This is a genomic window from Kitasatospora sp. MAA4 (assembly GCF_029893355.1).
In the GTDB taxonomy this organism is placed as follows: Bacteria; Actinomycetota; Actinomycetes; order Streptomycetales; family Streptomycetaceae; genus Kitasatospora.
Window position 1 is genome coordinate 227442 of record NZ_JARZAI010000001.1, and the last position, 113435, is coordinate 340876.

Below are 113435 nucleotides of genomic sequence, written 5' to 3' on the forward strand. Positions count from 1 at the left end.
TGTCCCTGCAACTCCATAGACGTTGGAGATCGTCATGGCACTAGGTTTCGTGGGCATCGACCCCAGCACCGGCGGCGGAGGCTCCCCGACCGTGTGGGTCGATGACGAGGCGGAGGAGATCATCGTGCAGAGCTGGACGGCCGATGACGCGCTTTGCGAGAAGATCGCAGGGACCGAGTGGGTTCCCGGCCACGCGCTCGGGATTTCCTCCCACGAGTCCGTGATCCGTATCCCGGCACGTATGGTGCCGATCCTGAAGGAGGCTGTCGAACGTGTCGAACGTGCCCGACTTCGCCGCGCTACTGAGGACCGCTCAGAGGACGGCAGTTCACCTGGAGATGCGTGACGCCTACGCGGTGGGCGACGAGGCCGAGGAGATCGAGCAGTTCGCCCGTACCGGCGAGATCGAGCTCGACCCCGAGGCGTCGTGGTGGCCCGAGTGGTTGGGGCTCGTCCGCGAGACGGTCAGCCGTGGTGTGGTCATGCGGCGCGCCCGGATCGTGTCCGAGCCCGTCACCGACTACATCCGGTGGGAGCACGCGGTCACCCCGATGAACCTGGCGGCCGGTGAGCTGGTTCGGTGGCTGCCGAGGAGTCAGGCGTCGGACATCGGGCTGCCGGGCAACGATTTCTGGCTGATTGACGACAAGCTGGTGCTGTTCCACTTCTTCACGGGGTATGGCGACTGGGCCGACCCGGGGTTCGCGTTCTCCGAGGACCCCACCACGGTTCGTCTCGTCTCCTCTGCGTTCGAAGCCGTGTGGGAGCGCGGCACCTCGCACAACAGGTACAACGTCTGACCTGCCCTCACCCTGCGAGCACCGGACCGCCAGACTCATGCCCACGTCTCCGTCATCAAGCGCACAAGCGGCGCGTCTTGCCCTTGCCAACCGCCTTGTCGATCTCCGCAAGGATGCCGGCCTGACGGGCAAACAGCTGGCGCTCCGGTGCGGCTGGAACCCTTCGAAGGTGTCCCGTATCCAGAGTGCGCGGACCCCGCCGTCCGACTCCGACATCCAGGCGTGGTGCGCTGCGTGCGGAGCAGTTCGACAGGCAGCCGATTTGATCGCTACTTCGAGAGCGGTCGAGTCGATGTACCTGGAGTGGCGCAGGCTGCACCGCACAGGGATGCGCAAGGTGCAGGAGGACTTCTACACGCTCCACGGGCGGGCGGAGCTGTGCCGGACGTACGTGTCCAACGTCGTCCCCGGTTTCCTTCAGACGCCTGAGTACGCAACCGCGTTGATGCGGTCCATCACCGAGTTCCAGGGGACGCCCGACGACGTGGCCGACGCTGTCGCCGCGCGGGTGGCGCGTGGGCGGTTCCTTCACGAGGGCAGGCACCGGTTCGCGGTACTGATGGAGGAGTGGGTACTTCGCTCCCGGATCGGGGACGCTGAGACGATGGCGGGCCAACTCGGCCATCTGCTCGCGGTGATGCCGTTGGCATCGCTGTCGCTGGGCGTCATTCCGTTCACCGCGCAGCGCGGCATCTGGCCGCTCGAAGCGTTCTATCTGTACGACGATCGACATGCCGTTGTGGAGACGCTGACGGCGGAGGTCAACGTCACTCAGCCCCGTGAGGTGACGGACTACATCCGGGCTTTCGGAGAGTTGCAGCATCTCGCGGTCTACGGTGCCGACGCGCGTGCACTGATTACGTCGGCCATAGCTGCCCTCGGGTGAATCCCTGCAAGCCCGTGCAACTTGCTCGCGGCCGGTTCTGATCTGTCCTTACGGTCCTGCTGACGGGATTGCAGATGCAATTTCGACCGAGGTAGGGAGGCGACTCCGACACCACCGCCACCCCCACCGAGTAGGAGGATCACCTATGCGTATCGAGATCATCGTCTCCAAGCACAAGGGCGACGCGAAGCCCCCGCCGAAGCACCAGGGCAACCCCGCCCCGGAGAACCCGACCCCGCCGTCCAAGTAACGTCTGTCGGACGGGTCCTCGCCGCCTGGAGGGGGCCCGTCCACCCCCGTGTGAGGAGAGCCGCAATGCCGAACCCGGACCGTCTCCACATCGCGTACGCCATGCACCAGTTCGCCGATGAGGATTGGTCGGCGAGGGCTGAGCGCTGGACGGTTACGTTCTACACGCCGAGCGACCCGAAGGGGTTCGGCACCGCCACCATCACTCGGGTAATCCCCGGTGTTACCCCGACCCCCGGCGTGGTGCTGCGCGTGGACCTCGGGTTTCTCGACCGCATCCCGCGCGTGATCTTCACCGAGAATGAGGGCCTGGTCCCGCCGCTGGCCGACATGAACCCCACGCTTCTGCTCTTGCTGGAGTCGGTCCACGTCACGGAAGAGTGGCGGGGCAAGGGCGTCGGGATGCGCCTCGCCGTCACCGCGCTCCGTCGGCTGGCTGTCCCCGGGACGGTGGCCGTCTGCTACCCGGCCCCGCTTCACGAGCACGGGCCCGACGAGCCGTGCTCCTATGAATCGGACGATCCGGAGGTGCGGCGGCCGGACGAAGAGGCCGTGGCCAAGCTCCAGAAGGCGTGGCAGCGCCACGGGTTCCGCCCCCTCGCCGAAAACGTGTACGCCCGGAGGATCGAGCCGTGAGCGACTGCCACCGGGGGCCCTGGAGGTTTCCCACGCCGCAGTTTGGCTGTGCAGCCTGTCCGGGGCCGTTCTGGTGGCGGCCCTGGGCCTGTTGCCGGCCACCTGCTGAGGCCGCCCCCGTCCGTGTGCCCCCGTGGCGCATGGGCGGGGCCTTCCGCCGTCCGGTCCGGGTACTCTCTACCGGATAAACGAATCCGGCCCCCGCCGGCTTCACCCTGGAGGAGCGGATCACCGCGTTGCGTACGGCGGTCGAGGCGATGGAGCTGGCGGGCCTCGCCTAGCCGGTGCTCCCACCCCGTAGGCTGGAGCCATGCCCACGCTGCTGCTGGTACGCCATGGACGGTCCACCGCCAACACCGCCGGGATCCTGGCCGGATGGACGCCCGGGGTCGACCTGGACGACACCGGCCGCTCCCAGGCGGCCGCGCTGGTGGACCGGTTGACGGGTGTTCCGCTGGCGCAGGTGGTCAGCAGCCCGCTGGAGCGCTGCCGGCAGACGCTGGCCCCGCTGGTCGAGGCGCGTCCTGAGCTCGGCGGGCCGACGGTGGACGAGCGGTTCGGCGAGTGCCACTACGGCGACTGGACCGGCCGCCCGCTCTCCGAACTCGCGCTCGACCCGCTCTGGCGCACGGTCCAGGACCACGCCTCGGCCGCCGTCTTCCCCGGCGGGGAGTCGTTGCGCGCGCTGAGCCACCGCACGGTGGCCGCGGCCCGCGAGTGGGACGAGAAGATCGCCGCCGAGCACGGCCCGGAGGCGGTCTGGGCGGTCTGCACCCACGGCGACGTGGTCAAGGCCGTGGTGGCCGACGCGCTCGGGATGCACCTGGACCATTTCCAGCGGATCAACGTCGAGCCCTGCTCGGTCACCGCGATCCGCTACACCCCGCAGCGGCCCTTCGTGCTGCGGATGGGCGACACCGGCGACCTCGCCTCGCTGCGCCCGCGCCCGGCGCACGGCCCCACCGCCTCCGGCGATGCCGTCATCGGAGGCGACACCGGCGACACCGGTACGCCCTGAGACCGGACCCTCCCACGGCGGTGCGAAAGCCGTAGGGTGAAAAGCACGCCCCCCACCGACCCGTTTCACACCACCGGAGCGAGAGAGTGCCCCGTCAGGTCTACTTCTACGACCAGCCCGAGCGGTTCGTGGCCGGAACCGTCGGCCAGCCCGGCGCCCGGGCGTTCTTCCTGCAGGCCAGCGCGCGCGGCCGGATCACCAGCGTGCTGCTGGAGAAGACGCAGGTCGCGGCGCTCGCCGAACGGGTCGAGGAGGTCCTCGACGAGGCGCTGCGGCGCAGCGGCGGCGACGCCCCGATCCCGGCCGTCGCCCCGGTCGAACTGATCGACACCGCCCCGCTGGACCTGCCGCTGGAGCAGGAGTTCCGGGTCGGCACCATGGCGCTGGCCTGGGACACCAACGCGAGCTGCCTGGTGGTCGAGGCGCAGGCGGTGCTGGAGGAGGAGACGCAGGACGCCGAGGAGGCCGAGGTCGCCTTCGAGGACGACGAGAACGGTCCGGACATGCTCCGGGTGCGGCTCAGCGGCGCGATGGCCCGGGTCTTCGCCAAGCGGGCGCTGGACCTGGTCGCGGCCGGCCGCAAGCCCTGCCCGTTCTGCAACCTCCCGCTGGACCCCGAGGGCCATCTGTGCCCGCGCGCGAACGGTTACCGACGCTGAACGGCGAGGCGCAGTCGCCGCAGGAGCTGGAGATACCCGACGCGGACCCGGCTGCGGGCGCGGCGCTGGCCGCCGACGTCCCCACCGCGCTGACGCTGCTGCGCGAGGGCGAGCTGACCGTGCACGGGCAGCTCACCGACGCCTCCAACGCGGCGCTCTACTGCTCGGTCGCGCTGGACGGCGTGAGCGCGCTCTGCGTCTACAAGCCGGTCGCGGGGGAGCGGCCGCTCTGGGACTTCCCGGACGGCACGCTGGCCGGCCGCGAGGTGGCCTCCTACGAGCTCGCGGCGGCGACCGGCTGGGCGCTGATCCCACCCACCGTGCTGCGCGAGGAGGGCCCGTACGGCAGCGGGATGGTGCAGATCTGGGTCGAGCCGGACCCGCACGCGCCGCCACTGCTGGACCTCCAGGACCCGGCCGGCCCGCAGCAGGGCTGGCTGCCGATCGTCCGGGCTGAGATCGGTGAGGGGCGTACTGCGCTGCTGGTGCACGCGGACGACCAGCGGCTGCGCCGGCTGGCGATCGTCGACGCCGTCCTGAACAACGCCGACCGCAAGGGCGGCCACCTGCTCTCGGCCGCCGACGGCCGGATCTACGGTATCGACCACGGGGTGACCTTCGCGGTCCCCGGCAAGCTGCGCACGCTGCTCTGGGGCTGGGCGCGCGAGCCGCTGGCGCAGGAGGCGACCGAGATGCTGCGGCGGCTGGCCGGCGAGCTGGACGGCGCGCTGGGCGAGCGGCTGCGGCCGCACCTGACGGCGACTGAGCTGACGGCCACCCGGGCGCGGGTCGCCGAGCTGCTGCGCACCGGGCGCCACCCCGAGCCGTCGAACGAGTGGCCCTCGATTCCCTGGCCGCCGGTCTGACGATTCGCGGCGCCCGTCGCACAGGTGTGTCGTACGGCGCAGATTCAGCCGAATCAGCAGACTGGTTAGCCTTTCAAATGATCGCAAGGTTAGAGTCATTTTCATGCATGCCTGGCCCGCCTCCGAGGTTCCCGCCCTGCCTGGTCAGGGACTCCCCCTGCGTATCCACGACACCGCCGCGGGCTGTACCCGGGAGGTCGTGCCGCAGGGCACCACCGCCCGGCTGTACGTCTGCGGTATCACCCCGTACGACGCCACGCACATGGGCCACGCGGCCACCTACAACGCCTTCGACCTGGTCCAGCGGGTCTGGAAGGACGCCGGGTACGACGTCCTGTACGTGCAGAACGTCACCGACGTCGACGACCCGCTGCTGGAGCGCGCCGTCGCCACCGGCCAGGACTGGACCGTCCTCGCCGAGCGCGAGACCGCGCTCTTCCGCGAGGACATGACGGCGCTGCGGATGCTGCCGCCGGCGCACTACATCGGCGCGGTCGAGTCCATCCCGTGGATCGTCCCGCTGGTCCAGAAGCTGCTGGCGAGCGGCGCCGCCTACCGGCTGGACGGCGACATCTACTTCTCGGCGCAGGCCGACCCGCACTTCGGCGAGGTCTCCGGGCTGAGCCAGGAGGAGATGCTGCCGGTCTTCGCCGAGCGCGGCGGCGACCCCGAGCGCCCGGGCAAGAAGCACCCGCTGGACGCGCTGCTCTGGCTGGCCGCCCGCCCGGGCGAGCCCGCCTGGGACACCGAGCTCGGCCGCGGCCGTCCCGGCTGGCACATCGAGTGCGTGGCGATCGCGCTGGAGTACCTGGGGATGTCCTTCGACCTCCAGGGCGGCGGCAGCGACCTCGCCTTCCCGCACCACGAGATGGGCGCCGCGCACGCCCAGGCGGTCACCGGCGGCCACCCGTACGCGCGCTCCTACGTGCACGCCGGCATGGTCGGGCTCGACGGGCACAAGATGTCCAAGTCGCGCGGCAACCTGGTCTTCGTGTCTGCTCTGCGCCGGGAGGGCGTGGACCCGGCGGCGATCCGCCTGGCGCTGCTCTCGCACCACTACCGCAGCGACTGGGAGTGGGACAAGTCCGTGCTGGACGAGGCACTCCAGCGCCTCGACCGCTGGCGCGCGGCCGTCTCGCGCCCGGACGGCCCGGCAGCCGAGCAGCTGCTGGCCGAGGTGCGGGCCGCGCTCGCCGAGGACCTGGACACCCCGGCGGCGCTGGCCGCGGTGGACCGCTGGGCCGAGCGGCAGGAGCAGAGCGGCGGCCAGGACATGGGCGCGCCGGGCCTGGTCTCGCGCACCGTGGACGCGCTGCTGGGCGTCGCGCTCTAGGGCACTCCTCGCGAAGGGGCCGCCGACCTGACACCAGGTCGGCGGCCCCTTCGCGCTACGGTTTCTGCTCCTCCTGCGGGGGCACCGGGACGGCGCCGTCCCCGTCCGCGTCGGCGGGCGCGGTCGGGAGCCCGTCGACGGCGTGCAGCGCGGCGTGCAGCGCCTGCTGGAGGACGTCCGCGTCCGGCGTGGGGGGCTGGATGCCCTCGACGGCCTCGACACCGTCCACCGCCGGCACGTCCACCGTCGACTCGATGGCCGCAGCCATCGCAGCAGCCTCGGCCGCGTTCTTGGTCGTCGCGCTGTCCAGGAAGCGCAGCAGCTCGACCGGGAACGGCAGCACCAGCGTCGAGTTCTTCTCCGCGGCCACCTCCACCACCGTCTGCAGCAGTCGCAGTTGGAGCGCCGCCGGGGTGGCGCTCATGATCGCGGCGGCCTGCGAGAGGCGGGCGGAGGCCTGGTACTCGCCGTCCGCGGTGATGATCCGGGCGCGCCGCTCGCGGTCGGCCTCGGCCTGCCGGGCCATCGAGCGCTTCATCGACTCGGGCAGCGCGACGTCCTTGATCTCCACCCGGTCGATCGTGATGCCCCAGCCGAGCGCCGGGCTGTCCAGCATCAGTTCCAGGCCCTGGTTGATCGGTTCGCGGTTGGCCAGCAGGTCGTCCAGCTCGCTCTTGCCGATGATCGAGCGCAGCGAGGTCTGCGCGACCTGCGAGATCGCGAACTGGTAGTCCTGCACGGCCACGGCGGCCCGGACCGGGTCCTGGACGCGGAAGTAGACCACCGCGTCCACCCGGACGGTGACGTTGTCGCGGGTGATGCCCTCCTGGGCGGGCACGGGCATCGTGACGATCTGCATGTTCACCCGCTGGATCCGGTCGGCGATCGGCATCAGCATCACCAGACCCGGCTCGCGGACCTCCTCGCGCACCCGGCCGAACCGGAACACCACACCGCGCTGGAACTGCTGCACCACCCGCAGGCTCATCCCCGCGGCGAGCGCGCTGACGCCTGCCACGCCGGCGAGTACTCCCAGCACCACATCCAAGATCAACATCGCGGCCACCTCGGCACCCAGGGCTCCGACATTCCACGGTACTCCGCCCGCCGCCCGCCGAAGCGGCCCGCCGGGAGGCGCCCGGACGGGGTGCCCGCGAGCCTCCCGCGGCTGCGCCGATGGACCCGAGGTGGTCTAGACCCTTGACAGGGAGAGGTCCGGACCTGTGGACTGGGAAGGGCCGATGACCGGCGACTGCCCGACGCCGGTCATCGGCCCTTCCACCCTTCCACGGGCCGTCCCTGAGCCTCTTTCAGGCCCCAGGGCCCGCGCTACTCGCCGCTGTCCTGCTCGCCGTCCGCCTCGCGTTCCGCGGCCGGTCCGGGGTCCTTGGCGCCCTCGTCCTCGTCCTTCTCCGCAGTCTCGGCCACGTCGACCGCCTCCGGCGAGCGCTCCGCGAGCGCCCGGCCGCTCACCGGCTTCTCGCCGGTCGGCCCCTGGTTCTCCCGCCGCCGCAGGTAGCGCTCGAACTCGCGGGCGATCGCATCCCCGCTCGCCTCGGGCAGCTCGGCGGTGTCCTGGGCCTCCTCCAGCTGCTGCACGTACTCGGCCACCTCGGTGTCCTCGGCAGCCAGTTGGTCCACGCCCAGCTGCCAGGCCCGGGAGTCCTCGGGCAGCTCGCCCGGCGGGATCCGCAGGTCGAGCAGGTCCTCCAGCTTGTTCAGCAGCGCCAGGGTGGCCTTCGGGTTGGGCGGCTGCGCCACGTAGTGCGGCACTGCGGCCCAGAGCGTCACGGCCGGTACCCCGGCGTGCGCGCAGGCCTCCTGGAGGACGCCGACGATGCCGGTCGGACCCTCGTAGCGGCTCTCCTCCAGATCCAGGGTGCGCGCCAGGTCCGGGTCGGAGGTGACCCCGCTGACCGGCACCGGACGGCTGTGCGGGGTGTCGCCCAGCAGCGCGCCGAGGATCACCACCAGCTCCACGCCCAGCTCGTGCGCGAATCCCAGCAGCTCGTTGCAGTACGAGCGCCAGCGCATGCTGGGCTCGATGCCGCGGACGATCACCAGGTCCCGGGTCTTGGGCTCGGTCACCCGCACCACCGACAGCCGGGTGGTCGGCCAGGTGATCCGTCGAACCCCGCCGTCCAGCCACACCGTCGGGCGGTTGACCTGGAAGTCGTAGTAGTCCTCCGCATCCAGGGCGGCGAAGACCTTGCCGCCCCAGGTCTCGTCGAGATGTCCGACTGCCGCCGAGGCGGCGTCGCCCGCGTCGTTCCAGCCTTCGAAGGCACAGACCATGACCGGGTCGATCAACTCGGGAACATCTTCCAGCTCGATCACCCAGCGTCTCCCTCCGGCCGGCCCGGTCGTGCCCCGCGCCCGCGGGCCGGTGACCGGCTGCCGACTGCTACTCCCTCGCATGGAACGCGCCGTTCCACGGTGCTACCTGCCCACCCTACCGGGATATATCCGCAGGACTACGGGGTTCCGCACTGCGCGAAGCGATGCGCGCGGGATGCGCGCGGGATCGGAAAACCTGTGGCGCGCACGCTTCGGATGGCGTATCCCGTGCTACCCGCGGGCCGCGGCGGCGACTACCGGCAGGTATCCGCGGGACTGCCCGTCAGCCGTCGGGTGGAAGGACTCCCAGAGCGGCGTCAGCACGATCCGGGTGATCCACTCCGGGCCGTGCGCGGCGCAGATCTCGTGGTCGGCGAAGGCGGCGCGCGGATCGGCGAAGCGGTCGCCGTGCGCCTGGGCCTGCCGGCGGATCAGCTCGTCGACCTGGTCGATCAGGGCGTCGAATCGCTTGCGCCGCGCGTCGGTGCCCACGAAGCAGGTGGTGCCGGTGTGCAGCAGGTCCGGGTAGCCGGTCACCACCACCCGGGCGCCGGGCGCGGCCTGCCCGATCCCGGTCAGCAGCCGGTCCAGCCGGCCGGGCAGGTCATCGCGCAGCACCTGGGCCGAATGGTCCAGCGCCTGGTCGCACTTGGCGTCGGTGGTGAACGGCTGGAGGCAGCCGATCACGGCGTCCGCGAAGCCCAGGTCGTTCCCGCCGGCGGTAAGCGTCACCAGGCCGGTGCCGGCCGGGACGGATGGCACCTGGCCGCTCAGCACGCTCTCGGCGGTGGACCCGTTGCAGGCCAGGTCCAGGAACGGCGCGGACGCCGACTGCGCGGCCAGCAGCGCCGGGTAGGCGCGGGTGCTGCGATGGCAGTCGCCGCTCGCCGGGTCGTACGCGCCGGCGGCCACCCCGGCGGCGTAGGAGTCGCCGAGCGCGACGTAGCCGGCGGCGGCCGCCGGCGCCGGGGTGGCCGCGGCGAGCAGCAGCAGCGGGACGGCCGCCAGGGCGGCGAGGAGCTTGTGTCGCACAGGGATCATGGCGACGCATCGTAGTCGATCGCATGCACACCGTAGCGATTTGCGGAGCCCGGGACGCGTGGTCCTCGCAACGGCTCGGTGGCGCAGAGCAGGTGACGCAGGATCCGCTCCGGCGAGCCCGGGTCCCCCGGGACGTAGGCGCCGCCCGCCTTGAGCACGAGCAGGGCCACGACCAGCTCCGGTGACCGGCCCTCGGGGGGCGCAATGGCCCAAGCATCCGGGGCCGGATTGGATCTGACACCCGGCCGAGCGGCCACTTATCGTTTACGGCATGACCACTACTGCCCAGAGCGCTCCCACCAAGGTCGACTTCTACTTCGACCCGGCCTGCCCCTTTGCCTGGATCACCTCCCGCTGGATCCTGGAGGTCGAGCAGTACCGCGACCTCGACCTGAAGTTCAAGGTCATGAGCCTGTCCGTGCTCAACGAGAACCGCGCGGAGCTGTCCGAGCAGTACCGCAGCCTGCTGGGCCGCGCCTGGGGCCCGGTGCGGGTCTGCATCGCGGCCGCCGAGCTCCACGGGCCCAAGGTGCTGCGGGACCTCTACACCGCGCTCGGCACCCGGATCCACAACCAGGGCAACAAGGACTACGCCGCGGTGATCGCCGAGGCGCTGGCCGAGGTCGGCCTGCCGGCCGAGCTGGCCGACGCCGCGCAGAGCACCGAGTACGACGAGGCGCTGCGCCGCAGCCACCACGAGGGCATGGACCCGGTCGGCGACGAGGTCGGCACCCCCACCATCCACATCGACGGGGTGGCCTTCTTCGGCCCGGTGCTCACCGCGATCCCGCGCGGCGAGGACGCCCTGAACGTCTTCGACGGCGCCCGCCTGCTGGCCGGCTACCCGAAGTTCTTCGAGCTCAAGCGCACCCGCACCGGCGAGCTCGACTTCAACTGAGCTCGGCTGCTCTCAGGAGTTCCTGGTGCCCAGCTCGCGCGCCAGGAATTCCACCGAGACCCGGATCAGCTCCGGTACGTCCCCGTACCCCTCGAAGCAGTGGTCGGCGCCCGGCACCGGCAGATAGGTCGAGCGTCCGCCGGCCTTCAGCAGCCGCTCGTGCAGCTGCTCGCTGTGCGAGGACGGCACCTGGCGGTCGGCGGTCCCGTGGAGCAGCAGGAAGGGCGGCGCGCCGGGTCCGACCTGCGCCACCGGGCTGCCCAGCGCGGCGAGTTCGGGCAACTCGGCGGGGGAGCCGCCGAGCAGCAGGCCCTCGTTGGAGTCGCTGCGCTGCGGCCACCGGGCGGCCAGGTCGGTGAGCGGGTACCAGCAGACGGCGGCGGCGATCCGGCCGTCGCCGAGCGCGGCCAGGGCGCCGAAGGTGCCGCCGGCCGACTCGCCCCAGATGCCGATCCGCTCCGCGTCCAGGCCCAGGGCCTCGGCGTTGGCGCGCAGATGGGCCAGTGCGGCGGTGACGTCGTCCAGTTGTGCCGGGAAGTGTGCCTCGCCGGAGAGCCGGTAGTCGATGGTGGCCGTCGCGATCCCGGCCGCGGCGAGCGCGGTGAAGACCGCGTCCCGCTCGACGGTGTCCGGCAGGAACCGCCGGTCGCCGAAGGCGAAGCCGCCGCCGTGGATCCACACCACGACCGGGAACGGGCCCGGGCCCGCCGGCACGTGCAGGTCGAGCAGCAGCGGCCGGAAGCCGCGCACGGTGGCGTAGACGATGCCGTCGTGCACCAGGCCGCCGTCGGCGGTGGGTCGGTGGGTGGTGTGCTCGGGGTAGCCGGTCATGGCGGCAGCCTACGGAAGATCACCCGCGGCTTCACGGGAGTTCGCGACACCAGTCGTCCCGGTAGGAGGCCCAGTCCGCGGCGGTGGCCGTGAAGTCGGCGTACATCCCGACCCCGAAGGTCCGGCGGTCCACCGCGTTGCGGGTCAGCCCCAGCCGCACCCCGCGCACCGCGGCCGCGACCGTCTCGGCCGAGCCCTGGTGGCCCCACTGGTCGGCGTAGTAGGCGGGCAGTCCCATCAGCAGGTCGACCGAGGGCGGCGTGACCTCCAGGGCGAGCGCGGTCTGCTGGGCCACGTAGCCGGTGTACAGCGCCTGGGTCGGCATCGCGGTGTCGTAGGACATCACCGCGATCTGGTCGGTGCGTCGGGCCACCTGGGCGAAGTAGGCCTGCGACCACCACTTGGGGTGGCCGGTCAGCAGAGCGGCCGCGGTGTGCAGGGCGGGCAGCGGGTCGATCTGCGGGGTCGCCACCGACAGCGGCACGCCGCGGGCGGCGGTCAGCGCGTGCACCTGGTCGAGCAGCGCGAGGTACCCGCCGTCCCCGGAGTGCAGCGGCTCCAGGTCCAGGTGCACCCCGTCGAAGCCGGCGTCCAGCACCTGGCGTGCGGAGGCGGTGATCCGGTCCCGGACGGCGGCCTGGTCCAGGTGCAGCCCGTCCGCCTCGGGCTCCACCAGGTCGCCGAGCCAGGCCTGCACCCGCACGCCCGGCAGCTCGCGGTGCACCGCGTCGATCAGCGCGCGGGCCTGCGGATACAGCGCGGCGGGCAGCGAGCCGTCGTGCTCCAGCGGCCCGGCGTGCACGTAGAGGTCGTGGACGCCGCCGCGCACCAGCTGCGGCAGCGCGGCCAGGTCGGCGGGCCCCTTGTGGCCGTCCACCCAGCCGTGGCCGAGCCAGACGGCGTCGTGGCCGCGGGTGCGGGCCAGCGCGGACGGGTCCCCGGCGGCCTCGGCGCCCAGCGCCAGGCCCACCGAGCCGACCGGTACCACCAACAGCGCAGCCGCCCCCAGCGCCGCCCACACCGTCCGCCGCCGCCGTCTCGACCAGCTGCGCCAGCGCACCATCGGCCGCACTTTGCCTCCCCTTTGCCCTAGGTTCGGCCCAGCATACGGAATGTGCCGGTGGTGATCCGCCGGGGCGGTTACGCTGACGGCGTGCACCCCCGTTTCGAGGGGAGCGCATAGCCGACAGCCGTCGCATCAGGGAGTAGCCCCATGGCCACCAGTGTCCCCTCAGCCGTCCAGCAGGCCCGCGCCACCGCGTTGCGCGAGGCCCTGGCCACCCGGGTCGTCGTCGCCGACGGTGCCATGGGCACCATGTTGCAGGCGCAGGACCCCACCCTGGAGGACTTCCAGGACCTCGAAGGCTGCAACGAGATCCTGAACGTCACCCGCCCCGACATCGTGCGCTCGGTGCACGAGGCGTACTTCGGGGTCGGCGTGGACTGCGTGGAGACCAACACCTTCGGCGCCAACCACGCCGCGCTGGGCGAGTACGACATCCCCGAGCGGGTCTTCGAACTCTCCGAGGCGGGCGCCAGGATCGCCCGCGAGGTGGCCGACTCCTTCGCCACCGAGGACCGCCCGCGCTGGGTGCTCGGCTCGATCGGCCCGGGCACCAAGCTGCCGACGCTCGGCCACGCACCGTACGAGCTGCTGCGCGAGGGCTTCCGGCAGAACGCGGCCGGCCTGATCGCGGGCGGCGCGGACGCGCTGCTGGTGGAGACCAGCCAGGACCTCCTTCAGACCAAGGCCGCGATCCTGGGCTGCAAGCTGGCGCTGACCGACGCGGGGGTGGATCTGCCGATCCTCGCCCAGGTGACCGTGGAGACCACCGGCACCATGCTGCTGGGCTCGGAGATCGGCGCGGCGCTGACCGCGCTGGAGCCGCTGGGCATCGACTACATCGGCCTGAACTGCGCCACCGGCCCGGCCGAGATGAGCGAGCACCTGCGCTACCTCGCCAAGAACGCCCGGATCGGCCTGTCCTGCATGCCGAACGCGGGCCTGCCGGTGCTGGGCAAGGACGGCGCGCACTACCCGCTCAGCCCCGAGGAGCTGGCGGACGCGCACGACACCTTCACCCGCGAGTACGGCCTCTCGCTGGTCGGCGGCTGCTGCGGCACCACCCCCGAGCACCTGCGCCAGGTCGTCGAGCGCGTGCGCGGGCGCGAGGTCGTGGCCCGCGACCCCAAGCCCGAGCCGGCCGCCGCCTCGCTCTACCAGTCCGTGCCCTTCCGCCAGGACACCTCCTACCTGGCGATCGGCGAGCGGACCAACGCCAACGGCTCCAAGAAGTTCCGCGACTCGATGCTGGCCGGCGACTGGCAGGCCTGCGTGGAGATCGCCCGCGAGCAGATCCGGGACGGCTCCCACCTGCTGGACCTGTGCGTGGACTACGTCGGCCGCGACGGCGTGGCCGACATGCGGGAGATCGCCGGCCGCCTGGCCACCGCCTCCACGCTGCCGATCGTGCTGGACTCCACCGAGACGCCGGTGCTGCGCGCGGGCCTGGAGCTGCTGGGCGGCCGGGCGGTGCTCAACTCGGTCAACTACGAGGACGGCGACGGCCCCGACACCCGCTTCGGCAAGGTCGCGGCGCTGGCCCGCGAGCACGGCGCCGCGGTGATCGCGCTGACCATCGACGAGCAGGGCCAGGCCCGCACCGCCGAGACCAAGGTCGCCATCGCGGAGCGCCTGATCGACCAGCTCGGCAGCGAGTACGGCATCGCCGAGCACGACGTCATCGTGGACTGCCTGGCCTTCACGCTCGGCACCGGCCAGGAGGAGTCGCGCCGCGACGGCATCGAGACGATCGAGGCGATCCGCGAGCTCAAGCGCCGGCGCCCCGCGGTGCAGACCACGCTGGGCCTGTCCAACATCTCCTTCGGCCTCAGCCCGGCGGCCCGCCAGGTGATCAACTCGGTGTTCCTGCACGAGTGCGTGGAGGCCGGCCTGGACTCGGCCATCGTGCACGCCTCCAAGATCCTGCCGATGGCCCGGATCCCCGACGCCCAGCGCGAGGTCGCCCTCGACCTGGTCTACGACCGCCGCCGCCCGGCCACCGAGACCGAGCCCGCCTACGACCCGCTGCAGTCGCTGCTCCAGCTCTTCGAGGGCGTCAGCGCCGCCTCCAGCGCGGCCTCCAAGGCCGAGGAGCTGGCGGCGCTGCCGCTGGAGGAGCGCCTCCAGCGCCGGATCATCGACGGCGAGCGCAAGGGCCTGGAGGTCGACCTGGACGAGGCGCTGACGCTCCGTCCGGCGCTGGAGATCGTCAACGACACGCTGCTGTCCGGCATGAAGGTGGTCGGCGAGCTGTTCGGCTCCGGCCAGATGCAGCTGCCGTTCGTGCTCCAGTCGGCCGAGGTGATGAAGACCGCGGTCGCCCACCTGGAGCCGCACATGGAGAAGTCCGAGGACGAGGGCAAGGGCATCATCGTGCTGGCCACCGTCAAGGGCGACGTGCACGACATCGGCAAGAACCTGGTCGACATCATCCTGTCCAACAACGGCTACACGGTGGTGAACCTCGGCATCAAGCAGCCGGTTTCGGCCATTCTGGACGCGGCCGTCGAGCACCAGGCCGACGTGATCGGGATGTCCGGGCTGCTGGTCAAGTCCACTGTGATCATGAAGGAAAACCTCCAGGAGCTCAACCAGCGCAAGCTGGCCGCCGACTACCCGGTGATCCTGGGCGGCGCTGCGCTGACCCGCGCCTACGTCGAGCAGGACCTGCACGAGATCTACGACGGCGAGGTCCGCTACGCCCGTGACGCCTTCGAGGGCCTGCGGCTGATGGACGCGCTGATCGGCGTCAAGCGCGGGGTGCCCGGCGCGGTGCTGCCCGAGCTCAAGCAGCGCCGGCACGCCCGCGTCGAGGTCGAGGAGCCGGAGGAGGTCAACCTCGGCCAGATCCGCTCGGACGTCTCGGTGGACAACAAGGTGCCCACCCCGCCGTTCTGGGGCGACCGGATCGTCAAGGGCATCCCGTTCGCCGACTACTCCTCCTGGCTGGACGAGGACGCGCTCTTCAAGGGCCAGTGGGGCCTGAAGGCCGCCCGTAGCGGGGAGGGCCCCTCCTACGAGGAGCTGGTGGAGACCGAGGGCCGGCCGCGGCTGCGGATGTGGCTGGACCGGCTGCAGACCGAGGGCTGGCTGGAGCCGGCCGTGGTCTACGGCTACTACCCGGCCGCCTCCAAGGGCGACGACCTGCTGGTCTACAACCAGGACGGCAGCGAGCACACCCGCTTCACCTTCCCGCGCCAGCGCCGCGGGCGCCGGCTCTGCCTGGCCGACTACTTCCGGCCGGAGGAGAGCGGCGAGCGCGACGTGCTGGGCCTTCAGGTGGTCACCATGGGCAACCGGATCTCCGAGGCCGCCAACGAGCTGTTCCAGGCCAACGCCTACCGCGACTACCTGGAGCTGCACGGCCTGTCCGTGCAACTCGCCGAGGCGCTGGCCGAGTTCTGGCACGCCCGGGTCCGCTTCGAGCTCGGCTTCGGCAACGAGGACCCGCAGGACGTCAAGGACATGTTCGCCCTGAAGTACCGCGGCGCCCGGTTCTCGCTCGGCTACGGGGCCTGCCCCGAGCTGGAGGACCGCGCGAAGATCGCCGAGCTGCTCAAGCCCGAGCGGATCGGCGTGGTGCTCTCGGAGGAGTTCCAGCTGCACCCCGAGCAGTCCACCGACGCGATCGTCATCCACCACCCGGAGGCGACGTACTTCAACGCGCGGTAACCCGCAGGTCGCGCGCCGTTCGCCGCCCTGCGCGTATCCTGGACGACCCCGTACGGGCCGGCTGCATCTCGGTGTAGCCGGCCCGCACGATCCCCGGGGCCCGTGCGCAGTGAAGGGACGTGTCCACATGACCAGCATCGACACCATCACCCCGGCCCTGGAGAACACCGGTGGCCGGGGTCTGCAGGCGGTGCTGCTGGACATGGACGGCACGCTGGTGGACACCGAGGGCTTCTGGTGGCAGGCCGAGGCCTCGCTCTTCGCCGAGTTCGGCCACCCGCTGGAGGAGGTCCACCGGCTGCACTGCGTCGGCGGCCCGATGACCCGGGTGGTGGAGTACCTGCTCGGCGTCACCGGGGTCCGGATCGAGCCCGCCGAGCTGATCGTGCTGATCAACCGGCGCTTCGTCGAACTCCTGGACGGCGGAGCCCCGTTGATGCCCGGCGCGGGCCGGCTGCTGGCCACCCTGGCCGAGCACCGGATCCCCGCCGCGCTGGTCTCCGCCTCGCACCGCAGGATCATCGACCTGGTGCTGAAGAACCTCGGCGACCACCCCTTCGCGTTCTCGGTGGCCGGCGACGAGGTGGCCCGCACCAAGCCGCACCCCGACCCGTACCTCGCCGCGGTGGCCCGCTTCGGTGCCCAGCCCTCGCGCTGCGTGGTGATCGAGGACGCCCCGCTGGGCGTGCAGGCGGGCGAGGCGGCCGGCTGCCCGGTCATCGCGGTGCCCTCGGTGGCGCCGATCGAGTCGGCCCCGGGGCGTACCGTGCTGGGCTCGCTGGAGGAGCTGGACCTCGACCTGCTGCGCTCGGTGGTCACCGCCCGCGTGTGACGCTGGTCACCTTCCCGATACACCCATGGGGTAACAGATCGCGGGCAGCCGGGAGAAAACGGGCATTGGCTGACAACTCGCCTATCGCCTCGCGCCGCTGAGTCATCGCGGACGGGGAGGGGTGCTGCCACCCGAACGCTCGTGTGGCAGGCTGCCTGGGTCTATCCCGACATGTTCGAGCGTCGTCTGCGAAGCACCCCACCCGGGCCCGCCGACGGCTGCTCACCGGCACCCTCAGCCGGCCAGCACGGAGAAGGAACGCATGACTTCAGCCATACGACGCGCACCCGGCCGGATGGCCGCAGTGGGCTGCGCGCTCCTGGTCGCCACCACCCTCGCCGGCTGCAGTTCGGTGCAGTCCGCCGTGAGCGGGAGCAGCGGCAGCAGCGCCATCACGATGGGGACCGCCAACGTCACCAGCGTGCTGGACCCGGCCGGTGCCTACGACCGAGGCTCCTGGCTGATCCTCAACAACACCTTCCAGTCGTTGCTGAGCTTCCCGGTCGGCGCGACCTCGCCGCTGCCGGACGCCGCGCAGTCCTGCCAGTTCACCGGCTCGGACGCGATGACCTACCAGTGCGCCATGCGCTCGGGCCTGACCTTCTCCAACGGTGACCCGCTGACCGCGCAGGACGTGGTCTTCTCGGTGAACCGGATGAAGACGATCAAGGACGCGGGCGGCCCCTCGGTGCTGTTCGACACCATCAAGTCGGTGGAGGCCCCCAGCGACAGCGAGGTGGTCTTCCACCTCACCCAGCCCGACGCGGTGCTCCCGGACAAGCTGGCCAGCGCCGCCGGCTCGATCGTCGACCACAAGGTCTTCCCGGCCGACAAGGAACTGCCGAACGACAAGCTGGTCGGCTCCGGTCCGTACAAGATCGACTCGGTCGAGAGCATGACCACCTCGGCCGGCGCGAAGGCCCCCAGCAAGATCGTCCTGTCGGCGAACAGCCACTACCAGGGCACCCAGAAGCTCAACAACTCCAAGTTCACGGTGCGCTACTTCAACTCGCCCGCCGAACTGAAGACCGCGCTCGACACCAGCGCCGTCGACCTCACCGACAACAGCCTGGACCCCAACGCGTCGGCCCAGCTGGAGGCCGACGACCAGTCCGGCAAGGGCAACATCAAGGTGACAGAGGGCGTCGGCGGCGACACCCGCTTCCTGGTCTTCAACACCAAGGACCAGACGGCCGGCCAGACCGCGGTGCGCCAGGCGGTCGCCCAGCTGGTGGACCGCGACGCGCTGGCCCGCGACGTCTACGCCGGTACCGTCCAGCCGCTCTACTCGGTGGTCCCGCAGGGCTTCGGCGGCCACACCACCGCCTTCTTCGACAAGTACGGCACCCCGGACCCGGCCAAGGCCAAGGCGATCCTGACCGCCGCCAAGGTGCAGCTGCCGGTCAAGCTGCAGCTGACCTGGTCCCAGGCCCAGGCCCAGGGCGCCGAGACCGCCGAGCTGAAGAAGCAGCTGGAGGCCAGCGGCCTGTTCCAGGTCACGGTCCAGCAGGTGGCCGACTGGACCGGCTACCAGAAGGGCTGGGCGGACGGCAGCTACCAGGCCTACACGGTCGGCTGGACCCCCGACTACCCGGACCCGGACGACTTCGTGGTCCCGCTGGTGGTGAACGGCGGCGCGTACCACAACGGCTACGACAACCCGCAGATCACCCAGACGCTGGTGCCGCAGAGCCTCAAGCAGGCCGACCGCAGCGCCGCGTCCGGCACGTACAGCACGATCCAGGGCATCATCGCCAACGACGTCCCGATGCTGCCGCTCTTCCAGAGCAAGGCGTTCTACGCCGCGCGCAGCAACATCACCGGAATCGAGGGCACCATCGACCAGACCGGTGTCTTCCGCTTCGGGGACATCGGCCACAGCTGAGTGCCGGTACGGCGAGGGGGCAATCCCCTCGCCGTACCCGTTCTCTAGAGCGCGCCGGGGCGCACCAGGCCGCTCTCGTAGGCGTACACCGCGGCCTGCACCCGGTCGCGCAGCCCCAACTTGGTCAGCACATGGCCGACATGGGTCTTCACCGTGGTCTCGCTGACGAACAGCTCGGCGGCGATCTCCGCGTTGGACAGCCCGCGGGCCACCAGCCGCAGCACCTCCATCTCGCGCTCGGTGAGCGTGTTCAGGGCCGGCGAGGGCGTCTCGTCGCCGGAGGGCAGTCTGGTGGCGTAGAGGTCCAGCAGCCGGCGGGTGATCGAGGGGGCGAGCATCGCCGCGCCGTCCGCCACCACCCGGATCGCCTGCACCAGCTCCTCGGCCGGAACGTCCTTGAGCAGGAAGCCGCTGGCACCCGCCCGCAGCGCCTCCACCACGTACTCGTCCAGGTCGAAGGTGGTCAGCACGAGCACCTTGACCGGGCCGTCGCGCCCGGGGCCGGCGATCCGCCGGGTGGCCTCCACCCCGTCCATCCGCGGCATCCGGATGTCCATCAGCACCACGTCGGGCTGCAGCGCCCGCACCTGCTCCAGGGCCTGCTGGCCGTCTCCGGCCTCACCCACCACCACCAGGTCGGCCTCGGCCTCCAGAATCATCCGGAAGCCGGTGCGCAGCAACGGCTGGTCGTCGACCAGTAGCACCCGGATCGTCACTTAGGACTCCTCGCTCATCTGCGTGTTCGATCCCCCGTGGACCGCGGGATCCTCGGCGGCCCGTGCACCGGGCAGGGCCACCACCGGAAGGGGGTAGGGCGGGGGAGTGCCGCCGAACTCCGGACAGCTCTGCTGATGGTCGCACCAGTCGCACAGCCGGTTGCGGGTGGCCGGGAACTCACCGGTGGCCACCGCCCGGCTGATCGCCTCCCAGAGCGCCAGCAGTTTGCGCTCCACCGACAGCAGGTCCGCCTCGTCGGGGTCGTAGCTGACCACGTCCCCGCCCCCGCCGAGGTAGACCAGCTGCAGCCGCTTGGGGATCACGCCCTTCCAGCGCCAGACCACCAGGGCGTAGAACTTCATCTGGAACATCGCCTTGGCCTCGAAGTCCGCGCGGGGCGCCCGGCCGGTCTTGTAGTCCACCAGCCGCACCTCGCCGGTCGGAGCGACGTCGACCCGGTCGATGTAGCCGCGCAGCTTGAGGCCCGACTCCAGCACGGTCTCCACGTACAGCTCGCGCTCGGCGGGCTCCAGGCGGGTCGGGTCCTCCAGCTTGAACCACTGGCCGAGCAGCTTCTCGGCGTCCGCCAGCCAGCGGGCCAGTGCGGTGCCGTCCGGGTCGTCGGCGAACAGCGCGGCAAGCTCGGGCCGCTCGCCCAGCAGCCGCTCCCACTGCGGGCGCAGCAGCTCCCTGGCCCGGTCCGCGGTCCGCTCGCCGGCCGGGTGGTCGAACAGCCGCTCCAGCACCGCGTGCACCATGGTCCCGCGGGTGGCGGCGGCGCTCGGCGGCTCCGGCAGCTTGTCGATCACCCGCAGCCGGTAGAGCAACGGGCAGGTCAGGAAGTCCCCGGCACGGGAGGGGGAGAGCCCGGTCGGGGGCACGGCCCGGCGGGCGGTCTCGGTCGGCTGCATGGACCCGACCCTATGGGGTCCGGCCGTCATCCCACTGTCAGGGCGCTCACAGCAACGATCCAGGCCCGGAACCGGTGGCCCGGCCTCCGTAGCGGGTAGGACACTGGTGGACAGGGGCGTCCCCGCCGTACGGAGAGATCACGTAGCGTGGGCAGCCACCCGGCCCGGACGGCCGGAAGACGGCGGGGACGACGACCTGAAGGGGTCACGGTGAGCGACACCACGGGTCAGCAGACCTCCGAGCAGCCACCCGAGCAGGACCGGCGCCCGCAGGAGCCCGTGCGCCCCGGCGGCGGAATCCTGATGGGCCGCCCCTTCGGCGTGCCGATCTACGTCACCCCCACCTGGTTCCTGATCGCCGGCCTGATCACCTGGATCTTCGGCGGCCAGCTCGCCAACGTGCTGCCCGACCTCGGCGCCACCCGCTACCTGGTCGCGTTCTCCTTCGCGATCGCCTTCTACGGCTCGGTGCTGGTGCACGAACTCGCCCACACCCTGGTCGCGCTGCGCTACAAGCTGGGCGTGCGCCGGATCCAGCTGCAGTTCCTCGGCGGCATCTCGGAGATCGAACGGGAGGCCGAGACCCCGGGCCGGGAGTTCTGGCTGGCCTTCGTCGGGCCGCTGCTCTCGCTGGTGCTCGGCGGGATCTGCTGGGGCGCGCTGAACTTCGTGACCCCCGGCACGGTCCCCGGCGTGCTGATCGCGGGCCTGGCCGTCTCCAACCTGGTGGTCGCCGCCTTCAACCTGCTGCCCGGCCTGCCGCTGGACGGCGGCCGGATGCTGCGCGCGGTGGTCTGGGGCATCACCGGCCGTCCGATGGCCGGCACGGTCGCCGCCGCCTGGGCGGGGCGGGTGCTGGCGGTGGTCGTCCTGTTCGGGCTGCCGATGGTCAACAACGCCGGGGGCGGCACCCGCTCCAGCGGCGACACGCTGCTGGACACGGCGCTGGCCGCGGTGCTGGCGGTGGTGATCTGGAACGGTGCCGGCGGGGCCGTGCGCAACGCCCGGCTGAAGGCGGCGCTGCCCGGACTGACCCTGCGCGGCCTCACCCGCCGGGCGGTGTCGGTCAGCGCCGACACGCCGCTGGCCGAGGCGCTGCGCCAGGCCCGCGAGGCGCAGGCCGGAGCCGTCCTGGTGGTCGACGGCCTGGGCGAGCCGCTGGCGCTGGTCAAGGAGGCCGCGGTCCTGCAGATCCCCGAGCAGCGCCGGCCCTGGGTCGCGGTCGGCGCACTGGCCCGCTCGCTGGAGCCGGGGATGCGGCTGCCCGCCGCCCTGGAGGGCGAGGAGCTGCTCGCGGCGCTGCGCGCCAAGCCCGCCAGCGAGTACCTGGTGGTCGAGGCGGACGGCTCGGTCTACGGGGTGCTGGCGGTGCTGGACGTCGAGCGCCGGCTCAGCGCAGCCGTGTCCGGGCGCTGATTGGTCGGGGGCCCGTCGCCGTTCCCTTAGGATTGTCCTTATGTCCGAACCGACCGGTGCCACCCGCAGGCGGGGGCCATTCACGGTCGGGGATCAGGTTCAGCTGACCGACCCCAAGGGCCGTCACTACACGTTCACGCTCGAAGCCGGGAAGAACTTCCACACCCACAAGGGTGCCTTCCCGCACGACGAGCTGATCGGTGCCCCCGAGGGCACGGTCGTGCGAACCACGGGGAACGTGCCGTATCTCGCGCTGCGCCCTCTGCTCCCCGACTACGTCCTGTCCATGCCCCGCGGCGCTGCCGTGATCTACCCCAAGGACGCGGGGCAGATCCTGGCAATGGCCGACATCTTCGCGGGCGCCCGCGTGGTCGAGGCCGGCGTCGGCTCCGGCGCGCTCAGCACGTACCTGCTGCGCGCGGTCGGTGACACCGGCATGCTGGCCTCCTACGAGCGCCGCCAGGACTTCGCGGACATCGCGCAGAAGAACGTCGAGCGCTACTTCGGCGGTCCGCACCCGGCCTGGAAGCTCACCGTCGGCGACCTCCAGGACAACCTGGTCGAGGGCGACGTCGACCGGATCATCCTGGACATGCTCGCCCCCTGGGAGTGCCTGGACGTGGCCGCCAAGGCCCTCGTCCCCGGCGGTCTGATCTGCTGCTACGTGGCCACCACCACGCAGCTGTCGCGCACCGTCGAGGCGCTGCGCGAGCACGGCAGCTTCACCGAGCCGGCGTCCTGGGAGACCATGGTCCGCACCTGGCACGTGGAGGGCCTGGCGGTCCGCCCGGACCACCGGATGATCGGTCACACCGGCTTCCTGCTGACCTCCCGCCGGCTGGCGGACGGCGTCGAGCCGCCGCTGCGCCGCCGCCGCCCCGCCAAGGGCGCCTACGGCGAGGACTACGACAACGGCAGCCCCGAGCCCACGCTGGCCGAGCGCGCGGCGGCCCGTGCGGCGTCCCGCGAGGACAACCCGGTCATCGACCAGGACTGACGGAACCCAAGGGCGGCGCCTCGGCGCCGCCCTTCGGCGTACCCCGGCGCACACGCCCCGGCGCGCGCCGCCCCCGGTGCCGGGCCACCCGTTCTGATGTGCGACGATGCTGGCGACACGGACATCCTGCCGGTGGAGGGGCCCCCTTGGCGGACGACGCAGTGCACGCAGTAGTGGCCGATCGGCCCGCCCGTGACACCACCCCGGACCACGCCCGCCCGGGCCTGCTGCACTGGAGCGCCGTGCTGGCCGCCTGTGTGGCCGTGGTGGCCGCCGCGCTCGCCGCAGGGCCCGCTGCCGGAGCCGTCCGCAGCGCCCCGGCCGGCGCCCCCCGGCCCGTCCCGACCGCCCAGGCACCCGATCCGGCCAAGGCGCAGCTGCCGCTGGACTGCGGCCCCTTCCCGGTCAAGATCTCGATCAGCTTCCCCGCCGACCTCGGCGACGGCACCCCCGCCACCGTGGTCGCCGCGCACTGCTCCGCCGACAACGGCACCCCGCCGGACGGCGTCTTCGTCCTGGCAGCCGGCCCCGACGGGCAGCCGGTGGTCCGCGACACCCTGGTGCACTGGCAGGAGAACCTGACGCTCACCCGCCTCGCGCTGCGCAGCGACGGCGTCCTGACCGGCCAGGCCCTCGGCTACTCCGGCGCCGACGTGCCGCGTTGCTGCCCCGACCTCACGGTAAACCTCAACTGGACGCGCAAGGGCGGCTCGTACGTCCGCACCCAGAGCAGCGCCCCGTCGGCCGCGGCCTGACGGGGCGCCAGCAGCGCTGCGCGGAGGCTCAGTCGGCGTCCGGCCCGTACACCTCGACCTGGTCGCTCACCCGGCGGACGTGGATGCAGTCGCCCGGGCACTCCTTCGCCGAGTCGACCACGTCCCGAAGCAGCGTCAGCGGGACCGGCGCGGTCTCGCCCGGCTGCTGGCGCAACTCGTCGTCCTCGCCCTTCACATACGCCAGGCCGTCGATGTCCATCTCGAAGACCTCTGGGGCGTACTGCACGCAGATGCCGTCGCCCGTGCACAGGGCCTGATCGATCCAAACCTCAAGGGGCTCGCCGACGGCTGCCTCGCTGGTCACCGACATCGTCTCCTGCCGTTTCTGTCCGCTTGTCCGACGATCCGTCCAGGAGGAACGGTCACGATCGGGTATTGACTTGCCCGACGATACATCCGCCCGCTTTCCGAGGGTGTGTGGTGGGTATCTCCTACGCAGAGGGGAAGCACACACGGGTGAAGATCGGACACACCCCTTCCGTCTTTCTGATCTAGGGGTTTACACGGCCCCTGGTCCAGGTAGGGTCTGGAAGCATCCCGCTCCCCAGGAGGAGGTGAGGACCGTGGCAGCCCACGATGACGACTACAACCGCAGTGCCGGCAAGCCCGCTCGTGGTTCCGACGAGGCCGCACAGGTCTCGTACCTCGAGCAGGAGATCGCCGTCCTGCGCCGCAAGCTCGCCGATTCGCCGCGCTCGTCGAGAATTCTCGAAGACCGGGTCATCGAGCTTCAGACCAACCTGGCCGGAGTCTCCGCCCAGAACGAACGGCTCGCCTCCACCCTGCGAGAGGCCCGCGACCAGATCGTGGCCCTCAAGGAGGAAGTGGACCGGCTGGCCCAGCCACCCGCAGGATTCGGCACCTTCCTCTCCCAGAACGAGGACGGCACCGCCGACATCTTCACCGGCGGGCGCAAACTGCGCGTCAACGTCAGCCCGAGCCTCGACCTCGACGAGCTGCGCCGCGGCCAGGAAGTGCTCCTGAACGAGGCGCTCAACATCGTCGACGCGTTCGAGTTCGAGAGCATCGGCGACATCGTCACCCTCAAGGAGGTCCTGGAGGACGGCGAACGCGCGCTGGTCACCGGGCACACCGACGAGGAGCGGGTGGTCCGGCTCGCCGAACCGCTGCGCGACGTCACGCTGCGCCCCGGCGACGCCCTGCTGATGGAGCCGCGTTCCGGCTACGTCTACGAGGTCGTCCCCAAGGCGGAGGTCGAGGAGCTCGTCCTCGAAGAGGTCCCCGACATCGACTACCGGCAGATCGGCGGTCTGCACGCGCAGATCGAGATGATCCGCGACGCGGTCGAGCTGCCCTACCTGCACGCGGAGCTCTTCAAGGAGTACGAGCTGCGGCCCCCCAAGGGCGTGCTGCTCTACGGCCCTCCCGGCTGCGGCAAGACGCTGATCGCCAAGGCGGTCGCCAACTCGCTGGCCAAGAAGGTCGCCGAGGTCACCGGCCAGCCCCAGGGCAAGAGCTACTTCCTCAACATCAAGGGTCCCGAGCTGCTCAACAAGTACGTCGGCGAGACCGAGCGGCAGATCCGCCTGGTCTTCCAGCGGGCTCGTGAGAAGGCCAGCGAGGGCACCCCCGTCATCGTGTTCTTCGACGAGATGGAGTCGCTCTTCCGCACCCGCGGCTCCGGGGTCAGCTCGGACGTCGAGAACACCATCGTCCCCCAGCTGCTCGCCGAGATCGACGGCGTGGAGGGGCTGGAGAACGTCATCGTGATCGGCGCCTCCAACCGCGAGGACATGATCGACCCGGCGATCCTGCGCCCGGGCCGGCTCGACGTCAAGATCAAGATCGAGCGTCCGGACGCCGAGGCGGCCAAGGACATCTTCTCCAAGTACCTCAAGCCCTCGCTGCCCTTCCACCCGGACGACCTCAAGGAGCACGACGGGTCGCTGGACTCCACCGTCGCCGCCATGATCCAGGCGGTTGTGGAGCGGATGTACACCGAGACCGAGGAGAACCGCTTCCTGGAGGTCACCTACGCCAACGGTGACAAGGAGGTTCTGTACTTCAAGGACTTCAACTCCGGCGCGATGATCCAGAACATCGTCGACCGGGCGAAGAAGATGGCCATCAAGGACTTCCTCGACCACGGCCAGCGCGGCCTTCGGGTCTCCCACCTGCTCGCCGCCTGCGTGGACGAGTTCAAGGAGAACGAGGACCTGCCCAACACCACCAACCCGGACGACTGGGCCCGTATCTCCGGCAAGAAGGGCGAGCGGATCGTCTTCATCCGCACGCTGGTCACCGGAAAGCAGGGCGCCGAGTCCGGCCGCTCCATCGACACCGTGGCCAACACCGGCCAGTACCTCTAGTACCTCCAGCACATCCAGGCGAGGCAGTATCCGCACCACCTGCACACGACACGCTCCGACACCCCGTCCGGCCGTCGGCCCCCGGGCCCACGGCCGGACGGGGTGTCTGCGGCACCCGGGGCACCGGGCCGTCGGCGCAGTGCTCCACGCACCACCCGCCGCCGCGGACCACACGGTCCGCCGCCGGCGGAGCACAGCAGGGACGTCGGTGTCCCGCCCGCTCGGGGCGGGGCGACGGGCAAGGAGGGCCGCATGACCGTAAGGCGCGTGATGGGCATCGAGACCGAGTACGGGATCTCCGTACCCGGACACCCCAACGCCAACGCCATGCTCACCTCGTCCCAGATCGTCAACGCCTACGCGGCGGCGATGCACCGGGCGCGCCGCGCCCGCTGGGACTTCGAGGAGGAGAACCCGCTGCGGGACGCCCGGGGTTTCGACCTCGCCCGCGAGGTGGCGGATTCCAGCCAGCTGACCGACGAGGACATCGGCCTGGCCAACATCATCCTCACCAACGGCGCCCGCTTCTACGTGGACCACGCGCACCCCGAGTACAGCTCGCCCGAGATCACCAACCCGCGCGACGCGGTGCTCTGGGACAAGGCCGGCGAGCGGATCATGGCCGAGGCCGCCGCCCGTGCCCTGGAACTGCCCAACGGGCAGACCATCCACCTGTACAAGAACAACACCGACAACAAGGGCGCCTCCTACGGCACCCACGAGAACTACCTGATGCAGCGGGCCACCCCGTTCGCCGACATCGTCCGCCACCTCACCCCGTTCTTCGTCTCCCGCCAGGTGGTCACCGGCGCCGGCCGGGTCGGCATCGGCCAGGACGGCTCAGCCAACGGCTTCCAGCTCAGCCAGCGGGCCGACTACTTCGAGGTCGAGGTCGGCCTGGAGACCACCCTCAAGCGGCCCATCATCAACACCCGCGACGAGCCGCACGCGGACGCCGAGAAGTACCGCCGGCTGCACGTGATCATCGGCGACGCCAACCTCTCGGAGATCTCCACCTACCTCAAACTCGGCACCACCTCGCTGGTGCTGGCGATGATCGAGGCCGGCTTCATCGCCGTCGACCTCGCCGTCGACCAGCCGGTGCGCACCCTGCACCGGGTCTCCCACGACCCCTCGCTGCAGCACCTGATCCAGCTGCGCAGCGGCCGCAAGCTGACCGCCGTGCAGCTTCAGATGGAGTACTGCGAGCTGGCCCGCAAGTACGTCGAGGACCGCTACGGCCACGACGCCGACGAGCAGACGGTGGACGTGCTGGCCCGCTGGGAGGACGTGCTCGGCCGCCTGGAGCGCGACCCGATGAGCCTGTCCAAGCAGCTCGACTGGGTCGCCAAGAAGGAGCTGCTGGAGGGCTACCGCCAGCGCGACGGCCTGGACTGGGACCACCCCCGGCTGCACCTGGTCGACCTCCAGTACAGCGACGTACGACCCGAGAAGGGCCTCTACAACCGCCTGGTGGCCCGCGGTCGCTTCGACCGCCTGGTGACCGAGGAGGACGTGCTGCGCGCCGTCCACAAGCCCCCGGAGGACACCCGGGCGTACTTCCGCGGCCGCTGCCTCGAGCAGTACGCGGAGCACGTCGCGGCGGCCTCCTGGGACTCGGTCATCTTCGACCTGCCGGGCCGCGACTCCCTCCAGCGGGTACCGACCCTGGAGCCGCTGCGCGGGACCCGCAACCACGTCAAGGAACTCCTCGACCGCTGCCGCACCGCCGAGGACCTGGTCCGGGTGCTCTCCGGCGGCTGAACCCGCCCGGTGAGTCGGCGATCACCACGGGTGAACGCACCCCCGGAGGGGAATCATCCAGGTGACGTCCCGGCGTTGAAGAGAGTGGACGTTCAGGGTGGAGGCAGCAGACGCCGCCGATACCACGCAAACGGGCAGCGCCAGTCGCACCCGGTGTATAGGGTCTGAGCAGCAGGCTTGGACCAACCGTGCCAGACGAATTCGAGCGGGGTGAGGGACATGGCGACCAAGGACACCGGCGGCGGCCAGCAGCGGGCGAACCGCTCCTCCGAGGAGGTCGAGGAGCAGACTGCGGAAACGCAGAACTCCGAGGAACTCAAGGAGCGCCAGGAAAAGCTGAGCGACGACGTGGACGCGGTATTGGACGAAATCGACGAAGTCCTCGAGTCTAATGCCGAGGATTTTGTTCGTGGCTTCGTTCAAAAGGGCGGGCAATAAAGAATGTCGGAAATGCATTTCGAGGCGCATTGTTCGAGATGCAAGAAGACATTGCCGGCCGGTGATTTCGCAAAGAATCGGTCGAGGTGGAACGGGCTGCAGGCGATGTGTCGCGCCTGCAGCGCCGCCTATTACGACCAGCGGCAACTGGCCAAGGGCAAGGTCGTCCGTCCGCGCGTGGAGGTTCCGGTCGGACACAAGCGGTGTGCGAAGTGCGAACAGGTGAAGCCGCATGCCGAATGGGACCTCAACCGCAGTTCGCCGGACGGTTTCGCGGCCTATTGCAAGGCGTGTCGAAAGGTCTATGGCAGGCGTCGGCATTTCGAGAAGAACTACGGCATGACCGAGGCCGACCTGCAGGCCATGCTCGCCTCGCAGCACCACCTCTGCGTGATCTGTCTGGCGAAGCGGGCCGAGCATGTGGATCACGACCACGAAACGGGTAGGGTCCGTGGCATCCTCTGCTTCGCGTGCAACGCGGCACTCGGGCAGATGAGGGACAGTCCCGACGCGCTCCGGCGGGCTGCCGACTATCTGGAAGGAATCGTGTGGAAGCCAACACTCGTGGCACCGGGCGTCTACCGGATGCCTTCCTCACTGCGGGATCCTCGTCGTTCATCGAGTTCCTGGCGGACTATTCGCCGGAGCTGCTCCCCGGACGGCGCGTCCTCCCCGAGGGACTGACCATCGACGCCCCGCACGGCACCACCATCGTCGCCGCCGTCTTCGACGGTGGCGTGGTGATCGCTGGTGACCGCCGGGCGACGATGGGCAACGTGATCGCCCAGCGCGACATCGAGAAGGTCTTCCCGGCCGACGAGTACAGCGCGGTCGGCATCGCCGGCACCGCCGGCCTCGCGGTCGAGATGGTCCGCCTGTTCCAGCTGGAGCTGGAGCACTACGAGAAGATCGAGGGCGCGGTCCTCTCGCTGGAGGGCAAGGCCAACCGCCTCACCACCATGATCCGGGGCAACCTGGGCATGGCGATGCAGGGTCTGGCCGTCGTCCCGCTCTTCGCCGGCTACGACCTGGACCTCGGGCGCGGGCGGATCTTCAGCTACGACGTCACCGGCGGCCGGTCCGAGGAGCGCGGCTTCACGGCCACCGGCTCCGGCTCGGTCTTCGCCCGCGGGTCGCTGAAGAAGCTCTACCGCGATGACCTGACGGCCGATCAGGCCGCCACCCTGGTCGTCCAGGCGCTCTACGACGCGGCCGACGACGACTCGGCGACCGGCGGTCCCGACATGGCGCGCAAGATCTTCCCGATCGTCTCGCTGATCACCGAGGACGGCTTCCGCAGGCTGTCCGACGACGAGGTGTCCACGATCGCGCACTCGATCGTCGAGCACCGCAACGCCCGTCCGAACGGTCCGCAGGCCCCCCTGCTGTAGTCCGCCAGCCCCACACCCCACCCACCTGACAGAAGGGGACGACCGCCGGTGTCCACACCGTTCTACGTCTCGCCTCAGCAGGCCATGGCGGACCGCGCGGAGTACGCCCGCAAGGGCATCGCGCGCGGTCGCAGCGTGGTCGTGCTCACCTACGCCGACGGCATCGTCTTCGTCGCCGAGAACACCTCCCGGGCGCTGCACAAGGTGTCCGAGATCTACGACAAGATCGCGTTCGCCGCGGTCGGCCGCTACAACGAGTTCGAGAACCTGCGGATCGGCGGCGTCCGATACGCCGATCTGCGCGGCTACTCCTACGACCGGGCCGATGTGACGGCCCGTGGGCTGGCCAACGTCTACGCCCAGACGCTGGGCACCATCTTCTCCTCGGTGGGCGAGAAGCCCTACGAGGTGGAGCTGATCGTCGCCGAGGTGGGCAAGGCCACCGAGGACGACCAGATCTACCGGCTGACCCCGGACGGGTCCGTGGTGGACGAGCAGAACACCGTCGTGGTCGGCGGCAACGCGGACTCCATCGGCACGTACCTGGAGCAGCGCCACACGCCCGGTCTGAGCCTGGCGGAGGCCCTCAAGGTGGCCGTGGAGTCGCTCGCCCGCGACCCCAACGGCGGCTCGCCGCGCACCCTCACGCCCGAGCAGCTGGAGGTGGCCGTGCTGGACCGCCACCGGCCGCAGCAGCGCAAGTTCAAGCGGATCCTGGGCGGCCAGCTGGCCCGGCTGCTGAGCGGCGACGAGTCGGCGGCGGCCGAGGACGGCACCGAGGGCGCGGCCCCGAAGGACGTCTCCGGGGACGCCGCCGAGTAGCGCGGCGGCTTCCGGGCCCGTGGGGTGCGGCGCGATCGGCGCCGCACCCCACGGGCGCGCGCATTTCCGGCCCGGTGCGCCGCGGCCGCGGTCCGGCCCGGAATAACCGTGCTCCGATTGGCGCAGCAGAAACGGTTTCAGAACCCCGCCAGAAGCGTAAAGTCCCACCATGGATCGCCGAATTTTCGGGCTGGAGAACGAGTACGGCGTCACGTGTACGTTCCGGGGACAACGGCGTCTGTCTCCGGACGAGGTGGCCAGGTACCTCTTCCGCCGCGTAGTTTCCTGGGGACGAAGCAGCAATGTCTTCCTGCGCAATGGCGCACGGCTTTACCTCGATGTCGGTTCGCACCCCGAGTACGCCACTCCGGAGTGCGACGACGTCACCGAGCTGGTGACGCACGACAAGGCGGGCGAGCGCATCCTGGAGGGCCTCCTGGTGGACGCCGAGCGGCGTCTGCACGAGGAGGGCATCGCCGGGGACGTCTACCTCTTCAAGAACAACACCGACTCGGCCGGCAACTCCTACGGCTGCCACGAGAACTACCTGGTGGCCCGGCACGGGGAGTTCTCCCGGCTGGCCGACGTGCTGATCCCGTTCCTGGTGACCCGTCAGCTGATCTGCGGCGCCGGCAAGGTGCTGCAGACCCCGCGGGGCGCGGTCTACTGCGTGAGCCAGCGGGCGGAGCACATCTGGGAGGGCGTCAGCTCGGCGACCACCCGTTCCCGTCCGATCATCAACACCCGCGACGAGCCGCACGCGGACGCCGAGCGCTACCGGCGGCTGCACGTGATCGTCGGCGACTCGAACATGTCGGAGACCACCACCCTGCTCAAGGTGGGTGCCACCGACCTGGTGCTGCGGCTGATCGAGGCCGGCGTGGTGATGCGGGACCTGACGTTGGAGAACCCGATCCGGGCGATCCGCGAGGTCAGCCACGACCTCACCGGCCGCCACCAGGTCCGCCTGGCCAACGGCCGGGAGGCCAGCGCCCTGGAGATCCAGGAGGAGTACTACAGCAAGGCGCTGGAGTTCGCCGACCGCAAGGGCCTGAACACCGGCACGGTGGCCCGGGTGCTGGAGCTGTGGGGCCGCACGCTGGAGGCGGTGCGCACCGAGGACCTCGCCAAGGTCGGCAACGAGATCGACTGGATCATGAAGTACCAGCTGATCGAGCGCTACCGCGAGAAGCACCAGATGAGCATGTCGAACCCGCGGGTCGCCCAGATCGACCTGGCGTACCACGACATCCACCGCCGCCGCGGGCTCTTCTACCTGCTGCAGAACAAGGGCCAGGCGCAGCGGGTCACCACCGACCTGAAGACCTTCGAGGCCAAGTCCGTCCCGCCGCAGACCACCCGCGCCCGGCTGCGCGGGGACTTCATCCGCAAGGCGCAGGAGCAGCGCCGCGACTTCACGGTGGACTGGGTGCACCTCAAGCTCAACGACCAGGCGCAGCGCACCGTGCTCTGCAAGGACCCGTTCCGTTCGGTGGACGAGCGGGTGGAGAAGCTCATCGCAGGCATGTAGCCCAGCCATGTAGCCCAGCCGGGGAAGGCGGGGCGGGCAGGTGATCCGACCGTGTGGTTGATCACCTCCCCGCCCCGCCTTCCGGCGTGCGGAGGGTACGGGTTCTAGGGTGGTCGAGTTCGCCGGGCCGTAGTGAACCGGACTTGACCGACAGTGAGGAACACCGTGCGACGGATCGCCGGGCTGCTTGCAGCCCTGCCACTGCTGGCGCTCGTGGCGTGCAGCAGCAGCACACCCGTGAAGAGCGGCCCGTCCGCGGCGCCGAGCAGTTCGGCCCCGGCCGTGCCCAGCCCGGTGGGCTCGGCCTCGCCGATGCCCACGGTGAGCGGGGACTTCGGCAAGAAGGCGGTGATCACGATCCCGCCCGGCCAGCCGAGCGGGCAGTTCGTGGTCAGCACGCTGAGCGAGGGCGACGGCGCCGGGGTCAACAAGGGCGACTGGGTGACGGTCAACTACACGGCGAAGAACTGGACGACCGGCAAGGACGTGCCGAGCTCGTACGACGCCGGCTCCAAGCCGCAGCTCTACCAGGCGGGCAGCGGGCAGCTGGTGCCGGCCTTCGACCAGAGCGTGGTGGGCAAGAAGGTCGGCAGCCGGGTGCTGGTGGTGGCGCCGCCGGCCGCGGGCTTCGGCAGCACCGGCAACACCGCGCTGAGCGTGGGCGGCCAGGACACCGTGGTCTTCGTGCTGGACATCATGGAGGACGTGCCGCAGGACTCCGCGGTGACCGGGACGATGACCCAGGCGCCGCCGACCTCCCCGCAGGTGAAGGACAACGGCAAGGCCGCTCCGACGATCACCGTGCCCAAGGACCAGCCCGCGCCGACCGATCTGCAGACCTCGGTGCTGATCAAGGGCGACGGCAAGCCGGTGCAGGCCGGGCAGACGCTGGTGGTGCAGTACACCGGGGTGCTGTACAGCAACGGCCAGCAGTTCGACTCGTCCTGGAGCCACGGCGGGGCGCAGGCGCTCCAGGTCGGCACCGGAAGTGTGATCCAGGGCTGGGACAAGGGGCTGGTCGGCCAGCCGGTGGGCAGCCGGGTGCTGCTGGTGATCCCGCCCGCGCTGGGGTACGGCGACAAGGCGCAGTCCTCGATCCCGGCGAACTCCACGCTGGTGTTTGTGATCGACATCCTGGAAGCTGTGTAGTCGATCGGTAGCGGCGGGGCAGGCCCTTCTCATGTGTCATGTACACCTGGTGAGAGCCTGCCCTCATGCTGAGCTGACATACTGCTGCCGATTCGCACAGCGGCGAGCGATCTGATGGCGAGGATGGGGAGTCATGGCTGAGAATGCGTCGGGCCCGGGCGAGGCCGACACCGCGAACGGCGCGGTCGCCGACCCGGCGGCCCCGAGGCCCGGGGGCCCGCTGCCGGGCGACGGCGAGTCCATCGTGATTCCGCCGTCGATTCTCAAGCAGCAGGCGGGCTGGGCCCAGCCGGGCCAGGCCGCGCCGGCCGCTCCCGGCGCGCCCAAGGAGGAGGCGCCGCAGGTGTTCGCCTCCACGGTGCGCAAGGAGCAGCAGTCCGAGGCGGACTACGACAAGGCTCCCGGCGTGGGCAAGCTCGGCGCGGTGCTCGCCACCGTGCTGGCGGTCCTGCTGGTGGGCAGCGGCGTCGCGCTGTACGAGATCAACAAGCCGGACAACAGCAGCTCGTCCTCGGCCGCCGACAGCGCCACCGCCACGCCGAGCGCGCCGGCCTCGCCGAGCGCGCCGCCCGTCCCGCCGATCAAGACGGACGCCAAGGTGCTCCCGACGGTCACCGGCGACGTCGGCAAGAAGGCGACCATCGCGCTGCCCGCGGGCGGTTCCCCGGACGGCAACTTCGTGGTGAAGCCGCTGACCGAGGGCGACGGCGCCAAGGTCGACAAGGGCTCCTGGATCACCGCGGACTTCACCCTGAAGGACTGGACCACCGGCAAGGACATCCCCGGCTCCTACGACCAGGGCCAGCCGCAGATCTTCCAGGCGGGCCTCGGCCAGCTGATCCCGGCCCTGGACGCCAGCGTGGTGGGCCACAAGGCCGGCAGCCGGCTGCTCGTGGTGGCGCCCCCGGCGGCGGCCTTCGGCAGCCAGGGCAACTCCGGCCTGGGCCTGGGCCCCACCGACACCCTGGTGATGGTGATCGACGTCGAGCGCGTCAACGCCGCCGACTCCCGGGTCAGCGGTGACGTCACCGAGCCGCCGGCCGACTTCCCGCAGGTCAAGGTCAACCCCGGCAAGCCCGACACGATCACCCCGCCGGCCGGCGTGACCGACCCGACGGCGCTGAAGACCGCGGTGCTGATCCAGGGCAAGGGCCCGAAGGTCGCCAGCGGCGAGAAGGTCGTCGTGCAGTACACCGGCGCGCTGCTCAAGGACGGCAAGGAGTTCGACTCCTCGCTCGGCAAGACGGCGTTCAGCTTCGTCACCGGTGGCGGGAACGTCATCGCGGGCTGGGACCAGGGCGTCGTCGGCCAGAACGTCGGCAGCCGGATCGAGCTGGTCATCCCGGCCTCGCTGGCCTACAAGGACCAGGCGCAGGCGGGCATTCCGGCCAACTCCTCGCTGGTCTTCGTGATCGACATCCTCGATGCCGGTGTCGGCTCGGCCAACTAGCAGTGACAATAATGGGGTGACCGGCCGTCGGGGCGACCCGTGGCCGGGCTTGAAGCAGATGGGCGGCGGACGCCCGTACGGTGGTTCCCCAGGGAGCCGCGGTACGGCGGTCCGCCGCCGTGCTGTGTGCCGTGGAGCATTGACGAAGGCCGCCACGGGCGGCTGATGAGAAGAGGCAGTTGTGAGCGAGAAGACGAAGCCGGAGATCGACTTCCCGGGCGGCGAGCCGCCGGTTGACCTGCAGATCCGCGACATCGAGGTGGGTGACGGCCCCGAGGCCAAGCCCGGCCAGACGGTCAAGGTGCACTACGTGGGCGTGGCCTTCAGCACCGGCGAGGAGTTCGACGCCAGCTGGAACCGTGGGTCGGCCTTCAGCTTCCCGCTGGGCGGCGGCCGGGTCATCAAGGGCTGGGACGAGGGTGTCGTCGGCATGAAGGTCGGTGGCCGGCGCGAGCTGATCATCCCGGCCAACAAGGCCTACGGCAACCAGTCGCCGACCCCGGCGATCAAGGCCGGCGAGACCCTGATCTTCGTGGTCGACCTGCTGGGCGTCTGACGCCGGAGGCCCCGACGGCCGCACTCCGCACGCGGGGTGCGGCCGTCGTCGTCCGGTCCCGGCTTTCGCCGCAGGTCCCGCTACCGGTACGGTCGGGTCCGCCGGGTCCACGTATGGCCCGGCGGCGCAGCCCGCGCGCTGCGCGGCACACCGGAAGGGTCACGATGGCGATCGCCAAGGCAGAGCGGCTGATGAACCTCGCCCTGTGCCTGATGAACACCAAACGCCCGCTCTCCAAGCGAGAGCTGCGCGAGTCCATCGAGGCCTACCGGGAGGCCTGGCAGCACGGCAGCGAGGACGCCTTCAACCGGATGTTCGAGCGCGACAAGGACGATCTTCGCGAGCTCGGCCTGGTCATCGACGTCGACGAGAACACCTCCGACGGCGAGATCGGCTACCTGGCCCGCGCCGACCGCAACCGGCTGCCCGAGATCGCGCTGGACGCCGAGGAGGCGGCCGCGCTGAGCCTGGCCGCCAAGGTCTGGCACCAGGCGCGCCTGTCGGGCGCCGCTAGCGGCGCGCTGCAGAAGCTGCGCGCGGCGGGTGTGCCGTTCACCGAGGACGGCGCCGACGGCCGCACCGCGCTGGAGCCCCGGATCCCGGCCCGCGAGGCCGCGTTCGAGCCGCTGCTGCTGGCCGCCCGCGACCGGCGGCCCGTCAGTTTCGAGTACCGCAAGTCCGGGTCCGCGGCCGTCGAGGCGCGCTCGGTGGAGCCGTGGGCGCTGGAGTGCTGGCGCGGCCACTGGTACCTGGCGGGCTGGGACCGCGACCGCTCCGCCGTGCGGGTCTTCCGGTTGAGCCGGATCACCGGCAAGGTCCGCTCGCGTTCGGGCGCGTTCGCCGCGCCGATCCCCGAGCACGTGGACGTCCGGGCGTACGTCGCCACCTTCGCCGGTGAGGGCGCCACCGCCAGCGCCACCGTCCGGGTCCGCCGCGGTGCCGGGTTCCCGCTGCGCACCAAGGCACTGGCGACCCGTCAGATCGACGCGGACTGGGACGAGTTGGAGATCCCGTACGGCCACGGGCTCGGCGCCGACCTCGCCGAGTTCGGCCCGGACCTGGTCGTCCTCGCGCCGGACGACCTGCGGGCCGACGTCATCGACCGGCTGCGCGCAGTGGCCGGGCTCGCAGCACAAGCGCCTGAAGGAGCCACCCGGTGAGCAACGCCATCGACCAGACCCGCCGGATGCTCTCACTGGTCACCTATCTGCGCGAGCGCCCCGGCGCCGAGGTCGCCGAGGTGGCCCGGGCGTTCGGGATCACCGAGCGCGAGCTGATCGCGGACCTGAACGTGCTGCCGATGTGCGGCACCAGCTTCCGCGGCGGCGACCTGCTGGACATCGACACCGACGGCGAGCGGATCTGGTGGCACAACGTCGACGACGTCGCCCAGCCGCTGCGGCTGGCCGCCGACGAGGCGACCGCGCTGCTGGTGGCCGCCCGCGCGGTGGCCGGCCTGCCGGGCCTGCGCGCGCGTGACCGGGAGGCGCTCACCCGCGCCGTCGCCAAGATCGAGAACGCGGCGGGGGAGAGCGCGGAGGGCAGCGCCCGGGTCGGAGTGACCTTCGAGGCCGAGGGCCAGGTCTTCGCCGACATCGACCGCGCGCTCTCCGAGGGCCGGCTGATCTGGCTGCGCTACTACTCGCACGGGCGCGGCGGCATGACCGAGCGCGAGGTGGACCCGATCCGCCTGGTGACCGAGGGCCACACCTACCTGGAGGGCTGGTGCCGGACCTCGGAGGACCGCCGGCTCTTCCGGCTGGACCGGGTCGCCGAGGTCAAGCTGCTGGACGAGCCCGCCCGCCCGCCGCGCCTGGAGCCCCGCGACCTCTCGCAGGGCCTGGTCAACCCGGGCGCGGACGACCCCGAGGTGGTCGTCGAGGTCGGTCCCGCCGGCCGCTGGGTGGCCGAGTACTACACCCACGACCTGGCCGAGGAGCTGCCCGACGGCGGCCTGCGGATCACCCTGCGCAGCTCCGACCCGTCCGGTCTGCGCACGCTGGCGCTGCGACTGGGCCGGGACGGGCGGATCGTTTCGCCGGCCCCGCTGGCCGAGGAGGCCCGGGAGGCGGCGCTGGCCGCGCTGGCGGGCTACCAGGGCGGGACGGCGCCGAGGTGACGGAAGAGGACACCAGGTTCAAGGTCTACTGCTCGCAGTGCCGGGAGAAGGTCGAGCTGGCCGCCTCGGAGTTCCGCCTGGCGCTGGGGCGCACCAAGGAGCGGACCTTCTACAGCTTCAGCTGCCCGGTCTGCGGCGCGGCGGTGCGCAAGCCCGCCGGTGAGAAGATCGTCGAGGCGCTGACCGGCGCCGGGGTGCGCACCATGCGGCTCGTCCCGGTCGAGGGCTAGGCGTTTCCGTCCCAGTGGAGGTTGTTCGTGCCGTGGATCCTGATGGCGGTCGTGGGGCTCGGCACCGCCGGGCTGCTGGTGCTCGGGGTGCTCGCGATGCGGCTGTGGCTGGATGTGCGGGTGCTCTCGCGCGAGGTGGACACCGCGGCCCGCACCCTGACCGAGGCCTGCGCGGAGCTGGCCGGGACCGTCCGCGGGTAAGCGGTGCGTCCAAACTTCACCTGCTCGTGAGGGTTGGGGGGCTCCTGGGCCCGCTGCGCGCGGGTTAGGCTCTCACGTGGCCCGTGCTGTGCGCGGGCCGCACCGTCCCGTCCGCTCCCGCGCTCCGAGCCCGGCCCGGATCGCCGCTCTCGCCAGGAAGGTCGTCGCCCCATGGGCAGGATCGTCGAGTTCCTCCTGATCGCCGCGATGGTCACCGTGCTCTTCGGCGCGAAGCGGCTGCCCCAGCTGGCCCGGTCGCTGGGCGAGTCCCTGCGCATCCTCAAGAGCGAGACGCGGGCGCTGCGGGACGAGAGTGGCGAGCGGATCGCCAAGGCCCCCCGGGCTGCGGCCGAGACGGTCAGGACGATCCAGGCCGCACCCGGTGATGCCTCCACCGCGCGGCCGGTCACCGAGCAGAGGCCGGGCCGCCCGCACTGACGCGGACGGACCGGCCCTGGCACCGCGGCCCGCCGCCCGGCGGACCGCGACGCACGAGTTGAGGACCGGGGTTGAGCAAGTCTTCCAAACCGCCCAAGGACCCCGACGGACGGATGTCCCTCGGGGAGCACCTCCGCGAGCTGCGGAACCGACTGGTCAAGTCGGTGCTGGCGATCGTGGCGTGCACGATCGTCGCGGCCTTCTTCAGCAAGGAGCTGCTGCACCTGCTGATGGAGCCGCTGCCGGCCTGCACCAAGGAGCAGCTGACCGACCCCAACTTCCACGGCCACTGCGCCGAGGTCGCGGTCATCGGCGTCACGGCGCCGTTCGCGCTCACCCTGAAGGTCTGCATCACGGCGGGTCTGGTCGGCGCCGTGCCGATCTGGCTCTACCAGCTCTGGGCCTTCATCTCGCCGGGTCTGCACAAGAACGAGCGCCGCTACTCGCTGGGCTTCCTGGCCGCGGGCACGCCGCTCTTCCTCGGTGGTGCGGCCTGCGCCTACCTGCTGATGCCGACCACGATCCGGGTGCTGGGCTCCTTCACCCCGATCGGCGCGCAGCAGATCCTGCCCACCGAGGACTACCTGAACATCGCGACCAGGATGGTCCTGGTGTTCGGTGCCGCCTTCGAGTTCCCGCTGATCCTGGTGATGCTCAACTTCACCGGGGCGCTCTCCGGCAAGCGGATGCTCGGCTGGTGGCGGGGCATGGTGATGGGCATCACGGTCTTCGCGGCCTTCGCCACGCCGAGCGCCGACCCGGTGAGCATGCTCGCGCTGGCCTCGCCGATCTGGCTGCTCTTCTTCGTCGCGGTCGGGATCGCGCTGCTCAACGACCGGCGCAGGCGCCGCCGCAACCCGGACGACGGGCTCGGTGACGAGGAGGCCTCGCACCTGGACCTGAGCGTGGAGGGCGTCGGCTCGGTGCAGGGCGTCGAGGCGTCCGGCCCGGTGGAGGCCTCGGCCGCGCCGATGGCCTCGGTGCCGGCTGCCCGCGGCGAGCAGGTCGACGACGACATCACCTGATCCCGGTGGCCCATGAGCCCCGGTCGCCTCCCGTAGCAGGGCGGCGGCCGGGGCTTTTTGCTGTTTCGGGGGGTCGTCTTGGCAGTGCGTTCGCAATGTGACATATTACTGACGTGCTCACGAGACCCTCCCACGACGTCGTGGTGATCGGTGCCGGCGTCGTCGGTGCCGCCTGCGCGTACTACGCAGCCGAGGCCGGCCTGTCGGTCGCCATGGTCGACCGCGGCCCGGTGGCCGGCGGCACCACCGGCGCCGGAGAGGGCAACCTGCTGCTCTCCGACAAGGAACCGGGACCCGAGCTCGACCTCGCCCTGCTCTCCGCCCGGCTCTGGACCGAGCTGGCGCAACAGCTGCCGGCGGCCGTCGAGTACGAGCCCAAGGGCGGCCTGGTGGTCGCCTCGGACCCCGAGCGGCACAGCGCCCTGCGGGCCTTCGCCGCCGGCCAGGCGGCCGCCGGCGTCAAGGCCGAGGAGGTACCGGGCGAGCGGCTGCACGAGCTGGAGCCGCACCTGGCCCCGGGAATGGCCGGCGGTTTCCTCTACCCCCAGGACGCGCAGGTCCAGCCGGCGCTTGCCGCCGCTCACCTGCTGCGCGCCGCCCGGCTGGCCGGCGCCGAGCTCTACCTGGGCGAGGCCGTCACCGGCCTGCCCACCGGGCCCGACGGCGCCGTCACCGGCGTGCGCACCCAGCGCCGGGAACTGGCGGCCGGCGCGGTGGTCAACGCGGCCGGCACCTGGGGAGGCGAACTCGCGGCGATGGCCGGGGTGAGCCTGCCGGTGCTGCCCCGGCGCGGCTTCGTCCTGGTCACCGAGCCGCTGCCGCGGGTGGTGCGGCACAAGGTGTACGCCGCCGACTACGTGGCCGACGTGGCCAGCGGCTCGGCCGCGCTGCAGACCTCGGCCGTCGTCGAGGGCACCCCGTCCGGGCCGGTGCTGATCGGTGCCAGCCGGGAGCGGGTCGGGTTCGACCGCACGCTCTCGACCGAAGTGCTGCAACGGCTGGCGGCGCAGGCCGCCGGGCTCTTCCCGGTGCTGGCCGGGGTCCGGGTGCTGCGGGCCTACCGGGGGTTTCGGCCCTACCTGCCGGACCACCTGCCCGCGATCGGCGCCGACCCGCGCGTGCCGGGCCTCTACCACGCCTGCGGACACGAGGGCGCGGGGATCGGGCTGGCGCCGGCCACCGGGCTGCTGATCGCCCGCCAGCTGACCGGCGAACGGCCCGAGCTGGACCTCGCGCCGTTCCGGCCCGACCGCTTCCCGGCCTGAAGCCCGTCCCCTCACTTTCAGCTCGCAGAACGGATCAGCCATGCGCCGCACCCCCGCCGCACTGGTCGAGGCCGACCCCGGCCCGGCCCACACCATCGAGTTCGACGGCCGCCCGATCCCCGCGCTGGCCGGGCAGAGCATCGCCGCCGCGCTCTGGGCCCAGGGCATCCTGGCCTGGCGCACCACCCGGGTCACCGGCCGCCCGCGCGGCGCGTTCTGCGGCATCGGCGCCTGCTTCGACTGCCTGGCCACCGTCAACGGCCGCCCCAACCAGCGCACCTGTCTGATCCCGGCCGAGCCCGGGGACACCGTCACCACCCAGGAGGGCCACGGCCATGGCGACCTCGCCGTCTGACGATCTGCAGCCGTACGACCTCGCGGTGATCGGGGCAGGTCCCGCCGGGCTGGCCGGCGCGGTCGCCGCCGCCGACCACGGGCTGCGCTGCGCACTGCTGGACGCCGGCGCCCGACCCGGCGGCCAGTACTACCGCCACCCCGCCCCCGAGCTCGGCGCAGCCCGGCCCGACCGGCTGCACCACCACTGGTCCGTCTTCACCGACCTGGCCGACCGGCTGGCCGCCCACGTCGCCGCCGGGCGGATCGACCACCTGGCCCACCACCACGTGTGGACGGCCGAGGCGGGCGAGCAGTGGCGCCTGCACGCCGCGGTCGGCGCGGACTCCGCGCGCAGCGCCGTGATCTCGGCCCGCGCCGTCCTGCTGGCCACCGGCGCCTACGAGCGCCAGCTGCCGTTCCCCGGCTGGACGCTGCCCGGGGTGGTCACCGCCGGCGGCGCGCAGGCGATGCTCAAGTCGGGACTGGTGCTGCCCGGACACCGGGTGGTGGTGGCCGGCAGCGGCCCGCTGCTGCTGGCCGCGGCCGCCTCGCTGACGGCCGCCGGCGCCGCGGTGCCGGCCGTCGTGGAGGCGGGGGACTACCTCGGCTACGCCCGCCGTCCGGGCGTGCTGGCAGCCGTCCCCGGCAAGCTGGTCGAGGGCGCGGTGCACGGCGCGGCGCTGGCCCGCCACGGCGTGCGGCTGCGTCGCGGCAGCGCGGTGGTGCGGGCGCACGGCACCGACCGGGTGACCGGCGTGACGGTGGCCGCGCTGGACGCCCGCTGGCGCCCGGTGCCCGGCACCGAGCGCCGGATCGAGTGCGACGCGCTGGCGGTCGGCCACGGGCTGGTCCCGCAGATCGAGCTGGCCACCGAACTGGGCGCCGCCACCCGCGCGGTGCCGGACGGCACGGTGGCGCTGCGGGTGGACGGTCGCCAGCGCACCAGCGTGCCCGGGCTCTGGGCGGCGGGCGAGACCTGCGGCGTCGGCGGGGCCGAACTGGCCATCGCCGAGGGCGAGGCGGCGGCACTGGCGATCGCCGGGGCGCAGCCGCCGCGGGCCCTGCTGAGCCGGCGCCGGCGGTTGCGGGCGTTCGCCGAGCTGATGGCCGCCTCGCACCGTCCCGGGCCCGACTGGAGTGCCTGGCTGCGGCCCGACACCGAGGTCTGCCGCTGCGAGGAGGTCCCGGTCTCCGCCGTCCGCGAGGCCGTCCAGGAGCTGGGTGCCGGCGATCCGCGCACCGTCAAGCTGCTCACCCGGGCCGGGATGGGCTGGTGCCAGGGCCGGATGTGCGGTCCGGCGGTGGCCTGCCTCTCCGGGGACGGGCCGCAGAAGCCGGACAGCCGTCCGCTGTCGTGCCCGGTCGTGCTGGGGGAGCTGGCCGTGCTGGGGGAGTCGGCCGAGCTGGGGGAGTCGGCCGGGCTGGCGGAGTCGGCCGAGCTGGGGGAGCCGGCCGGGCGTCCCGAGAACTGATCGTCCGTCACGATGGCGCGCGCTGGATGCTTGCGCCATTCGTCGGGCGCCTATAAAATGTCACACCTCACCAAGGAGATACTCGTGCCCAACGCCCTGAACGACCCCACCCGTCCGTGGCGCGGGATCATGGTCGCCACCGCCCTGCCTCTGCGGGACGACCGCTCGGTGGACTACGACGCCTACGCCGAGCACGTCCGCTGGCTGATCGACTCCGGCTGTGACGGCGTGGTCCCCAACGGCTCGCTCGGCGAGTACCAGACGCTCACCGACGAGGAGCGCGCCAAGGTCGTGCACACCGCGGTCGAGGCCGCCGGCGACGGCGCGCGCGTGATGCCCGGCGTCGCCGCGTACGGCAGCGCCGAGTCGCGCCGCTGGACCGAGCAGGCCGCCGACGCCGGAGCCGGCTCCGTCCTGCTGCTCCCGCCGAACGCCTACCGGGCCGACGCCGCCACCGTGCGCGCGCACTACGCCGAGGTGGCCGCTGTGGGCCTGCCGGTGGTGGCGTACAACAACCCGTTCGACACCAAGGTCGACCTCCAGCCCGAGCTGCTGGCCGCCCTGCACCGCGACGGCAGCATCGTGGCGGTCAAGGAGTTCAGCGGCGACGTCCGGCGCGCCTACGAGATCGCCGAGCTGGCCCCGGGCCTTGACCTCCTGATCGGCGCCGACGACGTGCTGCTCGAACTGGCGCTGGCCGGCGCGGTGGGCTGGATCGCGGGCTACCCCAACGCCCTGCCGCAGGCCTCGGTCTCCCTCTACCGGGCCGCCCTCGCGCACGACCTGGCGACCGCGCTGCCGCTCTACAAGGCGCTGCACCCGCTGCTGCGCTGGGACTCCAAGACCGAGTTCGTCCAGGCGATCAAGCTCTCCATGGACCTGGCCGGCCGCCCCGGCGGTCCCACCCGCGCCCCGCGCGCCCCGCTCTCCCCCGAGATCGACGCGGCCGTCCGCGCCGCCACCGAGAAGGCCCTCGCCGAGGGTCTGCGCTAATCCCGTCCGGGCCGGCCGTCCGGGCCGGCCCGGTCTCCTGACGAAGGGTCACCGATGCGCACCCGTCACGTCTTCCACGCCGTGGACTCGCACACCGAAGGTATGCCCACCCGGGTGATCACCGGTGGCTTCGGCGTCGTCCCCGGCGCCACGATGGCCGAGCGCCGCACGCACTTCCAGCAGCACCTGGACCACTTCCGCACGCTGCTGATGTACGAGCCGCGCGGCCACGCCGCGATGAGCGGCGCGATCCTGCAGCCGCCGACCCGGCCGGACGCCGACTTCGGGGTGCTCTTCATCGAGGTCTCCGGCCTGCTGCCGATGTGCGGGCACGGCACGATCGGGGTGGCCACCGTGCTGGTGGAGACCGGCATGGTGCCGGTCGTCGAGCCGGTCACCACGGTCCGCCTGGACACCCCCGCCGGGCTGGTCGTCGCCGAGGTGCAGGTCAAGGACGGCGCGGCCACCGCCGTGACGATCCGCAACGTGGCCTCCTTCTCGGTCGGCCTCGACCGCAAGATCGAGGTCCCCGGCCACGGCACGGTCCGCTACGACCTGGCGTACGGCGGCAACTTCTACGCCATCCTGCCGCTGGCCGAGTTCGGGATCCCCTTCGATCGCGCCAACAAGCAGGAGATCCTCCAGGCGGGCCTGGCCCTGATGGACGCGATCAACGAGGCCGACCGCCCGGTGCACCCCGAGGACCCGTCCTTCCACAGCGTCCACCACGTCAACCTGCTCGCCCCCGGTTCCACCGCCGAGCACTCCCGGCACGCGATGGCCATCCACCCCGGCTGGTTCGACCGCTCGCCCTGCGGCACCGGCACCTCGGCCCGGATGGCCCAGCTGCACGCCCGCGGTGAGCTGCCGATCGGCGCCGACTTCGTCAACGAGTCCTTCATCGGCACCAGCTTCACCGGCCGCCTGGTGGAGGAGACCACGGTGGCCGGCCTGCCCGCCGTGGTGCCCACCGTCACCGGCCGCGCCTGGCTGACCGGCACCGCCCAGTACTTCCTCGACCCGAGCGACCCGTTCCCCGAAGGATTCCTGTTGTGACAGTCACCTCGTACAACCCCGCCGACCCCGCCGATCTGGTCGTCGAGGTCCAGGCGCCCGGGGCGTTCGGCACCGCGGCGGCCGTCGAGCGGGCCCGCGCCGCGCAGCCCGGTTGGCTGGCCGCCGGTGCGGCGGCTCGTTCGGCGGCGCTGGGCCGGGCCGCCGAGGCCGTCGAGGCGCACGCCGACGAGCTGGCCGCGCTGACGGTGCGTGAGGTGGGCAAGCCGATCGCCGAGGCGCGCGGCGAGGTCGCCCGCACCGCCGCGATCCTGCGCTACTACGCGCAGGCGCCGTACGCGCCGACCGGCGCCGTGCACGAGCCGGCGGCCGGGGAGGGGCTGCTGCTGACCCGGCGCCGGCCGCACGGGGTGGCCGGGCTGATCACACCGTGGAACTTCCCGCTGGCCATCCCGGTCTGGAAGGCCGCGCCCGCGCTGGCCACCGGCAACACCGTGGTGCTCAAGCCCGCGCCCGAGGCGACCGCCTGCGCGCTGCGGCTGGTCGAACTGCTCGGCCTGCCCGCCGACGTGCTCACCGTGGTGCCGGGCGGTGCGGAGGAGGGCAGCGCCCTGGTCTCGGCCGCCGACGTGGTCTCCTTCACCGGCTCCACCGCCACCGGCGCGGCCGTGATCGCCGCCGCCACCACGCGCGGCATCCCGGTGCAGGCCGAGATGGGCGGCCTGAACGCCGCGCTGGTCCTGCCGGACGCCGACATCGAGCAGGCCGCCGCCCACCTGGCCGCCGCCATCGCCGGGTACGCGGGCCAGAAGTGCACCGCCACCAGCAAGGTGATCGCCGTCGGCGAGGCCTACCAGCCGCTGCGCGAGGCGCTCGCCAAGGCGCTGGCCGCCACCCCGGCCGGTGACCCGGCGCTGCCCGGCACGGCCTGCGGCCCGGTGATCTCGCAGGCCGCGCTGGACCGGCTGGCCGGGGCGATCGGCTCGGCCCGCGCGGACGGCGCCACCGTGCTGGCCGGCGGCGAACGCCCGGACCGGGACGGCTGGTTCATCGAGCCCACGCTGCTCGCCGAGGTGCCGCAGGAACACCCGCTGCTGGCCGAGGAGTTCTTCGGCCCGGTCGCGGTCCTGCTGCCCGCCGCCGACCTGGACGAGGCGATCGCGCTGGCCAACAGCACCCGGCACACGCTGGCCACCTCCGTGCACACCCGGAGCCTGGACACCGCGCTGGCCGTCGCCGACCGCCTGGACGCCGGGATGATCCGGGTCAACACCCCCTCCAGCGGCGTCGACTTCCACCTGCCGTTCGGCGGCGCCAAGGCCGCCTCCTACGGCGCGCGCGAGCAGGGCCAGGCCGCGCTCGACTTCTACACCGCCGGACGCACCGTCACGCTGCTGCCGGCCGGAGACGTCCGGTGAGCGGCGCGCCGGAGAGCGTCGCGCCGGTGGGCATCGAGACGGTGGACTACCACACGGCCGGCGAGCCGTTCCGGATCGTCACCGGCGGGCTGCCGCCGGTCCCGGGCGACACGGTGGCCGAGCGCCGGGCCATCGCGCAGGCCACCGTGCGGCGGGGGCGGCTGGACGAGGTGCGCCGGCTGCTCACCCGAGAGCCGCGCGGGCACGCGGGGATGTACGGCGGCTTCGTGGTGGCGCCGGACGACAGCGAGGCGCACCTCGGCGTGCTCTTCTGGCACAAGGACGGCTACTCGACGGCCTGCGGCCACGGCACCATCGCGCTCGGCGCCTGGGCCGTGGACAGCGGGCTGGTGGCGGCCCCCGACAACGGCACGGCCCGGGTGCGGATCGACGTGCCCTCGGGACGGGTGACCGCGGTGGTGCACCGCGCCGGCGGGCTCACCACCGCGGTCGCCTTCCAGAACGTGCCGACCGCGGTGCTCGCCCGCAAGGTGCCCGTCGCCACCTCGCGCGGCACCGTGCAGGTGGACCTCGCGGACTCCGGCGCCTGCTACGCCTCGCTCGCGGTGCCCTCGGTCGACCGGGCCGCCCTGCCGGAGCTGACCGCGCTCGCCCGGGAGGTCCGCGCCGCGCTGCTACCGGCGTACGACCTCTACGGGGTGATCCTCCACCAGGAGCTGCCCGACACCCCGTCAGGGCCCAGCCAGCGCAACGTCACCGTCTTCGCGGACGGCCAGATCGACCGCTCCCCGTGCGGGTCCGGCACGTCCGCCCGGCTCGCGCTGCTGGCCGAGGACGGGCGGCTCGCGCCGGGGGAGGAGCTGCGGCACGAGTCCGTGGTCGGGACGGTGATGACCGGTCGGCTGCTCGGGCACCACCCGCGCGGTGTGCTCACCGAGGTCACCGGCCAGGCCTACCGTACGGGGGAGCACCGCTTCCTGCTCGATCCGCGGGACGAGCTCGGCACGGGGTTCCTGCTGGTCTGATCAGGGTCCCCGGCGGGGACCGGTCAGGGTTTCCTCCGGGGCGTCCCGGATGTCCGCGGCGGTTCCGTGCCGAGAAGATGATCACATGACGAAGACGCGCTCTGCGGAGCTGTGCCCATGCTGAGGATCGCCCGGTCCACCCTGCGGGTGCGCTGGGCCTCCCTGGCCGGCAGCTTCCTGGCGCTGGCGCTGGGCGTCGCGCTGCTGGCGACCACGCTGCTGGTGATCACCGCCACCGGGCACCTGACCGACCGTCCGCAGCGCTACTCCGCCGCCCCGGCGGTGCTGCTGCCGGACACCGAGGTGAGCGCCATCGACAGCTCCGGCGCCGAGCAGCGCCTGCCGGCCGCCGACCAGCCGGGCCTGACGCCCGCGCTGGTCGCGACGGTCGCCCGGACCGGACGCACCGTCACCGACCGCACCTTCGCGGCCCGGCTGCCGGGCGGCCCGCGCGACCAGGTCGGGCACGCCTGGTCGGCGGCGCAGTACGGCGGCTACCGGCTCACCGCCGGCCGCGCCCCCGCCGCGGACGGCGAGGTGGTGGTCGGCGGCGGCGACCCGGCGAGCGTCGGCCGCTCGCTCACCCTGCTCACCGCCGCCGGGCCGACCCCGGTCACGGTGACCGGGGTGACCGCCCCGGTCACCTTCGAGCACGCGCTCTTCCTGACCGACGCGCAGGCCGAGCGGATCTCGCCCGCGGTGAACGCGCTGATCGCCTACGGTCCGCCGGACCAGCTGGCACGCGCCGTCGCCGGCGCGCCCGTGGCGCTGCGCAGCGGCCCGGACCTGGCGCTGGCCGACCCCAACCGGGCAGCGGCGCTGGGGCAGTTGGACGGTGTGACCACGCCGCTGGGCCTGGCCGCCGCGGTCGCGGTGCTGGTGGCGGGCTTCGTGGTGGCCGGCACCTTCGCCTTCTCGGTCGCCCAGCGGCGGCGCGAACTCGCCCTGCTGCGCCTGATCGGCGCCGGCCGCCACCAGCTGCGCCGACTGGTGCGCTACGAAGCCCTGCTGGTCGGCCTGGCGGCCTCGGCGGCCGGCTGTGTGCTCGCTCTGGCGGCCGCGCCGCTGCTCGGCCGGTGGCTGGTGGCGCGCGCCCTGGTGCCGACCGGCTTCAGCGTGCCGCCGAGCGGGTGGGCGCTGCTGGCCGCTGCCGTGACCGGCCTGCTGATCGCGACCACCGGGGTGCTGGTCAGCTCCTGGCGGGCCGGACGGGTGGGACCGCTGGAGGCGCTGCGGGAGGCGGCGGTGGAGCGCGACGGGCGCGCGGCGCGGGTGCTGCGCGCGGTGGGCGGTGGGTTCGCGCTGCTGGCCGGGCTCGCGGTGGCGGGTGCGATCGCGCTGTGGACGCCGCAGTACGCGGCCAACGCCGGGGCGTCCGCCTCGCTGGCGCTGTGGATCAGCGGCGCGTTCGTGGTGCTGGCCGGGGTGCTGGCCCGCCCGCTGGTGCGGCTGCTCGCCGGGCGGGGCGGATCTCGGGGCAGGTTCGTGTGGCGGGCTGCCCGGGCCGGGGTGCTGGGCGCGGCCGGGCGCACGCTGGCCACCGTGACGCCCGTGGTGATCGTGATCGGCCTGTCCGGGTGCCTGCTCGGCTCACTGGACGCGATCGACTCGGCCAAGGTGGCCGCCACCCGCGACCAGCTGGCCGGTACCGACTTCCTGGTCCTGCCGGCCGGCGGGCCGACCCTGAGCCGGGCCGCGGTGGACCAGGTGCGGGCGGTGCCCGGCACGGTCGTGCTCACCGTCACCCCCAGCACCCTGTTCACCCTCCAGGACGGCGCCGCGCTGATCCCGGCGCCGGTGGCCGAGGTCGACCCGGCCGCCCTGGCCGCCGTCTCCCGCACGCCCGTGCTGGCAGGCTCGCTCGCCGACCTCGGCGCGGACTCGGTCGCGCTGAGCCGGGACTGGCCCGGTTCGGCGAAGGTCGGCCAGCGGATCGCCCTCTGGCGGGCGGACGGCACGCCGGCCACGCTGCGGGTGGCCGCCCTGCTCGCCTCCACCGGCGGCCCGGCCACCGCCTACCTGCCGCTCGCCGGCTCGGACAGCACTGCGCCGGTCTCCGTCGCGTACGTCCAGCTGGCGCCCGGCGCGGACCGCTCCCGTACGGCGGCCGCGCTCGACCGGGCGGCGCGCGGCACCGGCGCCCGGGTGCTGCTGCCCGCGCAGGTGGCGGCCGGCACCCGGGACGCCAACGTCGAGCAGTCCCGGACCGGCCTCGAACTGATCCTCGGCCTGGGCCTGGTCTACGCCGTCATCGCGCTGGCCAACACCCTGGTGATGACCGTCGCCGACCGCCGCCGCGAGCTGGCCCTGCTGCGGCTGGCCGGGGCGACCCGGACCCAGGTGGTCGCCGTGGTCACCGTGGAGGCGCTGATCTGCGTGGGCGCCGGCGCGCTGCTCGGGGCGCTGGCCGCTGCGGTCAGCGTCGGCGGGTCCTGGGCGGCGCTGCGGCGCCTGGTCGGCGACCTGCCGCTGGGCCCGCTGCTCGCCGACGGGCCCTGGAGCACGCTCGGCGCGCTCACCGCACTCTGCGTCCTGGTCGCCCTCGTGGCGGCCGCCCTGCCCGCCGCGCTCGCGCTGCGGACCTCCACCTCACCGATCGGATCATCATGACGCTCGCCCCCGACCAGCCGCTCACCTGGCTCCCCGTCGACCTCACGCCCGCTCAGGCCGCGGCGGCCGTCCGGCAGGTGCTGCGCGACGGGCTCGACCCCGAGGACTGCCCGGCCCGCAGCAACGTACGGGTGCCGGCCGGCGAGCTGCTGATGATGCCCGCCGCAACCGCCGAGTACGCGGGCGTGAAGATCGCGGGCGTCGCCCCCGCCAACCCCGCCCGCGGCCTGCCCCGGATCACCGGCAGCTACCTGCTGCTGGACGGCCCCACGCTCCAGCCGCTCGCCCTGCTGGACGGCGCCGCGCTCACCGCGCTGCGCACCCCGGCCGTCACCGCCGTGGCCCTGGACGTGCTGGCCGAGCCCGACGCCGCGCACCTGGTGCTCTTCGGCGCCGGCCCGCAGGCGTACGGGCACCTGGACGCGCTGGCGGCGATCCGCCCGCTGGAGCGCGTCACGGTCGTCGCCCGGCGTCCCGGCCCGGCGCGGGAACTCGCCGAGTACGCCCGCCGCTGCGGCCTGGTGGCGGCCGTCGGCACCCCCGACGCGGTGGCCGGGGCCGACCTGGTGGTCTGCTGCACCACCTCCGCCGAGCCGCTCTTCGACGGTGCGCTCGTCCCCGACCGCGCGGTGGTGGCTGCCGTCGGCTCGCACGACCCGGCCGGCCGCGAGACGGACGCCGCACTGGTCCGCCGTGCCGCCTGCTACGTCGAGTCGCGCGCGGTCGCCCTGCGCGAGGCGGGCGACCTGCTGCTGGCCCGCGCCGAGGGCGCCACCGCCGGGCCCGACGACTGGTACAACCTGGCCGAACTGGTCACCGGCCGGGCCCCGGTGCCGCGCAGTTCTCCGCGCTTCTTCAAGAGCGTCGGGATGGCGTGGCAGGATCTCGCGGTGGCGGCGGAGCTTCACCGCAAGTTTCGTCACGGTGGATGATCAAAGAAACGTGACATTGTACGCTGGTGCTCCGCACCGTTCGGAGGACCGCAGTGACCGACTCGAAGCCCCGCACCCTTATTTCCGTTCAGGAGCGCCTGCGCGACCAGGTCGCGCACGCGTTGCGTGCTGCGCTGATCTCGGGGGAGCTGCGTCCGGGAGCCGTCTACTCCGCGCCCGCGCTCGCCGCCGACTTCGGCGTCTCGGCCACCCCGGTCCGTGAGGCGATGCTCGACCTGGCCCGCGAGGGGCTGGTCGAGGCCGTCCGCAACAAGGGGTTCCGGGTCACCGAGGTGACCGAGCGCGACCTCGACGACTTCACCGAGATCCGCGCGCTGATCGAGGTCCCCACCGTCGGCCGGGTCACCCGCAGCGCGACCCGCGAGCAGCTGGAGGCGCTGCGGCCGGTCGCCCTGGAGATCGTGGCCGCCGCGCGCGAGCACGACCTGATCGGCTACCTGGAGGCCGACCGGCAGTTCCACCTCACCCTGCTCGCCCTGGCCGGCAACGCCCGCCTGGTCGAGGTGGTCGGCGACCTGCGCAAGCGCTCGCGCCTCTACGGCCTGACCCGCCTGGACGAGCGCGGCGACCTGGTCTCCTCCGCCGAGGAGCACCTGGAGCTGCTGGACATCATGCTCACCGGCGACGCCCCCGCCGCCGAGTCCTGCATGACCCGCCACCTGGGCCACGTCCGCTCCCTGTGGGCCGAGGGCCGCGAACTCCCCCCGGAGGAGAAGTCGGCCCTGCGCCTGCGGACGCGGTGAGTTAGCCCGTCCGGGTGGGGCGCGGGTATTCGGCCCCGGGCGGGGAAGTCGCTTTACGATGATGGTCTCGACATCGGCAGCCAGGAGGAATTCCATGTCCGCCGCAGCAATTGAGCAGCCCTGCGAACAGCTGACGCTGCTCGAAGCCGCTGACCTGATCTCCAGCCGACTGGCCGGTTATCGCGTCGAGATCCTCGGGAGCCAGATCCTCGTGACGCCGCCCGCTGACGGCCCGCACGGCCGCTCGCTGACCCGCATCATGAAGCCGTTCATGGCTGCCGGTTTGGACGAGGGGGATACCGAACTCATCCAGGCCATCGGAGTCTGGCTCCCGGATGGGCCGTCGGATTATGTGATTCCCGATCTGGCGCTTGTCGATGCCGACTTCGAGGACCATCCGGCCGAGCTCAACTGTTACGACCCGGTCGTATTTCGCCTGGTGGTGGAGGTCACCTCCGCCAACTACCAGACCGACCTCAAGACGAAGCCCGCCGCCTACGCCTCCGCCGGGATCCCCGTCTACGTCATCGTCGACCGCAGGAACCGGCGCGTCATGGTGCTGACCGACCCCAAGGACGGCGAGTACCGCGTGCACGCCGTGCACCACCCCGGGCAGCGGTTCACGCTGCCCGAGAGCATCGGTGCGGCGGTCGAGATCGACGTCGACAGTGTGCTGGGGCCGGTCAAGTAGTCGGTCAGCCGTCTGAGTTCAGGCGGCCGTCGTGCATCTCCAGGACGCGGTCGACGCGGCCCAGCAGGTCGCGGTCGTGGGTGACCATCACGGTGGCTGTGTGGTGGGTGCGGGTGACTTCGGCGAGGAGGGCGACGATCTGGGCGCCGCGCTCGTGGTCCAGGGCGGAGGTGGGTTCGTCCACCAGGAGGACGGAGGGGCGGCCGAAGAGCGCGCGGGCGATGTTGACCCGCTGGCGCTCGCCGCCGGAGAGCTGGTGCGGGCGGCGCTGCTGCTTGGAGCCGGTCAGGCCGACCGAGGCGAGCAGCTCCTGCGCCCGGCCGCGGGCCTCGCGGACGCGCCCGCCGCGGACGTCCTCCAGGACGAGCAGCTGCTCCACCGCCGTCAGTGAGGCCAGCAGGTTGGACTGCTGGAAGACGATGCCGAGGCGGTCGCGGCGCAGCGCGGTGCGCTCCCGTTCGCCGAGCGCGCCGGCGTCCTGACCGTCTATCACCACCTGGCCGCTGTCCGGGCGCAGCAGCGTGGCGGCCACCGCCAGCAGGCTCGACTTGCCCGAGCCGGAGGGCCCGGCCACGGCCGTGAACTCGCCCGGCGCGACCTCCAGGGAGACGTGGTCCAGGGCGGTGAGGCGGCTCTCGCCGTCGGGGTAGGTGAGGGTGACGTCGCGCAGCGCGAGTCCGGTGCGCGTGTGAACCAGGGCGGTGGTCATCGGTTGGCTCCCAGGGCGGCGATCGGGTCGACGGAGGTGATGCGGCGGACGGCCAGCGCGGCGCCGACCAGGCCGAGCAGGACCATCGCCGTCACCGGCACGGCCACGCTGGAGACGCTCAGGTCGAACGGCACCCCGTTGGAGGCGATCAGTCCGCCCACCGCACCCGCCGCCCCGCCCAGCACCGCGCCGCCCAGCAGGACGGCCGCGGCCTGCGCGAGCGCGTCGCGTACCAGGTAGGCGCTGCTCGCGCCGACCGCCTTGAGCACCGCGATGTCGGGCTTGCGCTGGACCGTCCAGACGGTGAAGAAGGCCCCGACCACCAGCGCGCTGACCGCGAACAGGAAGCCCTGGATCATCTGCAGGCTGCCCTGCTCGGCGGAGTACCCGTCGATGCCCGCCGGGGCGTCGGCCAGCGCGACGGTGTCGGTGTTCTGCGCCGCGTCCAGCGCGGCGCGCCCGGCGCCGCCGCCGACCAGCGCGAGCGCGGTCGGCCGGGTCTGGCCGCTGACGCCCTGCCATCCGGTCGGCGTGGTCCACACCGTCGGGGCGTGCGCGTAGGAGCGGTCGGCGGTGATGCCGGAGACGGTGAGGGTGCTGGGGCCCACCTTCACCTGCGAGCCGACCGTCAGGTGGTAGGCGGCCGCGGTGTCGGCGCCGACCGCGACCTGCCCGTCCTGCGGCGCGCTGCCGGCGCTCAGCGGCGGCAGCAGCGCGGCCGGTGTGCCGAGCACGCTGACCGAGGCGGCGGCGCCGTCCGCGGTCAGCCGGGTCATCGAGATGCCGAGCGGCGCCGCGCTGCGCACACCGGGGGCGGCACTCCAGGCGGCCTGCTGGGCGGGCGAGACGGTGCTGTTGCTGAACGAGACGGTCGGCGAGGCCCCGGCGGGTGCCGCGAAGACGATCCGGTCGACCGGCAGTCCGGCGATGGCCGAGGAGGCGGCGGAGGAGAGCCCGCCGGTCAGCCCGTAGAGGAAGACGACGAGGGTGGTGATCAGCGTGACCACGGCGCCCATCAGGGCGAAGCGGCCCTTGGCGAAACGGATGTCACGCAGGGCGACGAACACGGTGGGCCCTTCCGGGGTGGCTGGGGGAGCGGTTTGTACTCCCACTCTGTCGAGTGCGCGCGCCGGTGCCATCGGGGAGAGGAGCGGGTCCGGGCACCATCGTGTGATGCACCCGGGAATCCACCGAACGGTTGATGCCGCCCGGAGTGGATCAGCCCCGCCGGGCCCGTACCCTCGGAAGGCGTGAGCCGTACCGAGACACCCACCCCCGAGGGGACCGACGACGCCGTCGGCCATTCTGCGAACACCCCGGCCCTGCGGCTGATGAACCTCGCCCTGCACGGGCTGTTCTTCACCCTCCTGGTGGTGCTCGTGGTCCGCGGCCTGCTGGACGGCGCCCTCGGGGCGGCCGGGCTGGTCATCGCCGGCGCGCTGGCCGCCGTCTACGCGGCGGGCGGCCTGGCCGAGCGGATCCGGACGGACCGGCTGTGGGCGGGCCTGTGGCTGGGGGCGGTGGTCGCGCTGTGGGCGGGGCTCACCCTGCTCCACCCGGAGTTCTGCTACCTGGTCTTCCCGCTCTACTTCGTCTGCCTGCACCTGATGCCGGTGCGCTGGGCCGTCCCGTCCGTCGTCGCGCTGACCGGGGTCGTGGTGGCGGCGCAGGCGGGGACGCCCGGCGGTCTGACCACGCCCAAGGTGCTCGGCCCGCTGGCCGGGCTGGCCGTCGCGCTGCTCACCGCGTACGGCTACGCCGCGCTCTACCGGGAGAGCCGCGAGCGGCAGCGGCTGATCGACGACCTGATGCGCACCCGCGACGCGCTGGCAGCCAGTCAGCGCGAGGCCGGCCGGCTGGCCGAGCGGCAGCGGCTGGCCCGGGAGATCCACGACACGCTGGCCCAGGGGCTCTCCAGCATCGTGCTGCTGGCCCGCTCCGCCGACGCGGCGCTGCCGGCCGACCCGGCGACCGCCGCGAGCCGGATCCGCGAGGTGGGGCAGACCGCCTCCGAGAACCTCGCCGAGGCGCGCCGCTTCGTCCAGGCGCTGACCCCGCCCGCGCTGGACGACGTGACCCTCACCGAGGCGCTGCGCCGCCTGGCGGCCGGTCCGGGCGCGGCCTTCCAGCTGGACGGCGAGCCCTACCCGCTGCCGGTGGAGGCGGAGGTGGCGCTGCTGCGGCTGACCCAGGAGGCGCTGGCCAACGCGGTACGGCATGCGCGGGCCCGGCAGATCGCCGTGACGCTGACCTACCTGGACGACGAGGTGACCTTGGACGTGTTCGACGACGGCGTCGGCTTCGACCCGCAGACCGTACAGACTGTGCCCAGTGGGGCGCGGCCCACCTTCGGGCTGCACGGCATGCACGAGCGGATCGCGGCGCTGGGCGGCAGCCTGACGGTGGAGTCGGCGCCGGGCGAGGGGACGGCGGTGGCGGCCTCGCTACCGCTGCGTTCGGTGGTGACGGCGGAGAGCGTGCTGACCGTCGGCGTCTGCGGGAGTGCGGCGGTGGCGCGGTGATCCGGGTGCTGCTGGTGGACGACCACCCGGTGGTCCGGCGCGGCCTGCGCGCCATGGTGGACGACCTGCCGGAGCTGGAGGCGGTCGGCGAGGCGGCCGACGGTGCGCAGGCGCTGCGGCTGCTGGAGGAGCTGGAGACCCGGCCCGACGTGGTGCTGATGGACCTCCAGATGGGCACCGGCATGCACGGCGTGGAGGCGACCCGGCGGATCACCGCGCTGCCGGACCCGCCCGCCGTCCTGATCCTCACCACCTACAGCACCGACGCCGACATCCTGGCCGCGGTCGAGGCCGGCGCCACCGGCTACCTGCTCAAGGACGCGCTGCCCGAGGACGTGGTGGCGGCGGTCCAGGCGGCCGCCCGGGGTGAGACGGTGCTCGCCCCGCCCGTCGCCGCCCGACTGCTGGGACGGGTCCGGGCGGGGCGCCCGACGCTCTCGCCCCGGGAGGGGCAGATCCTGCGGCTGCTCGCCGAGGGGCTGGCGAACCGGCAGATCTCCAAGCGGCTCTTCATCAGCGAGGCGACCGTCAAGACCCACCTGGTGCACATCTACGACAAGCTCGGCGTGGACAGCCGTACCGCGGCGATTGCGGCCGGGCTGAGCAGCGGGCTGATCCGGCCGGCTTGAGCTGCCGGATTCGGGCTGCGGTGTGATCAGCAGACCGGGACCAGCACGGTCAGGGTGAACGCGTGCGGGTCCGGGTTGGCCGGGGCCTGCTGGGTGATCGTCACCGGGATGCTGGTGCCGGGCGTGGCGGCCGGGTCCACCTGGATGGCGAAGCCGCGGTTGAAGGTCGACCAGGTGTTGTTCACGGTGTCCGGGCAGGTCGCGGTGGTCCCGTCCGCGGAGATCACGCAGGCGCTGTAGGTCGGGGCGGAGCTCAGGAACGTGGAGCCGGGCGGGAGTTGGGCCACCACCTGGCCGCGCCACGGGTAGTCGGTGGACGGCCCGAGGTTGCGCTCGACGATCTCGAAGTCGGCGGGGTTGCCGGCGGCGGCCGGCTTCGGCGGGCGGTACAGCTCCAGGACGCCGCTGGTGACCGGGGCACTGAAGGGCCGGGGTCGTCCGGTCCCGCGGTGAGCGCCAGGCTGGGGTCGGCGGGTCCGTTGACCACCAGCGTCGCCGAGGTGGGGGTCTCGGTGCCGTGGTTGCAGACCGTCACGAGCAGCGGGGCCACCGCGCCGGGGGCGGCCGGGCCGACGGGCTGCACGCTCACCGAGAGGTCGCGGGCGAAGGCGTCCCGGTGCGTCGCCGGGGTAGCCCGGGTGACCGGCGTGCCATGGGCAGCCGGGGCCGCCTGGGCGCCGGAAGCGAGGGCGAGCGGGACGAACAGGGCGGCGGTCAGGGTGGCGGTCAGGGGAGCGGGGATCCGCATGGGGGTACTCCGGGGGAGGGAGGGGCGTGAACGTCGTCGTTCGGTTGCGAACCTACGCACCCCCGGGGTGCCCCGCCCCGCGGGCTACGCCGGGCCGGTGAGGCCGTGGGTAGGGTGGCGGGGTGTCCTCCTACGACGTCGACTTCGCCGCTCTGACCGTTCCGATCATCGCCGCGCCGATGGCAGGCGGGGCCTCCACTCCCGAGCTGGTGGCGGCGGTGAACGCGGCCGGCGGCCTGGGATTCCTGGCCGCCGGATACCGTACGGCCGTCGCGATGTCCGAGCAGATCGCCGCCACCCGCGGGCTGACGGGCCGTCCGTTCGGGGTGAACCTCTTTGTGCCGTCCCCGCCCGGGCAGTCGGCGGGGGAGGCTCTGCTCGCCTACCGGGCCGAGCTGCTGCCCGAGGCCGAGCGCTGGGGCGTCGAGCTCCCCGCGCGGTTCGCGGCGGACGACGACGGCTGGGCCGGCAAGCTCGCGGCGCTGCTGGCCGACCCGGTCGCGGTGGTGTCGTACACCTTCGGCCTGCCGTCCCGTCAGGAGGCGGACGCGCTGCGGGCGGTGGGGACGGCGCAGGTCGCCACCGTCACCGGAGTGGAGGAGGCGCGGGCGGCGGCGCGGATCGGCGTCGACGTGCTCTGCGTCCAGGGGCCCGAGGCGGGCGGCCACCGCGGCACCCACCGGGTCGAGGACGAGCCGGGCGAGGTGCCGCTGCTGGAGCTGCTCGCGCTGGTCCGCGCCGCCACCGACCTGCCGCTGATCGCGGCCGGCGGGCTGGGCACCGGCGCGGCCGTCGCCGCCGCGCTGCGCGCGGGCGCGGTGGCCGCGCAGCTGGGCACGGCGTACCTGCGCTCGGACGAGGCCGGCACCTCCGCCACCCACCGCGCCGCACTCGCCGACCCGCGCTTCACCGAGACGGTCGTCACCCGCGCCTTCACCGGCCGCCCGGCGCGCGGCCTGCGCAACGCTTTCATCGACCGCCACGGCCCCCACGCCCCGCACGCCTACCCCGAGGTCCACCACCTCACCCAGCCCCTACGCGCCGCCGCCGCCCACCGCGCCGACCCCCAAGCCCTCCACCTCTGGGCCGGCACCGCCCACCCCACCACCCGCCCGGGCCCGGCCGCCGACATCACGGCCCAGCTGTGGCGGGAGGCCCGGGGGTAGGGGGCGCGCGGCGGGGGCTGTTCTGTCGCTCGATGGAGTGGATGAGGGGCCTTTGGGGCGGTACCGTATAAAGCACAACTTAAGTTCGCGGCATGTGGGAGATTTCGCTCGTAGACGCGGTGGAGGACTGGTTCCTCAAGATCTGCATCGATGACCCTGACACCGCCAACCAGATCGCCGATGCGGTGACTCTCTTGGCTCGTCGAGGTCCGCTGCTTGGCAGACCCATGGTTGATCGAATCCACGGGAGTCGGTTGCACAATCTCAAGGAACTCAGGCCAGGCTCAGCCGGTCGCTCCGAGATTCGGCTGCTCTTCGTCTTCGATGTGGATCGCGAGGCAATCATCCTGGTGGCTGGCGACAAGTGCGGCCAATGGTCGCGCTGGTACGAGGAGAGCATCCCCATGGCCGAGCAGCGGTATCGGCAGTATCTCGACGACCGGATGAACGGAGCTGGCGAATGAAGGTGCGTAGCTGGAGCGAGGTGTGGGCCGAAGGGATGAGGCTCAACCCCGAGCTTGCCACTCCCGAGGCCGAGGCCGAGCGGGCCCGGATGCGGGCGGAGACGATGGCTCGGGTGCGCGGGCACGAGCTGGCGGAGTTGCGGCGGTCGGCGGGGTTGACGCAGCGGGAGGTGGCGCGGACGCTCGGGGTCAGTCAGGCGCGGGTGTCGCAGATCGAGCACGGTCAGGTGGACAGCCTGGAGACGCTGCGCGCGTACGCTGCCGCGCTCGGGGGCGAGGTGTCCGTGGTGGTCCAGCGTGGGCCGGTCACGGTGAAGGTGGCCTGACGGCCTGCGGCCCCGCCCCCGGGCAGGGGATCAGGAGAGCAGGGTGCCCATCCACTCCTCGATGGCGGGGGCGGTGCGCGGGAGGGCGGAGGACATCAGGTGGGCTCCGTCGGCGGTGATGACGAGGTCGTCCTCGATGCGGATGCCGATGCCTCGCAGTTCCAGCGGGAGGGTCTCGTCGTCGGGCTGGAGGTAGAGGCCGGGTTCGACGGTGAGGACCTGGCCCTCCTCCAGGACGCCGTCCAGGTAGGTCTCGGCGCGGGCCTTGCCGCAGTCGTGGACGTCCAGGCCGAGCATGTGGCCGCTGCTGCAGAGGGTGTATCGGCGGTAGAGGCCGCTGTCCTCCTGGAGGGCCTGCTCGGCGGGGATCCGCAGGACGCCCCAGTCGGCGAGGCCCTCGGCGATCACGCGCATCGCGGCGCGGTGGAAGTCGCGGAAGCTGGCGCCGGGGCGCAGCGCGGCGATGCCGGCGTCCTGGGCGGCGAGCACCAGGTCGTAGGCCTGGCGCTGGACGGGGGAGAAGGTGCCGCTGAGTGGCAGGGTGCGCGTGACGTCGGCGGTGTAGAGGGTGTCGGTCTCCACGCCGGCGTCCAGCAGCAGGAGTCGGCTGGGGTCGAGCGCGCCGTCGTTGCGGATCCAGTGCAGGACGCACGCGTGGGCGCCGGAGGCGGCGATGGTCTGGTAGCCGGTGCCGTTGCCCTCGGCGCGGGCGCGCAGGTCGAAGACGCCCTCGATCCAGCGCTCGCCGCGCGGGTGGCGCAGTGCGGTGGGCAGGGCACGGACGACGTCCTCGAAGCCGGCGGTGGTGTGGTCGACGGCCAGTTGGAGCTGGCCGATCTCCCAGGCGTCCTTGACCAGGCGCAGTTCGGAGAGCGCGGCGGCCAACCGGCCGTCGGCCCCGGCGTGTTCGGCGCTGGGGCGGGCGGTGTGGGAGTCGACGGCCGGGTCGACTCCGGCCAGTACCCGGGTGGCCGGCTGCGGGCCGGTGAGCAGCTTCTCCAGGTCGTCCAGGTGTTCCACGCGCAGGCCGGTGAGCTGGGCGGCCTCGGCCAGGTCGGGGCGGCGGCCGACCCAGAACTCGCCGTAGCGGCGGTCGCGGTAGAACTCCTGGCCGGAGCGCGGTGAGCGCGGGCGCAGGTAGAGGACCGGCTCGTGGCCCTCGGGGCCGGTGGGCTCCAGGACGAGGACGTGGCCGACCTGGTCCTCGCCGCTGAGGCCGGTGAGCCAGGTGTAGGCGCTGTGCGGGCGGAAGCGGTGGTCGTCGTCGTTGCTGCGGACCCGCAGCTGTCCGGCGGGGACGACCAGCCGCTCGCCGGGGAAGGTGGCGGAGAGGCGGGCGCGGCGGGCGGGGGTGACCGCGTAGGGCGGGACGCGATCGGTGGCGGGTAGCGGGGTGGCGGCCCAGGAGGTGGCCATGAACGCGTCCAGGGCCGGCGAGACCGGGAGGTCGTGACTGCCGATGTTGAGGGGTGGCGCGACGCGGCGGGACGGCTGGGAGGTCATGGGGGCGGCTCCTGGAGTATCGGGGCTTTTGTCCGGCGGGGCCGGGCTGAGCTGCATCAATACGCGTGCGGTGGAAGTGAACTGAGTGCCCGTTAGGACACAGCTGGATAACGTGGCGCTAGATCCCTTGTCAGTGCAATTTCACATTACTATGTTACGTGCCACACCCCTGGAGTGCCAGACCCTGGCAGCCTCCCGGCCGGTGGCCTCGGATCAGCCCCGGGGCGGGCAGCCTGCCCCGCACTAGTACGGGCCCCAAGTCCGTCCCCCCATAGCGGAGTTGCACATGACCAGGCGTACCTGCGCCGCCCTCGCGGCGGCGATTGCAGCGACACTGACCCTCACCCTCGGGGCGTGTTCCAGTACCGGCAGTGGCACCAGTGCCGACAACGGCAAGGGCATCACCACTGAGGGGGATGGCATCGTCGGTGGTACGCCGGTCAAGGGCGGCACCCTCAACATCCTCTCCAACCAGGACTTCTCGCAGCTCGACCCGACCCGCAACTGGGTCGAGCCGGAGATGGACTTCGGCCTGCGGCTCCTCTACCGCACGCTGACCACCTTCAAGGCGGCCCCCGGCGCCGGCGGCCTGCAGATCGTCCCGGACCTGGCCACCGACCTCGGCGAGCCCAGCGACAACGACAAGACCTGGACCTTCCACCTCAAGGACGGCCTCAAGTACGAGGACGGCTCGCCGATCGTCTCCGACGACATCAAGTACAACGTCGAGCGCTCGTTCTCCCCCGACCTGCCCGGCGGGCCGGACTACGCCAAGCAGTACCTCAACGCGCCGGCCGGCTACGCCGGTCCGCTCAAGGGGCAGCGGCTGGGCCCGGACGCCATCGAGGTCCCGGACAGCAAGACCATCATCTTCCATCTCAAGCGCTCGGTGGCGGAGTTCGGCTTCACGGTCACGCTGCCGACCTTCGCGCCCGTCCCGATCGCCAAGGAGACCGGCGCCAACTACAGCAACCACCCGTTCTCCTCCGGTCCGTACAAGATCCAGTCGTACGACCGCGGCAAGAGCATGGTGCTGGTCCGCAACACCTTCTGGGACCAGAGCACCGACCCGGTCCGCAAGGCCTACCCGGACAAGATCGTGGTGGACCAGTCGCTCGGCAGCGCCGGCATCGCCGACCGCCTGATCGCCAACCAGGGCGACGATCAGAGTGCCGTCTCCTACGTCGACCTGACGCCGCCCCGGGTGCCCGACGTGATCACCAACCCGGACGTCAAGTCCCGTCTGGTCAGCGAGAACTCCGGCTGCACCACGATGCTGGACATGAACACCTCGAAGCCGCCGTTCGACAACGCCAAGCTCCGCCTGGCGATGCAGTACGCGGTGGACAAGGAGGCGTTCCAGTCCGCGGTGGGTGGTCCGGCGCTGGCCGACATCGCCACCACCTTCCTGCCGCCGGCGCTGACCGGCGGCACCGCGGTCGACCACTTCAAGATCCCGGCCGCCGGTGACCAGGCCAAGGCCAAGCAGCTGCTCTCGGACGCCGGTTACGCAGGCGGCTTCTCCACCGACATCACCGTCTCCACCGGTGCCAAACAGCAGGCCGAGGCGATCCAGGCCGCGCTGAAGAACGTCGGCATCAACGTCACCATCGACGCGGTGGACGCCAGCTCGGTCAACTCGGTGATCGGCGACAAGAACAAGCAGACCGGCCTGTCCATCTCCGGCTGGTGTCCCGACTACCCGTCGGCCGCCACCTTCCTGCCGATGATCTTCGACGGCCGCACCATCACCGACACCGGCAACCAGGGCGACGTCACCCGCTTCAACGACCCTGCGGTCAACACCGAGTTGGACCGGATCGCCGGCCTGAGCGACCTCACGGCCGCCAACGCCGCGTACCTCGCGCTGGACGGCAAGATCATGGACGACTCCCCGGCCGTGCCGCTGACCTGGCAGAAGAAGCCGCTGCTGGTCGGCTCCAACATCGCCGGCGCGTTCGCCAACCCGGTCTGGTCCGGCCAGTTGGACTTCGGTGCCATCGGCCTCAAGTCCGTCAAGTAGCAGGGGAGTTGTGACAGTGACCCCCGTTGCTGAGGCCCAACGCGCGGCCTCGCCCTGGCGGTTGGCCTGGGAACGGCTGCGCCGCCGGCGCGCCGCCCTGGTCGGCGCCGGCATCATCGCCTTCTTCGTGCTCGCCGCGATCTTCGCCCCCGTGCTCACCGCGATCAGCGGCACCGGCCCGGACACCACCGACAAGCGGGCCATCGACCCGTACCTCGGCGGCCTGCCGCGCGGCAGCGCCGGCGGCATGAGCCCGCAGCACTGGCTCGGCGTCGAACCGATGCTCGGCCGCGACATCTTCGCCCGGCTGCTCTACGGCGCCCGGATCAGCCTGACGGTGGCCTTCAGCGCGGCCGTGATGATCACCGTGATCGGCGTGCTGCTGGGCATCACGTCCGGCTACTTCGGCGGCCGGATCGACACCGTGATCAGCCGCTTCATGGACGTCATGATGTCCTTCCCCAGCCTGATCTTCATGATGGCGCTGCTCTCGGTGGTCAAGAACGTCGACCGGGTGATGCTGCTGATCGTGGTGATGAGCCTGTTCACCTGGCCCTACATCGCCCGGGTGATCCGCGGTCAGACGATGTCGCTCAAGCATCGCGAGTACGTGGAGGCGGCCCGCGCCAGCGGCACCTCCAGCGCGCGGATCCTGCTCACCGAGATCCTGCCCAACCTCACCGGCACGATCATCGTCTACCTCACGCTCGCCATCCCGGGCCTGATCGGCGCCGAGGCGGGCCTGACCTACCTGGGCGTCGGGGTGCGGCCGCCCACGCCGTCCTGGGGCCAGATGATCGCCGACTCCTCGCTCTACTACAAGGTCGACCCGATGTTCTTCGTGCTGCCCTGCTCCTGCCTCTTCCTGATGGTGCTGGCCTTCACCCTGCTCGGCGACGCACTGCGCGACGCGCTGGACCCGAAGGGCAGCCGCGGATGACCGGCTTCCTGATCCGCCGCCTGTTCGGTATCGCGGTCACCCTGCTGGTGGTCTGCGCGGTCACCTTCTGCATCTTCTACCTGCTGCCCAGCGACCCGGCCGTGCAGTTCTGCGGCAAGGACTGCCCGCCCGACCGGGTGGCCCAGGTCCGCCAGCAGATGGGCCTGAACGCCCCGCTGATCGTGCAGTTCGGCCGCTACGTGCTGGCGATCTTCGCGGGCCGCTCGATGGGCACCGGCAACTACGTCGTGCAGTGCCACTTCCCGTGCTTCGGCTACTCGTTCCAGAGCGGGCGCCCGGTCTGGGACCTGATGATGGACCGGCTGCCCACCAGCGCCTCGCTGGCGATCGGTGCGGCGGTGATCTGGCTGCTGCTCGGTCTGGCCGCCGGGGTGCTCTCGGCGCTGCGCAAGAACACCTGGATCGACCGGACCGTGATGGTCGGCACGATCGGCATGGCCGCGCTGCCGGTGTACTTCACCGCGATGATCCTGCTCTACGTGGTGGTCGCGGTGCTCGGCCTGATGCCCTATCCGCGCTATGTCGCCTTCACCGACGACCCGGTCGGCTGGTTTCAGAACCTCCTGCTGCCCTGGGTCACCCTGGCGCTCACCTTCGCCGCCATCTACGCCCGGATGACCCGCAGTTCGGTGATCGAGACGCTGGCCGAGCCGTATGTGCGCACCGCCCGGGCCAAGGGCCTGCCCGAGCGGCGGGTGGTGGGCCGGCACGGGCTGCGCCCGGCGCTGACACCGATCGCCACCATGCTCGGGATGGACCTGGGCGGCCTGCTCGCCGGGGCGCTGATCACCGAGTCGCTGTTCGGCCTGCCGGGGGTCGGCAAGCTCTTCGCCGACTCGCTGGCCAAGTCCGACCAGCCGGTGGTGATGGGCATCACCCTGCTGGCCTCCTTCTTCATCATCATGTCCAACCTGGTCGTGGACCTCGTCTACGCCTGGATCGATCCGAGAGCGAGGGTGTCGTGACGCTGCTCGAAGTCAACGACCTCGCAGTGGAGTTCAACACCGCCGAGGGCACTGTGCAGGCGGTGAAGGGCATCGACTTCGCGGTGGAGCGCGGCCGGACGCTGGGTATCGTCGGCGAGTCCGGCTCCGGCAAGTCCGTCACCTCGCTGGCCGTCATGGGTCTGCACCGGGGTGCGAAGGTGACCGGATCGGTCCGCTTCGACGGCACCGAGCTGATCGGCGCCCCGGACGAGACGGTCCGTAAGCTGCGCGGCCGGCGGATGGCGATGGTGTTCCAGGACGCGCTCACCGCGCTGCACCCGTACTTCACCATCGGCGACCAGATCGCCGAGGCGCACCGCGAGCACCACGGGAGCAGCCGCAAGGAGTCCTGGGCGCGCGCCGTCGAGGTGCTCGGCGACGTCGGGATCCCCGAGCCCGCCCGCCGGGCGGGGGAGTACCCGCACCAGTTCTCCGGCGGCATGCGGCAGCGGGCGATGATCGCGCTGGCGCTCTCCTGCGAGCCCGACCTGATCATCGCCGACGAGCCGACCACCGCGCTGGACGTCACCGTCCAGGCCCAGGTGCTCGACCTGCTGATGCGGCTGAAGGAGGAGCGGGGCCTGGGCATCATCGTGATCACGCACGACCTGGGCGTGATCGCCCGGGTTGCCGACGAGGTGCTGGTGATGTACGGCGGCTCGGCCGTCGAACAGGCCCCCGCCGACACGCTGTTCACCTCGCCGCGGCACCCCTACACCCGCGGCCTGCTGGACTCGCTGCCCCGGCTGGACGCCGCCGACGGCGAGCCGCTGCACGCCATCCCCGGCAACCCGCCCTCGCTGCTGGCCCCTCCGGCCGGCTGCGTCTTCCACCCCCGCTGCCCGGTGTACGCGGCGGCCGACACCGGGCAGCGGGAACTCTGCACCGCCGGCCGTCCCAAGCTGCGGCTGGTGGCCAGCGAGCACCGCAACGCCTGCGTCCACCTGGGGGAGACAGCATGACGGTACGTCAGGACACGCTGACCGAAGCGCCGTTGCTCGAGGTCAGCGACCTCGGGATGACCTTCCCGGCCCCGCGCGGCGGTCTGCGCCGGTCGGCCGGGATCAAGGCGGTCGACGGGGTCTCGTTCGGCGTCGCGGCGGGCGAGACGCTCGGCCTGGTCGGCGAGTCCGGCTGCGGCAAGTCCACCACCGGGCGGATGCTGGTGCGCCTGCTGGATCCCACGGCGGGCCGGGTGGACTTCGAGGGCAAGGACATCACCCGGATCGGGCAGCGCGAGATGCGTCCGCTGCGCAGTCGGATGCAGATCATCTTCCAGGACCCGTTCGCCTCCCTGAACCCCCGCCAGACCGTCCAGCAGATCATTTCGGCGCCGCTGCGCGCCCAGGGGACCGACGCCGCCGTCATCCGGCGTGAGGTCCGCGACCTGGTCGGTCTGGTGGGGCTCTCCCCGGAGCATCTGGAGCGCTACCCGCACCAGTTCTCCGGTGGCCAGGCCCAGCGCATCGGCATCGCCCGGGCGCTGGCCACCCGGCCGGCGCTGGTGGTGGCCGACGAGCCGGTCTCCGCGCTGGACGTCTCCATCCAGGCGCAGATCGTCGGCCTGATGGAGCGCCTCCAGCGCGAACTCGGCGTCGCGTACGTCTTCATCGCGCACGACCTGGCGGTGGTCAAGCACATCAGCCACCGGGTCGCCGTGATGTACCTCGGCCGGATCGTCGAGATCGGCGACAGGGAGGAGGTGTACGACCGGCCGGCGCACCCCTACACGAACGCGCTGCTGTCGGCCGTTCCGCTGCCCGACCCGGTGGCGGAGCGGGCCCGGGAGCGGATCGTCCTGCTCGGCGACCCGCCGAGCCCGGCGAACCCGCCCGCCGGCTGCACCTTCCATCCCAGGTGCCCCAAGGTCCAGGACATCTGCCGCAGCGAACCACCGCTGCTGCGGATCTCCGGTCCCGGGCAGCGGCAGGTCGCCTGCCACTTCCCGGAGAACTGACCGGAACCGAACTCCCGGTCGGGCGCAGCGGGGACTCCACAAGGAGAGGCTGCGCCCGACCGGGCACCACAACTTCCTTGGAAAGGCGGCACGATGTCCCCTCTGAGCTGGGACGGCTGCGCTCCGGCCACCGGCCGTACCGAGACCGTGCGCGAGATCGGGACGGACGTCCCGGGCCTGGCGCTGCGGGTGACGGCGATCGGCGCGAGCGAGTTGGTGGCGGCGGTCTCCGGCGGCGACCGGCTGCTGCTGATCGAGGCAGGCGCCGAACGGCCGGACGACGCGGGCCCGGCGCGGATCCGGGTGGAGTGGCGGCTGCCCTGCACGGGCGCCACCGCGCTGTGGACCCCGGCCACCGGCACCCGCTGGCTGCCGCCGTCCTGGAACACCCCGCGCACCGCCTCGCTGCCCAGCGGCGCCCCGGTCGGCAGCCTGATCGCCACCGGGGACGCGGCGCTGTGCACCTTCGCGGTCGCCGAGTCGCTGCTGCCGGTCACCATCGGCGAGGGGGCGGTGGAGGAGAGCGGGGAGTTCGTCTGGTGGGTCGAGCACGAGCTCACTGCCGGCGGTGAACCGCTGCGCCTGCGCCTGGATTTGACGCAGCGTCACTTCTCCGAGACGCTGGCCGACGCGGTCGCCTGGTGGGCCGGGCTGGGGGCGGCCGCGACCGTGCCCGACAGCGCCTTCCTGCCGGTCTTCTGCACCTGGTACGCGTTGCACCTGGACATGACCGCGGCCGACGTCGAGCGGCTGGCCGCGCTGGCCGCGCCGCTGGGCTTCGCCGCGCTGATCGTGGACGACGGCTGGCAGACCGACGAGGTCTCCCGCTCCTACGCCACCGCCGGCGACTGGCAGCCCGCTCCCGGCGGCTTCCCGGACTTCGGCGCGCACGTCAAGCGCGTCCAGTCGCTGGGCCTGGCCTACCTGTTGTGGCACTCGCTGCCGTTCGCCGGCGACCGCAGCCGGGCCGCCGAGCTGCTCGACGGGCAGATCCTGGCGCACCTGCCGGAGCTGGAGACCTCGGTGCTGGACCCGGGCAGCGCGCCGGTGCGCGCGCACCTGGTCGAGCGGCTGGCGGCGGCCGTCGAGGCGTACGGCGTGGACGGCCTGAAGATCGACTTCATCGACACCTTCGCCCGCTACGCCAAGGACCAGTCGGCGGTGGCGGTCGGCGTCCACCGGCTGCTCGGCGAGCTGGACGCCCGGCTGCGCGCGGTCCGCCCCGATCTGCTGGTCGAGCACCGGCAGGGCTACGTCGGCCCGGGCCTGTGGCCGTACGCGACGATGGTGCGCGCCACCGACTGCCCGCACAACGCGGTGGAGAACCGGGTGCGCTGCACGGACCTGCGGCTGACCGCCGGCCCGCTGGCCGTGCACGCCGACCCGCTGACCTGGCATCCCACGGAGAGTCCGGAGCAGATCGCGGTGCTGCTGCAGTCGGTGCTCTTCGCCACCCCGCAGGTCTCCGTCGACCTGGCCCGGCAGAGTCCCGAGCAGCTGGCGGCGCTGCGCTTCTGGCTCTCGGTCGCGCGCGAGCACACCGACCTGCTGCAGCGCGGCGGCTTCCGTCCGCACCGCCCCGAGCTCGGCTACCCGCTGCTGGAGGCGCGCCGCGGCAGCGAGTTGGCCTTCGGCCGCTACGCGCCCGTGCCGATCCAGGTCGCCGGGGACTGGGGCCTGCTGCTGGTGGCCAACGCCGATCCCGACCCGGTGGTGCGGCTGCACTTCGCCAAGGAGCCCGGCCGGCTGGCGATCGTGGTCCAGGACTGCGCCGGCACGGCGGTGGCGACGGCGGACAGCGCCGGCGACGAGCGCGAACTCGCCCTCAACGTCCCGCAGGGAGGTCTGCTCACCGTGCGCCGCGCCCGGTAATGTACGTCCGATGACGCCCGAGCAACCCGCCCTGCTGCCGCCCGGTCCCGCCACGCTCGCCGCCGTGGTGCGGTGCCGGCGGTGCGGGCGGGTTCTGCGCGATCCGGAGGCGCGGATGCTGCGGCTGGGCAAGGAGTGCCGCGGTCCGGAGCATGCGGTGCGAGTGGTGGCCGGCGAGCAGGATCCGCTGCCGGGGATCTGAGCGCACGGCTCTCTGGCCAGGAAGAATTGACCTGGGTGCCGACTTGCGTCAGAGTTTCACTACTACACTAGTGAAAGGGTGCGGACATGATCGAGTACCGCATCGACCGGCGTAGCGGCGTCGCCACCTACCTGCAGATCGTCCACCAGACGAAGCAGGCGCTACGGCTGGGCCTGCTGCAACCGGGGGACAAGCTGCCGACCGCCCGCGAGGTGGTCGAAGCCACGGCGATCAACCCCAACACCGTGCTCAAGGCGTACCGGGAGCTCGATCGGGAGGGGCTGGTCGAACCGCGCCCGGGCCTGGGGACCTTCGTGCGACGTTCGCTGGCGCGGGCCGAGGCGGGGGCGGACGGCCCGCTGCGCGCGGAGCTGGTCGCCTGGGTGGACCGGGCGCAGCGCGCGGGGTTGGAGCACGAGGACGTCGCCGCGCTGGTGGCGTCCGTGCTGGAGCAGAGATTCGTCACCGGCGTGGCCGCGCCGAAACGTGAGATCGAGGGGAACTCGTGAACGACACAAGCGATGACCGGACGGCCCTGGAGGCCGTGGGCCTCGGCAAGCGCTACCGGCGCGGCTGGGCCCTGCGGGACTGCACCTTCCGCATCCCGGCGGGGGCGGTCTGCGGCATGGTCGGCCCCAACGGCGCCGGCAAGAGCACCCTGCTCGGGCTGGCCGCCCAGCTGCTGACGCCCACCGAGGGCACCGTCACCGTTTTCGGCCGCCCGCTGGACGCCCCCGGGCAGCGCGCCCGGGTCGCCTTCGTCGCCCAGGACAAGCCGCTCTACCAGCGGTTCACCGTCGCCGAGATGCTGCGCCTGGGCCGCGAACTCAACCCCGGCTGGAACCAGACCGCCGCCCAGCGGATCGTCGACCAGGGCGAGTTGCCGGGCGACGCCCGGCTCGGTTCGCTCTCCGGCGGCCAGCGCACCCGGGTGGCGCTCGCGCTGGCGCTGGGCAAGCAGCCCGACCTGCTGATCCTGGACGAGCCGATGTCCGACATGGACCCGCTGGCCCGCCACCAGCTGATGGGCACCCTGATGTCGGAGGCCGCCACCAACGGCACCACCCTGCTGATGTCCTCGCACATCCTGGCGGAGCTGGACGGGACCATCGACCACCTGCTGCTGGTGGACGCCGGGCGGATCCGGCTGGCCGGCGAGGTGGACGAGATCCTGGCGGCCCACCGGCTGGTGTCCGGCGCCGACCCGGGGGAGGGCGCGGCGGACCCGACGGCCGGGCACACGGTGGTCGAGACCCGCCGCATCGGCCGCCAACTCACCGCGCTGATACGCCCCGAGGGCGAACTCAGCGGTGCCCTGGAGGTCAGCCGGCCGACCCTGGAGGAGCTGCTGCTCAGCTACCTCCGCTCGCCGCAGGCCCCCACCCTCTTCACCGACAGCGCCCGCGCCGGACACGACGCGGCGGTGGCGGCGTGAGCGTGGCGAGCCTGATCGAGCAGGTCGCGACGGACGAGGGCCCGAAGCTTCGCCCCGGGCGGCTGCACGGCCTGGCCTGGCTGGTCTGGAGGCAGAACCGCTTCCTGCTCTGGGTCGTGCTGGCGGGTGTGGTGGCGGTGGGCTGCTGGCTCTGGTACGAGCACTCCGCCGTCGTGGCGGCCACCGAGCGGATCCACCAGGCGGGTTGCAGTTACGACTCCGACACCTGGGCCGCCAGCGGGCAGAGTTGCTGGCCGCTGCTGGAGGACGTGGTGAACCCGACGGGCGCCTTCACCGGTGAGCTGCAACCCGCGCTGGCGGCCGTCCCGGCGCTGGTCGGGATGTTCGTCGGAGTGCCGCTGTTCAGCCAGGAGTTCGAGCGCGGCACCCACCGCCTGCTGTGGTCCCAGTCGGTGTCCCGCACGCGCTGGCTGGCTTTCCGGTTCGGCGCCGCGGCGGCGCTGGTGCTGGTGGCGAGCACCGCACTGGCCGCCCTGGCCAGTTGGTTCTGGCACACCGACGTGCACACTGAACTGGGCGCCTTCGACCCGCCGTTCCAGGGTGTCACCTATCTCGTGCTGGGCATCGTGCCGGTGGCCACCGCGCTCTTCGGCCTCGTCCTCGGGGTGCTGGTGGGCCTGTTGGTGCGGCGCACGCTGCCCGCCGTCGGGATCACCGCGGCGCTCATGCTCGCGGTGGAGTGCGGGATGTACCAGCTGCGTCCGTACCTGTACCCGCAGGTCTACGGGGTGCAGCCGATCCGCCCGAACTTCGACACCTTCATGCAGCCGACCGACGCCTGGCTGGTCTCCAACGGCATGATCCTGCCCAACGGCACCAAGGTCGCCAACGACGGTGCGTGCATCAACCAGCGGGGCTGCCGGCAGGTGAGTCAGGTGTACGGCTACTACCACCCGGTCTCGCACTTCTGGCCGATCCAGCTGATCGAGAGCGGGATCCTGCTCTGCCTCACTGCCGCCGTGGTCGCCTTCGTGTTCCACCGGGTGCGCAGGGTCGCCTGAACCGTCCCGGGGGCCGCGGCCCCCGGGACGTTGCGTCAGCTCAGCGCCCCCTGGAGGAAGGCGAGTTCGGCGCTCACGATGCGTTCGTGCGCGCCGCCCGCGGTCAGGTGGCTGACGCCGGGCAGCGGCAGCACGCTGTGCGGGCGCCCCGCCTCGTGCAGGGCCTGCGAGAGCAGCAGGGTGTGCGAGGGGTGCACGTTGTCGTCCGCCAGCCCGTGGATCAGCAGCAGCGGACGGGTCAGCCGCGGTGCGTCGGGGATCAGGCAGTCCGCCTGGTAGCCGTCCGGGTTGTCCTGCGGCAGACCGAGGTAGCGCTCGGTGTACGCGGTGTCGTAGTGCCGGAAGTCGGTGGGCGGCGCGCCCGCCGAGGCGGCGTGGAAGACGTCCGGGCGGCGCAGCACCGCCAGCGCCGCGAAGTAGCCGCCGTAGGACCAGCCGCGCACCGCGACCCGGTCCAGGTCCAGGTCCGGGTGGCGCTCGGCGAGCGCGTGCAGGGCGGCGACCTGGTCGTCCAGGGCGACCTGGGAGAACCGCCGGAAGACCGCCTTGGCGAAGGCGGGGGAGACGAACGGGGTGCCGCGGTTGTCGGTGGTGACCACCGCGAAGCCCTGGTCGGCCCACCACTGGCGCAGCTGCCAGCGCCGCGGGTCGGCGGAGATCGCCTGGGCGCCGGGGCCGCCGTAGACGTCCAGCAGGACGGGCAGGCGCTGCCGGCTCAGGTGGCCGCGCGGGTACACCACCGAGGTGGGCAGGCCCAGTTCGGTGACCCGGGCGAGCTGCGGCACGACCCGGTAGGGCAGCGGCTCGGCGAGGTCGGGCAGCGTGAACTCGCTTTCCTCGCGCAGGATCCGGCGCTGCACGCCGTCCGGGGTGGCGGAGACCAGCAGCAGGGTGTCGGCGGCGGCCAGCGCGCTGTGCACGCCGGGGCCCTCGGTGAGCCGCTGCAATGTGCCGTCCGCCGGGTCCAGCAGATGGACGTGCTGGTCGGCGGGGTCGCCGTCGGTCGTCTCGATCAGCAGCCGGCCGCGCAGCCGGCCGACCACCCGGCGCACCTGGAGCCGCTCGCCGGTCAGGATCCGGCCGTCCAGGGCGATCGCGCGGGCCCGGCCGTCGGGGGTGTCGGCGGAGGTCAGCAGCCCGCCGCCGTCCAGCCTGGCCGGCGTGCCCGGCAGGTCGTCCACCCAGAACTCGTCGGTGGTGCGGGAGAGTTCGACGGTCTTGCCGGTGGCCGGGTCGGCGCTGAGCAGCAGCACGGCCTGCTGGAGGCGGTCGGCCACGGTGAGCAGGATCTCGCCGTCGCCCTCCCAGCCGGCGGCGCAGACGTACGGGTAGCGCTCGGCGTCCCAGTCCAGCGCGGTGCGCCGGCCGTCCAGCGCCAGCACCCAGAGCTGGACGTCCGCGTTGGGGCCGCCGGCCTGCGGGTAGGCGAAGGACTCGGCGGGCAGTTCGGGGCGGGTCGGGTCGGCGAAGTGGCGCAGCGGGAGGTCGGCCTCGTCGACCCGGGCGGCCAGCACGGCGGAGCCGTCCGGCGACCACCAGTGGCCGCGGTGGCGGCCCAGTTCCTCGGCGGCGGCGAACTCGGCCACGCCCCAGAGCGCGCCGTCCGGCGGGCTGAGCGGGCCGTCCAGCCCGGTGACGTGCAGCACGCCGTCAGCGACGTACGCCGTCCGGCTGCCGTCCGCGCTCGGGCGCGGGTCGAACACCGGGCCGGCGGCGGGGAGTTCGGCGCACTCGCCGGTGGCGGTGTCGGCGCGGAAGAGCCGGCCGTCCAGCGCGAAGACGGCAGTGGCGCAGTCGGGGGTGGCGGCGAACGAGCCGATGCCCGGCGCCCAGAGCCGGACCCGCTCGCGCAGCCTGCGCTCCAGGACCGGCAGGGCGGCCAACTCCCCGGTGCGGCCCGGCAGCAGTACGGTGGGGTCGGCGGCCAGGTGTTCCTGACGAGTCGTCAGGTCGAGCAGCCAGAGCCGCTCCACCGGGTCCTGCGAGCCGGTGGAGCGCAGGAAGAGCAGGCGCTCGCCGTCGGCGGCCAGGGTGAACGCGCGCGGGGTGCCGAAGCTGAAGCGGCCGGTGCGCGCGCTGAGGGCGAGGAAGGGATCGGAGAGTTCGGTCACGGGTGCGATGGTACTATGCAGTGTGAAATGTCACACGTCATTGGACGGGGAAGTTCTGCCCGAACCGATCGCCGGTGCCGCCGAGCTGTTCGCGCTGGACCCGAGCGTGGCCCATCTCAACCACGGATCGTACGGCGCGGTGCCGATCCCGGTGCAGCAGGCGCAGGAGCGGCTGCGGATCGAGCAGGAGCGCGATCCGGACGCCTTCCTGCTCGAAGCGCCCGGCCGGGTCGCCGAGACCCGGCGCGCGGTCGCCGCCGTGCTCGGCGCCGATCCCGACGGGCTCGCGCTGCTGACCAACGTCACCGAGGCGGTCGCCGTGGCGCTGGACAGCATCGCCTTCGCGCGCGGGGACGAGATCCTGGTGACCGACCACGGCTACGGCGTGGTGACCCGGGCCGCCGAGCGGCGGGCGGCCGAGTGCGGTGCCACCGTGCGCACGCTGGCGCTCCCGCTGGACGGCGGGGACGACGCCGCCGCCACCGCCGTGCTCGCCGCGCTGCGCCCGCGCACCAGGGTCGCGATCCTGGACCGGATCACCTCGCCCACCGCCCGCGCGATCGCCACCGGCCCGCTGGTCCGGGCGCTGGCCGAGCGGGGGGTGATCACCGTGGTGGACGCCGCGCACGCGCCGGGGATGCTCGGCGTGGAGCAGGAGATCGGCGGGGCCGACTTCTGGTTCGGCAACCTGCACAAGTGGGCCTTCGCGCCGCGCCCCACCGCCGTCCTCGCCGTCCGGCCGGAGTGGCGCGAGCGCGTGCGCCCGCTGACCTACTCCTGGGAGCACGAGCAGGGCTACCCGGCCCGCGTCGAGTGGCGGGGCACCGGCGACTACACCGGCTGGCTGGCCGCCCCCACCGGGCTCGCCCTGCTGGCCGAGCTGGGCGTCGAGCGGGTGCGCGCCCACAACGAGCGGCTGGCCGGCTACGGGCAGCTCGCGCTGGCGGAGCTCGCGGGCCTGGCGGCGCTGCCCGCGTCGCCCGGTGTCGCCATGCGGGCGCTGCGGCTGCCGCCGGGGGTGGCGCAGGACGAGTCGTCCGCGAAGGCGCTGATGGCGGCCGTCCGCAGCAGGCTCGGCGCCCGCATCGCGGTGCGGCCGTGGGCCGGCGGCGGGGTCCTGCGGATCAGCGCGCAGGTCTACAACCGCCCCCAGGAGTACCGGACGCTGGCGAGCGGTCTGGCCCGGCTGCTGTAGCGGACGGGCTGCTCAGACCTCGATGCCGATCTCGATGGTGCGCAGCTTGTGCCGGGCCATCGCCAGGTTGGCCCGGCTGCGGTGCAGGGCGAGGTAGAGGAAGAGGCCGCGCCCGGAGGAGGTGGTCAGCGGCCGGATCAGGTGGTACTGGCTGGACAGCGTGATCAGGATGTCCTCGATCTCGTTGTCGTGCAGGTTGAGCATCTCCATGGTCCGCATCTTGGCCCGGACCACGTCGGTGTTGCCGGCCGCTGCGACGTTGAGGTCGAGGTCCGCGCTGTCCCCCAGTGATCCCAGGGCCATCCCGCTGCTGTAGTCGACCAGGGCGACGCCCATCGCACCCTCGATCGACATGGCTTCCTTGAGCGCGGTCTCCAGATTCGGCATGGTGCTGCTTCCCCTCGTCGTCGGTGTGTGCCTCTGTGTCCGACTGTAGGGAGCGTGCGAACGCGAGGTTGACGTTTGATCACAGGCGACGGAAGCAGATCGACAGGTGATCGCTTGCGACGCTTTTCGACCGGGAGCGGTCCCGAAAACGGTGCGATCAATGTCAGTCCCGGCGGGTAACCTCTGGCTGAGATGCTGGATCACCACACCAACCGCACCACGCAGGCGTCACCGTCTGCGACCCACTATCACGGGAAGAAGAGGTGACGCCGATGAGCAGCGCCCTGCCTGACGACGACGCGATGAGCCCCGCCGAGGCCTACGCGGCCTCCCGCCTGCGTGCCAAGAAGCAGGCCACCGCCCTGTACGGCTTCCAGGAGCTGTACGACTTCCCGCTCGACCCCTTCCAGCTGGAGGCCTGCGAGGCCCTGGAGGCCGGCTCGGGCGTGCTGGTCGCCGCCCCGACCGGCTCCGGCAAGACCATCGTCGGCGAGTTCGCCGTCCACCTGGCCCTGGCGGCCGGCCGCAAGTGCTTCTACACCACCCCGATCAAGGCGCTCTCCAACCAGAAGTACGCCGACCTGGTCAAGCGCTACGGCGCCGCCAAGGTCGGCCTGCTCACCGGTGACAACACGGTCAACGGCGACGCCCCGATCGTGATCATGACCACCGAGGTCCTGCGCAACATGCTCTACGCGGGCTCGCAGACCCTGAACGGCCTCGGCTACGTGGTGATGGACGAGGTGCACTACCTCGCCGACCGGTTCCGCGGCGCGGTCTGGGAGGAGGTGATCATCCACCTGCCCGAGTCGGTCACCCTGGTGTCGCTCTCCGCGACCGTCTCCAACGCCGAGGAGTTCGGCGACTGGCTGGACACCGTCCGCGGCGGCACCAAGGTGATCGTCTCCGAGCACCGCCCGGTGCCGCTCTGGCAGCATGTGATGGCCGGCAACCGGATGTACGACCTGTTCTCCAACCCGGACACCGACGGCCGCCCCAAGAACGGCCCGCGCAACCCCGCCAAGTCCGTCAACCCCGAGCTGGTCCGGCTGGCCCGCTCCGAGATCGACCGCAACCCGCGCCAACAGCGCGGCCGCGGCCGTTCGATGCCCACCGGCCGCCCCGGCCGGGTCTGGACGCCCAGCCGAGTGGACGTGATCGAGCGCCTGGAGGCCGAGGGCCTGCTGCCCGCGATCACCTTCATCTTCAGCCGGGCCGGCTGCGAGGCCGCCGTGCAGCAGTGCCTGCACTCGGGCCTGCGGCTGAACACCGACGCCGAGCGGGCCCAGGTGCGCGCGCTGGTCGAGCAGCGATGCGCCGCCATCCCCGACGAGGACCTGCACGTCCTGGGCTACTTCGAGTGGCTGGACGCGCTGGAGCGCGGCGTGGCCGCCCACCACGCGGGCATGCTGCCGCGGTTCAAGGAGGTCGTCGAGGAGCTCTTCCTGCACGGCCTGGTGAAGGCCGTCTTCGCCACCGAGACGCTGGCGCTGGGCATCAACATGCCCGCCCGCTCGGTGGTGATGGAGAAGCTGGTCAAGTGGAACGGCGAGATGCACGCCGACATCACGCCCGGCGAGTACACCCAGCTGACCGGCCGGGCCGGGCGCCGCGGCATCGACATCGAGGGCCACGCCGTGGTGCTCTGGCAGCGCGGACTGGACCCGGAGGCCCTGGCGGGACTGGCCGGCACCCGGACGTACCCGCTGAAGTCCTCCTTCAAGCCGTCCTACAACATGGCCGTCAACCTGGTCGGGCAGTTCGGCCGGCACCGCTCGCGCGAACTGCTGGAGACCTCGTTCGCCCAGTTCCAGGCGGACCGCTCGGTGGTCGGCATCTCCAAGCAGGTGCAGCGCAACGAGGAGGGCCTGGAGGGCTACCGCGAGGCGATGACCTGCCACCTCGGCGACTTCGAGGCGTACATGAACCTGCGCCGCTCGCTGAAGGACCGGGAGAACGAGCTCGCCCGCGAGGGCACCGGTCAGCGCCGGGCCGCCGCGATCGACTCGATCGAGGCGCTCAAGCCGGGCGACATCATCCACGTGCCGACCGGTAAGTTCGCCGGCCTCGCGCTGGTGCTCGACCCGGGCCTGCCGCCGGTCAGCCGCTCGCCGCGCACCCAGCGCCACCCCGATTATCAGGACGGGCCGCGCCCGGTGGTGCTCACCGCCGAGCGGCAGGTCAAGCGGCTGGCGATGATCGACTTCCCGCACCCGGTCGCCGCCGTGGACCGGATGAAGATCCCCAAGTCCTTCAACCCGCGCAGCCCGCAGTCCCGCCGCGACCTGGCCTCCACGCTGCGCACCAAGGCCGGGCACCTGGAGCCGGAGCACTACCGCAGGGGCCGCGCGGCCGCCGCCGACGACCCCGAGATCACCCGGCTGCGCACCGAGCTGCGCGCGCACCCCTGCCACGGCTGCGACGAGCGCGAGGACCACGCCCGCTGGTCCGAGCGCTACCACCGGCTGCACCGGGACACCGACCTGCTGGAGCGCCGGATGCGCTCGCGCACCCACACCATCGCCCGCACCTTCGACCGGGTCTGCGGGCTGCTCACCGACCTCGGCTACCTGCGCGGCGACGAGGTCACCCCCGACGGCCGGCGCCTCGGGCGCCTCTACGGCGAGCTCGACCTGCTCGCCTCGGAGTGCATCCGCGAAGGGGTCTGGAAGGACCTCGGTGCCGCCGAACTCGCCGCCTGCGCCTCGGCGCTGGTCTACGAGGCCCGCCAGGCGGACGACGCGTCGACCCCGCGGGTGCCGGAGGGCAACGCCAAGGAGGCGCTGGGCCGGATGGTCCGGATCTGGGGCCACCTGGACGCCCTGGAGGAGCAGCACCGGATCTCGACGGCCGAGGGCGTCGGCCAGCGCGAGCCCGACCTCGGCTTCGCCTGGGCGGCCTACCGCTGGGCGCTGGGCCACAACCTGGACCAGGTGCTGCGCGACGCCGACATGCCGGCCGGCGACTTCGTCCGCTGGACCAAGCAGCTGATCGACGTGCTCGGCCAGATCCAGGACGCGGCGGGCGAGGACGCCCAGCTGCGCAGCACCGCCCGCAAGGCCGTGGACGGGCTGCGGCGCGGCATCATCGCGTACTCGTCGGTGGGCTGACGGCACACGCTGAAGGGCTGGGGGACCGCGTGCCTGCGGTCCCCCAGCCCTTCGTCATCTCATCAGCCCAGCTGGAAGGTGGCCTCGACCGGGTAGTGGTCGCTCGGCGAGTTGGTGTCCAGCTGCCCCTGCGTCCAGCCCGCCTGCGGGTCGAAGTCGGTGTTGACCGTCGGCAGCGCCAGCGGCACCGGGCGGCCCGGGGCGTTGAGGTAGCCGAGGTAGTCCAGGCTGTCCTGGTAGTTGCTCGGGAAGCTCTCCACGCCCGACATGAACTGGCACCAGGCCGAGACGGTGCAGTCCATCGTGGTCAGCGTCTGACCCGGGTTGGTGGCCGGGGTGCCGAGCACGCCGCCGACCGCGTTCTGCGCGTTGGCGAAGTCGCCGCGGCTCTGGCCGTGGAAGTACTCCACGTTGAGGTCGCCACCGAAGAGCACCGGCGCGGTGGAGCCCACGATGCCGTTCACCCAGCTCTGCACCTCGCCGAGCTGGGCGAGCCGGGTGGCCTGGGTGGTGTCGGTGGAGGTGTTGCTCTGGTCGGCCTGCAGGTGGGTGCCGGCCACCCAGGTCTTCACGCCGCCCTTGTCGACCTGCGCGAGCACGGCGCCCTTGTTGGCGTTGTAGTCCCAGGTGCCCGAGGTGGAGTTGCTGTAGATGTGCGCGTACTGGGCGGTGATCGGGTACTTCGAGAGGATCATCGTCCCGCCGTTGATCACGAACGGGGAGTTGGAGCAGTCGCCGCTGATCCCGGTCCAGCCGCCGCCCGAACAGGTCTGCCCGATCACCGGCGTGCGGTACGGGTAGAGGTCGGCCAGCTTGCTGTTGATGTCGCTGGTGGAGCTGTGGTTGAACAGCTCGTCCAGGATCACCACGTCCGCGTTGTGCTGGCGGACGATCGACTCGACCACCGGGGTGCGGGTGGAGGCTCTCTCGTTCTCCATCGAGTCGACGATCGAGGTGCCGAGGTCGACGTTCCAGGCGAACACCGACAGGGTCGAGCCGCTGGGCGCGGCGGCGACCGCGGCCTGCGGTGCGGCGCTGAGCAGGGCGGCCGCGGCGGCGATCGAGGACAGGGCGGCGGCGGTTCGGCGCAAGGACATGGAGATGGCTCCTGAGGACGGGTCAGCTGCGTGCATGACAGCGGAACCGTAGCTACTCATGGGTACGTTTGGAAGAACTTCGACCCATGAATCCGTGGCAGAAAGATGTCTGCACAACCTTGGCCGCACCCGACCTGAATCCGGGCGTCAGGCGAGGCCGCCGGCGGCGGCGATGCGCTGGCCGGTCACCCAGCGGGCGTCGTCGGTGGCGAGGAAGGCCACGATGTCGGCGATGTCCTCGGGCTCGCCGACCCGGCCCAGCGGCGTCATCGCGGCGACGGCCGCGAACTGGTCGCGGATCGGGGCGGTCTGGTCGGTGTCGACCAGGCCCGGCAGTACGGAGTTGACGGTGATCCGGCGGGCGCCGAGCTCCTTGGACAGGGCCAGGCCGAGGTGCTCGACCGCCGCCTTGGTGGCGGTGTAGACGCCGAAGCCCGGGAAGGCCGACCTGGTGTAGCCGGTGGAGATGTTGACGATCCGTCCGCCGTCGTTCAGCAGGCGGGCGGCCTGCTGGAGGGCGTAGAAGGTGCCCTTGACGTTGACGTCCACGACGCGGTCCAGCAGTGCCGTGTCGATCTCGGCGATCGGGCCGTGGGCGCCGAGGCCGGCGTTGTTGACCAGGATGTCCAGCGAGCCGAAGGCGGCGACCGCCTCCTTGAAGAGCCGCTCGACGTCGGCCTGGACGCCCACGTCGCCCTGGACGGCGATCGCCTGGCCTCCGGCGGCCGTGATCGCGCCCACGACGTCCTGGGCGGCCCGGTCGTCGCGGTGGTAGTTCACCGCGACGCGGGCGCCGTCGGCGGCCAGGCGCAGGGCGATGGCCCGTCCGATGCCGCGCGAGGAGGCGGTGACCAGCGCGGACTTACCGGACAGCTTCTTGGTGGGGTCGGTGTTCATGCGATTAATGTAGCGATCGCTATATATAAGCGCAAGCATCCAGTCGGGCTCCCGTGAGACCATGTCAGTAGTTTTCGTAGCGAACGGTACAAATAAGGTGGGCGATCCATGGTCCGGGGAAGGCCGCGCGGTTTCGACCGCGCCACCGCGCTGCGGCAGGCCACGATGCTGTTCTGGCAGTACGGGTACGAGGGCGTCTCGGTCGCCGAACTGACCCGCCTGATGGGCATCAGCACCCCGAGCCTGTATGCCGCGTTCGGCGACAAGCGCACGCTCTTCAACGAGGTGGTGGAGAACTACGGCCGGACCTTCGGCGGCTTCGTCGCGACCGCCCTGGAGCAGGAGCCGACCGCCCGGGACGCCTTCGCCCGGGTGCTGCACGAGGCCGCCGTCATCTACACCGACCACGAGCACCCCGCCGGCTGCCTGGTCATCACCGCCACGACCAACGTGACCCCCAAGGACGTCGACGTCGCCGACATGCTCCGCGACCTGCGCCGGTCGAACCTCGCGCTGTTTCGCGCGCGCATCGAGACCGATGTCGCGGCAGGCCTGCTCCCGGCCGGGACCGACGCCCACGCGCTGGCCGTCTTCTACGCGGCGGTCATCCAGGGAATGTCCCAGCAGGCCAGGGACGGTGCCTCGACCTCGGATCTGGAGTCCACCGCGGAACTGGCACTGGCGGCCTGGCCCTGAACCCAGGTGGGCGCCGGCAACGTAGTCATGGATAGGTCACTGACGCGAACGGGCGCCATGGCCGGCCTGACCGGACGAACGGGAGCCTCGATGACTCATGGCACGGAGAACTCGGCCACTTCACTCGACAGTCCTCTCGTCGAGGCGGTGGACCGCACTCGGGAGGTGGACACGGAGTTGCGGGACGAGGAGCTCGACGTGGTGGTCGCCGGTGTGCCTCGAACGCTGCACGGTTGGGGAATGACCATGTGAGACCCCGCGGGCGTTCTCGTGCCCGCGACCCCGTAGCCGAGGTCGCGGGCACGAGGTCTCACACGTACGGCGGGTAGGTCGGCTGGCCCCCGTCGCCCCCGCCGATGGCGTCCAGATCTCCGTCGCAGATCTCCTCGTCGACCTCGGCATTCACTGCCGCGGTCTCGTCGGCCTCGGTGTTCTGGAGGTTGATGTCCTTCATGGTGGCGAACTCCTCTGGTGATTTCTTCTCGGATGGGCCTTGCAGGGGTCAACTGACGTTGATGGGAACCTCGTTGTAGCCGATGACCTGGGCCTTCGACCCCGAGGCGCTGGTCGGGACGTACGTCAGGAACGTCTCCAGCCGGCTGATGGCGAACTGGCTCGCCGTCGCGCCCGCGGGCTTTCCCAACTGCGCGGCGTCGGTGCCCTTCGCGGCCAGCGAGACGGTGCCTCCGGCCTTGACCGGCGTCAGCGTGTCGGTGACGACGTCGGTGGTGAACGCGAGCACGCCACCGTCCGAGGTCCGCAGGGCATAGGTGCTGGGGGGTGTCTGGCCCAGCGCCCTGGAAAGGGTCGTGCCCTGACCGCTCAGATACTTCTGGCCGAGGGCATAACCGTTGGAGAGGTTGTCGTCCAGCGGGGCGCTGTAGGAGAACATGTCCTTGCCGACGAGGTTCTTCTCGTAGTGGTCGAGAATATGGGCGCCCAGGGAATCCGGAGAGACCAGCAGGCCGTCCGGGCTCGAGACGGCGGTGGCGGCGCCCGGACTGCCGACGGCGATCTTCGGCACCGTCCCGGTGACGTTGAGCGAGTATGCGGCTCGGTAGGGCGCTCCCGGCCCGTCCTGCACGAAGACACGGTACGAGGGACCGGGGTAGGGCACCCCGCCCTGCGCCCGGCTGGACACGGCCAGGAACCAGTGGGGGTAGGCCGCGCCCGAGGCGGCGTAGACGGTGACGCCCTTGTCGGTGATGGGGGCGACCGTCTGGTTCAGTTGCTTGCTGATGCGCATCCATGCGACGTCCGCCGTGAGCAGCGGCGCGGTTTCGATGCCGGTCAGGCCCGTGCTGTCGAGGGCGGTGTTCACCTGGTTGTTCGCGTCGTCGTAGCGGCTGACCACGGCGGACGCGTCCTCCTGGGAGATGACCGCCCCCGGAGCGGACGCCTGTGCGCCGGCGGCGCCGCCGCGGGCTGTGCCGCAGCCGGCCGTGAGGCCGATACCCAGGAGCACGGTCGCCGCGGCGGCCGGCAGACGGAGCCTTCTCTTCGTGCGGTTCACATCATCACGCTTTCTGATTCGTGCATCTGCCTGCGCACCAGTTGGTGGAAGAGGCTCGTGGAGTCGCGGAGCAGCTCGGACGGTTGTCCGCATTCGGCAACCCGGCCTTCGGCGAGTACGACGACCTTGTCGGCGTCGAGGATGGTCGAGAGCCGGTGCGCGATGACGACGCGGGTCGCGTTCAGGCGCTGGGTGCTCTCGGTGACGATCCGCTGGGTCTCGTTGTCCAGGGCGCTGGTGGCCTCGTCGAAGAACAGGATCCTGGGGCGGCGGATCAGGGCGTGCGCGATGGCGAGGCGCTGGCGCTGGCCGCCGGAGAACGTCCCGCTGTCACTCACCAGCGTGTGCATCCCCATCGGCATGGCGCGGATGTCCTCGGCGATGCCCGCCAGTTCGGCAGCGGCCCACGCGTCGTCGTGGCTGTAGTTGAGGGCGCCGGTGATGGCCTGGAAGACGGTGCCCGCGAACGGCTTCGCCTGTTGCAGAACGACGCCGCACTGGCGCCGCACCGCGACCCTGTCCAGGGTGGCCAGGTCCTGGCCGTCGTACAGGACGTTGCCGCTGGTGGGCTGCTCGAAGCCCAGCAGCAGTCGCAGCAGGGTCGACTTGCCGCAACCGCTGGGGCCGACGATCGCCACGAACTCGCCCGGCCGCATGCTCAGGGACACGTCGTCGAGTACCGGCGGACTGCTTTCGTCGTAGCGGAACGTCACACGGTTGACCTCGATCTCCCCTGACAGTTCACCCGGCACGGTGTGCGCGTCCGAGGCCTCCGGCAACTCGGCGAGCAGCGGCTTCATCCGCTTGAACATGGGGATGACCGCGAAGGCCGAGGCGAGGGAGTTGGTCACCTGGATGACTGCCGCCAGGACGATCCCCAGGGCTGCGTTGAAGGACAGGAACCGGGTCATCGACAGTGTCCCGCGGGCCGGCCCGCTGATGACCACAAAGGTGAGCAGCACACAGATCAGCGGGTAGACGCCGTTGAACGTGGCTGCCGCGTTCTGGTACCTGCCGATGCGCTTCTGCAGCTCCTTCTGCTGCGCGAACTCGTTCGCCCAGGCCGCGAAGGCGCGGTTCTCGGCGGCTGCCACCCGCAGCTTGGGAAGCCCGCGAAGCCTCTGGTACACGCGGTTCGCGAGCTTGTGCTCCAACTCCAGGGACAGCGTCTGCCACTTCATCTGCCGTGCCCCCAGCACGACGAAGAACACCACCCCGACCAGTACGTACAGCCCCGTCAGCAGGGCCAGCGGCACGCTGAACCAGAACATCACGGCGAAGTTCACCACGGCGACCACGCTGGAGTAGAGCACCACGTAGCTCACGTTCATCAGCACCGTGCGGATGTTCTTCACCCCCAGCGCCGCACTGGCCAGTTCGCCGGTGGAGTACCGGCGGAAGAAGGGGGCCGGCAGGCGCAGCAGCCGATCCCAGACCGCGGCCTGGAGGTTGGCTTCGAAGCGGCCCCCGACGCGCAGCAGCGCCAGGTTCTCCAGCACCGCGAAGACCGCCGACGCGAGGGCGGCTATCAGCGTCAGGACGCACAACTGCACGATGAGGTTGCTCTGGGCGTTCGGGACGAACGTTCCCAGGATCAACCCGGTGCTGATCGGCACCGTCGTGCCGACCGCGACCGCGACCAGCGCGAAGGTGATCAGGTTGCGGATGTCCCGCCCGCTGCCCTTCAGGCCGAACAGGATCAGCCGCCCTGTGCTGATCGGCCGTTCGGGCAGTGGCGGGTAGAACAGCACCCCGGTGTCGTCGAAGTCCGCCGCCGTCTGCTCGCGCACCGGGCTCTTCTCACCGGTGACCGGATCCCAGGCCACGTACCGTCCGCGCCTCCAGACGAACGCCACCGGGTCGAACGAGTCGCAGCGGCGGCCGACGAACGGTCCGATGTTCGTGCGCCACCAGCGCTCGTCCAGACTCACCGCGCGGATCCGGAAGCGCGAGCGCACGGCGATCGCCTCGATCGGACCCATCCTGCCGCCGGCCGCGGAGCCGGTCGCCGGCAGGATGGGGATGCCCAGCTCGTCGGCCACGATGCGGCAGGCCGCTTCGGTGGAGTCCTCGGTGTGGACGGGTCCGCTGCGCGAGACGTGCTCGGCCGGGTCGAGCACCGCTTGCAGCACGCGGTTGGCCTTGTCGGTCACCGCGTCGTCCATCTCGCGCACGGCTCGGACCCGGGACTCGGCCTGCTCCACCTCGGCGGCGATCACCCGGTCGGCCATCCGCAGCATGCGCTCGTTCACCGCGGCCAGGCGCTCCCACAACCGGCCGTCGGCCAGCAGGTCGCCGGTCGAGCAGGTCCTGAACGAGGCCGAGGGCCCGCCGCGGACGGAGCTGCCCTCACCGACCACGAACGTGTCGCCGCGGGAGAGCCACTCGCCGCTGGTGGCCGTTCCCACCCACAGCCGACCGGTGAGGACCTCGACCCAGAGCAGTCCCGCGGCTGAACGCCCGCATTCCCCTTCCGGCAGTTCACCCCGGCCTCCGAGGAGCAGGTGCTCCCGGGCTGCCGCCTGCTCGGCGACGAAGCCCAGCAGGCCTTCGAGCCCGGCGTCGACACCGCGGGCGAACGCCTCACCCGCGTCACCGCTCAGGAAGCCTGCCAGGTCCGCGGCATCCAGTCGCAGGACGCGCGAGCCGTGGACGGCCCGCAGGACCGGAACGCTGGAGGGGCACGACGGCGGCGCGGCGATGACGGCGCCCGGGGTGAAACGGCTGACGTAGTGCCACGGACCGCCCTCAGCGGCCTCTACGGCGAACAGGTCGACCGCTCCGTCGGTCACCAGCCACAGGGAGTCCTGGCCGGCCAACCGCACATGTCCCGCACTGAAGTCGACCTCGGCGCCGATCCCGGCGGGCGGTAGCCAGGCCGCCGCGACCGCCGGCAGCCGCTCTGGCCTGGAGGATGTCGTGCTCATGCGTCAGTGCTCCCTGATGAGCTGGGCGTAGGCGCCACCGGCGGCGCACAGGTCGTCGTGCGTCCCGCGCTCGACCACGTCGCCCCGGCTCAGCACGACGATCTCGTCGCTGTCGCGAATGGTGCTCAAGCGGTGGGCCACGACGACCGTGGCGCAGCCGTGGCGGCGGATGTTGTTCATGATCAGGAGTTCCGTCTCGGCGTCCAGGGCGCTGGTCGCCTCGTCCAGGACGAGCAGGCGCGGCTTGCGGACCAGCGCTCTGGCGATCTCCAGGCGCTGGCGCTGCCCGCCCGAGAAGTTGCGGCCGTCCTCCTCCACCCGGGCGTAGATGCCGCCCGGACGCGAGGACACCACGTCGTACACCGCGGCGTCCCGGAGTGCGGCGATGACCTGCTCATCGGAGATGGAGGTGTCCCACAGCGTGATGTTGTCCCGCACGGTCCCCTCGAACAGGAAGACGTCCTGGTCGACGAAGCCCACCGAGGCGCTGAGCACCTCCGGCGCGATGCCGTCGCGGGGGCGGCCGTCGATGTCCACCGAGCCCTCCCAGGGCCGGTACAGGCCCGAGATCAGGCGCACCGCGGTGGACTTGCCGCTCCCCGAGCCGCCGACCAGCGCGATCTGCCGGCCGGGGCCCACCGAGAAGGAGAACTCGCTGACCAGCGGAGCATCCAGCGGGTTGTAGCCGAAGGTGACCGCGTCGAAGGTCAGGTTGCCGGCGAGTCGCCCTGCCGGGCCGTCGGAGGCGGCCGGGCGTGCTTCCGGTTGGTAGTTCTCCACGTCGCGCAGCCGGGTGACCTGCACGGCGAAGTCCTGGACACGCTGCGCCACGGCGATCAGCTGGGCGATCGGGCTGACGAAGGCCGAGACCAGGGCCTGGAAGGCGACGAGCAGACCCACCGTCAGATTCCCCTGCACCGCCTGGAGGCCGCCGACCAGCAGCAGCAGAGAGGTGGTGACGGACGCCAGAGTGGGAGCGACCACGGCCATCACGGCACTCGGCACGCCGATCTTCTGCTGCCCGGTGACGACGACGGACTGTTCCTTGGCCCAGCGCCGGAAGAAGGCGTTCTCGCCGCCGGTGGCCTTCATGGTCTCGATGAGCTGCAAGCCGCTGTACGAGGTGATCAGCAGCTGCGCCTCGTCGGTGGCCAGCCGGCTGACCCCGCCGGCCCTGATCCGGGCCACCGTGCGCAGGGCCACGATGTTGAGCAGGGACAGCGTCACGCTCAGCATCGTCAGCCAGGGGTCGTAGGACCACAGCAGACCGGCGTAGAGCACGATGACCAGCGCGTTGACCAGCGTGCTCGACAGGTCGTTGGACAGGGTCACGGCGACCTGGTCGTTGGACTGCATGCGATTGCTGATGTCCGCCGGACTGCGCTGGACGAAGAAGTTGATGGGCAGTTTGAGGACGTGGCGCAGGAAGCGGGTGCTGTTGATCGTCGCGTTCGAGATGCGCAGGCGCAGCAGGAACGACTGGCGCAGGAAGGTGAGCACCCCCGTCACCATGACGGTCGCGATCATCAGGCCGAAGAACGGCATGAGGAACGAGCTGTCGCCGCCCAGCAGGATGGCGTTGATGAACGCCCGGGTGAGGGCCGGATACGCCACGCCGACGACCGCGAGCAGCACGCTGACGTAGGTGCTCAGGGCGAGCAGGCCCCCGCTCCCGCGCAGCCGGGTCGGCATGCTCGCGAGGACGCCGGGGCGCCGGCCGCCGGTGCTGAACCCTTCGCCCGGCGACATGGTGAGGACCACGCCGGTGAAACTCTCGTTGAAGTCCGCGAGGTTGACGACCCGCGGGCCGCTGCCGGGGTCGTTGAGGTAGACGACGTCCTTGCCCAGGCGCCGTCCGAACCCGTTGAGGACCACGAAGTGGTTGAACTCCCAGAACAGGATCGCCGGGGGCGCCAACTTCGACAGCGCCTCGGTGTCCATCCGGCGTCCGACCGCCGTCATGCCGTAGCGTCGCGCCGCCTTGAGGACGTTCGAGGCCTTCGAGCCGTCCCGCGAGACTCCGCAGGCTACCCGCAGCTCCTCCAGCGGCACGTAGCGCTTGTGGTGGGCGAGGACCATGGCGAGGCTGGCGGCCCCGCATTCCAGTGCTTCCATCTGGAAGATCACCGGTGGCTTGACGCGGCGTGCCGGACGGCGCCTCAGCCGCTCCCGCACCTTCGACATCCTGCCGGTGCTTGTGAGTTCGGACATCTACGACAACACCCAGCTCATCGGCTTGGCCGAGGGCAGGTGCACCGAAGCGCTCACCAGCGTGCGGGAATCGATCAGATAGGGCGGGCCGGTGCGGGTGGACCACCGGAACCCGCTCGTCGTCCCCGGTGTGGTCAGCAACTGCACGACCACCTGCATCGGTTGACCCTGGCCGGAGAACTGCCTGGCCAGTTGGTCGTCGCCGAGGAAGCTCGATATCTGCCCCTCGGTCTGGGAGAACTGACTGAGGGACTGGACGACACCGCGCAGCACCCCGTACTGCTGCGCCGGAGCGGACCGCAGATCGAGGTCCACGCTGCTGCCCTGGGAGATCAGCCCGGCACTGCTCGTCGGTACGTACAGCACCGCGACGAGCGGATCGCTCGGGCCGCTGGTGCGCTCGACCACGGCGAGGCTGGTGCCCGCCGTGACCACCTGGCCGACCTGCGCCAGGATCGCCGTGGTGCGTCCGCCGCTGAAGGCGCGCACAGTCTGCAGCGTCGAGTCGACCTGGACGGTGAACAGCGGAGCCTGCGCCGGGAAGGTCGTGCCCTGCTGGGCGAACACCCCGGTGATCTGCCCGGAGACCGGGCTGTCCAGGGTGTAACTGCCCTCACCGTAGGTGAGGATGCCGGGGACGGTGACCTGACGCGGTATGGACCCGGTGAACGCCCACAGCGTGCCGAGGGCGACGAGTACGGTGACCATGAGCAGCGCGACCAGGCTGCGTGGCTTGGCCAGCGTGGCCGCTGTACCGAGGTCGGTGGTGGACTGGAGCTTGGCGAGAGCCTGCTCACGGAACTGCACGGGTGGCCCTCCTTTCCTGGATGAATGGTGTTCTGTCAGACGGACTGGAGGCTGCCGGCCGTCGAATACGCCTCGACCAGCGACTTCTCGGTGTGGCGAAGCGCCCGGACCACGTCCGCGACCGTGCTGCTCAGGTCGCGGCGCACCGAGAGGTCCGGACGGATCAGCCGCAACTGGGCCCCCACGTCGTCGCGGCGCACGTAGCCGGGCTCGGTGCCGACGGCGATCGGCTTGTACGTCGCGGCGGCGACACCGAGTTCGTAGAGCGCGATCGGCTGCTCGGGCGCCTTCTCGTTGCCCTGGGGAAACCAGAAGAGGACCACGTCGGACGCTCGAAGGGCATCGTGCTCCCAGCGCACCAACTCGTGGCTGAACGCGCAGGCGGAGACGACCCGGCTGGGGCTGAACACGGTCACCGGGCGATCGGTCCCCACCCGTCTCCACTGGTCGGCGAGCGCCTCGATCGCCGACTGCCGCCAGTCGGGGCAGTTGCGCATGCCGCCGGCCAGGAACACCGTCAGCGCGTCCGGTGCGGACGGGACTTCCTCCAGCGATCCGATGACCTGGAGAGGCGATCCGTTCACACTGTCACCGGGCCGGTGTAGGCGTCGCTCCGGACTCCGGAGCGCAGGTAGCCGGTGCCCTCCATGGCGCCGGGCGCGACCTCGAGCCGTTGGACGACGGGGTTGCGTTTGCCCTGGCCGCTGAGCACGAACGTGCCGGTGGTGGACAGCTCGAGGCGAAATCCCCGGCCGTCGCGGAAGTACCCGGCGAGGTCGCGATTGATGGACTCGACGCACCGGCCGGCTTCCCCGGTCGCGGGCGGCACGATGAGTTGCAGGACGCCCGGGCGCTCCTGGAGGACCTGGAAGTCCGCCAGCCCCGCGTTGGACAGTGCGGCCAGCAGTGCGTAGGGGGAGTAGACGCGGCCGTCGCCGCCCACCAGGGTCGCCTTCGCCCGGCCGACCAGCGAGTCGACCGCCGTCCCGGGCAGACCGCAGCCGCAGAGCGTCGGCGGGGAGCACAGATCGCCCGTGACGTAGCGGATCACCGGCATCACCCGGGTGAGGAGTCCGGTCAGGACGACGCTCCTCAGCGCCTGGTCATCGTGGTAGGGCAGCAGCTCGGGGGTGACGAAGTCGTCCTGGAAGTGCAGGTTCCCCTGTCGGCACTCCCAGGCCGCGGTGCCGGTCTCGGAAGTCACGTAGACCATCGTCACAGGGCACTGGAAGGCCTCCTCGATCATCCGGCGCCCCTCCTCGGCCAGATGCTCGTACGAGGCCACCACGGCTCGCGGCCGCACGCGGACTCCCCGGTCCAGGCAGTACCGCGCCAGGCTCACCAGCCGACTCGAGGTACCGACGATCCGGTCGACGGGGAAGGCCCCGACGACCGCCGCGTAGGTCTCCACGATGGCGGGGGAGGACGGATCGAAGCCCCGCAGGTTGCATCGGACGTACGGACGGGGCAGGTAGCCCGCCTCGACCAGCGGGGTTCCCTCGAAGTGGAGCCCCAGGTTCAGTTCGGTGCCGGTGTCGGGCAGCCCGAGGTAGCGATTGAGCCGCTCGGCGATCACCAGGGTGGACAGTCCGCCGGTCTCCGTGGTCGAGAGCAGCCGCACCGGCTGGCCGGTGCTCCCACTGGTCTCGTGGATGAAGTAGCGGCCTGCTTCCATCCGACCGGTCTCGTCCCTGCTGATCGAGTCGATGAATCGATCGTGCAGATCCGACTTGCGGGTCAGCGGGAAATCCCTGAGCGCCGGCTTCGGGTGGTCCTGCAACGGCCGGTAACGGGGTACGGTCGTGCGGGCGTGGGCCAGGATCCGGTCAAGTCGTTCGGCGGCCTTCGCGCTGTCGAACTCGACGAGCTCCTCGATCTCCGCCCGCTTCTGCGCGTAACGGGCCGAGCGCAGGAAGCGGTTCAGCTTCTCGCCGATTTCCGCCACTTCACGCTGTGCGTCGGACAAATTGTTCTGCATCACGGGCAACCCCTCCTGGCCGGTGCCGGACAGTCCCACCTGCCGTGCGGCCGCGTTTCGAGCCCGGGGCCCGGAACGCGGCCGGAAACGGCAGGGTCAGATCACGCCGGGCCCCTCGCCGCCGGCGATGCCCTCCAGGTCCTCGTCCCGGAACTCGTCATCCGCGATGACGTCGGCCGTCGGGTTCAGGTTTTCCTTCTCGCCCATCGAAAATCCTCCTGCTCGTCGCGAAACACCGATAAATGATGTCGGAGAGAACTCTCGGCTCCGCTCGGTGATGTCGTTGACGATATTTCCGGGCGACGGAGTCCGGCAACCTCTGCGGTGAATTGCCACCAAGGTGCGCAGGGCATCGCCGCACGTTTGCAGCGATCGGTGTCATCGAGCTCGATTCGTGCTTTCCGGCAGGCCGAGATTGCCCCGGAGTGTGTCGGACTCGTACTCCGCGGGGAGAACTCCGCGGGACTGGAGTTCGGGCACCACGTGCTCCACAAAGCTGTCCAGCCCGCCGGGGGCCTGGTCGGGGACGATGATGTAACCGTCGCAGGCGTCTGCCTCCACCTGCTCGATCATCGCGGTCGCGATGTCGGCCGGGGTCCCCGCCAGGGCCTTCGTATCCGTGACCAGCGCGACGAGCTGTCGGATCGACAGCTTCCTGGACTCCGCGACCTGTCGGAGGAACGCCGCGCGGTCGGCTCGCCGCTGTGCGTCCGCGCCGGTCGGTCGTCCGGCGATGAACGCCGAGCCGTCCGGGTCCGGGTCGATGTCGGGCAACGGACCCTCGGGGTCGTAGCCGGAGAGATCACACCCCCAGAGCTCCTCCAGGTAGTAGATCGCCATTTCCGGCGTCACGATGTCCAGACGCCTCATCCGGGCCAGTTCCTCGGCGTCCGCCCGTGACTGCCCGACCACGTAGGTGATCGCCGGCATGATCTTCAGCTGCCCCGGGTCGCGGCCGTGGCGCGCGAGCCTGCCCTTGACGTCGGCGTAGAACTCGCGGCCGGCGCGGCCCTTCTTCCTGCTGTAGATGACTTCCGCGTGGGCGGCGGCGAACTCCCTTCCCTGCTCCGAGTCCCCGGCCTGCATCAGGACCGGCTCGATGCCGTCGCACGCGGTGGCAGCGTGCCCCTCGGCGTGGAAGTGGCGTCCCTGGTGGGCCAACGGCACGCTGTCCGGTGTTCCGCCGGCGCGCCATATCGAGCGGCACAACTGGACGAACTCGGCGGCGCGCTCGTAGCGTTGGGCATGAGGGAGGAAGCCGCCGCGACGGAAGTTCTGCCCGATCCAGGCATCCGACGTCGTCACGGCGTTCCAGCCCACCCGCCCGTCCGAGAGATGGTTGACGGTGGCGAGCTGGCGCGCGATGTCGTAGGGCTCGTTGAACGTGGTGTTGACGGTGGCCACCAGGCCCAGCCTGTCCGTGACGGCCGCGACGGCGGAGATGATCGTCAGCAGATCGTGCCGACCGGCCACGCCGATCTCGGTCACCTCGCCGTCCCGCTCGGGCAGGCGGAGATCGTCGGCGAGCAGCAGGTAGTCGAACCGGCCGCGCTGGGCGGTCCGGGCCAGGCCGGCGATCGCGGCGAAGTCGATCTGGCTGCCCGGCAGGCCGCCCTTCCACACCGTCGTGGTGGGATTGACCGGGAAGAGAACGCCCAGATGGACTCGGCGCCGTCCAACGTTCACTGCGGGCTTCCTTTACTGAGGGGCTACGGGACCAGGCTGTTGGGTGCCGTGTGCGGCAGCCCCAGGCGCTCACGGAAGCTGCGGCAGCCCGGGCCCCAGGGGGAGACGAGGCGGCGCGTGCGCAGTTCGGGAACGGCTTCGTCGACGAAGCGGGACAGTTCCGTCGTCACATCGGCGAAGACGAGACGGAATCCGTCCACCAGGCCCGTCCGCGCCCGCGCTTCGAGGAAGTCGGCGAAGGCGCGGACATCCCCGATCTGCGCTGCGCCGCCCGCCTCCCACGCCCACTGTCCGGCCGGCAGCCCGCGGCAGTCCACGAAGAGGTCCGCGATGATCCTGGTTTCGCCCCGGAGTCTCGGACGGGTGCCCGCGATCCGCTCCAGGCGGCCGAAGACCATGTCCGCGCGGGCTGCCAGCGGCAGATCCTCGTCGGAGGTGATCCGCACCGCCGTCACCGGATGTCCCTGAGGCGGTCGCGGGACGATCCCGGGGCCCTTCACCTGGAAGTACCTGCCCTGATGGTTCACGGCGCGGATCCTGGCCCGGTCCAGGAACCGCCCGGTGGCGGCGTCGCGGATCTCGGCACCGTCCTCCCAGCTGTCCCAGAGCCGGGAGACCACCTCGACGAACTCGACAGCCTCCTCGTACCGGCTGGGGAGGTCGCGGGCAGACCGATCACCGAAGAGCTGCGCCTCCTCGGCGCTTCTGGACACCTGCACGCACCATCCCGCGCGTCCGGAGCTGACATGATCCAGCGTTGCCAGGGCCTTTGACACGTGGAAGGGCTCGAGATAGCTCACGGTCGCCGTCGCGACGAGCCCGATCGACGTGGTCTGCGGTGCGACGTGGGCCAGCGTGGCCACCGGGTTCAACCGGCTCTGGCAGAGCGGCTGCCGGCCCGGCGCCGAGTCCGACCGGGAGGTGAGGACTTCGCCCAGCGTGACGAAGGCCAGCGATCCCCGCTCGGCCAGTTTGGCGGCCCGCGCACAGTCGGAGGCGGCGGGCCCCGGCCGCGCGGCGGGCCGTGCGGATTCCGGTTCGCCGATCTCCACGCCCAGGAACACGTGATTCATGGATGTATCCCGTCAGGATTGCGTCGATTGTCCGAGGTGGTCGCGCAGGGTCTCGCCGGTGTAGGCGGTGCGGTAACTGCCACGCTCCTGCAGCTCGGGGACCACTCGGTCGACGAACTCGTCCAGGCCGCCAGGGGCGTACCCGGGTACCAGGACGAATCCGTCCGCGCCGCCCGAACGGACATAGTCGGTCATCTGCTGCGCCACCCGGGCCGGGGTGCCGACGAAGGGCTTTCCACCGGTCAGTTTCATCACCAGCTGCCGGATGCCGAGGCCGTGTTGGGCAGCGTAGGACCGCCACTTCTGCGCCCGCGCCGACCTGGCCTCGGCCGCCGCGATACCGGGCCACTCGGACGGGTCCGGTGCGCGCTCCGGGTCGGTGTCGGGCAGTGGCCCGTCGGGATCGTGGGACGACAGGTCGCGCCCCCAGGTGCGTTCCAGGTAGCAGATCGCCAACTGCGGGCTGATGGCGAGCTCCTGGGCAGCGCGTGCGTTGTCGCGAGCCTCCTCGTCGGTGTCGCCGAGGGCGAAGGAGACCCCGGGCATGATCTTCACCTGGTCGGCGCCCCGCCCCTGCCGGGCTGTCCGACTGCGGATGTCGGCGGCGAAGGCGTGACCTGCTCTGCCGCGGTGCCGGCTGTAGACCACATCCGCGTGCGAGGCGGCGAACTCCCGGCCCTGCTCGGAGTCGCCGGCCTGAATGGTGGGTGGGCACCCCTGCGGTCCGGCGGGGACGGTGAAGTGCCCGCTGATGCGGAACTGGGGACCGTCGTGCTGGAACAGGCCGGGACCGTCCGCTGCCCGGCTGCGCCACATGGTCCGGGCGGCGCAGACGAACTCGGCTGCCCGCTGGTAGCGGTCGGCATGCGGCAGGTAGCCGCCGCGGCGGAAGTTCTCGCCGGTCCAGGCGTTGGACGTGGTGACCACGTTCCACCCGCTGCGGCCGTTGGAGAAGTGGTCCAGCGAGGCCAGTCTCCGCGCGACGTCGAACGGTTCGTTGAAGGTCGCGTTGACGGTCGGGACCAGCCCGATTCGCTCGGTGACGGTGCTCAGGGCTGACAGGACGGTGATCTGATCGAGTTCTCCGGCGGTGCCAACTTCCGAGACGGCGCCGCGGTGTTCGGTCAGCCGGGGGTAGTCGGCGAGGAGGAAGAAGTCGAACAGACCGCGCTCCGCGGTGCGGGCCAGGCCGGTGAAGGTGGCGAAGTCGCTGTGGTCACCGGACCGCGGATCACGCCAGCCGGCCGATTGGTTGGAGGGGAAGAGAGCCGCCAGGTGCATCGCCTTGCCGGTAGTGCTCATCGTGAGGCCGATGCCTTTCGGAGCGGGAACCCGCTGGGCGCCCGGGCGGGTAGGCCGAGCCGCTCGCGCAGCGACCCGCCCGGAGTGCCGGACCGGGCCGGGTGACGCCGGCGCAGCAGGGGGACGACCTCGTGGACGAGGCGCTCGACGGCACCGGGGAGCGCGGCGGGTCGCACGTGGAAGCCGTCGACGGCCCCGCACGCGTACACGGCATCGAGTCGAGCGGCGAGTTCGGCGGCGCTTTCGGCGCAGAGCATCTCGACCTCACCGAGGATCCGGACCCCGGCTCCCACGCGTGCCCGTACCTGCTGCGCCTCGTGGACCTCGGTGAACACCAGATCGGCGCCGCAGGCGGCAGCCGACGAGGAGTGCCGGCCCGGACCGGACGCGAGCACGGGGTGGCCCTGCGGCGGCCGCGGCACGACGGCCGGGCCCCTGATGCGGAAGTGCTGTCCCACATGGTCGATGTGACGGACCCTGGCGCGGTCCAGGAAACGGCCGCTCATGGTGTCGCGGATGACCGCGTCGTCCTGCCAGCTGTCCCACAGCGCGGTGACGACGTCCGTGAACTCGGCTGCCTGCGAGAGCAGTTGACCGGCCTCCGGCAGGGGCTCGGGGCCGAAGTGCGCGGCTTCGGCCGGCGAGGCCGCCACCCGCGGGCGCCATCCCGCCCGGCCGTGGCTGAGGTGATCGAGAGTGGCCAGCGCCCGGGCGACCTGGAAGGGCTCGGCGTACGTGGTCGTCACCGTCGCCACCAGGCCGATCGTGCGAGTCGCCGGTGCGACGGCGGCCAGCGCGGTCACCGCGTCCGGTTGCCCGTCCGGCACTGCGGTCAGGGCCAGGGAGTCGTCGAGCGTGACGAAGTCCAGGCCTGCCCGCTCGGCCGCGACGGCCAGTCGCCGCAGGTGCCGCCACCCGACACCGTCGACGGCCACACCGAGCAACATCCGGACTCCTTACCGGGCAGTCCCGCGCCGGGTCGCCCTCCTGCCCGCAGCCTAGGCCGGGAGGCCCCCGGCGGTCCGTCCCAGCAGCCGGATGGCACCGCTCCCGGCCACCGCGGCCCGCACGCTTGCACGGATGCGTGCGACGGAGCCGCCGAGGCCGACGATCAAGCCCCGACCAGCACGTTCGCCACCTGCTCCGGGTGTCCGGACCACCAGGAGAGCAGCAGGCTGTCCATGGCGAACAGGTGGTCCCGGGTGCGGTCGTGGCGCCGGTAGTGCCGCTCGAGGTGGCGCAGGTCGCAGGCACGCTGCCACCAGAGGAACTCGGCCGCGTCGGCCAACTGCCGGTCGGAGAGCGGCGACAGGGCGCGGTATCCGGCGACGAAGGCGGCAGCCTGCGTGGTGGCGAGCCCCCGGCGATCACGGGAGGGGAAGAGCAGCATCACCGAGCGCACCACCTCATGGGCGTAGGCCCGGGTCGTGAGTGCGTCGAAGTCCAGGACGGCGGCGATCCGGCCGCCGTGCCACAGCACGTTGGCCGTGTGCAGGTCGCCGTGGATCCAGCCTGCTGCTCCCGGCTCCGGCAGGCTCGGCGGCCGAGGTGGGCGGGCCGCCTCCAGCAGGGCGCGGCGGCCCGGCAGACACGCGAGGACGAACCGGTCGAAGGCATCGCGGTCGGGCTTGCGGGCGGCCAGTGGCAGGAACGCGTCGACGGCGCGCAGGGCCGCGTTCCGGTCGGCTGCCGCAGGGGTCTCGGGGGTGCTCGAAGGCAGCACCTGCGCCAACTCGTGATGGACGCGCGCCAGTTGCCCGCCGAGCGCGCGTGCCTGCCCGGGGCTCATCACCCATCCGGGAAGGTGGCGACCCTCCACCCAGGGGTACAGCGCGAACAGGCCGCCCGCCGCCTCGACCAGGGTGCGTCCGTCCGGCGTTGCCAAGGGTGCGGCAACCGGCAGACCGCGCTCGTGCAGGGCACGCACCGCCTGGTGCTGGCGTCGAATCTGTTCCGGTTCCGCGCCCAGGGACTGCTTGACGAACAGGTGCCCTCGCCGACCGGTCTCCACCTGCCAGCAACGGTTCGTCAGTCCCACCGTGACGGGGTGAACCGCGACGACTCCACTCAGGCCGAGCCTGCGCAGCACCACGTCCGGCAGCGGCACGGAGGCCGCCGAGTCATCCATCGCCCGCTCCGGTGTTCGTCGGGTCAGGCCGGAAACGGCCTCGGTGCGGCCATTCTCCGGGGGACGCGGACACGAGGTCCAGGACAGTGATGTGGTCCGAGAACAACCGTGGCACGAACTGCCGGAACGGTTCGGCTACAGCGGTGCAGATACCTGAGCAAGTGTCGGAGAATTCTTGTGCCTCCTGTTCCGTGAGCCCTAGGTTCGAAACGTCTCACCGAGCGAGAGGCTGCCGGGAATTCCCCGGGCCTTTCCGTCGGAAAACACCCGGAACCCCCTTGGGAGTAATCATGAGCGACACCCAGAACGTCACCCCTCAGACCGCGTCGGACGAGTTCAGTGCCGAGGTCGACGACGAGGACCTGGAGGCCATCTCGGGCGGCGAGCTGGTCATCTGACGTTCGCTCCCCCCGGTCGGGTGCCGGCACCTGTCGCAGGCACCCGACCGGTCGTCCACTCGTCAGCCCCGGTCCCGCTACGGAAGGCCCACTCCCCGATGGAAACTCTCCGGTCCCTGGTGGGCGACCCCGTACCGTTCCTGGCGACGGTGTGGCGTCGCCAGGCGTGCCTGCTGCGCCCGCCGACACCGCTCGCCCCACCGGTCACCCTGGCAGACGTCGACGCCGCCCTGGCCTCGGGCCTGCTGCGCCGCCCCTACCTCGAACTCGTCTCCGCCGGACAGCCCCTGGACCAGGGCGACTACACCAGCGCCCGCAGCGTCATGGGCCACGACTTCGGCGGCTACGCCGACCCTGCCAAGGTCATGCGACAGCTCGATGCCGGCGCCACCCTGCTGATGCGCAAAATCGAGCACTGGCACTCCGGGGCAGCCGCACTCACCGACCGCCTCGGTGCCGAACTGGGCCGACGTATCGAGGCCTTCCTCTTCGTCACCCCGCCCGGCCGGCAGGGGTTGAGCCCCCACCGGGACGACGCGGACGTCTTCGTGCTGCAACTGCACGGCAGCAAACGGTGGCAGGTTCACGCGGTCCCCGAGGACGGGCACTGGCAGGCCGACCCCGAGCCGGACCCGGGCCCCGTCCGGCTGGAGACCACGGCACACGCCGGCGAGGTGCTCTACATCCCCCGCGGCGCACCGCACTCGGCCGTCGGACACACCGCCGGGCTGTCCTTCCACCTGTCGCTGACCGTCCGCCAGCCCGGCACCGCCGACCTGCGCACCGCGCTGGCCCGCCGCCTGAACGACGGGCTCGACCTGCCCCGCCTGCCGGTGGACCCGGCAGAGCTGCGCCGCACCGCGGCCGAGCTGCTCGACCACTACCGGGAGCAGCTGGCCGCACTCACCCCGGAAGACCTGTGCGCCGCCGCGGAAACCGTCCCGCGGCCGGGCACCGGTACCGCAGCACCCGAGCCCGCCCGAACCCTGACGGGCCTGGCGGCAACTCTCCAGAGCTAACCGATTCCCGGAAACCCCGGAAACCCCGGAGTTCCCACCCCGGCCACCAGCGCATCCAGTTCCTCCTCCGCGAGATCCCGCGCGTCGAGCGGATCGGGATGGGGCACGAACAGCGTGAGCCGGCCACTGACCGCTGCCTCCTCCCACGACCGGATCTGGGCGGCCATCACCTCCGACACCGCAGGCCGGTCACGGACGACGACCACGGCCGTTCCCACCGGCACCCGAATGCCGTGCTCGGCGAGCAGGACGCGCGGGTCCTGGGCCAGTAGCCGTTCCCGGCCCGGATCGGACCACACGGCGGCCACCAACGCGCTGTAACCGGAGGCGAAAGCGGTGCGTTCGGTGGAGTGCATGGCACGGTCCTCTGCTCTCAGTTTGCGGACGGCTCTCTGTCTGCGGACGGCGGGCGCGAACCTCATGCCGGCTCCTGACCGTCGGGCGGGCAGGAGCCGAGGGCGAACTCGGCGATGGCCGGCTCGGCCAGCGTGTCCAGACCGGCCAGCGCGGAGAAGGAGGCGGCGTCACCCGCACCGAGGGCGCAGGGAGCCAGGCCCATGTCCGTGGCGACCAGATACATCCAGGCGGTCAGGATCCCGGAGTCCTTGAGCGCCAGCGCGTACGGGATCCCCTCGTACTTGCGCATCAACGCTCCGACCCGGGCGGTGATCACGAACAGGACCTGCGGCGGGCCCGGCATGGCGGCCGTCGCACGGGCGAACGACAGCATCCGCTCGGTCTCGGGCCCGGGCGCGGCGACCGTCGCCAGGCGATGCTGCGCCGAGTCGTAGTGGTAGAGGCCGCCGGGCAGGCCCGCGCACCGCGAGACCAGGGGGTAGATCTCCAGCTCGCCGAGACCGCCCGCGCCCGGATAGGGCCGAACGCCGTTCAGCCGGCCTTCGCTGTCACGGAGTTCGAGGCGCTGAACCCGGTGGAGGAACTCGCCGAGCTGCCCCACGGTCACCGGCCGGCTGTCATCGTGCCGTCGCACGCTGCGGCGCCGCGACATCACCGCCGCCAGGGAGCCGGACGGCAGCGAGCCGGACGCCAGGGTGACGCGAGGGGGTGTGGGCAGCGTGACCGAGGGGCGGCCGTCGACGGCGGCCGTCTGCGCGAGGTCCGCCTCCAGCAGACCGCGGAAGCGATCGGTCGCGCCGATCGGCGCCGCGTGGCGCTCCGGGCGGGAGCGGTCGTGCAGCCAGAGTTCCTCCGCCGACCAGAGGGCCATCGGTGCCGCACGGGTCTCGGCCTCGGCTTCCTCCGGGGTCAGCAGCAGGCGGGCGGAGAGCAACTCGTCCAGCAGGAGTCCCGCTGCCGGCTTCTCGAATCCCAGCTCCTCGGCTACTTCGCCGAGGCCGATCTCCTCCGCGCAGGCGCGGGCCAGGACAGCGGTCAGCCGGAACTGCGGGCAACTGATCCCGACGGTGCTGAGCGGCGAGTACGCCACCATCCGGCCCTGCTCGGCACGCAGCACCGCGAACCTGGACAGCCGGTAGACCGCCCCGGGGCTGTGGCGGCGCTGAGGCGGAACGCTCTGGGCACCGATCCGGCGGGGCACGACGTCCAGCACGGCACGGGTTCCGATCGAGACCCGGCGCTCCAGCCAGGAGTGCAGCAGCAGTCGACGCACCAGCAACTGGGCCGGCAGCAGCCGCGAGTCGCCTTCCAATCCGGTGACGAGCTGGGCGATCTGCAGGTCACTCAGCCAGTTCTCCACCATCCGCAACAGCACGGCGCGGCGTCCTGCCTCCAGCCCGGGCAGGCGCAGCCGGTAGCGGGACTGCTCGATGACAAGGCAGCCGCCCGGTTCCTCGGTCAACCGGGCATCGACACGCAGCCGGTAGCTCTCGGACCTGAGGGTGCCTGGAACGGAAAGAGTGCGGTTCACTGGTTTTCATGCTTCCGGTACTGGGACGGCCGTGCGGCACGTCGGCAGGGACTGTGGACCAGGCGGACCAGGTCGACCAGGGAATTCAGACGCACGAGCAGGGCCGCGCTCACCCGTTCTCGACCACCAGGTGCTCCTCGACCCAGGCGTCGGAACCACCGTTCTCCGTGAGCAGTTCGGTGAGGAGCTCACGGCCCCGGTCCTCTGCGGCGGCTCGGAACGTGCTCACCAGCAGCTCCACCAACCCCTCGGTGAGTCGCGCGCTCTGGGGTCCACCGGCCGGACGGGCCGCCGCCGGTCCTGGTGCGAACACGGGTGCGTCGGCGATGAGTTCCGCGCTCGACGAGGTGACCAGGTCCTCGGCGGCGCTGGCGATCCGGTCCAACGACCGGGCCAGGCATCGCAGCGCGGCCGCCGGCGCCACGCCCGTTCGGACGAGCTCCATCGTCGCCCGCTGCACCGCCGGGCGTGCAACGGTCATCGTGCCGTCGGCCTCCCACCCGAGCATGCCGTGCCGGTTCAGGGAGTAGAACACCGCGGGCTGGTCACGCACCGCGCGGTTGACCGCGGTGGCGAGTTGGGCTTCCTCGGCGTCGCGGCCGCCGGCACCGAGGAACGCCGCGATGGACACCAGGTTGAAGCCCTGGCGCTGCAGGGACACGATGTGCTGCAGGCGACGGACGTGGGTCTCGTCGTAGTAGCCGATCCGCCCCCTGCGGGCCGGCGGGCGAAGCAACTTGCGGGACTGGTGAGCACGGATGTTGCGGGGTGACATCCCCACCAGTCTGGAGATCTCCTCGACCGTGTAGGAGGCATCCGGCCGATCGGATTGGGAAACGGCCTGCGGTGGAGTTGACTCCATCTGTCGCTCCTCGGTAGTGCGATGGGTGCGGGTAATGAGTTAGACGGACCGGAAGGCCGCCGGGTTCACCAGGCCCGGACTGCTTCCTCCGCCTGCTGACCTTCGCCCGCATCCACCACGCGCAGCCGCACTACAGGTATCCCGAGCGTTCGGTGGTGTCCGGCAGCTGCAGGTGCTGGACCACGGGGTTGCGCTTGCCGCTCGCGGTGAACTGGAAGTCGTGGTGCGGGCGGTGGCGCAGGCGAAAGCCCTGCTGGGCACCGAAGTGCGCGTCCAGGCGGGTGTTGATGTCCCGTACGCGGGCATCGGCGGCGTCCGCCGGGCCGGTGCTCACCAGGTCGAGCGTGCCCGGCTCGTCCTGGACGACCTGGAAGTCCGGCAGGCCGGCGGAAGCCAGTGCGGCCAGCAGCGCGTAGGGCGAGTAGGCCGATCCGTCGAGACCGACCAGGCTGGTGCGGGCCCGGCCCAGCAGACCGTCGGTCACGGTGCCCGGCAGGCCGCACCCGCAGTCGATCGGCTGGGACGCGAGGTCGCCCGTGACGTAGCGGATGACCGGCATCGGGGTGGACAGCAGAGCGGTCAGGACGATTGCGCCGACGCCCTCACTACCGCCGTCACCGCCGTCACCGGCCGGACCGATCTCGGGTAGGACGAAGTCGTCCTGGAAGTGCATCAGCCGCCGGCTGCACTCGAAGGCCGCGTACCCGGTCTCCGACGTCATGTACACCATGGTCACCGGGCAACCGAACGCCTCCTCGACCAGACGGCGGCCGCTGTCTGGCATGTGCTCGTGGCTGGCCACGACACCGCGCGGACGCAGGACGATGCCGCGGTCCAGGCAGTATCGGGCCAGGGCGATGACGCGGCTGGAGGACCCGGCGATCTGGTCGACCGGGAGGCGTCCGACCACGGCCTCGTAGTCCGCGACGATGTCGGGCGCATGGGGGTCGTATCCCCGCAGGTTGCACTTGACGTACGGGTGGGGCAGCATCACCGGCTGGAACAGCGGAGTGCCGGGGTGGAGCAGTCCCAGGTTGAGGACGGTGCCGCTGTCCGGCAGACCGAGGACGGCGCTCAACCGCTCCCGGAGCACGTTGTTCGACAGTCCGCCGGTCTCGGCGGTGGACAGCAGGGTGACGGGCTGTCCGGTGCTGCCGCTGGTCTAAGCGAGGGAGAACGCGCCAGGTGCCATCCGGCCGGTCGCATCGCGGCTGATGAAGTCGACGAAGTGCTCGCGCAGGTCGTTCTTGCGGGTCAGCGGGAAGTCACCCAGGCTCAGGTGTTCGCGGTCGCGAAAGGCGCGGTAGTACGGGACCTTCGTCGAAGCGGTGGCCAGCAGCTGGTCGAGGCGCTCGCGCCCTCGGCCGGGATCGTACGGAGCCAGGCTCTCGAGCTCCTGGCGCCTCTCCCGGAACCAAGCGGACGACGCCTTGCGCGTGATGCGCTCGCGCAACCGCTGGAAGTCGCGTGCCAGATCGCTCGGCAGGTTCAACACACAGCCCTTCTTCGTCCGTTGCGGTCTCCGGATGGTGAATTCCCGAGACCGATTCGAACCTAGGACTCCCGGCACAGGAGCCACAAGGATTCTCCGATGCTTGCTCAGGAGCGTGTACGACTGGGTCCGGACCGTTTCACTGATTCGTGCCGCAGTCGTTCCGTGCCGGTCACCGGATCTGAGGCGGTAGCCTCCTGGGATCCCGTCGGACACTCGCAAGGAGGCATCGCTGCTGTGAATATCCGTCCGATCAGGGCCGAGTTGATCGACGATTCGGTTCCATTTGCCGATGAGGGGCCGACCAACGGCGGCGGCGTTGTCCTCCCCGGGCAGACGAACGACAGTTCCAGGTGGGTGACGAGAGCGCAGATGCGCAGCGCCGTGCGACGCGGCGATCCCACCGCGGTGTGGTACTACAGCGGCACCTACCAGGGGAAGTCGGTCGAGGCGGCAGCAAAGGCCACTGCCAGGAAGTACGGCGGGCGGACGATGATGATGCTGATCGAAGACCTTGACCTGTGCACCCCGTACTACTCGGATTACTCCGGAAAGGCCGCGGCCTTCTGGCGAAACGCCTCACTGGGATTCTCTGAAGCCGCGCAGGGTGAGGTGCGGATCATATTCGGCGATGCCGTCAGGAAGGGAAACACCTGGCAGCGGGTGGAATGCCCGGTGCTCATGGCGAACCCGCACGTCGCTTCCGTGCTGTGGGCCCAACCCGGCACGCTGTTCCAGAAGCTGCTGGGCAGGGGCCAGTCCGATCCGCGCTACCAACTGCCTGTCGGAGTCGCTCTCGTTCATGCATCATGACGGGATGCACCGTAGTGACCAGCGCTTCCACGTCATCGTCCTGTCGAACTTCGCGAAGGGCTTCGACAAGTACGCGTTCGCTTATGGTAAGGCGGGGATTCCGGAGAGTACCTATCCCGACCGGTTCCACCTGCTGACCCGAGCGGAGTTGGGTATCGGCATCGGCAAGGCGCGACGCCTGCTCGACCGTCTGGCCATTGCGGGCGACCGGCTGCTGGTGCTGGAAACCACGGTGGACCCCGACCAGTTGGTGCCCAACGTGTCGACCGGACTCGGCATGGAACTGCACGAGGCTCGCATCCGGTTGTCAGCCGTCCACGAGCTCGGCCAGGTGGGCGACGAGTTCACGCTGCGCCCGACAACCGTCGAGGACGCGATGGCGGCCTCCCTGCACCTGCACGCATCGGCACAGCGTCGCTACGCCGACCTGCGACCGCGCTCGGTCTCGATTCTGCCGGTCGCCTCCGCCTGCCAGGCCCGGTGTTCGTTCTGCTTCTCCGCGGCCTCGATCTCCACCGACCAGGCGCCGGCCCGGGTCCCGTGGGACGCCGTCGCCCACTGGCTGGAGCGCGCCCGTGCGGCGGGTGCCGAGCGTGCGGTGATCACCGGCGGCGGGGAGCCCACGCTCATACCGTTCGACCAGCAGCTGCGGCTGGTGTCCGCCTGCTCGGCGGCCTTCCCGAAGGTCGTCCTGATCACCAACGCGCACACCCTGGCGGAGGGCCGGCACGCTGACCGGGCCGACCGACTGGCAGCCCTGAGCGATGCGGGCCTGAGCGTGCTGGCGGTTTCCCGCCACCATCAGGACGACGCCGTCAGCGAGCGGCTGATGATGCTGCGCACGCCGGTGAGCTCGGTGGTCGACACCTGGCGCGAGGAACGTGACCGCTGGCCGGGGCTGCGGATGAGGCTGATCTGCGTACTCCAGCACGGCGGCGTGGCCGACGCGACCGGCGTCGCCGACTACCTGTCGTGGGCCGCGGCCCTCGGCGTCGAGGAAGTCTGCTTCAAGGAGCTCTACGTCTCCACCAGCACCGAGTCGCTCTACTTCGAGCGCGCCGCCAACGTCTGGAGCCGAGAGCACCAGGTTTCGCTGTCCGTCGTCACCCGGTTCGCCGAGCAGCACGGCTTCGAACCGGCCAGCCGCCTGCCCTGGGGCGCGCCGGTCTACCACGGCAGCTGGGACGGCCGACCGATCCGGATCGCCGCCTACACCGAGCCCAGCCTGCTCTGGGAACGCACCAACGGGATCGCACGCAGCTGGAACGTGCTGGCCGACGGACGCTGCTACGCCTCCCTGGAAGACCGGGCCAGCGAGATCGTGCCGGAAGGGGTGGCGGCATGAGGTTCGACGGGTTCCAGGAGTTCCGACAGCGCCAACTCAGTGCTGCCCCCTCGCTGCTGGACGCCGCCGAGACCAACGTGTACCGGGCGCTCGCTCCGCTGCGGCCGGAACCGCCAGTCGACCTGGGTACGGTGCACCGGTGCGACCTCGCCCGGGCCTGGCTCCGGCGGTTCGAACTGCCGGAAGAGTGGTCCCGCCGCGCCATGGTCTGTCGCGGGGTCCGTCACGGGCTCGGCGTGGTGTTCCCCTGGTTGAACGCCGTACAAGCGCGGCTGTGGCTGCCCAGCGACGTGTACCCGGTCTACTTCGAACTGGCCCGCGCCGCAGGCCTCGCGCCCACCTCCTACCCGACCCTGCCGTCGCCGACCCTACCCAACTCGCCGACGGACGACCGCCCCGAATACCTGCTGCTCGCCAACCCCAGCAAGCCGCTCGGCCGGTACCTCTCCGACGCCGAGTGCGCGGCGCTCATTTCGTGGCTGCAGGAATCACCGCGCCGCCACCTGCTGATCGACGGCGTCTACGACCTGGGAGCCTCGTTCGCCGCCGGCACCCGGCGACTGCTGGACACCGGGCGTGCGGTCCTGCTGCATTCGGTCACCAAGGGATGGCTCTGGCCACGCACCTTCGGTGTGGTCCTGCTGAGCCCGGCGCAAGCCGAACTGGCCGAAGCATTCCGGGCAGATCCGCCGACGCCAACTCAACTGCGGCTCGCCGACCACCTGCTGACCGAGCACAGCGACGTACCCCAGCAGGTCGTCAACGAACTGGCCACCCGGGCTGAGCGATTGTTCGAACGGCTGCCGCCCGAGGTGCTCGCGGCAATTCCCCCGGCGAGCCGGACCTGCCCCGGCAACTACTTCTTCCCAGTCGACATCCCAGCGCAGACACTCCAACGCGACTGCGGCCTGCTCGCCATCCCGGCCAGCGTATTCGGCGAGACCCACTGGTCCGGCTCCATCCTGACCAGCCTCGCCGACGCCTTCGGCCCGACGCCGCCGGTGGCGCGACGAAACCACTGAACGTCGAAGCCCCGTCGGGCGAAGGCGACTTGGAAGGTCACCCGCCCGACGGGGCTTTCGATGCGTACCGCTGCGGCTCCGGCGGACCTCGTCACACCGCCGTGACCTGCACGCTCACGAGATCACCCCGGCTGTCAGGTGGTCCTTGGCGGGGCGTGCCAGTGTCCTGCTGGTGGTTGCTCAGAAGTGGAGCATCCACTGGAAGTCGGCCTGCGCGCTGCTGACGTGGACGTGGCTGCGGGTGCCGTAGGCGAGGGGGTTGTTCCAGTTGTACTCCTCGACGTCGAAGGAGCCGTCGGAGTAGACGGCGTTCACGTAGGCGACGTGGCCGACCTTGTGGACGTCGTTGACGGCGATGGCGCCGACGGTGGGGGTGGTGTTGACCGTGACGCCGACGCGGCGGGCGGCGTCGGCCCAGTTGCCGGCGTCGCCCCAGGTGGTACCGCCCCAGGAGTTGCTGAAGTTCGGGACGCCGAGACGGCTGGCGATGCGGTACGCCGCGAAGGCGGTGCAGTTGTCGGCAGCGAAGCCGCGGGTGCCGTGGTCGAAGTCGTTGACGGCGCTCTGGTTGCCGCTGCTGCTGCCGAGGAACTGGTGGGAGGCATCGTTGTTCTTCAGGGTGGCGTCGAGGTTGCCCTTGGCGCCGGGGGCGAAGTCCTGGCTGGCGCCGGCGTAGCCGCTGTCGAAGTAGACGCGGACGGTGTGCCCGGTGCGGTTCCACACCGATGCGGCGTTGTTCTTGACGCAGAGGCCCTGGCCGGCGCCGGAACCCTTGAATTCGTAGCAGGTCGGCTGGGTGGCTCCGAGGTTGCTGACGGAGTCGGTGAAGTCGGAGACCGAGCCGGCCTGGTTGCTGTTGTAGTAGTAGCAGAACTCTCCGCTGTCGCAGACTCCGTCGCGGGACGCGGCGAAGGCAGGGGCGGAGGTGGCGGCGACGACGGGAACGGCCATGGCGAGTGCGGTGCCGGCGACGGCGAGCGTGGTGCGTATGTTCTTCATGGATTTCTCTTTTCGTGACGTGTCATCAACGGGTTCTTCAGTCGTGCTCGGGAGGTGCCGTGCGCGCCGTCAGTGGGTGCGCTGGTACTCCTCCCAGGTCTGGATGGGGATCCGGGGGCCGTCGTCGGCGCCGCGGTTGGCCAGGCCGTTGAGGCCGAGGTAGTAGTCACCGATCTGGTTCTGGGCCTGGGTGGACAGATCGGTGTCGTTGATCGCTGCGGCGTGGATGTGCCACGGCCAGTCGCCCTGGCTGGGGTTGCGGACCCAGGCGGCGAATCCGACCTCGCGCAGTGCTCGGGCGACGGCAGTGCGGGTGGTGCTGGACATGCCGTCGATGTTGACGTCCACGACGCCACCGCCGTCGTGAGTGCCGGCGGAAGTGGGATCGCCGCCGGGGTTGTAGGAGCCCTGGGACAGGGTGAGGTGGAAGCCCAGGAGGCGCTCGGCTTCCGTGAGCATGCTCTGGGTGCGGGTGTTGATGGTGTATCCGTCGCGTTGCAGCTTCGCGCCGGGTCCGATCCGGTAGGTGACGGTGAACCGGCCCTGCCCGAGTACAGCGAGGGAGGAGGCGCCGGGCAGCCCGTTGGCGGCCAGGCCGGTGTAGCCGAGGGAGCGCTGGAAGGCGGCGTAGGCGGTGATGGTGGTGGTGCCGAAGTACCCGTCCACCCAACGGGCGTCGAGGAGGTGACGGGCCTCCAGAGCCTGCTCGACGGCCAGGACCGAGTCGTGGGCCCCGGGGGTCAGCGTGTTGTCGGCGCGTCGGGGATCGATCTGGGCAGCCAGAACAGTGGCTTCCATGTTCACCACGGGCAGCGTGGTAGCCGTGGCTGCCGATGCCCCGGGGTGGGGCGGTGGGGTTGCCGCGTGGGCCGGTGCGGCACTCAGCACCAGGCCGCTCAGGACGGCGGCGGCCGCGAGCAGCCGGCTTGCGGTGTTGCGGGTCTTGATGGCGAATGCCATGCGGTGGTTCCTTCTGGCTCGGTGAAAGATCGGCCCTGACCTCGTCCCGGTGTCGGGCGCCGGCGGGTGAGAGGTCTGATGGAGGGCTCGGGGCTGGGGCAGCGCTCAACGGCACCGCTGGTGGGTGCGGCCGTCGCTGACCTGGTTGCTGCGGAGAAGGGCGGCGTCTGCGGTCACCGTGGGCCGAGGGGTCAGCAGCGGACGTCGGTCTTGACGGCGACGTCGCCGGGGTAGGGAATGGGGCCGGTCCCGTTGAAGCCCAGGGCCTGGGTGCACTGCGACAGGGTGGCGGCGCCCTGGGACCACACCTCCACGCTGTTGTGGCCGCACATGGGGTCCTGGACGTCGTGTCCGCCGCCGGTGACGATGGCCGCGCACACGTCCCAACTGCTGTGGGAGGAGCGGTAGCCGTCCCACACGTACAGGTAGGAGTAGTTCTTCCCGCAGCCCTTGAACTGCTTCACCGACGCCATCGTCTGCCCGCCGACGTTGAGGTAGGCGGTGCTACCGATCTGCGTGACACTGGAACAACCAGTCGGAGTCGAGGCGTTGGCGGTCGCGGGAATGGCAAGGAGCATCGGCGCGGCAAGGGCGGCGACGGCAGCGATCTTGGCGAAGCTGGGCATGGCGAATGACCTTCTTTCAGGAAACGGGAGTTGAGGAGATGCCCCCAGCTGCCGCCAGGGCGCGCGGACACCGGCGGACGAGGCCGAGGAGCCCGTAACGACCGCTGCGCCGGCCATCGGGGCTGTCGCGGTCGGATGCGTTCTTTCCGAGTGGGCGTCATGTGCCGGGCCAGTCCGAGGGGTTCGGACGGAGGCGGGCAGATGGTTCTCAATCTCCCGGCGTGACTGCACTCAAGCAGCCGGGAGAGCCGTGAACTCGGTTCGTGGAGGTCCTACGTGAGGACGAGGCGCCCGCCACGCAGCGCCGGTGCGAGCTGCAGAGCACGTTCGCAGACCTGGCGCAGCTTCGCAGTTGCCGCATGCGGAGTGTCCGCGATGACCGCGGCAGCGATGAAATATCGGTGGAGGTCGACGCGGGTGCGGATGTGTTCCACTCGGTCTTCGTGTTGGCAGTGGACCCAGATCAGATCGGTGACCGCTTCAGCCGTCAACTGCGATGACACCGGGTCAGGACAGAGGAGAGTCACCGCGACCAGATGCACAGGATCCGGTCAACTCTGTGCGGGTGATGCGGCGCGAACGCCGTCCCAGTCGAAGCCCGAGGTGGTGACGGTGCCTTGGACGGCCGAGCGGGCTGCGACGATGCCGTCTGCGGCGGGGGCGCCCAGGCCGACGGTGAATGCCACGACCAGGGCAGTGCACGCGATGCGTATCGAGTGAGCCACGACTGTTCTCTCCTGTTTCGTAACTAATGCTGTGCCGTGAATGGTTCGCGGAGCTCGTCCCGGTTCTTGTGGCGCTTTCCGCTGCTGAGGAAGAGCTTGCCGTCCGGGCAAGGCGATGTCACGGCTACAGAGGTGGCACCAAGGTGCTCGGCATCTAGGTGCCAGATCATCTTCGTCCACGGAAGCGTTGCGTCTCGGGCCGCCGTGCGCCGATGATGATGATCACCGACGTGGAGGGGGACGCGCAGTGTTGCAAGCACTCGGATTGGACGCACTGACAGAGAGGGTCTACAGGACCCTGCTGGCCGAGCCGGACTGGGGGGTCGAGCGCATTGCCGCCAACCTGCACCTGTCGGAGACACAGGTACGTGAAGCACTGGACGAACTACTGGAACTGACGCTGCTGCGGCCCGCGGCCGACTCCCATGCACTGCGGGCCGTCAGCCCGGAGGTCGGACTGACCAGGCTGCTCGCCCACAACCAGAACCAGCTGCTCTTTCGGCAGCAGCAACTGGAGAGCGCCCGGACCGCGATCGCAGCCCTTTCCGCCGAGTACATCGACCGACGACCCGATGATGAGATGGTCCTGCGGCTGGACTCCCTCGAAGCCGTCCGCGACCGCCTCGAGGAGCTCGCAGCGACCGCGACCGAGGAATGCCTGTCCTTGATGCGGGGGGGAGCGGCTCGCCCCGATTCCATCCAGGCCGGCAAGCACCCCAATCAGATGGCTCTGGAGCGCGGAGTGGTCATCCGCAGCATCTTCCAGGACAGCTTCCGCAACGACCCCGACACCCTGCGCTATGCCCGGTGGCTAGCCGGTCTGGGCGGTCTGACGCGCACCGTGCCGCTACTGCCGATACGACTGGTCATCGTCGACCGCAGCATCGCTCTGGTTCCGACCGACCCCAACGACGGCCGCCGCGGCGCACTGGAACTGCACGGGGCGGCCCTCATCCAGCCCTTGTGCGTACTGTTCGATGAACTGTGGCGCAGCGGAACCGACTTCGGTCAGCCCGCCTCCCGTGACGACCAGGACCTCACCGGGTCCGAGCGCGCTCTGTTACAGCTGCTGGGCAGCGGCCACACGGACGAGTCCGCCAGCCGCAAGCTGGGCCTGTCCCTGCGGACAGTGCGTCGCATGATGCAGGACCTGATGAATCGTCTGGGTGCCGAAAGTCGCTTCCAGGCGGGGGCCCAAGCCGTGCGGAAAGACTGGCTGTGACCCTGTGGTGCGGGGTGGTGAGTCGTCCTTGACCGGCGTCAGCAGTTGGGCGAGCGCGGCGGGCGCTGCGGGGTTGTGACGGGCCTGTCGCCCTCGGCGCGGGCGTGGGGTCCTCGGCTCGGCGCCGGCTGGACGGCCCGTCAGGGCTCCTGGTCGCGCCGGCTTCACCGACGGACCGGGGTGATGCCATTCATGCCGTAGCGCGCGGAGCACTGCTCGCTGGACCGGTCGCTCGCGTTCCAGACGCAGATCCACATCGTGGTGCCGGTGTCCGGGATGACGTTCGTCTTCGCGGCGCCCCAGGAGGTGCGGAAGGTGTAGCTGAAGCCGTCGCTGCGGTCGAGCTCGGCGAAGCAGGCTTGGTTCAGGGAGGTGTTCAGCACGCCCGCGAGGGCGCCGGAGCCGTTGTCGTCCAGCCAGGCGGAGCAGGCGGCGTCGTTGCCGAACCAGCTGGTGTCCGCCTCGGATCCCTTGACCTGCGCCGGGTCGTCGCGGCCGTTGATGCCGCTGATCGATGACGAGGTGGGGCTGGGGGCAGCCGCGGGCGAGGAGGCGGTCACGACGGGGGCAGGGGCCGTGCTCGGCGGGGTGGTCGGGGGTGGGGGAGTCGGCTTGGCAGTGACGGAGGGCGAGGGGGGCGGGGTTGGGGGGAACGGCTGCGTCGAGCCGACTGGGGTGGTGAGGGTCGGGAGAGTGGGTTTGCTGGTGGAGGACGCCGAAGGGCTCGCGGAGGGCCGCTGCGTTGCCCCGACGATTGGTTCGACAGTGACCGACGCGCTGCCGGACGATTGTGCGGGGCGGTTCTGCGGGGAAGGGGAAGCGGACGGGCTGAGGACGAACGCTGCGACGGCGCCGAGGGCGATCACGGCGGCGATCGGTAACACGAGCAGGCGTTTGCGCGGGCGGCGAGGTGATCCGGGGGGCGTGTTCCCGACCTCGGGCTTCGGGTCCGTGGCCAGGTCCGGCGGCGGGACGGTCTCCAGTTTGCCGACCGGAGTCGCGGCGAAGGCACGTCGCGCATCGATGCGTGACATGACCTCAAGCGGCCACGACGGGGGAGGAACGGGCAGCTGCGCGTGGGTCAGCGTGACGATCTCGTCGGCGGTGGGGCGTGCTTCGGGGTCGGTGGCGAGACAGGGCTCGATGACGGCGGCGAGGTCGGCGTCCACGGCGCGCAGCGGTTCCACATCGGGGACGACGCCGGGCGTGCGACCCGAGGCGGCGTAGAGCAGGAGTGCCGCGAGCGAGTAGACGTCCGCGGGCGCTGCCACGTCCTCGTCCCCGACCTGCTGTTCCGGAGCCGAGAACCCCTGGGTTCCGTAGCTGCCACCGCTCCTGGTGAGCCTCGCCTGGTCTGCGGCGCGGGCGATGCCGAAGTCGATCAGCTTCACACCGTCGCGCACCAGCATGACGTTGCCGGGCTTGATGTCGCGGTGCGCGATCTCGGACGCGTGCACGGCCCGCAGTTGAGCGGCTGCCTCGGCCAGCAGCAGCCACAGCGCATCGGCGGGCAGCGGGCCGCGTAGCCGGACCGCCTCGTCCACCGTGAGACCGGGGACGTACTCGGCGGCGAACCAGGGGCGTTCTGCGGTGCCGTCGCTCGCCAGTACCCTCGGCCCGACCCCGAACGGCACCCGGTAGAGGATGCCGACCTCTCGTTCGAAGCGTTCGCTGGAGACCAGCCGGGGCCGGACGCGCTTGACGGCGGCGTAGCCCCTGTCCGAGGCCCCGAGGTAGACCTCGCCCATGCCGCCGGTGCCGAGCAGGCCGATGACGGTGAAGCTGCCGATCTCCTGCGGATCGTCCGGACCGAGCGGTTCGGCGACCGTGCTATCCATCATCAGCAGATTTCCCGGCCGATTGCGCTCATGGCGGGTAGATTATCGATCAAGTCATGCCCATGCAACATCAGTTGGGGGAAACCGGGTTCCGCGTGAGGACCGGTCCTCGGAGTGCGTTCCTACACTGACCCGAGCCGAGGCGGAGGTATGTGAGATGGCGTACGGAGACTTTCCACCCCAGATGCTGCCGCCGGGCAGTCCTGCCGACAGGGTGCCCTCGGCGCCGCCCGGGACGATCTTCGTGCTCGGTCCGGAGGGCGGGTACGCGGTGCCGCCGCGCCGGTACACGCTGCTGTTCGGGCGCGACCGCGAGGATGTGCACGTGCCGGTCGGTGTCGACGACCCGACCGTCAGCCGTCGGCACGGCGTCTTCACCTGCACGGGTACGGACGGCAACTGGTGGCTGATCAACACCGGCAACCTGCCGATCGAACTGCCCGACGGCGTACTGATGCTCACCGGCCACAAGCGGATCATCGAGTCCGGGTACACCCCGCTGGTGATCAACTCGTCCAAGCAGCGTTCCCACCTGGTGGAGGTCCGCGTCGTGGACGAGGATGACCGGCACCCCCGCTCCACGAGCAGTGCGGACACAGTGGATCCAGAGACGGTCTACGAGCTCTCCCCGCAGGAGCGGCTGGTCCTCACCGCGCTCGCCCGGCGCTACCTGGAGGGCCACGACGCCTTCCCCCTCCCGTTGACATGGGAGGACACCGCCCGTCTGGTCAACGCTTCGGTTTACGTGACCAAGTCCTGGAGCTACAAGTCGGTCGCGAACGCGGTCGAGGACGTGCGCGAACGGCTGCACCGGCGGGGCGTGCGCGGACTGACGCGCGATGAGGTCGGCGAGCCGGTCGGCTCGATGCTCAGCGTCAACCTGATCAGGGAACTGCTGAAGACGGCAACGCTGAATGCTCAGGACCTGGAGCTGCTGGCCGGCCAGGACTGAGCGGATTGCAGTGCCGCGTGCCCCAGTCGATCATCGGCTGGGGCACGCGGCACTTCTCAGCGTTCTGGGTCGGGCTCGGCTTTGGCGTTGTAGGTGACGTGCATGGTGCCGTGCTCGACCGCGAAGACGGCTGCCTGGTCCTCCGCTGAGTTCTGCTGATGCGGTTGCGGCTGCTCAGGGCCGTGCGTCGTGTTCGTCACCCGGTTGTTGTCGCCTACGACGAAGGTGCCGGAGACGTCCCCGGCGTGGATGTCCCTGGGCGTGGATTCCGTGGGCATGATCGGCCTTTCTCGAGGGGATCGGGGTAGGTCAGCCGCCGCAGTCGGTCGTCAGGCTGTCTATGGCAGACCGCATCGTCGCGCTCTGACTCGCTGTGTCGATCGTGCTGCCTGACACAGTGGGTTGGAACGACTGGTACTGACTCGCTATCTGCTGGGCGGCGGTCAGCATGGTGTTGAGGTCTGTTTCCACGGAACTGTCCTGAGCATTCGACGCGGCCTGCTGCAACGTGGACTCGATGGAGTTCAGGTCGCTGACGACGGTGTGGTCGTCGGCGACCACCGTGCTGTCGTCGGGAATGGTGGACGTCGCGCCCGAGTTGTAGGCGTCTACAGCGCTGTTGTACGAGGTGCTCGCGTCGTCTGAGGCGTTGGCATCGGTGTCGTACTGCTGGGACTCCGGTGTCAGCTGCGGGAACACGGTCGCGCACACGGGGTCGAAGGTGGGTGCGGGCGGGGTGTAGTAGCTCGGATCCGGCGGGATGACAAGGCCCGACGGGTTGACAAGGCCCGACGGGTCGACGGGGCCCGACACGGCGGCTGGCGACGGGGCCGGCTGGTCGTCTGCGTAGACCAGGGCGCCCACGCCCAGCACGGCGACGAAGCCGAACGCGCAGGCGAGGGCGAGTACTGACACTCCGCCCTTGGCACCTGCCGCACCTGCGACGGTGAGCGCCGTGTGGCCCGAGCTCGTCGCGCTCGTCGCGGTTGTGCTCACGGCGTGCGTCGGCTGGGCGGCGGAGATGTGTGCCGTGTGGCCCGAACTCGTCGCAGGCGTGGGTGTGTTCACGGCGTGCGTCGGCGTCGGCTGGGCGACGGAGGGGTGCGGCTGCGAAAGGTCGATCCGCGCCGGTGTCGGTGTGGGGGCAGGTGTGCTGGGCGGCAGGTGCGTGGCGACGGCCGGGTGTTGGCCGGCACCGGAAAAGTCGACCACCGGCTTCGCCACAGGTGCGTGCGGGGGAACCGGCGTGGCGGGTGCGTGCGGGACGGGCGGCAGGTGGCCTGTGCCGTGCGTCGGGACGAATGTGTGTACCGGCGTCGTGGTGGTCGCCGCGGCGTTGGCGACCTGATGGGCCGCCGAATGCGCTCGCAGGACGGTGAGTTCGTGCCAGAGCACACCGGCCTCGAGCGCCAGGGCCGCTGTCTGTGCGGCCCGACCGATCGCCTTGCGGCGAGTGCGCGCCTCGCGCAGGAAGAACTCCTCACCCGCGCTGTCTCCCGCGCTCTTCGCGGCGGTCCAGCCGGCTCCGAGCAGGCTGCCCCATGCGTCGAACTGCCGGGACAGCGCCAGTTTCGGCGAGGCGGCACGGGCCAGCGTCACGCCGAGCTGCGCATGTCCGCTCTTCTCCGCCCGGAGCACCGCAACGTCCAGGGCCTGGAAGTGGGCCGCGACCTCGTCCGGGGTGGTCTCCCGCGCCTCGATCCACGCGGTGAGCGTCCGGCAGAGCCGGTCGGCGGGAAACTCCGTCATCCGGCTCTTCAGCACGCAGCCGGCGACGTCCGGCGGACATCCGTAGCCGGTCTCCGAGGCAAGCAGCAGGCCGTGCCGCACCAGGCCGTCGGCGAGCGCGTCGGTGTCCGATCGGCCGAGCAGGGCGTTGAGCT

The 113435-nt window shown here is 71.5% G+C and carries 109 protein-coding genes and 1 pseudogene (1 of these 110 only partly in view); 67 read left to right on the forward strand and 43 right to left on the reverse strand.

Features of this window, described 5'->3' with window-relative positions:
• Window positions 1–34 precede the first annotated feature (34 nt).
• The 8 genes from P3T37_RS00990 (at window position 35) to mshC (ending at window position 6447) form a co-directional block, all read left to right on the forward strand.
• Complete coding sequence (locus P3T37_RS00990; protein ID WP_280721420.1) at window positions 35–346, forward strand: hypothetical protein; 312 nt, start codon at window positions 35–37, stop codon at window positions 344–346.
• Window positions 264–800 carry a DUF6879 family protein gene (locus P3T37_RS00995; protein ID WP_280721680.1) on the forward strand — a complete coding sequence of 179 codons (537 nt, stop codon included), beginning with the start codon at window positions 264–266 and terminating at the stop codon, window positions 798–800. Before P3T37_RS00990 ends, P3T37_RS00995 begins: the two co-directional genes overlap by 83 nt.
• 37 nt (window positions 801–837) lie before the next feature.
• A complete protein-coding gene (locus P3T37_RS01000) occupies window positions 838–1686 on the forward strand; it encodes a helix-turn-helix transcriptional regulator (protein WP_280721421.1) in 849 nt (282 codons plus the stop codon).
• A gap of 315 nt (window positions 1687–2001) precedes the next feature.
• Entirely contained in the window at window positions 2002–2571 is a 570-nt protein-coding gene (locus P3T37_RS01005) for a hypothetical protein (protein WP_280721422.1), read from the forward strand.
• 310 nt (window positions 2572–2881) lie between these two features.
• A complete protein-coding gene (locus P3T37_RS01010) occupies window positions 2882–3589 on the forward strand; it encodes a histidine phosphatase family protein (protein WP_280721423.1) in 708 nt (235 codons plus the stop codon).
• 86 nt (window positions 3590–3675) lie between these two features.
• A complete protein-coding gene (locus P3T37_RS01015) occupies window positions 3676–4248 on the forward strand; it encodes a DUF3090 domain-containing protein (RefSeq protein WP_280721424.1) in 573 nt (190 codons plus the stop codon).
• A gap of 65 nt (window positions 4249–4313) precedes the next feature.
• A complete protein-coding gene (locus tag P3T37_RS01020; protein WP_280721681.1) occupies window positions 4314–5114 on the forward strand; it encodes an SCO1664 family protein in 801 nt (266 codons plus the stop codon).
• A gap of 103 nt (window positions 5115–5217) precedes the next feature.
• Entirely contained in the window at window positions 5218–6447 is a 1230-nt protein-coding gene (gene mshC / locus P3T37_RS01025) for a cysteine--1-D-myo-inosityl 2-amino-2-deoxy-alpha-D-glucopyranoside ligase (protein ID WP_280721425.1), read from the forward strand.
• Window positions 6448–6502: 55 nt separating this feature from the next.
• Here mshC and P3T37_RS01030 read toward each other — a convergent pair whose 3' ends face one another.
• From P3T37_RS01030 to P3T37_RS01045, 4 genes are all read right to left on the reverse strand, one after another.
• Window positions 6503–7504, reverse strand: coding sequence for a slipin family protein (locus P3T37_RS01030; RefSeq protein ID WP_280721426.1), 1002 nt, complete (start codon window positions 7502–7504; stop codon window positions 6503–6505).
• A gap of 272 nt (window positions 7505–7776) precedes the next feature.
• Window positions 7777–8784, reverse strand: a complete 1008-nt coding sequence (locus P3T37_RS01035) for a PAC2 family protein (protein WP_280721427.1) — start codon at window positions 8782–8784, stop codon at window positions 7777–7779.
• A 231-nt stretch (window positions 8785–9015) separates the two neighbouring features.
• Window positions 9016–9825, reverse strand: a complete 810-nt coding sequence (locus P3T37_RS01040) for an SGNH/GDSL hydrolase family protein (protein ID WP_280721428.1) — start codon at window positions 9823–9825, stop codon at window positions 9016–9018.
• Complete coding sequence (locus P3T37_RS01045; RefSeq protein WP_280721429.1) at window positions 9822–9995, reverse strand: hypothetical protein; 174 nt, start codon at window positions 9993–9995, stop codon at window positions 9822–9824. The genes P3T37_RS01040 and P3T37_RS01045 overlap by 4 nt, the downstream gene beginning before the upstream one ends.
• 101 nt (window positions 9996–10096) lie before the next feature.
• Between P3T37_RS01045 and P3T37_RS01050 the strand changes: the two genes are divergently transcribed.
• Window positions 10097–10723, forward strand: coding sequence for a DsbA family protein (locus P3T37_RS01050; protein WP_280721430.1), 627 nt, complete (start codon window positions 10097–10099; stop codon window positions 10721–10723).
• Window positions 10724–10735: 12 nt separating this feature from the next.
• Here the strand turns inward: P3T37_RS01050 and P3T37_RS01055 are convergent, their stop codons facing one another.
• On the reverse strand, window positions 10736–11554 hold the full coding sequence (locus tag P3T37_RS01055) for an alpha/beta hydrolase (protein ID WP_280721431.1): 819 nt from the start codon (window positions 11552–11554) through the stop codon (window positions 10736–10738).
• A gap of 31 nt (window positions 11555–11585) precedes the next feature.
• Complete coding sequence (locus P3T37_RS01060; RefSeq protein WP_348533203.1) at window positions 11586–12617, reverse strand: hypothetical protein; 1032 nt, start codon at window positions 12615–12617, stop codon at window positions 11586–11588.
• Between the two features lie 150 nt (window positions 12618–12767).
• Here P3T37_RS01060 and metH point away from each other — a divergent pair, with 150 nt between their 5' ends.
• From metH to P3T37_RS01075, 3 genes are all read left to right on the forward strand, one after another.
• Window positions 12768–16289, forward strand: coding sequence for a methionine synthase (metH, locus tag P3T37_RS01065; RefSeq protein ID WP_280721434.1), 3522 nt, complete (start codon window positions 12768–12770; stop codon window positions 16287–16289).
• A gap of 127 nt (window positions 16290–16416) precedes the next feature.
• Complete coding sequence (locus P3T37_RS01070) at window positions 16417–17121, forward strand: HAD family phosphatase (protein WP_280721435.1); 705 nt, start codon at window positions 16417–16419, stop codon at window positions 17119–17121.
• Between the two features lie 262 nt (window positions 17122–17383).
• Window positions 17384–19006 carry an ABC transporter substrate-binding protein gene (locus P3T37_RS01075; protein WP_280721436.1) on the forward strand — a complete coding sequence of 541 codons (1623 nt, stop codon included), beginning with the start codon at window positions 17384–17386 and terminating at the stop codon, window positions 19004–19006.
• A 44-nt stretch (window positions 19007–19050) separates the two neighbouring features.
• Here the strand turns inward: P3T37_RS01075 and P3T37_RS01080 are convergent, their stop codons facing one another.
• Window positions 19051–19722 (reverse strand): response regulator transcription factor, encoded by a 672-nt coding sequence (locus P3T37_RS01080; protein ID WP_035804803.1) that lies wholly within the window; start codon window positions 19720–19722, stop codon window positions 19051–19053.
• Window positions 19723–20634 (reverse strand): RecB family exonuclease, encoded by a 912-nt coding sequence (locus P3T37_RS01085; RefSeq protein ID WP_280721437.1) that lies wholly within the window; start codon window positions 20632–20634, stop codon window positions 19723–19725. It abuts the gene before it with no gap.
• A gap of 279 nt (window positions 20635–20913) precedes the next feature.
• Between P3T37_RS01085 and P3T37_RS01090 the strand changes: the two genes are divergently transcribed.
• The 3 genes from P3T37_RS01090 to P3T37_RS01100 all read left to right on the forward strand — a co-directional run bounded on the left by P3T37_RS01090 (window position 20914) and on the right by P3T37_RS01100 (window position 23802).
• The gene (locus P3T37_RS01090; RefSeq protein WP_280721682.1) at window positions 20914–22050 is read left to right on the forward strand and encodes a site-2 protease family protein; all 1137 of its coding nucleotides are present in this window, start codon (window positions 20914–20916) and stop codon (window positions 22048–22050) included.
• Window positions 22051–22090: 40 nt separating this feature from the next.
• Window positions 22091–23047, forward strand: a complete 957-nt coding sequence (locus P3T37_RS01095) for a tRNA (adenine-N1)-methyltransferase (protein ID WP_280721438.1) — start codon at window positions 22091–22093, stop codon at window positions 23045–23047.
• Between the two features lie 146 nt (window positions 23048–23193).
• Window positions 23194–23802: a hypothetical protein gene (locus P3T37_RS01100; RefSeq protein ID WP_280721439.1), complete on the forward strand. Its 609-nt coding sequence runs from the start codon at window positions 23194–23196 to the stop codon at window positions 23800–23802.
• Window positions 23803–23830: 28 nt separating this feature from the next.
• Here the strand turns inward: P3T37_RS01100 and P3T37_RS01105 are convergent, their stop codons facing one another.
• A complete protein-coding gene (locus P3T37_RS01105) occupies window positions 23831–24133 on the reverse strand; it encodes a ferredoxin (RefSeq protein WP_280721440.1) in 303 nt (100 codons plus the stop codon).
• A gap of 253 nt (window positions 24134–24386) precedes the next feature.
• Between P3T37_RS01105 and arc the strand changes: the two genes are divergently transcribed.
• From arc to P3T37_RS01240, 27 genes and pseudogenes are all read left to right on the forward strand, one after another.
• Window positions 24387–26153, forward strand: a complete 1767-nt coding sequence (arc, locus tag P3T37_RS01110; RefSeq protein ID WP_280721441.1) for a proteasome ATPase — start codon at window positions 24387–24389, stop codon at window positions 26151–26153.
• Between the two features lie 252 nt (window positions 26154–26405).
• Window positions 26406–27917, forward strand: a complete 1512-nt coding sequence (gene dop, locus P3T37_RS01115; RefSeq protein ID WP_280721442.1) for a depupylase/deamidase Dop — start codon at window positions 26406–26408, stop codon at window positions 27915–27917.
• Between the two features lie 219 nt (window positions 27918–28136).
• Entirely contained in the window at window positions 28137–28355 is a 219-nt protein-coding gene (locus P3T37_RS01120) for a ubiquitin-like protein Pup (RefSeq protein WP_280665460.1), read from the forward strand.
• 105 nt (window positions 28356–28460) lie between these two features.
• A pseudogene (locus P3T37_RS01125) lies at window positions 28461–28883 on the forward strand (endonuclease VII domain-containing protein); the annotation flags it as partial.
• Window positions 28884–28903: 20 nt separating this feature from the next.
• Window positions 28904–29746 (forward strand): proteasome subunit beta, encoded by an 843-nt coding sequence (gene prcB, locus P3T37_RS01130; RefSeq protein WP_280721443.1) that lies wholly within the window; start codon window positions 28904–28906, stop codon window positions 29744–29746.
• A 48-nt stretch (window positions 29747–29794) separates the two neighbouring features.
• The gene (gene prcA, locus P3T37_RS01135) at window positions 29795–30568 is read left to right on the forward strand and encodes a proteasome subunit alpha (protein WP_280721444.1); all 774 of its coding nucleotides are present in this window, start codon (window positions 29795–29797) and stop codon (window positions 30566–30568) included.
• Window positions 30569–30737: 169 nt separating this feature from the next.
• Window positions 30738–32099 carry a Pup--protein ligase gene (gene pafA / locus P3T37_RS01140; RefSeq protein ID WP_280721445.1) on the forward strand — a complete coding sequence of 454 codons (1362 nt, stop codon included), beginning with the start codon at window positions 30738–30740 and terminating at the stop codon, window positions 32097–32099.
• Window positions 32100–32264: 165 nt separating this feature from the next.
• Entirely contained in the window at window positions 32265–33248 is a 984-nt protein-coding gene (locus P3T37_RS01145) for an FKBP-type peptidyl-prolyl cis-trans isomerase (protein WP_280721446.1), read from the forward strand.
• A 133-nt stretch (window positions 33249–33381) separates the two neighbouring features.
• Complete coding sequence (locus P3T37_RS01150) at window positions 33382–34698, forward strand: FKBP-type peptidyl-prolyl cis-trans isomerase (RefSeq protein ID WP_280721447.1); 1317 nt, start codon at window positions 33382–33384, stop codon at window positions 34696–34698.
• Between the two features lie 181 nt (window positions 34699–34879).
• Window positions 34880–35254 carry an FKBP-type peptidyl-prolyl cis-trans isomerase gene (locus tag P3T37_RS01155; protein ID WP_280721448.1) on the forward strand — a complete coding sequence of 125 codons (375 nt, stop codon included), beginning with the start codon at window positions 34880–34882 and terminating at the stop codon, window positions 35252–35254.
• 164 nt (window positions 35255–35418) lie between these two features.
• Window positions 35419–36414: a WYL domain-containing protein gene (locus P3T37_RS01160; RefSeq protein WP_280721449.1), complete on the forward strand. Its 996-nt coding sequence runs from the start codon at window positions 35419–35421 to the stop codon at window positions 36412–36414.
• Between the two features lie 26 nt (window positions 36415–36440).
• Window positions 36441–37373, forward strand: coding sequence for a WYL domain-containing protein (locus tag P3T37_RS01165; protein ID WP_280721683.1), 933 nt, complete (start codon window positions 36441–36443; stop codon window positions 37371–37373).
• The gene (locus tag P3T37_RS01170; protein WP_280721450.1) at window positions 37370–37603 is read left to right on the forward strand and encodes a hypothetical protein; all 234 of its coding nucleotides are present in this window, start codon (window positions 37370–37372) and stop codon (window positions 37601–37603) included. The genes P3T37_RS01165 and P3T37_RS01170 overlap by 4 nt, the downstream gene beginning before the upstream one ends.
• Before the next feature lie 27 nt (window positions 37604–37630).
• The gene (locus P3T37_RS01175) at window positions 37631–37804 is read left to right on the forward strand and encodes a hypothetical protein (RefSeq protein ID WP_280721451.1); all 174 of its coding nucleotides are present in this window, start codon (window positions 37631–37633) and stop codon (window positions 37802–37804) included.
• A 171-nt stretch (window positions 37805–37975) separates the two neighbouring features.
• Window positions 37976–38242, forward strand: coding sequence for a Sec-independent protein translocase subunit TatA (locus tag P3T37_RS01180; protein ID WP_280721452.1), 267 nt, complete (start codon window positions 37976–37978; stop codon window positions 38240–38242).
• 71 nt (window positions 38243–38313) lie between these two features.
• The gene (gene tatC / locus P3T37_RS01185) at window positions 38314–39267 is read left to right on the forward strand and encodes a twin-arginine translocase subunit TatC (RefSeq protein WP_280721453.1); all 954 of its coding nucleotides are present in this window, start codon (window positions 38314–38316) and stop codon (window positions 39265–39267) included.
• 113 nt (window positions 39268–39380) lie between these two features.
• The gene (locus tag P3T37_RS01190) at window positions 39381–40532 is read left to right on the forward strand and encodes an FAD-binding oxidoreductase (protein ID WP_280721454.1); all 1152 of its coding nucleotides are present in this window, start codon (window positions 39381–39383) and stop codon (window positions 40530–40532) included.
• A 40-nt stretch (window positions 40533–40572) separates the two neighbouring features.
• Window positions 40573–40887 (forward strand): (2Fe-2S)-binding protein, encoded by a 315-nt coding sequence (locus tag P3T37_RS01195; protein ID WP_280721455.1) that lies wholly within the window; start codon window positions 40573–40575, stop codon window positions 40885–40887.
• The gene (locus P3T37_RS01200) at window positions 40868–42340 is read left to right on the forward strand and encodes an FAD-dependent oxidoreductase (protein WP_280721456.1); all 1473 of its coding nucleotides are present in this window, start codon (window positions 40868–40870) and stop codon (window positions 42338–42340) included. The genes P3T37_RS01195 and P3T37_RS01200 overlap by 20 nt, the downstream gene beginning before the upstream one ends.
• Before the next feature lie 57 nt (window positions 42341–42397).
• Complete coding sequence (locus P3T37_RS01205; RefSeq protein ID WP_280721457.1) at window positions 42398–43333, forward strand: dihydrodipicolinate synthase family protein; 936 nt, start codon at window positions 42398–42400, stop codon at window positions 43331–43333.
• Window positions 43334–43387: 54 nt separating this feature from the next.
• Complete coding sequence (locus P3T37_RS01210) at window positions 43388–44389, forward strand: proline racemase family protein (protein WP_280721458.1); 1002 nt, start codon at window positions 43388–43390, stop codon at window positions 44387–44389.
• Window positions 44386–45765, forward strand: a complete 1380-nt coding sequence (locus P3T37_RS01215) for an aldehyde dehydrogenase family protein (protein WP_280721459.1) — start codon at window positions 44386–44388, stop codon at window positions 45763–45765. Before P3T37_RS01210 ends, P3T37_RS01215 begins: the two co-directional genes overlap by 4 nt.
• A complete protein-coding gene (locus P3T37_RS01220) occupies window positions 45762–46751 on the forward strand; it encodes a proline racemase family protein (protein ID WP_280721460.1) in 990 nt (329 codons plus the stop codon). Before P3T37_RS01215 ends, P3T37_RS01220 begins: the two co-directional genes overlap by 4 nt.
• Window positions 46752–46868: 117 nt before the next feature.
• Window positions 46869–49361, forward strand: a complete 2493-nt coding sequence (locus P3T37_RS01225; RefSeq protein ID WP_280721461.1) for an FtsX-like permease family protein — start codon at window positions 46869–46871, stop codon at window positions 49359–49361.
• Window positions 49358–50293 carry an ornithine cyclodeaminase family protein gene (locus tag P3T37_RS01230; RefSeq protein WP_280721462.1) on the forward strand — a complete coding sequence of 312 codons (936 nt, stop codon included), beginning with the start codon at window positions 49358–49360 and terminating at the stop codon, window positions 50291–50293. Before P3T37_RS01225 ends, P3T37_RS01230 begins: the two co-directional genes overlap by 4 nt.
• Before the next feature lie 53 nt (window positions 50294–50346).
• On the forward strand, window positions 50347–51057 hold the full coding sequence (locus P3T37_RS01235) for a GntR family transcriptional regulator (protein ID WP_280721463.1): 711 nt from the start codon (window positions 50347–50349) through the stop codon (window positions 51055–51057).
• Between the two features lie 94 nt (window positions 51058–51151).
• Entirely contained in the window at window positions 51152–51748 is a 597-nt protein-coding gene (locus P3T37_RS01240; RefSeq protein WP_280721464.1) for a Uma2 family endonuclease, read from the forward strand.
• A 4-nt stretch (window positions 51749–51752) separates the two neighbouring features.
• Here the strand turns inward: P3T37_RS01240 and P3T37_RS01245 are convergent, their stop codons facing one another.
• Window positions 51753–52457 (reverse strand): ABC transporter ATP-binding protein, encoded by a 705-nt coding sequence (locus P3T37_RS01245; RefSeq protein WP_280721465.1) that lies wholly within the window; start codon window positions 52455–52457, stop codon window positions 51753–51755.
• Window positions 52454–53524 carry an ABC transporter permease gene (locus P3T37_RS01250; RefSeq protein WP_280721466.1) on the reverse strand — a complete coding sequence of 357 codons (1071 nt, stop codon included), beginning with the start codon at window positions 53522–53524 and terminating at the stop codon, window positions 52454–52456. Before P3T37_RS01250 ends, P3T37_RS01245 begins: the two co-directional genes overlap by 4 nt.
• Window positions 53525–53707: 183 nt before the next feature.
• Here P3T37_RS01250 and P3T37_RS01255 point away from each other — a divergent pair, with 183 nt between their 5' ends.
• Both P3T37_RS01255 and P3T37_RS01260 read left to right on the forward strand, forming a co-directional pair.
• A complete protein-coding gene (locus tag P3T37_RS01255) occupies window positions 53708–54979 on the forward strand; it encodes a sensor histidine kinase (RefSeq protein WP_280721467.1) in 1272 nt (423 codons plus the stop codon).
• Entirely contained in the window at window positions 54976–55608 is a 633-nt protein-coding gene (locus P3T37_RS01260; RefSeq protein WP_280721468.1) for a response regulator transcription factor, read from the forward strand. The genes P3T37_RS01255 and P3T37_RS01260 overlap by 4 nt, the downstream gene beginning before the upstream one ends.
• A 26-nt stretch (window positions 55609–55634) precedes the next feature.
• Here P3T37_RS01260 and P3T37_RS01265 read toward each other — a convergent pair whose 3' ends face one another.
• Together P3T37_RS01265 and P3T37_RS01270 are read right to left on the reverse strand one after the other, a co-directional pair.
• Window positions 55635–55835, reverse strand: a complete 201-nt coding sequence (locus P3T37_RS01265; RefSeq protein ID WP_280721469.1) for a hypothetical protein — start codon at window positions 55833–55835, stop codon at window positions 55635–55637.
• A gap of 26 nt (window positions 55836–55861) precedes the next feature.
• Window positions 55862–56356 carry a hypothetical protein gene (locus tag P3T37_RS01270; protein ID WP_280721470.1) on the reverse strand — a complete coding sequence of 165 codons (495 nt, stop codon included), beginning with the start codon at window positions 56354–56356 and terminating at the stop codon, window positions 55862–55864.
• 122 nt (window positions 56357–56478) lie between these two features.
• Between P3T37_RS01270 and P3T37_RS01275 the strand changes: the two genes are divergently transcribed.
• The 3 genes from P3T37_RS01275 (at window position 56479) to P3T37_RS01285 (ending at window position 58312) form a co-directional block, all read left to right on the forward strand.
• Entirely contained in the window at window positions 56479–57522 is a 1044-nt protein-coding gene (locus P3T37_RS01275) for a nitronate monooxygenase (RefSeq protein ID WP_280721471.1), read from the forward strand.
• Between the two features lie 92 nt (window positions 57523–57614).
• Complete coding sequence (locus tag P3T37_RS01280) at window positions 57615–57986, forward strand: type II toxin-antitoxin system RelE/ParE family toxin (protein WP_280721472.1); 372 nt, start codon at window positions 57615–57617, stop codon at window positions 57984–57986.
• On the forward strand, window positions 57983–58312 hold the full coding sequence (locus P3T37_RS01285; protein WP_280721473.1) for a helix-turn-helix transcriptional regulator: 330 nt from the start codon (window positions 57983–57985) through the stop codon (window positions 58310–58312). The genes P3T37_RS01280 and P3T37_RS01285 overlap by 4 nt, the downstream gene beginning before the upstream one ends.
• A 30-nt stretch (window positions 58313–58342) precedes the next feature.
• Here P3T37_RS01285 and P3T37_RS01290 read toward each other — a convergent pair whose 3' ends face one another.
• Window positions 58343–59815 carry an aminopeptidase P family protein gene (locus P3T37_RS01290; protein WP_280721474.1) on the reverse strand — a complete coding sequence of 491 codons (1473 nt, stop codon included), beginning with the start codon at window positions 59813–59815 and terminating at the stop codon, window positions 58343–58345.
• 286 nt (window positions 59816–60101) lie between these two features.
• On the opposite strand from P3T37_RS01290, the gene P3T37_RS01295 reads away from it, so the two are divergent.
• The 10 genes from P3T37_RS01295 (at window position 60102) to P3T37_RS01340 (ending at window position 70273) form a co-directional block, all read left to right on the forward strand.
• The gene (locus P3T37_RS01295; RefSeq protein ID WP_280721475.1) at window positions 60102–61838 is read left to right on the forward strand and encodes an ABC transporter substrate-binding protein; all 1737 of its coding nucleotides are present in this window, start codon (window positions 60102–60104) and stop codon (window positions 61836–61838) included.
• Window positions 61839–61854: 16 nt separating this feature from the next.
• A complete protein-coding gene (locus P3T37_RS01300; RefSeq protein ID WP_280721476.1) occupies window positions 61855–62778 on the forward strand; it encodes an ABC transporter permease in 924 nt (307 codons plus the stop codon).
• The gene (locus tag P3T37_RS01305; RefSeq protein WP_280721477.1) at window positions 62775–63764 is read left to right on the forward strand and encodes an ABC transporter permease; all 990 of its coding nucleotides are present in this window, start codon (window positions 62775–62777) and stop codon (window positions 63762–63764) included. The genes P3T37_RS01300 and P3T37_RS01305 overlap by 4 nt, the downstream gene beginning before the upstream one ends.
• Window positions 63761–64747, forward strand: coding sequence for an ABC transporter ATP-binding protein (locus tag P3T37_RS01310; protein ID WP_280721478.1), 987 nt, complete (start codon window positions 63761–63763; stop codon window positions 64745–64747). Before P3T37_RS01305 ends, P3T37_RS01310 begins: the two co-directional genes overlap by 4 nt.
• Before the next feature lie 56 nt (window positions 64748–64803).
• Window positions 64804–65742 (forward strand): oligopeptide/dipeptide ABC transporter ATP-binding protein, encoded by a 939-nt coding sequence (locus tag P3T37_RS01315; RefSeq protein ID WP_280721684.1) that lies wholly within the window; start codon window positions 64804–64806, stop codon window positions 65740–65742.
• A 93-nt stretch (window positions 65743–65835) separates the two neighbouring features.
• Window positions 65836–67614, forward strand: a complete 1779-nt coding sequence (locus P3T37_RS01320; RefSeq protein ID WP_280721479.1) for an alpha-galactosidase — start codon at window positions 65836–65838, stop codon at window positions 67612–67614.
• A gap of 10 nt (window positions 67615–67624) precedes the next feature.
• Window positions 67625–67816, forward strand: a complete 192-nt coding sequence (locus tag P3T37_RS01325; protein ID WP_035804746.1) for a DUF6011 domain-containing protein — start codon at window positions 67625–67627, stop codon at window positions 67814–67816.
• 86 nt (window positions 67817–67902) lie between these two features.
• The gene (locus P3T37_RS01330) at window positions 67903–68325 is read left to right on the forward strand and encodes a GntR family transcriptional regulator (RefSeq protein ID WP_280721480.1); all 423 of its coding nucleotides are present in this window, start codon (window positions 67903–67905) and stop codon (window positions 68323–68325) included.
• Complete coding sequence (locus P3T37_RS01335) at window positions 68322–69251, forward strand: ABC transporter ATP-binding protein (protein ID WP_280721481.1); 930 nt, start codon at window positions 68322–68324, stop codon at window positions 69249–69251. The genes P3T37_RS01330 and P3T37_RS01335 overlap by 4 nt, the downstream gene beginning before the upstream one ends.
• Complete coding sequence (locus P3T37_RS01340; protein WP_280721482.1) at window positions 69248–70273, forward strand: ABC transporter permease subunit; 1026 nt, start codon at window positions 69248–69250, stop codon at window positions 70271–70273. The genes P3T37_RS01335 and P3T37_RS01340 overlap by 4 nt, the downstream gene beginning before the upstream one ends.
• Window positions 70274–70308: 35 nt before the next feature.
• On the opposite strand, the gene P3T37_RS01345 is transcribed toward P3T37_RS01340, so the two are convergent.
• Entirely contained in the window at window positions 70309–72384 is a 2076-nt protein-coding gene (locus P3T37_RS01345) for a prolyl oligopeptidase family serine peptidase (protein WP_280721483.1), read from the reverse strand.
• Window positions 72385–72424: 40 nt separating this feature from the next.
• On the opposite strand from P3T37_RS01345, the gene P3T37_RS01350 reads away from it, so the two are divergent.
• The gene (locus P3T37_RS01350; protein WP_280721484.1) at window positions 72425–73579 is read left to right on the forward strand and encodes an aminotransferase class V-fold PLP-dependent enzyme; all 1155 of its coding nucleotides are present in this window, start codon (window positions 72425–72427) and stop codon (window positions 73577–73579) included.
• Between the two features lie 12 nt (window positions 73580–73591).
• Here the strand turns inward: P3T37_RS01350 and P3T37_RS01355 are convergent, their stop codons facing one another.
• Window positions 73592–73966 (reverse strand): hypothetical protein, encoded by a 375-nt coding sequence (locus P3T37_RS01355; RefSeq protein ID WP_280721485.1) that lies wholly within the window; start codon window positions 73964–73966, stop codon window positions 73592–73594.
• Between the two features lie 272 nt (window positions 73967–74238).
• Here P3T37_RS01355 and P3T37_RS01360 point away from each other — a divergent pair, with 272 nt between their 5' ends.
• On the forward strand, window positions 74239–77076 hold the full coding sequence (locus P3T37_RS01360; protein WP_280721486.1) for a DEAD/DEAH box helicase: 2838 nt from the start codon (window positions 74239–74241) through the stop codon (window positions 77074–77076).
• Window positions 77077–77138: 62 nt separating this feature from the next.
• Here the strand turns inward: P3T37_RS01360 and P3T37_RS01365 are convergent, their stop codons facing one another.
• On the reverse strand, window positions 77139–78173 hold the full coding sequence (locus tag P3T37_RS01365) for a sphingomyelin phosphodiesterase (protein ID WP_280721487.1): 1035 nt from the start codon (window positions 78171–78173) through the stop codon (window positions 77139–77141).
• A 147-nt stretch (window positions 78174–78320) separates the two neighbouring features.
• A complete protein-coding gene (locus P3T37_RS01370) occupies window positions 78321–79070 on the reverse strand; it encodes a glucose 1-dehydrogenase (protein ID WP_280721488.1) in 750 nt (249 codons plus the stop codon).
• Between the two features lie 108 nt (window positions 79071–79178).
• On the opposite strand from P3T37_RS01370, the gene P3T37_RS01375 reads away from it, so the two are divergent.
• Both P3T37_RS01375 and P3T37_RS01380 read left to right on the forward strand, forming a co-directional pair.
• Window positions 79179–79766 carry a TetR/AcrR family transcriptional regulator gene (locus P3T37_RS01375; protein ID WP_280721489.1) on the forward strand — a complete coding sequence of 196 codons (588 nt, stop codon included), beginning with the start codon at window positions 79179–79181 and terminating at the stop codon, window positions 79764–79766.
• A 90-nt stretch (window positions 79767–79856) separates the two neighbouring features.
• Window positions 79857–80018 (forward strand): hypothetical protein, encoded by a 162-nt coding sequence (locus tag P3T37_RS01380; RefSeq protein ID WP_280721490.1) that lies wholly within the window; start codon window positions 79857–79859, stop codon window positions 80016–80018.
• A gap of 58 nt (window positions 80019–80076) precedes the next feature.
• Here P3T37_RS01380 and P3T37_RS01385 read toward each other — a convergent pair whose 3' ends face one another.
• From P3T37_RS01385 to P3T37_RS01440, 12 genes are all read right to left on the reverse strand, one after another.
• Complete coding sequence (locus P3T37_RS01385; protein WP_280721491.1) at window positions 80077–80220, reverse strand: hypothetical protein; 144 nt, start codon at window positions 80218–80220, stop codon at window positions 80077–80079.
• 48 nt (window positions 80221–80268) lie between these two features.
• Window positions 80269–81279 (reverse strand): hypothetical protein, encoded by a 1011-nt coding sequence (locus P3T37_RS01390; RefSeq protein ID WP_280721492.1) that lies wholly within the window; start codon window positions 81277–81279, stop codon window positions 80269–80271.
• Window positions 81276–84206 (reverse strand): NHLP bacteriocin export ABC transporter permease/ATPase subunit, encoded by a 2931-nt coding sequence (locus P3T37_RS01395; protein WP_280721493.1) that lies wholly within the window; start codon window positions 84204–84206, stop codon window positions 81276–81278. The genes P3T37_RS01390 and P3T37_RS01395 overlap by 4 nt, the downstream gene beginning before the upstream one ends.
• Window positions 84207–84209: 3 nt before the next feature.
• A complete protein-coding gene (locus P3T37_RS01400) occupies window positions 84210–86321 on the reverse strand; it encodes an NHLP family bacteriocin export ABC transporter peptidase/permease/ATPase subunit (protein ID WP_280721494.1) in 2112 nt (703 codons plus the stop codon).
• A 96-nt stretch (window positions 86322–86417) separates the two neighbouring features.
• Window positions 86418–87224, reverse strand: a complete 807-nt coding sequence (locus P3T37_RS01405; RefSeq protein WP_280721495.1) for an HlyD family efflux transporter periplasmic adaptor subunit — start codon at window positions 87222–87224, stop codon at window positions 86418–86420.
• Window positions 87225–87259: 35 nt separating this feature from the next.
• Complete coding sequence (locus tag P3T37_RS01410) at window positions 87260–87808, reverse strand: nucleoside 2-deoxyribosyltransferase domain-containing protein (RefSeq protein ID WP_280721496.1); 549 nt, start codon at window positions 87806–87808, stop codon at window positions 87260–87262.
• Complete coding sequence (locus tag P3T37_RS01415; protein WP_280721497.1) at window positions 87805–89202, reverse strand: hypothetical protein; 1398 nt, start codon at window positions 89200–89202, stop codon at window positions 87805–87807. Before P3T37_RS01415 ends, P3T37_RS01410 begins: the two co-directional genes overlap by 4 nt.
• 378 nt (window positions 89203–89580) lie before the next feature.
• Window positions 89581–90888: an NtaA/DmoA family FMN-dependent monooxygenase gene (locus P3T37_RS01420; RefSeq protein WP_280721498.1), complete on the reverse strand. Its 1308-nt coding sequence runs from the start codon at window positions 90886–90888 to the stop codon at window positions 89581–89583.
• A 23-nt stretch (window positions 90889–90911) separates the two neighbouring features.
• Window positions 90912–91961: an LLM class flavin-dependent oxidoreductase gene (locus tag P3T37_RS01425; protein WP_280721499.1), complete on the reverse strand. Its 1050-nt coding sequence runs from the start codon at window positions 91959–91961 to the stop codon at window positions 90912–90914.
• Between the two features lie 12 nt (window positions 91962–91973).
• The gene (locus P3T37_RS01430; protein ID WP_280721500.1) at window positions 91974–93263 is read right to left on the reverse strand and encodes an LLM class flavin-dependent oxidoreductase; all 1290 of its coding nucleotides are present in this window, start codon (window positions 93261–93263) and stop codon (window positions 91974–91976) included.
• Window positions 93260–94210, reverse strand: coding sequence for an LLM class flavin-dependent oxidoreductase (locus P3T37_RS01435; RefSeq protein ID WP_280721501.1), 951 nt, complete (start codon window positions 94208–94210; stop codon window positions 93260–93262). Before P3T37_RS01435 ends, P3T37_RS01430 begins: the two co-directional genes overlap by 4 nt.
• Window positions 94211–94374: 164 nt before the next feature.
• Window positions 94375–95391 (reverse strand): phosphotransferase, encoded by a 1017-nt coding sequence (locus P3T37_RS01440; RefSeq protein ID WP_280721502.1) that lies wholly within the window; start codon window positions 95389–95391, stop codon window positions 94375–94377.
• Between the two features lie 496 nt (window positions 95392–95887).
• On the opposite strand from P3T37_RS01440, the gene P3T37_RS01445 reads away from it, so the two are divergent.
• Window positions 95888–96808 (forward strand): cupin domain-containing protein, encoded by a 921-nt coding sequence (locus P3T37_RS01445; RefSeq protein ID WP_280721503.1) that lies wholly within the window; start codon window positions 95888–95890, stop codon window positions 96806–96808.
• Here the strand turns inward: P3T37_RS01445 and P3T37_RS01450 are convergent.
• From P3T37_RS01450 to P3T37_RS01470, 5 genes are all read right to left on the reverse strand, one after another.
• Window positions 96805–97164: a hypothetical protein gene (locus P3T37_RS01450; protein ID WP_280721504.1), complete on the reverse strand. Its 360-nt coding sequence runs from the start codon at window positions 97162–97164 to the stop codon at window positions 96805–96807. The genes P3T37_RS01445 and P3T37_RS01450 overlap by 4 nt on opposite strands.
• A gap of 62 nt (window positions 97165–97226) precedes the next feature.
• Window positions 97227–98627, reverse strand: coding sequence for a SagB family peptide dehydrogenase (locus tag P3T37_RS01455; RefSeq protein ID WP_280721505.1), 1401 nt, complete (start codon window positions 98625–98627; stop codon window positions 97227–97229).
• 178 nt (window positions 98628–98805) lie between these two features.
• Window positions 98806–99558 (reverse strand): MerR family transcriptional regulator, encoded by a 753-nt coding sequence (locus P3T37_RS01460; protein WP_280721506.1) that lies wholly within the window; start codon window positions 99556–99558, stop codon window positions 98806–98808.
• A 130-nt stretch (window positions 99559–99688) separates the two neighbouring features.
• Window positions 99689–100636, reverse strand: a complete 948-nt coding sequence (locus P3T37_RS01465) for a hypothetical protein (RefSeq protein ID WP_280721507.1) — start codon at window positions 100634–100636, stop codon at window positions 99689–99691.
• Between the two features lie 84 nt (window positions 100637–100720).
• Window positions 100721–101053: a hypothetical protein gene (locus tag P3T37_RS01470; protein ID WP_280721508.1), complete on the reverse strand. Its 333-nt coding sequence runs from the start codon at window positions 101051–101053 to the stop codon at window positions 100721–100723.
• Between the two features lie 234 nt (window positions 101054–101287).
• On the opposite strand from P3T37_RS01470, the gene P3T37_RS01475 reads away from it, so the two are divergent.
• Genes P3T37_RS01475 through P3T37_RS01485 form a run of 3 tightly spaced genes read left to right on the forward strand, consistent with a single transcriptional unit; the run spans window position 101288 to window position 104230 of the window.
• The gene (locus P3T37_RS01475; RefSeq protein ID WP_280721509.1) at window positions 101288–101863 is read left to right on the forward strand and encodes a hypothetical protein; all 576 of its coding nucleotides are present in this window, start codon (window positions 101288–101290) and stop codon (window positions 101861–101863) included.
• A 4-nt stretch (window positions 101864–101867) separates the two neighbouring features.
• Entirely contained in the window at window positions 101868–103208 is a 1341-nt protein-coding gene (locus tag P3T37_RS01480) for a radical SAM protein (protein WP_280721510.1), read from the forward strand.
• Window positions 103205–104230 carry an aminotransferase class I/II-fold pyridoxal phosphate-dependent enzyme gene (locus tag P3T37_RS01485; protein ID WP_280721511.1) on the forward strand — a complete coding sequence of 342 codons (1026 nt, stop codon included), beginning with the start codon at window positions 103205–103207 and terminating at the stop codon, window positions 104228–104230. Before P3T37_RS01480 ends, P3T37_RS01485 begins: the two co-directional genes overlap by 4 nt.
• Before the next feature lie 180 nt (window positions 104231–104410).
• On the opposite strand, the gene P3T37_RS01490 is transcribed toward P3T37_RS01485, so the two are convergent.
• From P3T37_RS01490 to P3T37_RS01510, 5 genes are all read right to left on the reverse strand, one after another.
• The gene (locus P3T37_RS01490; RefSeq protein ID WP_280721512.1) at window positions 104411–105229 is read right to left on the reverse strand and encodes a CHAP domain-containing protein; all 819 of its coding nucleotides are present in this window, start codon (window positions 105227–105229) and stop codon (window positions 104411–104413) included.
• A 69-nt stretch (window positions 105230–105298) separates the two neighbouring features.
• Window positions 105299–106189 (reverse strand): peptidoglycan-binding protein, encoded by an 891-nt coding sequence (locus P3T37_RS01495; RefSeq protein WP_280721513.1) that lies wholly within the window; start codon window positions 106187–106189, stop codon window positions 105299–105301.
• A 191-nt stretch (window positions 106190–106380) separates the two neighbouring features.
• Complete coding sequence (locus P3T37_RS01500) at window positions 106381–106815, reverse strand: hypothetical protein (RefSeq protein ID WP_280721514.1); 435 nt, start codon at window positions 106813–106815, stop codon at window positions 106381–106383.
• 272 nt (window positions 106816–107087) lie between these two features.
• Window positions 107088–107318 carry a hypothetical protein gene (locus P3T37_RS01505; RefSeq protein ID WP_280721515.1) on the reverse strand — a complete coding sequence of 77 codons (231 nt, stop codon included), beginning with the start codon at window positions 107316–107318 and terminating at the stop codon, window positions 107088–107090.
• Between the two features lie 48 nt (window positions 107319–107366).
• Complete coding sequence (locus tag P3T37_RS01510; protein WP_280721516.1) at window positions 107367–107501, reverse strand: hypothetical protein; 135 nt, start codon at window positions 107499–107501, stop codon at window positions 107367–107369.
• A 286-nt stretch (window positions 107502–107787) separates the two neighbouring features.
• Between P3T37_RS01510 and P3T37_RS01515 the strand changes: the two genes are divergently transcribed.
• A complete protein-coding gene (locus P3T37_RS01515; protein ID WP_280721517.1) occupies window positions 107788–108762 on the forward strand; it encodes a helix-turn-helix transcriptional regulator in 975 nt (324 codons plus the stop codon).
• A 164-nt stretch (window positions 108763–108926) separates the two neighbouring features.
• Here the strand turns inward: P3T37_RS01515 and P3T37_RS01520 are convergent, their stop codons facing one another.
• The gene (locus P3T37_RS01520) at window positions 108927–110603 is read right to left on the reverse strand and encodes a serine/threonine-protein kinase (RefSeq protein ID WP_280721518.1); all 1677 of its coding nucleotides are present in this window, start codon (window positions 110601–110603) and stop codon (window positions 108927–108929) included.
• Between the two features lie 154 nt (window positions 110604–110757).
• On the opposite strand from P3T37_RS01520, the gene P3T37_RS01525 reads away from it, so the two are divergent.
• Window positions 110758–111552 carry an FHA domain-containing protein gene (locus P3T37_RS01525; RefSeq protein ID WP_280721519.1) on the forward strand — a complete coding sequence of 265 codons (795 nt, stop codon included), beginning with the start codon at window positions 110758–110760 and terminating at the stop codon, window positions 111550–111552.
• A 56-nt stretch (window positions 111553–111608) separates the two neighbouring features.
• Here P3T37_RS01525 and P3T37_RS01530 read toward each other — a convergent pair whose 3' ends face one another.
• Both P3T37_RS01530 and P3T37_RS01535 read right to left on the reverse strand, forming a co-directional pair.
• Window positions 111609–111830, reverse strand: a complete 222-nt coding sequence (locus P3T37_RS01530) for a hypothetical protein (protein WP_280721520.1) — start codon at window positions 111828–111830, stop codon at window positions 111609–111611.
• A gap of 31 nt (window positions 111831–111861) precedes the next feature.
• Window positions 111862–113435, reverse strand: partial view of a hypothetical protein gene (locus tag P3T37_RS01535; RefSeq protein WP_280721521.1) — the 3' portion only. The gene runs 901 nt beyond the window's last position; 1574 of the gene's 2475 nt are visible here — the last part of the coding sequence; its start codon lies off the right edge, out of view; its stop codon occupies window positions 111862–111864.

Bases quoted from the DNA above. Each gene is read 5' to 3' on its own strand.
- P3T37_RS00990 (WP_280721420.1), top strand. From the start codon at position 35: ATGGCACTAGGTTTCGTGGGCATCGACCCCAGCACCGGCGGCGGAGGC.
- P3T37_RS01000 (WP_280721421.1), top strand. From the start codon at position 838: ATGCCCACGTCTCCGTCATCAAGCGCACAAGCGGCGCGTCTTGCCCTT.
- P3T37_RS01005 (WP_280721422.1), top strand. From the start codon at position 2,002: ATGCCGAACCCGGACCGTCTCCACATCGCGTACGCCATGCACCAGTTC.
- P3T37_RS01010 (WP_280721423.1), top strand. From the start codon at position 2,882: ATGCCCACGCTGCTGCTGGTACGCCATGGACGGTCCACCGCCAACACC.
- mshC (WP_280721425.1), top strand. From the start codon at position 5,218: ATGCATGCCTGGCCCGCCTCCGAGGTTCCCGCCCTGCCTGGTCAGGGA.
- P3T37_RS01030 (WP_280721426.1), bottom strand. From the start codon at position 7,504: ATGTTGATCTTGGATGTGGTGCTGGGAGTACTCGCCGGCGTGGCAGGC.
- P3T37_RS01040 (WP_280721428.1), bottom strand. From the start codon at position 9,825: ATGATCCCTGTGCGACACAAGCTCCTCGCCGCCCTGGCGGCCGTCCCG.
- P3T37_RS01050 (WP_280721430.1), top strand. From the start codon at position 10,097: ATGACCACTACTGCCCAGAGCGCTCCCACCAAGGTCGACTTCTACTTC.
- P3T37_RS01055 (WP_280721431.1), bottom strand. From the start codon at position 11,554: ATGACCGGCTACCCCGAGCACACCACCCACCGACCCACCGCCGACGGC.
- P3T37_RS01060 (WP_348533203.1), bottom strand. From the start codon at position 12,617: ATGGTGCGCTGGCGCAGCTGGTCGAGACGGCGGCGGCGGACGGTGTGG.
- metH (WP_280721434.1), top strand. From the start codon at position 12,768: ATGGCCACCAGTGTCCCCTCAGCCGTCCAGCAGGCCCGCGCCACCGCG.
- P3T37_RS01070 (WP_280721435.1), top strand. From the start codon at position 16,417: ATGACCAGCATCGACACCATCACCCCGGCCCTGGAGAACACCGGTGGC.
- P3T37_RS01075 (WP_280721436.1), top strand. From the start codon at position 17,384: ATGACTTCAGCCATACGACGCGCACCCGGCCGGATGGCCGCAGTGGGC.
- P3T37_RS01085 (WP_280721437.1), bottom strand. From the start codon at position 20,634: ATGCAGCCGACCGAGACCGCCCGCCGGGCCGTGCCCCCGACCGGGCTC.
- P3T37_RS01095 (WP_280721438.1), top strand. From the start codon at position 22,091: ATGTCCGAACCGACCGGTGCCACCCGCAGGCGGGGGCCATTCACGGTC.
- P3T37_RS01105 (WP_280721440.1), bottom strand. From the start codon at position 24,133: ATGTCGGTGACCAGCGAGGCAGCCGTCGGCGAGCCCCTTGAGGTTTGG.
- dop (WP_280721442.1), top strand. From the start codon at position 26,406: ATGACCGTAAGGCGCGTGATGGGCATCGAGACCGAGTACGGGATCTCC.
- P3T37_RS01120 (WP_280665460.1), top strand. From the start codon at position 28,137: ATGGCGACCAAGGACACCGGCGGCGGCCAGCAGCGGGCGAACCGCTCC.
- pafA (WP_280721445.1), top strand. From the start codon at position 30,738: ATGGATCGCCGAATTTTCGGGCTGGAGAACGAGTACGGCGTCACGTGT.
- P3T37_RS01150 (WP_280721447.1), top strand. From the start codon at position 33,382: ATGGCTGAGAATGCGTCGGGCCCGGGCGAGGCCGACACCGCGAACGGC.
- P3T37_RS01160 (WP_280721449.1), top strand. From the start codon at position 35,419: ATGGCGATCGCCAAGGCAGAGCGGCTGATGAACCTCGCCCTGTGCCTG.
- P3T37_RS01165 (WP_280721683.1), top strand. From the start codon at position 36,441: ATGCTCTCACTGGTCACCTATCTGCGCGAGCGCCCCGGCGCCGAGGTC.
- P3T37_RS01180 (WP_280721452.1), top strand. From the start codon at position 37,976: ATGGGCAGGATCGTCGAGTTCCTCCTGATCGCCGCGATGGTCACCGTG.
- P3T37_RS01195 (WP_280721455.1), top strand. From the start codon at position 40,573: ATGCGCCGCACCCCCGCCGCACTGGTCGAGGCCGACCCCGGCCCGGCC.
- P3T37_RS01200 (WP_280721456.1), top strand. From the start codon at position 40,868: ATGGCGACCTCGCCGTCTGACGATCTGCAGCCGTACGACCTCGCGGTG.
- P3T37_RS01205 (WP_280721457.1), top strand. From the start codon at position 42,398: ATGTCACACCTCACCAAGGAGATACTCGTGCCCAACGCCCTGAACGAC.
- P3T37_RS01210 (WP_280721458.1), top strand. From the start codon at position 43,388: ATGCGCACCCGTCACGTCTTCCACGCCGTGGACTCGCACACCGAAGGT.
- P3T37_RS01225 (WP_280721461.1), top strand. From the start codon at position 46,869: ATGCTGAGGATCGCCCGGTCCACCCTGCGGGTGCGCTGGGCCTCCCTG.
- P3T37_RS01230 (WP_280721462.1), top strand. From the start codon at position 49,358: ATGACGCTCGCCCCCGACCAGCCGCTCACCTGGCTCCCCGTCGACCTC.
- P3T37_RS01240 (WP_280721464.1), top strand. From the start codon at position 51,152: ATGTCCGCCGCAGCAATTGAGCAGCCCTGCGAACAGCTGACGCTGCTC.
- P3T37_RS01245 (WP_280721465.1), bottom strand. From the start codon at position 52,457: ATGACCACCGCCCTGGTTCACACGCGCACCGGACTCGCGCTGCGCGAC.
- P3T37_RS01270 (WP_280721470.1), bottom strand. From the start codon at position 56,356: ATGCGGATCCCCGCTCCCCTGACCGCCACCCTGACCGCCGCCCTGTTC.
- P3T37_RS01280 (WP_280721472.1), top strand. From the start codon at position 57,615: ATGTGGGAGATTTCGCTCGTAGACGCGGTGGAGGACTGGTTCCTCAAG.
- P3T37_RS01285 (WP_280721473.1), top strand. From the start codon at position 57,983: ATGAAGGTGCGTAGCTGGAGCGAGGTGTGGGCCGAAGGGATGAGGCTC.
- P3T37_RS01290 (WP_280721474.1), bottom strand. From the start codon at position 59,815: ATGACCTCCCAGCCGTCCCGCCGCGTCGCGCCACCCCTCAACATCGGC.
- P3T37_RS01295 (WP_280721475.1), top strand. From the start codon at position 60,102: ATGACCAGGCGTACCTGCGCCGCCCTCGCGGCGGCGATTGCAGCGACA.
- P3T37_RS01305 (WP_280721477.1), top strand. From the start codon at position 62,775: ATGACCGGCTTCCTGATCCGCCGCCTGTTCGGTATCGCGGTCACCCTG.
- P3T37_RS01315 (WP_280721684.1), top strand. From the start codon at position 64,804: ATGACCTTCCCGGCCCCGCGCGGCGGTCTGCGCCGGTCGGCCGGGATC.
- P3T37_RS01320 (WP_280721479.1), top strand. From the start codon at position 65,836: ATGTCCCCTCTGAGCTGGGACGGCTGCGCTCCGGCCACCGGCCGTACC.
- P3T37_RS01325 (WP_035804746.1), top strand. From the start codon at position 67,625: ATGACGCCCGAGCAACCCGCCCTGCTGCCGCCCGGTCCCGCCACGCTC.
- P3T37_RS01330 (WP_280721480.1), top strand. From the start codon at position 67,903: ATGATCGAGTACCGCATCGACCGGCGTAGCGGCGTCGCCACCTACCTG.
- P3T37_RS01355 (WP_280721485.1), bottom strand. From the start codon at position 73,966: ATGCCGAATCTGGAGACCGCGCTCAAGGAAGCCATGTCGATCGAGGGT.
- P3T37_RS01360 (WP_280721486.1), top strand. From the start codon at position 74,239: ATGAGCAGCGCCCTGCCTGACGACGACGCGATGAGCCCCGCCGAGGCC.
- P3T37_RS01365 (WP_280721487.1), bottom strand. From the start codon at position 78,173: ATGTCCTTGCGCCGAACCGCCGCCGCCCTGTCCTCGATCGCCGCCGCG.
- P3T37_RS01370 (WP_280721488.1), bottom strand. From the start codon at position 79,070: ATGAACACCGACCCCACCAAGAAGCTGTCCGGTAAGTCCGCGCTGGTC.
- P3T37_RS01375 (WP_280721489.1), top strand. From the start codon at position 79,179: ATGGTCCGGGGAAGGCCGCGCGGTTTCGACCGCGCCACCGCGCTGCGG.
- P3T37_RS01380 (WP_280721490.1), top strand. From the start codon at position 79,857: ATGACTCATGGCACGGAGAACTCGGCCACTTCACTCGACAGTCCTCTC.
- P3T37_RS01385 (WP_280721491.1), bottom strand. From the start codon at position 80,220: ATGAAGGACATCAACCTCCAGAACACCGAGGCCGACGAGACCGCGGCA.
- P3T37_RS01395 (WP_280721493.1), bottom strand. From the start codon at position 84,206: ATGAGCACGACATCCTCCAGGCCAGAGCGGCTGCCGGCGGTCGCGGCG.
- P3T37_RS01400 (WP_280721494.1), bottom strand. From the start codon at position 86,321: ATGGAAGCACTGGAATGCGGGGCCGCCAGCCTCGCCATGGTCCTCGCC.
- P3T37_RS01415 (WP_280721497.1), bottom strand. From the start codon at position 89,202: ATGCAGAACAATTTGTCCGACGCACAGCGTGAAGTGGCGGAAATCGGC.
- P3T37_RS01425 (WP_280721499.1), bottom strand. From the start codon at position 91,961: ATGAATCACGTGTTCCTGGGCGTGGAGATCGGCGAACCGGAATCCGCA.
- P3T37_RS01430 (WP_280721500.1), bottom strand. From the start codon at position 93,263: ATGAGCACTACCGGCAAGGCGATGCACCTGGCGGCTCTCTTCCCCTCC.
- P3T37_RS01435 (WP_280721501.1), bottom strand. From the start codon at position 94,210: ATGTTGCTCGGTGTGGCCGTCGACGGTGTCGGGTGGCGGCACCTGCGG.
- P3T37_RS01440 (WP_280721502.1), bottom strand. From the start codon at position 95,391: ATGGATGACTCGGCGGCCTCCGTGCCGCTGCCGGACGTGGTGCTGCGC.
- P3T37_RS01445 (WP_280721503.1), top strand. From the start codon at position 95,888: ATGGAAACTCTCCGGTCCCTGGTGGGCGACCCCGTACCGTTCCTGGCG.
- P3T37_RS01450 (WP_280721504.1), bottom strand. From the start codon at position 97,164: ATGCACTCCACCGAACGCACCGCTTTCGCCTCCGGTTACAGCGCGTTG.
- P3T37_RS01460 (WP_280721506.1), bottom strand. From the start codon at position 99,558: ATGGAGTCAACTCCACCGCAGGCCGTTTCCCAATCCGATCGGCCGGAT.
- P3T37_RS01480 (WP_280721510.1), top strand. From the start codon at position 101,868: ATGCACCGTAGTGACCAGCGCTTCCACGTCATCGTCCTGTCGAACTTC.
- P3T37_RS01485 (WP_280721511.1), top strand. From the start codon at position 103,205: ATGAGGTTCGACGGGTTCCAGGAGTTCCGACAGCGCCAACTCAGTGCT.
- P3T37_RS01490 (WP_280721512.1), bottom strand. From the start codon at position 105,229: ATGAAGAACATACGCACCACGCTCGCCGTCGCCGGCACCGCACTCGCC.
- P3T37_RS01495 (WP_280721513.1), bottom strand. From the start codon at position 106,189: ATGGCATTCGCCATCAAGACCCGCAACACCGCAAGCCGGCTGCTCGCG.
- P3T37_RS01500 (WP_280721514.1), bottom strand. From the start codon at position 106,815: ATGCCCAGCTTCGCCAAGATCGCTGCCGTCGCCGCCCTTGCCGCGCCG.
- P3T37_RS01520 (WP_280721518.1), bottom strand. From the start codon at position 110,603: ATGATGGATAGCACGGTCGCCGAACCGCTCGGTCCGGACGATCCGCAG.
- P3T37_RS01525 (WP_280721519.1), top strand. From the start codon at position 110,758: ATGGCGTACGGAGACTTTCCACCCCAGATGCTGCCGCCGGGCAGTCCT.
- P3T37_RS01530 (WP_280721520.1), bottom strand. From the start codon at position 111,830: ATGCCCACGGAATCCACGCCCAGGGACATCCACGCCGGGGACGTCTCC.